Below are 115,343 nucleotides of genomic sequence, written 5' to 3' on the forward strand. Positions count from 1 at the left end.
ATGCTTTTGGTAGAGCGAACCAAGCCACTGGTGTATTTTCAAATGCCATGGGTTCAGGCGGTTACTTAGCGTCAGATACATTCCAACGTGACCCTGCTGATCCAAATAATCTACAACGTTTCTTATTAGGTGGGTCAGTCGTAACCACCTCAGCGAATGTGAACAGCTTTGCAGACTTGGCTGCCAATATGATTTTAACGGTAGATGGTAAAACCTTATCTCCAGAAGAACAGCAATATTTTTATGCTTTATTCGGTGCGATGAATCCTTCAAATATAGCATCAGGTATTGCAAGTAATGCATTTGGTTTATCAAACATAGCATCAGGGACACAAAGTACAGTCGTTGGTGTTCGCAATACAGCATCGGCGTTCGCAAGTACAGCCGTAGGTGTCAACAACCAAGCCACTGCAAAAAATAGTAGTGCTATTGGTAGTAATAGCATCGCAAGTCATGTCGGTGCAACAGCACTTGGGCACAACTCAGCAACCGATCGTGATAATAGTATTTCGGTTGGTAAAGTGGGTGCAGAAAAACAAATTACCAATGTCAAAGCAGGTACAGCAGATACCGATGCAGTAAATAAAAAACAAGTCATTGATTTAATTGCAGCGATTCCAACAGGAGCTGCAGTTGTGAATGATAACTATGCTTTGAATGGTAGTTCAGCTTTAGGTTCAGCCAGTGGTTCTGCACATCCAACAGAAAATGATGGAGTCAATTTGACTAAAGTTGCAGGGATAGAAGTTACTGCAACAGGTTTAAACATAGATGATATTACTTCATTTACAGTAAATGGTTCGCCTGTTACAGACCCTACGCAATTAGCAGCTTTTAAAAATGCGGCGAAGAAAGGCGGGAATATTGCGGTAGGAACGAACAGTTCTGCGGTGGGTGTAACGAATGTTGCACTAGGTAATAACAGTCATGCAGCAGGTTTTAGTAACAATGCCAAGGGTGATCAGAGTAATGCAGTCGGCATGCTAAATCAGGCAGTAGGTACCCAATCAAATGCAGTTGGTTTTAACAATACTGCTAATAAGCAAGCAAGTAATGCTATAGGGTCGAATAACCAAGCGACAGGCATTTTATCTAATGCGTTTGGTTCAGGTAGTCGATTAGATTCAACGAGTTTTAAAAGAGACCCAAGCGACCCAACAAACTTAAGAAAAATGTATCTTGGTGATTCTTTAATTACCACAAATGCAGATATTACTCAGTTCTCAGACTTAACTACAGGAAATATTTTAAGCATTGATGGAAAAACATTATCTTATGATGAACAAGTAGAGTTTTTAAAATTATTTAACCAAGTTCAAAATCAAAATACTGCTTCGGGTATAGCGAGTAATGCTTTTGGGATCAGTAATATTGCCTCAGGCACACTCAGCAGTGCGGTGGGTACACGTAATACTGCCTCAGGGTTCAATAGCAGTGCGGTGGGTACACGTAATACTGCCTCAGGGTTGAATAGCAGTGCATTGGGGAATAGCAATACTGTCTCAGGTGATGCTAGCAGTGCATTGGGAAATAGCAATACTGTCTCAGGTGATGCTAGCAGTGCATTGGGAAATAGCAATACTGCCTCAGGGTTCATTAGCAGTGCATTGGGAAATAGCAATACTGCCTCAGGGTTCATTAGCAGTGCATTGGGGGTTGGGAATCAGGCTAGATATTATGGTGATGTTGCAATAGGGCAAGCGAATAATGTCCGTTCAAATGGGGCTGCTGCATCTGCTACAGGGCTTGGTGTTCAAAATTATGCTTATGCACAAAACGCAAGTGCCATCGGTACCCATAATAGTAGTTTAGGAAATAATGCTGTTGCAATAGGAAGTGGAACATCATTTACTTCTTTTATAAGCGGTAATGACGGTTTGGGCATTGGTCAGCGTACGCCAGTTATTACTTCTAATGCAGGTAGTATTAGCACAATTGATGGTGTGGCAGTCACGACTACAGCAACTGATTGGACTGATTTAAAAAATAACCCATCTAAATTAACAGCAGTCAATGGGGTTAGTTTGGATCTAGAAAAAGCTAATGCTTTTATCCGTAGTGTTGCTTTTGGTGGTAACGTTGCTTTAGCGACAAACAGTAATGTGTTTGGTATCCAAAGTATGTCTGTTGCACCAAATGCAACAGCACTGGGTTATGACTCACTTGCCGATGAAGCCAATACAGTATCGGTTGGGCGTAGTGGTGCAGAAAAACGCATTACCAATGTCGCAAATGCCACTAAAGGCACGGATGCAGTCAATTTAAATACCCTTAACCAAGCACTGACTGGTGTAACAGGTGGGTCAGGCGTTACTAAAAACTATGCTCATGATGTCAGTGATAATGCTTTGGGTGGCTATAGTGGTACAGCACATCGTGTACAGAAAGACAATACAGGCAAAATTACTTCAGTAGATGGCATTACTGTCACCACAACAGGAACAGGTACATCTCTGGATGATATTACTGGTTTTACTGTTAATGGTACATCCGTTGTAGATGCAACCCGTGTTGCTAAGTTTAAAGATGCAGCTAAAAATGGCGGTAATATTGCAATTGGTTTATCGAGTACTGCAGTAGGTGTGCAAAACACGGCATCAGGTAAAACCAGTAGTGCAATGGGTTATGCCAATACAGCAAGTAAAACACAAAGTAGTGCAATGGGGGCGCTCAACTATGTCAGTGGAGACGGTTCATCTGCCATCGGGAGTGCATCTTCTGTAGATGTACTAGGTCGCCCCGTATCTAATAATGGTCCAATGTCATCTACATTGAGTGATATGAATGAAATTGTTTTAAAACCTTATGGTTTAGCAACAAATATCACTGAAATTGCAGGCATTACAGTTGTAACCACAGCAAATAATTGGGCTGCTTTAGAAAATGATCCAAGTAAAATAACATCGATTAATGGCAATACAAGCTTATCACTTGCTGAAAAAGAAGCCTTTATCAAAGGTTTAAAACAAGGTGCCAATGTTGTTATTGGTAATGCAAGCAGTGCAATCGGTAGTCAAAATACCATTCTTGGCAAGCAAAGCAGTGCAGTTGGTTTTGGTAATACTGTACTGGGTGAGAGTAACTCAGCATTAGGTTTAAGAAACTTTGCAGATGGTAAAAGTAGTAATGCGATTGGTTCAAATAACCTAACTTCTAATATAAGTTTGGATGCCAATGCAATTGGTGCAACTAATACAGCCAATGGTTCGTGGAGTAATGCCGTTGGTACAAAAAATACTGCATCAGCACAATCAAGCAGTGCAATTGGTGTACGCAACATTGCCAAAGCAGAATCAAGTGTCGCTTTTGGTTTTAAAAACCAAGCTTTAGGCATAGAAAGTACAGCACTTGGTACGAATAACACTGCCATTGGGCAGGGGGCATCAGCGATGGGTGCCAATACACATAAAATCAATGAATTATTTTTTGGTCAAGGTGCAAGAACCCCTGAAATTATTTTTAATGGTGGTGTAATTGCAAAAATTGATGGCATAGACGTTATTACTACAGCAACAAAATGGGATGACTTAGCCTCTGATCCATCTAGATTGACATCAATGAATGGTGTTGTATTAACCGCAGACAGCCAAAAAAGTATTATTAATAGCCTAAAAACAGGCGGTAATATTGCACTTGGAAAAGCAAGTAATGCGGTAGGTAGCCAAAATATTGCAGCAGCAGACAATAGCAGTGTGTTTGGTGTAGGCAGTATTGCAACAGCTAAAAACTCAACTGCAATAGGTTATAACGCCGTTGCAAATGAAGAAAATACAGTTTCTGTGGGTAAAGCAGGTGCTGAACAACGTATTACCAATGTGGCAGATGCAAAAAATGATACTGATGCTGCGAATAAAAAGTATGTTGATACTGCATTAAGTACATTTACAGGTAGTCCAGATACCGTTTTTTATGATGCTAGTTCTAACAAAGCGATAATTACACTTGCAGGTGGCACTACGGGTACCAAAATCACCAACTTACAAGATGCAGCGTTAAATTCAACATCAACTGATGCAGTGACAGGTAAGCAATTAAATAGCACCAATCAACTTGTTGCAACCAAAGCATCAACCACGGATTTAACAACTGGCTTGGCATTAAAAGCTGATAAAACTGTATTTGATACTTTAAACAATCAAGTTAATGATGTAACTACAGGTCTTGCAACTAAAGCATCAACCACGGATTTAAATACAGGTTTAACGACAAGCTTAACGACTGCGAAAGGCTATACTGATCAGGAGGTTACATCAAGCTTAACGACAGCGAAAGGTTATACCGATCAGGAAGTTACCTCGAGCTTAGCAACTGCGAAAGGTTATACTGATCAAAAGACTGCAGATGTAGTGTTATATGATGCAGCTTCAAGTAAAGCTCAAATCACCTTAGCAGGTACAACAGGCACTAAAATTACCAATTTACAAGATGCAACTTTAGACTCAACTTCAAAAGATGCAGTGACAGGTAAGCAATTACATGCAACTAATAGCAATCTAAGTACATTAGATAGTCGAGTGACTACAGAAGTTGGCAATTTAAATACAGCGATTACCAACAGTGCCAATACCATTAACAACCGTATTGATGGTGTGGATATAAAAGTTACAGGGATTGATGGACGAGTCACCACCAATACAAATGATATTGCAGCACTACAAAATGGTTTAGGTGGAATTTCAGCAAACGCAGTTGTTTATGATAATACAAGCAAAGATCTTATAACTTTAGCAGGTACAACAGGCACCAAAATTACTAATTTACAAGATGCAACTTTAGACTCAACTTCAAAAGATGCAGTGACAGGTAAGCAATTACATGCAACTAATAGCAATCTAAGTACATTAGATAGTCGAGTGACTACAGAAGTTGGCAATTTAAATACAGCGATTACCAACAGTGCCAATACCATTAACAACCGTATTGATGGTGTGGATATAAAAGTTACAGGGATTGATGGACGAGTCACCACCAATACAAATGATATTGCAGCACTACAAAATGGTTTAGGTGGAATTTCAGCAAACGCAGTTGTTTATGATAATACAAGCAAAGATCTTATAACTTTAGCAGGTACAACAGGCACCAAAATCACCAACTTACAAGATGCAGCGTTAAATTCAACATCAACTGATGCAGTGACAGGTAAGCAATTAAATAGCACCAATCAACTTGTTGCAACCAAGGCATCACAAACAGATTTAACAGCTGGCTTGGCATTAAAAACCGATAAAACTTTATTTGATACTTTAAACAATCAAGTTAATGATGTAACTACAGGTCTTGCAACTAAAGCATCAACCACGGATTTAAATACAGGTTTAACGACAACCTTAACGACAGCGAAAGGTTATACTGATCAGGAAGTTACCTCGAGCTTAACAACTGCGAAAGGTTATACTGATCAAAAAACTGCAGATGCCGTGAACTATGATACAGCTTCAAGTAAAGCTCAAATCACCTTAGCAGGTTCAACAGGCACTAAAATTACCAATTTACAAGATGCCGCTTTAAATGCAACCTCAAAAGATGCAGTGACAGGTAAGCAGTTACATGCAACCAATACAGCAGTGAGTACATTGGATAGTCGAGTGACAAATGAGGTAACACAGTTAGATGGTAAAATATCAACTAATAGCACCGCAATCTCAGGTCTAGATACGCGTGTGACACAATCCGAAACCGACATTGGGACATTACAAAATGACTTAGGCATAACCCAAGGGAATTTGAATACACTTGATAATCGTGTAGGTACTGCAGAAAGTAATATCACACAATCTCAAATGGATATTTTAAATCTAAGTAACAATACCTTAAGCACACAAAATCAAGTACAACGTAATGAAAATGCCTTACTTTCATCTTTGGGTGGTGGAGCATCTTTCAATAATGGAAATTTTGTAGCACCGACCTTTATGATTCAAAACAAAAGTTATCGAGATGTAGGAAGTGCTTTTAGTGCTGTAGATAGTAAATTAAGCAATTTAGATACACGTTTATCAAAAGTCGAAACAACAGGCGGTGCAGCAGGATTGAGTGCTTATGAAGTGGCTCAAAAGAATGGATTCAATGGAACAGAAAAAGATTGGTTGGCATCATTAAAAGGTGCCAAAGGCGATCAAGGTGTTACAGGCGCAGCAGGCAAAGATGGAAGTAACGGTTTAGATGGCTTAAATGGTAAAGATGGAGTGAAAGGCGACAAGGGCGATCAAGGTCTGACAGGCGCAGCAGGCAAAGACGGTCTAAATGGTAAAGATGGAAGTAATGGTTTAGATGGCTTAAATGGTAAAGATGGAGTAAAAGGCGACAAGGGAGATCAAGGTGTTACAGGTGCAGCAGGCAAAGACGGTCTAAATGGCAAAGATGGTGCAAAAGGTCTTGATGGCTTAAATGGTAAAGATGGAGTAAAAGGCGACAAGGGAGATCAAGGTGTTACAGGTGCAGCAGGCAAAGATGGTGCAAAAGGTCTTGATGGCTTAAATGGTAAAGATGGAGCGAAAGGCGACAAGGGCGATCAAGGTGTTACAGGCGCAGCAGGCAAAGATGGTCTAAATGGCAAAGATGGTGCAAAAGGCGACAAGGGAGATCAAGGTGTTACAGGTGCAGCAGGTAAAGACGGTCTAAATGGCAAAGATGGAAGTAATGGTTTAGACGGCTTAAATGGTAAAGATGGAGCGAAAGGCGACAAGGGAGATCAAGGTGTTACAGGCGCGGCAGGTAAAGATGGTCTAAATGGCAAAGATGGTGCAAAAGGTCTTGATGGTTTAAATGGTAAAGATGGAGCGAAAGGCGACAAGGGAGATCAAGGTGTTACAGGCGCAGCAGGCAAAGACGGTCTAAATGGTAAAGATGGAAGTAATGGTTTAGATGGCTTAAATGGCAAAGATGGTGCAAAAGGCGACAAGGGAGATCAAGGTCTAAGTACTTATGAAATTGCTGTAAAAAATGGTTATCAAGGTACAGAAAAAGATTGGCTTAACACTCAAAATAGTCCATTTATTGCAGTGAGTTCGGGACAAGGCACAGTCCAAACGCCAGCACAAGCAACGGGTGTTGGGTCGGTGGCAATTGGTGAAGGTGCAACAGCTTCCGGTACACAGTCCACTTCTATTGGGCAAGGCTCTAAAGTTACAGGTCATCAATCTACTGCTGTAGGTAAAGGCAATACCGTAGCGGGGAATCGTTCAGGCGCATTTGGTGATCCAAACAATGTTACTGGAAATAATAGTTATGTAGTGGGTAACGATAATACAGTAAAATCTGATAATACTTTTGTACTTGGAAATAATGTCAAAACTGAAGCTAAAAATGCTGTTGTTTTAGGTAATAACTCAGCTTCAGATCGTGATAATACTGTTTCAGTCGGGGCAAAAGATGCTGAGCGACAAATCATTCATGTTGCAAATGCAACAGAAGCAACAGATGCAGTGAATCTAAGACAAATGCAAGCAGCTGAGGCAGAAACTTTAAAATCTTCGAAAGAATATACGGATAACAAATTTAATAACTTAGAGAGTGCATTCTCAGACCATCGTTTAGAAACAGATCACCGTTTCCATGAAGTTGATAAACGCTTTGACCGTCAAGGTGCGATGACAGCAGCAATGATGAACATGGCAAATAGTACATCAGGTCTTAAAGGACGTAACCGTGTTGGTGTGGGTGCTGGATTCCAAGGAGATGAAAAAGCGGTTGCAGTGGGTTATCAACGTATGATTAATGAAAATACAAGCATTAGTTTGGGCGGGGCAATGACCGAAGAAGAAAAATCTGGGGGTGTAGGTGTAGGTTTTAGTTGGTAAATAGTTATTAATCTAAGCAAAAAAAGAGCATCATAAGATGCTCTTTTTATACCAATCAATAAAAGTTTTATAATATATTTTTGGAATGATTTTTTCCGCTTCCAATTATAAATTGAGACACGAAAACGTCATCCGCAATTGTCCGAGGCAGGACTACCGATGATTGGTCATGTTTTTGCAATACATCAATCAATTTGCGGTATTGGTCGAGTTTTGCGGATGACAATGGTTTTGCCTACTTTTGTCGAAACAAAAGTAGGTCGAGCCGAAGGCTAGTCTTTAAATACAAACTTTAGATGTAAGACTCCGTCAAAAACAAACCACTTATATTATGTTATTTTCTAAGAATGGTATTATTTTAAAATTAACCACTTAAAACAATAATTAAATAAAATAACTGGTTTTAGTCATTAACTTAGAAATCGCTGTCATGGTGATTTTGACTGGAAGTGGTAAATCGACCCCACCTGCTTTTAAGGCAGTATCACGATGATGTAACTCATCTTCATTCATTTGTACTAAAATTTTGCGTGAACGCTCATCTTGCGGTGGAAGTTGGCTAATATGATGTTGTAAATGCAAACTGACTTGGCGTTCAGTTTCTGCCACAAAGCCTAAACTATATTTATCACCTGCGATCCCCGCAATTGCACCTATACCAAAAGATAAACCATACCATACAGGGTTGAGTAAACTGGTATGACTGTCTAACTCTTTTAAACGATCTTCACACCAAGCCAAATGATCTTGTTCTTCAATGGCTGCAAACTCCATTTCACGGCGTACATTTGGTAGTTTCGCAGTCAAAGCTTGTCCATGATACAACGCTTGTGCACAGACTTCGCCACTATGATTGACACGCATCAAGCCAGCCACATGACGTGCTTCGCTGACTGCGAGTTTGGTTTCGGTATTTTCTGAAGGATTGCTACGTTGAGCAGAGGTTGTACCAGGGACTAAACTTCTTAAGGCTTGATCAAAAGAATGAATAAACTTATCGATGCCTGTATAATGACGCATATCAATCCTCCAATGTAATTTGAGTTGTTGCCATTAACGGTTTTAATCGTTTTAACAACCAAATACAAAATAAACCACTTAAAATCGCTGTAATGCTAAACAATATTTTAATATCGAGTTTTAGCACACTTAAAATGATTATAGAGAAGATTGCGGACGAAACCATAAAAATTGCATTAAAAATATTATTGGCAGCAACAACGCGTGCACGATGAGATTTTGGCGCATAGGCTTGCATCAATGCATAAAGGGGAACGATATAAAAACCACCACAAATCCCCAATAAAGTCACAGCGAACATGACATGATAATATGCCCAACCTGCTTGAAATACTGCAGCAATGCCCAGCAGTTCACCTGTATGTACTGGAATAAAGGCTAAACTAGCTGCAAAATAAAATGCAAATAGCGTCAAGCCAACTGCCCCAATCGGTACCATTTTAATATTGACTTCACTGCCACCAAACTTACGACACAGTAAAGAACCAATCCCAATCCCGACAGAGAAAAAAGTCAATAATAAACTAGAGACATTTTCATTGGCATGCAGGTTTTGCAAAGTGACTTGGGGAATTTGGGTGAGATAGGTTGCACCATAAAACCAATACCATGAATTTCCTAACAAAACGATAAAAATTAAAGGTAAGCTTTTGGCATATTGAATGGTTTGAAAACTGGTACGGAAAAAATTCCAATCTATTTTTAAGTCATTATTTAATGTCGGCTGTTTTAAAATAAAACGGCTGGCAATAAAACCAATCACAGCAATAGCAACGACGGTCAAGCTAATCCATAATAAATTACCCTTAGAAACTGAAATGACCGCGCCACCAATGATGGTACCGAGTAAAATCGCAATTGATGTTCCTGACTGAAACAAAGCATTACCCGACATCAGTTCATTGGGCTTTAATATTTCAGGTAAAATCGCATATTTAATAGGACCGAAAAAGGTACTGTGTGTTCCCATTAAAAATAAGGCAAATAATAAAATCCACAAATTCCCCATTAAGAAACCAGCAGTTGCCAATAACATAATAATAATTTCAAGAATTTTAATCATACGAACCAAAGAGGAACGTTCGTATTTGTCTGCAATTTGTCCTGCTGTTGCAGAGAAAATAAAATAGGGCAAAATAAATAATAATGCAGCAAGATTATTTAAAGTGCTGATTGCAATGCCATTTAAATGAATCCAACCGTAGGTAATTACGAGGAGTAAAGAGCCCTTAAAAACATTGTCATTTAATGCCCCGAAAAATTGGGTCAGGAACATGGGCAAAAAACGGCGAGTTCCTAAGATATGTTCATTTTTTTCCATCGAAAAACCATTCATTTAAGTTATATTAAGAAATGTGAGGATTTAGTAACTATATCGCAAAATCATGTATGATATTTTAACTTCCAAGATAATGTGAAAAGCCAAGTGATTTTAAGTTGAGTTGGGGACTTTTATCACTGTTTAATTTTCCAATCATATTTTATGGTGCTTAGAGCTTGCTATGCTAGCAAAAATCAAATTTAAAAAATCCGCACTTGCACATTGTATGCAAAATATTTTTAGCACAAATGATGTAAATAAACTGTTGTGTACAAGTATTTTTTTGAGTGTATTTGCTGCACCAATCACACATGCTGCTGACACATCTAAAACAAAAATAGCTGAACCGACAGTTGCAGGAAATACGCAAGAGCAACTAGAAAATGCAGCAGAACAACAAAGTTTAGGACAAGCCAAAATTGATAAAATAGACGATAAAATTGATGAATTAAATCAAAAAACTGTCGCTGTAGACAGCGTGGAAATGTTGCAACAACAAGAACAAACTGCGGCAACCTTAAATGAATTTAAACCGATTGAATTTGAGCAATTAGAAGAATTACCTGAAAATACCGTAGATGCCAACTTAGCCAATGAGATTTTTAAAGTTGCTGAAGAAGCCAAACTTGAGGCGCAAAACTTTCGTAATGGTGCAGCAAAAGCCCCTGAAATCGTAGTCAATGATGCAACTCAGCAAGAGATTACGGAAATTACCCAAGCCCCTGTGAATATTAACCAATTGATGCAATCCATTGAAGCTGATAATAAAATTGTGGTGCAAGAAAATGAGCTAGGGAAAACTTTAGCAGAACTGCCAACAGAACAACCAGCACCAGAAAAAGAAGCCAATATTTTTAAACGTGCTTTATATCGCATCCGCCCACCAAAATTTGATACTGCAACAGTTTCACGCATTAATGCAGAAGTTGAAGGTGCGCCTAAGGTATTGGCAGATAATATTAAGGCAAAACTTTCTAGTTTTACTACTGAGTCATTTGCCGATTTTAACTCTGCAGTTCCCCAGCTTCGGACTTTAGCAAAACAAGCTGCACAAGCTGTGGGTTATTATGATGCACAGTTTAAATTTCAAAAAGAAAATGGCAGTAAAGTCAAAGTTATCGTTACACCCAATGATCCTGTGATTATAGAAAAGCAGAATGTAGAGTTTTCTGGTGCGGGTGAAAACCTTGCCCAATTCCAAGTTATTCGTGTACTTCCTGATTTAGAGGAAGGTGATGTTTTGCATCATGGTCATTATGAAACCACCAAAACACGTATTGTCGATGCAGCCAACAATAATGGATTCTTTGATAGTTATTGGCGCTTACATGATGTCAAGGTATTACAGCCACAAAATAAAGCAGATATTAACCTTCGTTATGAAACAGGTGAGCGTTATAAACTCGGTCAAGTCGAATTCAGAATGAGTGATCCGAGCAAGCCATTGCCGATTGATTTAAAAGTTTTGCAATCTATGGCACCGTGGAAAGCAGGCGCTGATTATACGGCTTGGCGTGTAAACGCTTTGGCGAATAACCTCACGAACTCTCGTTATTTTAACTACACCTTGGTTGATGCGATTAAACCTGATCCGATTGAAAAGCCTTTAGAGCTACCACCAGATTTACAGGCTTTGGTTGATCAACAAAAACTGTCTGAAGCTGCATTTACAGATCAAACAGAAGCCAAGAAACAACAATTCTCATCCAAAGAAGTCACGCAAGATGTTGTGGATGAAAAACAATTTGCAGGAACCAATTCGGCTGAAATTGATCCAAGTGCTCGTGTGGCTCAAGTGCAACAGGAAGAAAAACAATCAGAAACTGAAAAATTACAAGCTTTTGCACGTGAAGACAAAATTATTCCTGTGATCGTAACCCTAAATGCAGACCGTTTAAATAGCTTGGAAGCGGGTATTGGTTATGGGACGGACACAGGTGTTCGCTTACGTGGGCAATACCGTCGAGCGATTGTGAACCACTATGGACATTCTTTTGATGCCAATATGGAATTGTCGCAAATTCGCCAGTCTTTTGATGGTCGTTATAACATTCCTTATAACCACCCGCTGAATGACTATATCAGTTTAGTGGGTGGATATGAGCGTGAAGAACGTGATGGTATCGGGAACGATATGAATCTGGTGATTGAGTCGGCGGTGGCAGGGGTAGACCGAATAATCAAAGGTTCACGCAAAGAGTGGCAACACGTATTTGGCTTACGTTATCGTTTAGATCGAGTTACGCAAACAGGAATTGTTGATGCTAATGATATTCCTGATGCTTTCTTAGTACCTGGTGCAAACCAACAGCAAGAATCTTTATTAGTCGGTTATGAAGCTTCAAAAACCAGCAGTGATAATCGTTTAAATCCAACACGAGGTTTTAAACAATCGTATAAAGTCCAACTAGGGAGTGAAAGCTTACTGTCTGATACGGATATGGCGATCGTCAATGCAACATGGAAAGGCTTGTATTCTCTGGGTGAAAATGATGACCATCAGTTTGTTGCTGGTTTAGAAACAGGCTATATTTTTGCCAAAGATTTTGACCAAGTTCCTTATAATTTACGTTTCTTTGCAGGTGGTGATCAGAGTCTACGTGGTTTTGACTATAAAAGTTTATCGCCAGAAGAATATGGCTATAAAATGGGTGGCCAAGCTTTGGCGGTGGGTTCTTTGGAATATAATTATCAGTTCAAAGACGGTTGGCGTGCAGCGATTTTTAGTGATTTTGGTAATGCCTTTGATGAAAAATTTTCCAATGATCCTGAATATAGCGTTGGTGTTGGAATTCGTTGGAAATCACCGATTGGCCCGATTCGTTTAGATGTTGCAACAGGAATTTCTAGCCCTGATCATCCAATACGTTTACATTTCTTTATTGGTTCACAACTTTAATTTTATAAAAAATTTGCATTTGGGATAATTATGGCTGACGAAAAACAGCAAGATCTTCAAAATAATGAGCAAGCACCTCAGCCAAACGCTGAGCAGACACCGAAAAAACGCAATATATTACGCAATATATTGCTTTCAATCGGCTTGGTGATTGTTTTATTGATTGCTGCGTTGGCTGTGATGTTTTCAACAGATCAAGGCAGTAAGTTTTTATTAGATCGGGTCGCTGCCAGTCAAAAGATTATTCATTATGAATATGAAGGCGGAAATTTACTGCAAGGGATTATTTTAAAAAATATTTTAGTTACATTGTCCGCAGTGGATGTAAAAATTGATCGTGCTGATGTGTCTTTGGGGTGGCGTGCGATTTTAGATAAAGAGATTCACTTAAGTCATGCTGATGTAAGAAATCTAAGAGTGATTAGCAAATCACCACCGAGTGATGAACCATTTAAGTTTAGTGAGATTAAACTCCCCTTTGTATTGCGTTTAGACCAAGCTGATGTTGACCACTTACAGATTCAAACTTCAAGCAGTAAGGTTGACTTTAATGATGTGCATTTAGAAGAAGCTTTATGGTCGGGCACTGAACTTAAATTTAAAAACTCCAGCATGGATATGGGCTATTTGGCGGTTAAAAATGCCGAAGGGATGATGGATTTTAAAGGTAAATATCCACTAAAAGCCAAAGCCATTTTAAATCTGCCTTCTTTAAATAGTTTAAATGTGAAAGACATTTATGTACATGCACGTGGGAGTTTAGACACCATTCAGGCAGGTGTAGCAACCCATACGCCTGATTTGCTCACAGGTTGGGCAGTGTTACACCCAATGCGTCCGCATGTTCCTATGAATGGTGCATTGATTTTAAAAAATTATCATCTACCCATTCTCCCTGAACAAAAACTGTTAGCCAAAGATGGAGTTGCCAAATTTAAAGGGGATATTAACGGTTTAGATCTCGACTTAAACACAGATTTAAGCGGAGCAAATATTCCACAAGGTCAATATACCGCTTTGGCACATACCGACTTGATGAATCAGTTAAATATCAATAATTTTAATGGTCAAGTCATGGGCGGTGCAGTCAACCTTGCAGGTTTGGTAAGCTGGAAAGATCATGTCGGTTGGGATGTAAAAGGGCGTTTAGACCACATTAATCCGAAAGACAAATTAATTCCTCAAGCGATTCAAGATTTTCTACCGCCAAGTTTGGATGCAAATATTGGCTCAAAAGGTGCATTACAACAAGGTATGCATTTAACTGCCAATGTGGATTTTGACAAATATGAAGCATGGAATGTCAAACTAGATCAGGCAGAGCAGAAAAAGAAAACTCCTGAGCCGATGTTGCTGGATGTACAATGGAAAAATATTGATCGAGCAGTACCGTACATTGGTTGGCTAAGCAGTGAAAATGGTCAAGTTAAACTGGCATTGGTGGAAGGCAAACAAAATATCCATGTGGCAACCGTAATACGTCCACATGAAAAAGGTACATTGCCTGCAGGACAATACAATGCCCAACTTGATCTCAAAGGCAATAATTTACATGTGCCTGCTTTTAGTTATCAGGCTGCTAAAGGCAGTTTAACAGGCAGTGCTGTAGTGGAACTGCCAAGTGAAAAGCGTCAGTTGAAGTGGAATGCTGTACTCAATGCAAAAGACTTTAATCCACAAACAGTGGCAGCCGCTGCCCCTGTAAATTTATTAAATGGTCGAATCAAAGCCAATGGTTATGCAAAACCGAATCAGCAAATTATTCATTTAACTGCGATTGATTTGACAGGACGGATGGCAGATCAAGCCAAAGCCGAAACCATTCAACTGAAAGGCTCAAGTACTGCTGCAGTGATTTTTAAAGATGAAAAAGCAGGCGGTGGTTTTAAAGGTTTTGCTGTGAATTATGATGGTAGTTTGAACGCATCACAATTAAAACAAGGCAGTGGCTTACTCAAAGTGCGTGTTTCTGGCACACCTGAGCTGATTAAAATCGCAGAATTGCGTCATGATGGTGTTGCAGGAAAAATCCTTGCCAGTGGTTTGGTTCATATCAGTCATGGTTTTGGTTGGGATGTAAATGCGTCATTGGTACGTTTTAAACCACAGTACTTTGTATCTTCTGTACGTGGTGAAGTGTCAGGACATGTTAAAACACAAGGCACTTGGTCTGATCGTTTAAAACGGATTAATATTCAAAATTTGAACTTGGCTGGGATAATTAATAATAAACCTTTACGTGGTAAAGGAAATCTCGCAATCGTGCTAAATTCAAACCAAAAAGGCTTTATGCCACAACAGTTTGAAGCCAATAACCTATTTTTGTCTTATGCACAAAACCAAGTGCAAGCCACAGGAAATGCGCAAAATTTACGTTTAAAAATCAATGCACCTGCTTTATATGAATTATATCCAGGTTTACGTGGTACGGCTTATGGTTATTTAAACCTGCAAGCACAACCACGCCTCAGTGCAACAGCCAATTTAAAAGTCGATAAATTTGGTTTTAACAATACGATAAGTATTGAAAAAATGAGTTTAATTGGTGAGTTGCCAACCTCAGATACGACACCTGCAAAAATGGTGGCGAGAATGGATAATTTACGCAGTGGCACACGTCAGATTCAATATGCAGGGATCACTTTAACAGGCACACGCAAAGCGCATTTGTTACAGCTACAGGGCTGGAACTATTATTCTAAATTCTATATGCAATTCGCTGGTGGTTTTAATGCGCAGAACGATTGGCTAGGACAAATTCAAAAAGGTGAGTTTGACTCGGTTCGTGCACATTTACTTCAAGATCAAGCTGCACCTGTGATCTTTACTTCAGCAAAATCTGAGCTGTATGTGGGACAACATTGTTGGTCAAGTAGGCAAAGCAAATTATGTTTTGATCAACCTGTACGGGTGAGTCCAGCCAAAGGAAATGTGTCATTTATTACCCAAAACTTAGATTTAAACGATTTTGCAGCCTTTATGCCAGAAGGTTTGGCACTCACAGGTCAACTTAATGGTTATGCCAAAGCAACTTGGGCGCAAAATAGCAAACCAAAAATTGATGCAAAATTGGTTACTCGTAAAGGGCAAATTGGTATTGCAGCAGAAAACCCTGATGATCCTGCAACCTCTATGAATTATGATGAAGCCAGCGTGATCATCAAAAGTGTTGCAGAAGGTTTATTGGCACGTGTTGACTTGAAAGCACCAAATGTCGGTACAGGTTATGCCAGTGTCGTGATTGATCCATATTCTGCTCAAAAGAACATGCGTGGTGAAGTTGCATTTAACGAAGTGCAATTAAAAATTCTTAAACCATTTATTGCAGATGTGCGTAAGTTGGAAGGAACGCTGTCACTTGCTGGAAAAATTAATGGGACATTGTCACAGCCATTATTTGATGGTGCGTTGCGCCTGAAAAATGGTGCAATCAGTATGATTTCATTACCCGTGAATTTGACCAATGTACAGTTGTATTCAAATATTCACCAAGATCAAGCAACTATCAATGGTGCATTTAACAGTGGGCGTGGTGTAGGAAAGTTAACAGGAAGCATTGACTGGAAAAATGATCCACGTATTCAGTTAGCATTAAAAGGCGAAAAACTTTTAGTACGCCAAGCACCATTGATTACGGCGATTGTTGACACCGATATGACGATGGATGCTTATCCACTGAGTAAACGCATTGCTGTAAAAGGTAAAGTGGATGTGCCGACTGCCTTGATTTCAATGCCTGAATCGAGCGCGACTGTTGTTAACGTTTCACCAGATGTACGGGTAGTGCATGAAGGTGATGATCAATTGGCAATTTTAAAATCAGCAAAACCTTGGGATATTCGTGCAGATATTGATGTCAGTCTAGGCAATAAAGTGATATTCCAAGGCTTTAATAGTCGTATTCCATTGATTGGACGAGTGTATTTATCACAACGTGGTTTAGAAACTGCAATGCGTGCGAATGGTGCAATTGGAGTAAGTGAGAAAGTTACCATCGAAGCGTATGGTCAAAAACTTGATTTAAATCGTGCTATTGCTCGTTTTAATGGTGCTTTAGCCAATCCAACTTTAGATGTAGATGCCAATAAAACCGTTTCAGGCAGTATCGTTGGTTTACGTGTTACAGGTACTGCAAGTAGTCCGAATATTCAAGTTTATAATGATGCAGGTTTGTCTGATCAAGAGGCGATGAATGCTTTAATCACAGGACGAATCAATGAAGGTTCAAGCGGTTTAAGCAATGAAGCGGGCTTTAAATCTGATGTGAATAATACCATTGCAGCAGCAGGAATCAGCTTAGGCTTGGGCGGTACACGTGCCTTTACTAACCAAATAGGACAAACTTTTGGTTTAAGTGGTTTAGCCTTTGATGCGCAAGGAACAGGGGATGATACTCAAGTCAGCTTAACAGGTTATATCACCCCTGATTTGTATATCCGTTATGGGGTTGGGGTATTTACACCAGTGAATAAGTTAACTTTACGTTATCAAATGAACAAACGATTGTATCTAGAAGCAAGTCAGTCTTTGGAAAAAGCTATTGACTTGTTCTATCACTGGCGTTTCTAAATTTGTTTCAACATGCGAGTTCATTTTAGGTAGATTTTAATAGTGATTGATGGAATCTATTTGAATTGAATTCGTATTAAATAATCCTGTTATTTCTAAGCTGCCTATATGGCAGTGAACGAACCATCGAATATATCTGTAGAGAATTGCCATTTCTAAGCTGCCTATATGGCAGTGAACGCACATGAGCCACTAGAACCGCAAGGTCAGATTTTCTAAGCTGCCTATATGGCAGTGAACCTAATAAAATGAATTCTACTATGTCTAACGGTTTTCTAAGCTGCCTATATGGCAGTGAACTGAGCTTCATCCCAAACCAATACTGACCCGTTTTTTCTAAGCTGCCTATATGGCAGTGAACTGAGTTCTTTTTCAAACTCATATTGATCACGGTTTCTAAGCTGCCTATATGGCAGTGAACTTAGTTGGTTCTTCTTTGAAATAATCACGAACTTTCTAAGCTGCCTATATGGCAGTGAACCATTGAAATGTCTTAAAACCCTTGTGCCATAATTTCTAAGCTGCCTATATGGCAGTGAACACGCACCAGTTGAGCTTTTGAGGAATTGATACTTTCTAAGCTGCCTATATGGCAGTGAACTTAACAACCAAGTACACGAAGATAATCATGTTTTTCTAAGCTGCCTATATGGCAGTGAACATCTAGCTGATGATAATAAATATGTATTCCCTTTTCTAAGCTGCCTATATGGCAGTGAACTTAATAAAGAAAATGTTGCTTTGATTTTAAGTTTTCTAAGCTGCCTATATGGCAGTGAACGTGAATGGTGCACCTGCAGGTTTGCGTTCTGTTTTCTAAGCTGCCTATATGGCAGTGAACCAATTTTACGTGAAACGCTTGTAGCTGATACATTTCTAAGCTGCCTATATGGCAGTGAACTTGAAAAACCTTTTTTAATCACGTAATACGCATTTCTAAGCTGCCTATATGGCAGTGAACCGGGAACAAAACTTCGGCGTGGCACACCTGCATTTCTAAGCTGCCTATATGGCAGTGAACCACAGTCAGACCACTGACCCATGTATTTTGTATTTCTAAGCTGCCTATATGGCAGTGAACAGTATTACTGGCGAATTGGTGCAGTACTCGATTTTCTAAGCTGCCTATATGGCAGTGAACGTGCTTCAAACGGTTCATGCCTGCTTTATGGTTTTCTAAGCTGCCTATATGGCAGTGAACATGGAGACTACTCCACTACCATTGTCCCATCTTTTCTAAGCTGCCTATATGGCAGTGAACATATCGAATTGCTCAAACTACAGCCTCATCATTTTCTAAGCTGCCTATATGGCAGTGAACAAAGTATTTGAGATTGATGCTTTGAATAATGATTTCTAAGCTGCCTATATGGCAGTGAACTGGGTGATGTTGCAGGCATATTAGGTCTTGCATTTCTAAGCTGCCTATATGGCAGTGAACATTCTTTCAAAAAGTTAAAGATTGGTTGGATTTTTCTAAGCTGCCTATATGGCAGTGAACAATATGTTTTTGCACATCCTAAAGAACTATATTTTCTAAGCTGCCTATATGGCAGTGAACGTGGAATATTACGATTAATCACTGGAAAAAAATTTCTAAGCTGCCTATATGGCAGTGAACTTAGATATTAATGCGTGGGCGGTAGAGGTAGATTTCTAAGCTGCCTATATGGCAGTGAACTTTTGAGATAAAAAAAATGCCCGACATCCGCGTTTCTAAGCTGCCTATATGGCAGTGAACATTCTAAGGAGTACTTAAGATGATGTATATGATTTCTAAGCTGCCTATATGGCAGTGAACACTGCTTCACAAGTTTCTAAAGTTCTTGCTAATTTCTAAGCTGCCTATATGGCAGTGAACTAATAACAACTTGTGCAGCTTCACATACGACTTTTCTAAGCTGCCTATATGGCAGTGAACCCCAGCTAAAGACGGTATTTCCCATGTGGATTTTTCTAAGCTGCCTATATGGCAGTGAACTACAACTGTTGAGGATGACAAACAGTATTACTTTTCTAAGCTGCCTATATGGCAGTGAACAATCAGACGGTTTAGCTTTTGATACACCGAATTTTCTAAGCTGCCTATATGGCAGTGAACTGAGTTTTAGCAAGGTCACTTTTAGTTTTATTTTTCTAAGCTGCCTATATGGCAGTGAACCAGTGAATCAAAATCAGTTTCAACAACAAGAATTTCTAAGCTGCCTATATGGCAGTGAACACATACAGGGATTCTACAAGCGCCTGACGATTTTTCTAAGCTGCCTATATGGCAGTGAACTTCCGCTTATCAACTCTCTGCATTTCGATAATTTTCTAAGCTGCCTATATGGCAGTGAACGGTGTCATTGATGCAGGTGCTTTAAATACAACATTTCTAAGCTGCCTATATGGCAGTGAACGGTGTCATTGATGCAGGTGCTTTAAATACAACATTTCTAAGCTGCCTATATGGCAGTGAACGGGTATAGTGAGTACTGCTTTGCGAATCATTGTTTCTAAGCTGCCTATATGGCAGTGAACGCTCAACGATTGCCATGCGCTCAAAAGTCTCATTTCTAAGCTGCCTATATGGCAGTGAACAGTATTTATTTGCAGCAGCAGCAAGAGCATCCTTTCTAAGCTGCCTATATGGCAGTGAACCACCTACTTTTGCAAATGCTCAAACACTTGCGTTTCTAAGCTGCCTATATGGCAGTGAACAGTAATTTTAAGCAATAAAACATCAAAATAACAGTGGGTTAGTATTAAAAATAACAAAACACCCAAAGTTTTTTGTAGTTTTATAACTTATTGATTTATTTAAAATGTTAAGGAGTAAGAAAATATTGGGGTAAAAACTTAGGTTTGTCAAAACACTTTTAAACTTATTTCAAAAAATTATCTTATGATCAGTGTATTCTTACATAAGTTGAGGATCACAAAGGATGATTTGAGTGCAAATTTAAAATGAAATGACCGCGGAAAAGTCTCTTGTCAGTGCTAATTTTGGGATGATAGCACTATTGATGTACAAATATTTATTTCCTGAATAATCTCTTATCTAGGATTCATATTAAAAAATCTAGAGCGTATTTATGTATCAAATATAGGTATAAAATTTATAAGTTTTTGTTTATTTTAATAAAATAAATAATTGAAAGAAGTTTTGTATTTTCATATTTTTGTCAGAATTTTAAAAATAAATGCATATTGTCCGACAAATACCGATATTTGTTGCACCATGAGTGTGCTTTATTATGCTTATAAATAAATCACATAATTTTTTTATGGTTTATATTGACAATATTCATTGTCAGATTTATTTTGATAGTGGCGCCACAATTTGTTCAGAAAATTGAAATTATGAGTTGAGTAAAAATAAATAAACTCAATGGAGTTGTCATATGAAAAAATATCAAACGATCATTATTGGAAGTGGTTTTGGTGGGCAGTGTGCTGCGATTAACTTATTGAAAAAGGGGATGTCCGACTTTGTTATCCTTGAGCGTCGAGATTTTGTAGGGGGAACATGGTGCCAAAACAGTTATCCGGGGGCAGCTGTTGATGTGCAATCACCTTTATATTCAATTTCACATGAACCTTATGCTTGGAGCCAAATGTTTGCCGATCAGAAAGAGTTGGAAGTGTATACGAACCATGTGATCGACAAATATAAATTACGTGAAAAAACCAAGACCAACTGTAATGTCACCAAAGTTGAATGGAACAATGAACAGCATCATTGGGCTGTTGATACTGAAAATGGTGAAACTTTCTATGGACAGTTTTTAATTAATGCATCTGGTCCATTAAGTACGCCAGTTATTCCGGATTTTAAAGGGAAAGATACATTTAAAGGCAGAAGCTTCCATACCAATGATTGGGATCATAGCTATGATTACAAAGGCAAAAAAGTTGCTGTAATTGGAAGTGGTGCAAGTGCTGCACAGGTGATTCCAGCCATTGCTGGGGATGTTGCTGAATTACATATTTTCCAGCGTACACCGCATTGGGTTCTACCTCGACCAGACTATAAATTTAGCCCAATTCAACAAAAAATGATCGGAAATAAATACATTCATAAAGCTGTACGAACAGCCGTCTATTGGCAACTTGAAACTCGCTTAATTGGCTTTAAATATTCAAAATTGGCATTAAATTTGATCGCACAACGAGAAGCGAAAAATTTCATTAAGAAGCAAATCAAAGATCCAAAATTACGTGCAGCAGTTACACCTGATTATACTATTGGTTGTAAACGTATTATTATTTCTAATACTTTATATCCTGCGATGTGCCAAGATAATGTGACTTTGCATACTAAAGATTCCAGCGTTGCTTCAATCGATAAAACAGGGATTAATACCAGTAAAGGCGAGCATATTGATCTAGATCTGATTATTTATTCAACAGGTTATGATGCAACAGATGGTCCAATTTCTTATCCAATTATTGGTAAAAAGAAACAAGCATTGGGCGATAAATGGAGTGATTTCCCACGCGCATATTTAGGTACCACGATTCCTGATTTTCCTAACTTCTTTATGGTGATTGGACCAAATACAGGGATTGGACATACTTCAGCGATTTTCATTATCGAATCACAAATGAACTATATTATGAAAGCTATTGAAGCTACGATTGATAAAGGTCGCAAAGCCATCGAAGTCACTGAAAAAGCAGAAGATAAATATACCACGATGATTCATAAAGAAATGGACAAAACGGTATGGAAAACAGGTGGTTGTAATAGTTGGTATAAAAACAAAAGTGGACACATTATTGCAATGTACCCAGGTTTTAGTTTTACCTACCATTTAAAAACCAATAACTTTAAAGCCAAAGATCATCATTTCTATTCTTAAAAAATAGAAATTTTAGATAAGAACGAAGAGCATCAATGCTCTTCGTTTTTTGTTGATGGGTTTTCTTGGGTGAACTAATTTGGTGAATTTGACAATAAAAACTCCCAATTTACACCAAATTCAGTATCATAAGCCTCGATAGGAGAGATTTATGAAAAAGTCAGTCATTTGCACTGTATTTGGTACAGTTTTGGTCTTATCGGGTTGTGCTGAAAAAAAAGCTGCAACTCCTGAAGAAATTTGGAAAGGCTATTGTACAAGTATTGGTAATGCAGCACGTTCAATTACTTTAGATCGTCAAAATGGCATTACTAAAAAAGAAGCTTTAGATTATGCAAATAAAGTCACCGATCCTACAACAAAGGGCTTTGTTTTAGACTATCTAGAAAGAATTTATGCAGTGTCTGATGCTGAACTAAAAGCAGACAAAGATGCTGTGCAAATCAAGTTTAAACAGCAAGCTTATGAGCAATGTTTAAATACACCACACGATCCTAAAAAAATGCCAGATTATAAGCCGTTCTAATCGAACGGTTTTTTTATGTATCTAAGGATTGAGTTTATACTCACTGTTTTAATATCATTCTAATTATATCTATGTAATTCATTGTATTTTTTAAAATCATTATAAGGTTATTATGAAATTGATTAAAACGAAACAATATTTTTATACACTCAGTTTTTCATTGTTGTTGGGGGTAAGTGGAGCGACTTATGCAGCGCCAAAAGTGAGTTCGGAAAATACGCAACAATTGATTAAAAAAGCTGATCAAGGCGATATTGAAGCGATTCAACAACTGACTACGATGTATGCCAAAGGTGAGAATGTTGTAAAAGACGATCAAAAAGCACTGCAATATTCAAGAAAAGGTGCTGCTTTAGGAGATACTCAGTCAAAATATATGGCAGGGATGATTTTATTGCATCGTGCGAATGCCTCGAAACAAGACCTTGCGGAAGCGACTAAATTTTTAACTGAAGTTGCTGAATCAGGGCATGCGCATACTCAAGTGACTTTGGGAAGTTATTATTTAACAGGTGAAATTTTACCGAAAAATATAGCGTTGGGAATCAAGTGGACAGAGGCCGCAGCTAAACAAAATCATGGCTTGGCACTGAATAATCTAGGTTGGATGTATTATAAAGGGACAGGGGTTCAACAAGATTATAAAAAAGCCGTTGAATATTTGGAAAAAGGCGTAAAGCAGAATAATGCTTTAGCCTATGCTAACTTAGCGACACTTTATAGTCGTGGTGATGGTGTAAAACAAAATGATAAAAAAGCAGTGCAACTTTTAGAAAAAGCGGTTGAACTCGGAGAGCCAAAAGCAAAAGTTAATCTTGCGCTTGCCTATTATCAAGGGGTAGGTGTGAAAAAGGATCAGGACAAAGCCTATCAATTGATACAAGAAGCGGCAGCAGCAGGTGTACCTGAAGCTATTGCAATGTTACAGAGTGCGCAAACCGATGCACGAGGTTGTCGTGAAGTGAAAAGTATGGTCGATGGAAAAGTCTATACAGCGATTGAATGTCCAATAAGTTAAGTTTGTGCAGATGTAAATGAAACAACTTAAGCCATGCTATAAAGCAGCATGGCTTTTTGCATTTAAGTATATTTTTGAACTATTTTGCAATAAAAAATGATTAGCATAAAAAGTGAAAAGCATATATAAAATATAGAAATAGAAAGCACAGTAAAGGAGCATTCCATGGAAGTTGTTGCGTATTTACACAATGCTGACTTGCTCGTTGAAGATGACCAAGGTGTCGCTGTGATTAGCGGAAGTCATTATGTGTTAAGTTTAGGTGATCAGGTGCATATTCGTCAGATCATTGATGAACGTGCTAAGATTTATCAAGTTCATATTTCATTTGCCAGTGCGGCACATGCTATGCTGCATGAAGATGAGATTTGCATCAAATTTGAAGGGTGTAAAGACGCGTTTCAAAACTATTTACGCAGTACCACAGTCCACTAAGGTGGTATTTTAAAATCCATTCAATCAAGGCAACATAAGTTGCCTTTTTTACGAATGACAATCTGTTAAACGTAATGTAAGTATTTTCATTTTATAAATGAGCAAGAAATCAGGCAAAGTGAGATGTATTGGATAAAATCTAGTGAAATACAGCCACTATTTATTTATAAAATAACGGTCATCACGAATTAACACGCTGCTTGCATTAACTTTTGACTTGATTTTTAGTAAAATTTGACAGTCCATATTACTTGTAAAGCTTTTACTAAGCTGGAATTTACAAGTAATTTTTTAAAAAAGAGGAATAACACCGTGCTAGAAGCTTACCGCCAACACGTTGAAGAACGTGCCGCACTCGGAGTCCCACCGAAGCCACTTGACGATGCTCAAACTGCTGCATTAGTTGAATTATTAAAAAATCCACCAGCAGGCGAAGAAGCATTCTTAGTTGATTTGCTTGAAAACCGTGTTCCTGCAGGTGTTGACCAAGCTGCTTATGTAAAAGCTGCTTTCTTAGCTGCTGTGGCAAAAGGCGAAGCAACTTCTCCACTAGTTTCTAAAGAACGTGCGGTTTACTTACTAGGTACTATGCTTGGTGGTTATAACGTTGCACCATTGGTTGCATTGCTGGATGATGCAGCGCTAGGTGAGTTAGCTGCTGAAGCATTGAAGAAAACACTTCTTGTATTTGATGCGTTCCATGATGTTGCTGACAAAGCAAAAGCAGGTAATGCAAATGCAAAAGCGGTTATGCAATCTTGGGCTGATGCTGAATGGTTCACAAGTCGTAAAGATGTTCCTGAAGAAATCAAACTTACAGTTTTCAAAGTCACTGGCGAAACCAACACTGATGACTTGTCACCAGCACAAGATGCTTGGAGCCGTCCAGACATTCCGTTACATGCTAACGCAATGCTTAAAAACGTGCGTGATGGTATCAACCCAGAAGTTCCTGGTGAAGTTGGTCCATTAAACCAAATCAAAGAATTGATCGCAAAAGGCAATCAAGTTGCTTATGTGGGTGACGTTGTTGGTACAGGTTCATCTCGTAAATCTGCAACGAACTCTGTGCTTTGGTTCTTTGGTGACGAAATCGCTCACATCCCGAACAAAAAAGACGGTGGTTACTGCTTAGGTTCTAAGATCGCTCCGATTTTCTTCAACACCATGGAAGATGCTGGTGCATTACCAGTAGAAATCGATGTTCAAAACATGAACATGGGCGATGAAATTACGTTAAAAATCGACCATGCTGCAGCGAAAGTAACAGCGTTCAAAGATGGCGCTCAAATCGCTGAAGCTGAACTTAAAACCCCTGTTCTTCTAGACGAAGTACGTGCTGGTGGTCGTATTAACTTGATCGTTGGTCGTGGTTTAACTGCAAAAGCACGTGAAGCTTTAGGTCTTCCTGCTTCTACTTTATTCCGTGCGCCAGTTCAACCTGAGAATACTGGTAAAGGCTTCACGCAAGCACAAAAAATGGTAGGTCGCGCTTGTGGTCTTCCTGAAGGTCAAGGTGTTCGTCCAGGTACTTACTGCGAACCTAAAATGACGACTGTTGGTTCGCAAGATACAACTGGTCCAATGACGCGTGATGAATTGAAAGACTTAGCATGCTTAGGTTTCTCTGCTGACCTCGTTATGCAATCTTTCTGTCACACTGCTGCATATCCAAAACCAGTTGACGTGCAAATGCAACACACGCTTCCTGATTTCATCATGAACCGTGGCGGTGTTTCACTTCGTCCAGGTGACGGTATTATCCACTCTTGGTTAAACCGTATGCTTCTTCCAGATACAGTCGGTACTGGTGGTGACTCACATACTCGTTTCCCAATCGGTATTTCATTCCCTGCAGGTTCTGGTCTTGTAGCGTTCGCTGCTGCAACTGGTGTTATGCCCCTAGACATGCCTGAGTCTGTTCTTGTTAAGTTCAAAGGTAAAATGCAACCTGGTATCACACTACGTGACCTCGTACATGCGATTCCTTACGTTGCGATCCAAGAAGGCGACTTAACTGTAGAGAAGAAAGGTAAGAAAAACATCTTCTCTGGTCGTATCTTAGAGATCGACTTAACAGAAATGGAAACTGACTTAACTGTTGAGCAAGCATTCGAACTTTCTGATGCTTCTGCTGAACGTTCTGCTGCGGGTTGTTCGATCACGCTTTCTGAAGAGAAAGTTGCTGAATACCTTCGTTCAAACATCACTATGCTTAAGTGGATGATTTCTGAAGGTTATGGCGATGCACGTACGATGGCTCGTCGTGTTGAGAACATGGAAAAATGGTTAGCGAATCCATCACTTCTTAAAGCTGATGCTGATGCAGAATATACGAAAGTATATGAAATTGACCTTGCGACCATCACTGAACCAGTTCTTTGCTGTCCAAACGATCCAGATGATGCGAAATTGTTATCTGACGTTCAAGGCGTGAAAATTGACGAAGTATTCGTTGGTTCATGTATGACGAACATCGGTCACTTCCGTGCAGCGGGTAAATTGTTAGAGAAAGTTCCTGGTGGTTCTTTATCTACGCGTTTATGGTTGGCTCCTCCAACGCGTATGGACGAGCGTCAATTGATGGAAGAAGGTTTCTATAATACTTATGGTAAAGCTGGCGCGCGTACTGAGATGCCAGGTTGTTCATTATGTATGGGTAACCAAGCACGTGTAGCACCGAACACAACTTGTGTATCGACTTCTACGCGTAACTTCCCGAACCGTTTAGGTCAAGGTGCTAACGTTTACTTAGCGTCTGCTGAACTTGCTTCTGTTGCTGCTGTACTTGGTAAATTACCAACTCCAGAAGAATACCAACAGTATGCGGCTCAAATTGACAGCATGTCTGCTGATATCTATCAATACTTAAGCTTTGACAAGATGGAGTCTTATACAGACGCATCTAAAGAAGTAGATACCAAGAAAATTGCTGCTGCTCAATTAAGCTAATATGTTGAAAAATAAATTAAATTAAGTTATAAAAGCTCCACTTGGGTGGGGCTTTTTTATATGAAATTAACTAAATTTACTATTAAAAATTTTAGAAGTATTACAGATGGGAGTGAGATTGACTTAACTGAGTATTCTGTACTAGTGGGGCGTAATAATGAGGGGAAAACAACTGTACTTCTTGCTCTTAAGATGGCTATGGATGCATTGATAAGTCACGGACGTAGCATAAGAAATCGTTCCAGCCGTAGTGTTAGGTATGAATGGGATAGAGATTTTCCAATTTCACTACAAAATAAATCAAGAATAAAAAAAGAAACAGTTTTCAGATTGTATTTTGAGCTGGATGAAATTGAACAACTAGAATTTAAAAAAGTAATTAAAAGTAATACTAATGGTGATCTATGTATTGAAATTACATTTGATGAGAAAAGTATTCCTGAATTTTTAGTACCAAAGAGGGGGAGCAGTTCTTTAACGAAAAAATCTGCAATTATTTCTAAATATATAGCCGAGCGAATTCAGTTTACATACATACCAGCTGTTCGTACAGAGCGTGAAGCCATTTCAGCAATTAATGAAATGATTGAAGAAGAGTTAGCGCGACTTGAAAACGAGTTACCTTATAAAGAGGCTTTAAATGTAATTGAAGGATTGCAGAAACCTGTGTTAGATAGGGTATCAAGAACTATTGAAACTTCTCTACAAAAATTCTTACCTAATATTAACAGTGTTAGTTTAGGTATATCCGACTATGAGCGTAAATATCGGCTTCGGAAAGATTACTTTATAGAAATTGATGATGGAAATAAAACAAATATCCAGTTTAAAGGAGATGGTGTTAAAAGTCTTGCTGCTGTTGGTTTATTAAAAGATAGGCAAAAAATACATAATGGGGCTTCAATTATAGCTATTGAAGAGCCAGAGTCTCATTTACACCCTTCGGCAATGCATAGTTTGAAATCTGCATTAGAGGAATTGTCGAGTGAAAATCAATTAATTATTTCCACTCATAATCCTGTATTCGTTCATAGAGATAAATTGTCTAATAATATTTTAGTTTCAAATAATAAAGTTAAAGCCGTAAAAAAAATTAAAGAAATACGTGAATGTTTAGGAGTTAGAACATCTGATAATTTGGTACACTCAAATAAAATTATTTTAGTCGAAGGTGAAAGTGATAAAATATTTCTCACAAAACTTATCCAAGAAAAAAGCTCAAAAATAACAAGACTAATTAAAGATGGAGATTTGGCGATAGTTTCAATTGATGGTGAAAGTAAATTGGTATACAACCTTAAGTGGTATATAGATCAACTATGTTCTTGTTTTGTGATAGTAGATAACGATTCAGCGGCAAAATCAACTATTGCTAAATTATTAGCAAGTAAAGAGTTAGATCAAAAATCTTATAGTCATGTTGTTTGTTTGGGAATGCTTGAATCTGAATTAGAAAACTTGCTAAAAACAGATTTTTATAAAGATTTAATTTTAGATAAATTTGGTATAGATATAATTAACACACAGTTTTCAAAAAAGAAAATCAAATGGAGTGATGCATTAACGGAAATATTACAGTCGATGGGTAAGACAGTTACTTTAAATGATCTGACAGATTTAAAGAAGCTAATTGCACAAAAATCAAAAACGTATAATCTTTATGAAAATATTTCTTCTCATAATTTACCATTTGTTGATAACTTGATAATTCAATTAGAAAATTATTTTATTAAATAAAATAATGTGGAAATTTATTAATGTCCAAACAATCCCGATTCCTCTGTATAGGTGGTTTCCTCAACGGAACACAAGTCAAAGATCAAGGTGACAGCTTTATTTGTATCGAAAATGGCAAACAAGTGACTTACTTTAAAAAGGAAATTTTCAACCAAGATGCTTGGGATCATGACTATTATGTTTGTGAAACGACCAGTGATGTAGATGCTAAAAAATGGGTCTTTGACATTCAATAATCGAAAAATTAAAATTCTAGACATTAAAAAGCCCCCTGATTCAGGGGGCTAGTCGTATCACTCGCATGATACTCATATAAGGCTCATCTCATACTGTTTCCATTAAAACATAAAACAAGAAATTTAGCCAAAACAAGATTCTAAAAATTGAGAAAAATAAATCAGAACATACCAGACGTGCTTACTTAATGGGTTTTTAGCCTGAGATATGTTATTTATAAAACAGGTAATGGCTTAAGGATGAAAAAGATGAGTTTTAACAATAAAGTAGTGATCGTAACAGGTGGTGCAAGTGGGATTGGCTTAGCAACGGTAAAGTCATTCTGCAAAAATGGCGCTAAAGTAGTTATTGCCGATTTAAGTCAGCATGGACAAACAGTGAGTGATGAACTTAATCAACAAGGTTTTACCACCAGTTATTTCCAAATAGATGTACGCAACGAACAAGAAAATAAAGCCTTAATCCAACACACAGTGGATACATTTTCTGGTCTCGATATTGTCTTTGCCAATGCTGGTGTGGCGATGGATGCGCCAATTGACCAGTTACCCGTAGATCGCTGGCAAAAAACCATAGATATTAACTTAACAGCAGTGTATTTACTGGATAAATATGCCATTGAATATTGGCTAGCAGAAAATAAACAAGGCGTGATTGTGAATTGTGGTTCAATCCATAGTTGGGTCGGCAAAAAGGGTGTAACAGCATATGCTGCAGCGAAAGCTGGTGTAAAACTACTCACCCAAACACTTGCTATCGATTATGCAGCCAAAGGAATACGTATTAATGCCGTATGTCCAGGGTATATTGATACGCCATTGTTGAGTGCGGCGGATGAACGCCAAAAAGAAACACTCGCTAAATTGCATCCAATTGGACGCTTAGGTCAGCCTGAAGAAGTTGCAAATGTTGTTCTATTTCTTGCAAGTGATGAGGCTTCTTTTGTAAATGGTACAGCGATCTTAGTAGATGGTGGTTATACTGCTCAATAAAGTAAACAAACCATAGTTGTAATTAGCACAGCTAGATATATGTATCTGTGCTAATGCTTCATTTATTTTAAAATCAGAAAAATTAAAAACTTATAACAGAACGATGATTATGAAAAATTGAAAGTTATTCAATCATCAACAAATCTGCGCTATTTGCTAACTTTAAAGGTCTTAACGCAAAAATAGAGCGTGTATGACGTATGCCTTTCATTGAGTATAAATTTTTCCGTAAAAAACGCTCATAATGCTCTGCATTTTTTACTGCAACTTTCACCAAATAATCATAATCACCTGTGACTAAATGCGCTTCAACAACTTCAGGCATATTGGCAAGGGCATGACTAAACTCATCTAAAATTTCATCATCATGTCGTTCAAGTGTAATTTCAATAAAAAATAACTCATTAATACCTAAGGCTTTCGGATTAATATTTGCGGTATAACCATCAATAATATGGGCATTTTCCAAACGCTTTAAACGAGTCCAACACGGGGAAGTCGACAGATTTACCTTTTCAGCCAGTTCGGTCACACTCAACCGACCATCTTTACGAAGCTCAGATAAAATTTTTCGATCAATACGATCAAGTTGGTAAAGAGAATCAGTCATGACAAATTAAATGATATTTCAATTAAAAAAAAGCTTATAACACTATGCTCAATGATGAAATGCAAAACAACAAATCTCTGTCAGTTTGCTGTAAAAAGCAGCATTAAACACGCGAAAGTTTGAAACCTGTCAAACAACTCTACTGAAAGTAACTATACAAAAAATAAAATTATTTTTAGAATAAAATTATCTCCAAATTCTACCTTTTAGAATATGCCGAAAACCAAACAGCCTACCCAAAAACAACTGATGGCAGTTATTCAAACTCAAACTGCGATTGCTAAACTTGGTTTAGATTTAAATGCCGTCATGACATTGGTGGCGGAACAAGCCCAACTGATCACAAAAGCAAAAGGGGCAGTGGTCGAGTTAGCCGAAGATGGGGAAATGGTTTATCGTGCTGTATCAGGCGGGGCAGCGCATTTGCTTGGCTTACGTTTAAATCAAGAAAACAGTTTGTCGGGATTATGTGTCGCAGAAAATAAAATTTTATATTGTGAAGACAGTGAACTTGATGAGCGTGTAGATAAAGTTGCTTGTCGAAAAGTTGGATTACGTTCGATGGCAGTGGTTCCACTGATTCATTGTGGTGATGCGATTGGTGTTCTCAAAATTTATGCAGAACAAGTCTCCGCATTTAAAGAAGGTGATCTACAACTTTTAACCTTAATGTCGGAGCTGATTGCGGCAGCGATGTATCATGCCACTCGATTTGGCGCACATGAGCTCTATAAGCTTGCTACAAAAGATCAGCTCACAGGATTGGCAAATCGAGCATTGTTTTTGGATTGTTTGCGTCAAGGATTACTTACAGCCAAACAAAATAATAAAAAATTAGGTGTTTTAATGATCGATATGGATGGTCTAAAACGGATCAATGATGAATATGGGCATCGCTTGGGGGATGCTGCACTCAAAGAAATTGCTGAGCGCATAAAAAAATCTACACGACACGATGACTTGGTCGCACGTTTAGGTGGTGATGAGTTTGCTGTGATTTTATCTTCAGTGGAAAATCAAGAGCTAGCAAAAACTGCTATGAATCGTATTTCTGAAGCCTGTGGCTTACCTTTTGTATTTGAAAATGTTGATTTAAAAATTGGTGCAAGTTTAGGCTTGGCAATTTTTCCGAAAGATGCAGAAGGTGTAGATCAGTTAATCGAGTGCGCAGATTTAAATATGTATGAAGATAAGCGTGAGAGAAAATCAGTTCAAATTGAAAAGCAAAACAATAATTAATTGTATATTTTCAATAGTGTAAGTAAAAATTTATTAGATTTTAATTAGGCATGCTTAAATTTTTCATTCTTTTACTGAAAAATAGAGGTTAACCAGTGTCTTAAAGCAGAGAGTTGATAAATATTTTCTTTAAGCTTTTATATAAAGAAAAATTTTTTCAAAAATAACTAAAATTAAGCTGAAATAAGAAAAACATTTTAAGCTGAATTTGCCTAAAATAAACCTATTCAATCAAAGACATTTGGGAGACTGGCTTTGATTCTGCGGACAGTATCTTTAGCGGAAGGGTGCCTTTAAAGATACTGTCCGCAACTTAGTTTAAATATGTATTCAATGCCAACTATTTACCTCACATTCGCTTTTTTCTGCTTTAACCAATAAGCAAAACTTAAACAAATAATCCAAACGGGAATCAATAAAACTGCAATACGCATATCAGGCGTCAGCCACATAATCGCTAAGATACCAAACATAAAAGCAATACAAATATAATTACTGAGTGGATAAGCAATCGCAGGGAAAAGTGTTGTTTTACTAAGACTCTGCATTTTTTGTTTAAATTTTAAATGCGTACATGCCAGCATCATCCAATTAATAACGATTGCTGATACCACCAAACTCATCAGTAATTTAAAAGCCTTTTCTGGGAAAATATAATTCAGCACAACGCAAATTAAAGTCACTAAGGCAGAACTTAAAATCGCAGCATAAGGAATCCCGCGTTGATTAATTTTACGTAAAAATTTGGGTGCATTACCTTGTTCTGCAAGTCCGAGCAACATGCGACTCGTGCCATAACTTGTGCCGTTATAAACCGAAATTGCAGCAGTTAAAACCACAAAATTTAAAATGGTCGCCACGCCCTGACTTCCCAATGAATCAAAAATTAGCACAAATGGACTACCACCTTCTGCAATTTGATTCCAAGGAAATAAAGACAACAAAACGACGATCGTCAACACATAAAACAATAGAACACGATAGACGATTTGATTCACCGCTTTAGGAATGGTCTTGCTTGGATTTTTGGTTTCTGCTGCAGCGATCCCGACCAATTCAATGCCACCAAATGAAAACATGATAATCGCCATAGCCATGACTAAACCAGTTAATCCATTGGGGAAAAAGCCACCTAATGCCCATAAGTTGGAGATGGAGGCAGTTTCACCTGCATGACCACTTGCTAAAAGCCACGCACCAAAGCCAATCATGCCAATAATTGCCACGATTTTAATGATGGAAAATAGAAACTCCATTTCCCCAAAGACTTTGACGTGCGTTAAATTAATCGCATTGATTAATAAAAAGAAAGCCAGTGCAGACACCCAAGTTGGGATGTCAGGCCACCAATATTGCACATATAAACCGATGGCGCTAAGTTCTGCCATACACACTAAAATGTTGAGTACCCAATAGTTCCAACCTGACATAAAGCCTGCAAATGGACTCCAAAACTTATAAGCAAAATAGCTAAACGAGCCACTTACAGGTTCTTCAACCACCATTTCACCGAGTTGGCGCATCATAAAAAAGGCGATTAAACCCGCAATGGCATAACCTAAAATGACTGAAGGGCCAGCAAGTTTAATGGTTTGTGAAATTCCAAGAAAAAGTCCAGTCCCGATTGATCCGCCCAAAGCGATTAGTTGAATGTGGCGGTTACTTAAGCCATGTTTAAGTTGGCTTTGCTTTTGCGATGACATAAATGATCCATTTATGTAAAAGGTGAGAAAGACAGCGAAGGCTGAAAAATAAGTGAGGGTTACTATAATAAAAATTTATGTATAAATGAAATTTAATTTATGAATATTCAGTATGGGGAATGATAAAAGTCTAAAAAGCAAAAGTTATGTATAACTTTTTTTAAAAAAATAACTAAAAAATTTAAAGATATATTCTAAGGTATTAACATTAACCCACCGAAAAAACACAGCATCAGACATGAGACTAAGCGCTTGGTACACACTACGTAAATTTGTTTATAACAATTTACATGACGATGAATATGAAACTAAGTTTAGTCGAGCGATTAACTTTTTACTGATTTTTTTAATTATTGGTAATGTTATTGCAGTGCTATTAGAGTCGATGAATGACATCTATAAACTGTATAAATTCTATTTTGATACCTTTGAAAATATTTCGATTGTGGTTTTTACCGTAGAATATATTTTAAGGTTTTGGAGTGTGGTTGAAAAAGAACCTTTTGTGCCTGAGTGGAAGCAGCGTTGGAACTATGTAACCAGTGGTGCTGCAATTATCGACTTATTGGCAATTTTACCTGCTTATCTCAACTTCTTTGTGCATATCGACCTACGTTTCTTACGTATTTTACGTCTGCTACGGCTGTTAAAACTAACACGTTATTTTGTCTCCTTACAGATTTTATTACGTGTGATTGAACGTGAAAAGGGTTCATTTCAAGCAGTTATTTTTATTTTATTGATTATGATTGTGATGGCAGCAGCAGGTATTTATGTGGTTGAAAGTCGCATACAACCCGACGTTTTTAGCTCTATTCCTGCGTCTATGTGGTGGGCGGTAGTAACTTTGACAACGGTAGGCTATGGGGATGTAACGCCAGTCACGCCTTTGGGACGTTTTCTCGGCGCATTAATTACCATACTTGGGGTGGGTTTGGCGGCTTTACCTGCAGGTATTTTGGCAAATGGTTTAGCCAATGAATTAGAGCAAAGAAAACAACAGCTTGAATTAAAATTTCGAGATTTATTAGCAAGTTGTGAAATCGACATTATTGACGATGAAGAGAAAATAGAAGATATCCGTAGGGAGGTCGGTTTATCTTCTGAACAAACCCGAGATATTATTTTGCAACTTATCCGTGAACGTAAAGAAGAAGCTTTACAGCGTGAAAAGAATAAATATTGTTTTTGCCCAAATTGTGGGCATAAACTGCCTGAATAAAATTGAATCAATCACAATACATATCGCACACGACTTGTTTGTATATTCTTCATGAGAAGACCAATGTATGAAAATGTAGTGTTGCGATATAGCAGAGCGTCATTAAGCTTGAAAATATTTAATAGATTTTTAGCAAAAATAATTTTCAGATTGCTTTAAATTTGAGTACTCCTTTTGCTTTCAGTAAGTAGAAGTTTAGGAAGAGTTTTTTATTTAAATTTTCCTGAAACGGATATATTTAAGAAAGTCCAATAATAATGGATAAAATCCCTGCTGCGATCAGCGGACCAACTGGGACACCACGTAAAATTGCCACACCTGCAACAGTTCCGATCAAGAGCCCTGCGACAATATTAGGCTGATTACTCATGAGTTTCACTCCGCGACCACCGAGCCAAGCGACCAATACGCCTACTGCAATTGCCAGTAGTGATTTCCAACTGAGAAAAGATTTTAAAATGGCATCACCGGGGATTTTACCGCTGGCTATCGGAGTGAGTACGCTAATGGTTAAAATGATAATACCAATATTTAAGCCATGATTTTGCAATAGATAAAAATATTCATTGAGGGGAGTAATACGAAATACGATCAGTACTGCAGCAGCAATCGTCACCGCACTATTATGACTAAAGATACCACATGCCAATAAAACCAAAAGTACGATTAAATTTAAGTCGAGATGTGATACAAAATTCATAGTTGAAATGCGGTAGCGTGATGAGAGAAGATGAATAGTATAACGATATTCGCTGCATAAGCCGAATCCTGAGCCAAGGGCACACAAAAGCAATAGATTCCGCTACAATGGCTGGCTTGATCAATATGTGGGTAGCGCATCATGCTATTGGAAAAAATTTTACAGTCTCAAGGTTTTGGAAGTCGTAAGCATTGCCAGCAATTGATCAAAAATGGTGCTGTAAGTATAGATGGGCAAGTTATCACAGATTTAAAATTTAAAATCTCTGAACAACAATTAAAATTTCAGGTGTTTTCAAAAGAATATCAATATCGAAAGCATGTCTATTTAGCACTGAATAAACCCCAAAATTATGAATGCTCACATCAAGCAACCCATCACTTTAGTGTTTTCGATTTACTTGATGAATGCTTGTTAAATCGAGGCGTACAGTGCATTGGACGCTTAGACCAAGATACGACAGGTATGTTATTACTAACCGATGATGGTCAGTTTTTACAGGCTTTAACCCATCCGAAAAAACATGTCCCCAAAGTATATCTGGTAGAAACCGCTGATCCGATTAGCCAAGTCCAAATAGAACAGCTTTTGCAAGGGGTGGAGTTACGCAACGAGAAAGGTATTTACGCTGCAAGTCAGGTTGAAAAATTAGCAGAGTATCAATTGTTTTTAACGATTCATCAAGGCATTTATCATCAAGTTAAACGGATGTTGGCTGCGGTTGGAAATAAAGTGCTGAAGTTACATCGCCAGCAAGTAGGGTTACTAGATTTAGGGCGGTTAGAACAAGGGCAATATCTATATTTGAATGAACAACAGATTCAAGCTGCAAAAAATCAGAGTGAATCGATTGAATCTTTAGAATAGCAAGGTAAATGTGCTGCTCGTTAAACAATGAAAGTCAGTTTTCTCTTACAAGAAATAATTTATTTTAAGAAACAATGGTAAGTGCAAAATTCTTCATCACGGACAAATCCCATTTTTTCATAGAGTTGGTGGGATTGATAATTTGATTTTTGCGTTTCTAAGCTGATACGCAAGGCATTTTCATGTCGTGCAAATAAAATTGCGGTATCAATCAACTGTTTTGCAGAACCTTGACGACGATAAACAGGCGTAACATACACATCATCTAAAATATAATAAGTAGAACATGCCAAAGATGAAAAACCTAGATATAACAAAACAAAACCTGTAATAGCATCATCTTTAATGTGAATAAAAATTACACTTTCTCTGTTTTCAAAGCGTTGTTTAAGGAAATGATAAGATTCTGAGATATTTGAAGAAGCACCATAAAATTGACGATATTCGTCAAACAGAATAGCAAGTTGCTTTAAATCGGTTTCTGTCGCACGTCTTACAATCATTTTGTTTCTCTTCTATTTTGTTATCATTCTAAAAGAGCATAACTAAAAAACTGATTATTCAACTAAAAAAATTGTTTAAAAATGCGACACTGTTAAGTTTTGTCACTTTGTTCGTTTAAAATTGCATTCAATTCTGCAAAAATATCTTCTTCATCCAAAACTGAAGCATCATTTTGTTCAGATGCGGGAAGCTGTTCTTGTTTGATTTTTTTTAATTTTAACAACTGTTCCATATTAATATTTTGATTTTCAATCGCAAAGGGAATAGATTTGGTTAAAACTACTTGTTTAAAGAATAAACGGACTGCTTGGGCGGGTGTAATTCCCAACTGCTTAAAGACAGCAAAAGCTTGTTTTTTTTCTTGTGAATCAAGGCGTACTTGATAAACTTCAGTTTTTCGCATGAATGAGCCAAATCATAGAGTCGGTTAGGGTTTTATTTTAATCAAACTAAATGTAATTTCAATGATTAGACATGAAAAAACAAAAAATGTCATTACAATGTCACACCAAAATCAGTTCAAAATTTGAGGTAAAATGCATTTGCTGCTGAGTGATGGGGTCTTTAAAGGAAAGTGCTTTAGCAAGGAGCTGCAAAGGTTCAGAAAAATCAGCTTCATTTTTATGAGTCACAACGGGGTAAAATGGGTCATTTTTTATAGGAATATTTAAGTAATTTAAATGTACTCTTAATTGATGTTGTTTGCCAGTTTCAGGTTTTAGTTGGTACTTTGCCCATGTAGAATTGTGAGCTAACATCTCAATTTCTGTATGAGAATTCACTTCACCTTCAGTAATTTTCATAGTGTAAAAAGGCTGCCCTTTTTCCATTCTTAAGTGGACACTTTGTGGAAAATTCAATTCTGGACGATAAGCAGCAATTGCATGATAAATTTTTTGCACTTGTCTTTGTGCAAATAATTGTTGGTATATTCCACGTGTTTCAGCTTGTTTTGAAAATAAAACAATCCCCGCAGTTTCACGATCTAGGCGATGAATCGGGCTTAGCTCAGGATTGTTTGTAGCTTTCTTTAAGCGTACCAGTAAAGTTTCTTGTAAATATTGTCCTGTCGGGCTAATGGTTAAAAAATGTGGTTTGTCTACAGCAATAAAATGCTCATTTTCAAATAAAATTTGTTCTTTAAATGGCACATGGGTTTCATTTTCTAAAAAACGATAATAAAAAATATGACTATTTTCTAAATAGATGCTGTCCACATGTAAAATTTGACCATTTTCATCGAAAATAAGTTGATCGTAGAAGCGTTGTTGCCATTCTTGTGATGAAATATGGGAAAATTTTTCAGATAAATAACTCAACAAAGTTTCAGGCTGAGTTTCAAGCTTGGGAAGATAAACTTGGCTTGGACTCACGCCATTGAGCATCGGTGGTTTGAATTTTAAAGCAGTCATTTTTCATGAAACATTCAACAAAATATTTTGACATTCTAATTAAAAAGATCTTTTTATGCATTGATTGAATATAGATAAGCATAAAACCTGATTTTTAAAATATTTAGTTACATTTATTGCGCTATGCTGGCTATTTAAAAGTTATTTTATAGCTTATATTTGACCTAGGTCAAAAATAAGGTGTGATTATGAACAAGCAAGAAATCAGTGGAAATTTACAACAATTGCAAAAGCGTATTGAAAATGCTTGTTTAAGAGTGAATCGAACATCGAAACAGATTCGGTTAATTCCTGTGACTAAAACCAAATCTGTTGGCATGATCAAAATGGCTATAGAGTTAGGGATAACTCATGTAGGAGAGAACAAAGTTCAGGAACTCATCAGTAAGGCTGAACAGTTGCCACATGAAAAGTTAGAATGGATTTTAATTGGACATTTGCAAACCAATAAAGCCAAAAAAATAATTCAATATATTAAAGAGTTTCACGCACTTGATAGCATCAAGTTAGCAGAAAAGTTAAATAAAGAATTACAGTATATTGATAAAAAAATTGATGTTTTTATACAGGTTAATACCTCAAATGAAGCCAGTAAATATGGCATTCAACCTGAACAACTTGCAGATTTTTTGAATGAAATGCAGCAATTTGATCAACTCAATGTCGTTGGTTTAATGACCTTAGCTTTACATACCAAGCAAGAGTCGCAGATTAGACAATGTTTTCAATTACTCAGAAAACTATTGGATGAATCACGTATTTATTATCCAGATATTTCCCGTCTATCTATGGGGATGTCAGGAGATTTCGAGATTGCGATTGAAGAAGGTGCCACTGATATTCGGGTAGGACAAGCAATTTTTGGTCAGCGAGTTTTACCCGATGAATATTATTGGCCAAAACAGGGGAAAAGTAATGGATAGTATTTATCAAGTTGAGCTTTTTCATCAACAGCGTTTGATTGGAAAATTTATTACTGGAAATAATTTCCCCAAAAAAGATTTATCAGCTTTTCTTCAGAGTGTTTCTCAGCAAGATTTAGAGATTAAAATTTATAAAGGTTGCAATGAAAAAAGAATATTAACCGTTGAAAATGGCGTGACCAAAGTCATTGCTACACATTTTGATTTTCAAAGATGCGATGATTGGGGGACTGAAGAATGAGCAGTTTAATTAATTTTTATCAAAAATTAGAGGTAGACTTTATTCGTGGAGAAGGGTGTTATCTATGGGATGAATCAAACACACGTTATTTAGATATGACCTCTGGGATTGGTGTGAATAATTTAGGTTTTTCGCATGTTGAACTGAATGGTGAAATTCATGCACAAATACAGAACTATATCCATCTTTCAAATTTATTTAAAAATAGTTGGTCAGAGAAGTTGAGTGATAAACTGGTTGAAATTACTCAGTTACATGCGAGTTTTTTCTGTAATTCTGGAACAGAGGCAAATGAAACTGCGATTAAGATTGCAAAATTATATGCATATGAAAAAAATATTGAAAATCCAAAAATTATTGTAATGAATCAAGGTTTTCATGGTCGTACTTTAGGAGCATTGTCGGCAACTTCAAATAAAAAATACAAGGAAAAATTTGGACAGTTACTTGATGGTTTTATTTTCGTTGATTTTAACTGTATTGATCAAATACTCGAAGTGATTCAACAGCATAATGTCTGTGCCATTCTGTTAGAGCCGATTCAAGGTGAAGGTGGTATTCATATTGCTTCGACCTTATACCTAAAACAACTTAGAAAAATATGTGACCAATATAAAGTTTTATTGATTTTAGATGAAATTCAATGTGGTTTAGCGCGGACAGGCTATTGGTTTTATCATCAAAAAGCGGGAATTATTCCAGATATTTTAACCCTTGCAAAAGGTTTGGCAAATGGAGTACCGATCGGTGCATGTCTAGTGAGTCAAAAATTAAATGATCTATTAATGCCAGGATTACATGGTTCGACTTTTGGTGGAAATCCTTTGGCTTGTCGTGTGGCTTTAAAGGTTTTGGAGATTATTGAAAGAGAGGAACTTATTTTAAAGAATAAACAAAAAGGAGAATATTTAATCAATCAATTACAGTCAAAATTTACCAGTGTAGAGGGAATAAAATCAATACGTGGTGTGGGTTTAATGGTTGCAATTGAACTGAATGAAAGTATAGAGGATATTTCACAACAGCTATTCTTACAGCATAAAATACTCATTAATATTACACAAAGTAAAATTATTAGATTATTACCATCTTTCTTAATTACAGAAGAGGATATTCAATATTTTTGCGATAGTTTATATCACTTTATAAAATCAAAATCTATTAAAAATAAGGAGCTTATCTAATGAAAAAAATTAATGTCATACAACATCTAAGTTTTGAAGATTTAGGGATTTTTACTGAAACTCTAGAAAATAATCATTATGAAATTCATTATTTTCAGGCAGGTGTAGATGATTTAACATCTGCATTTAAGTCTAAACAGCCTTTATTTATTTTAGGTGGTCCAATCGGTGTTTATGAGACCGAAGCTTATCCTTTCTTAATTGATGAAATAAAACTTTTAAAACAAAGATTAGCTGAAAATAATGCTACTTTTGGTATTTGTTTGGGGGCACAACTGATTGCCCAAGCGCTTGGTGGGAAGGTTTATGCAGGACATCATAAAGAAATTGGTTGGGGGAAATTACAACTGAGTGATCTTGGACTTGCCTCTTCATTACGCTTCTTAGATGGTAAAAATGTTTTGCATTGGCATGGAGATACCTTTGATTTACCCACCCAAGGTGCGCATTTAGCCAGTTCTGATTATTATAAAAATCAAGCATTTTGTATTGGTCGTCATATATTGGCGGTGCAGTTTCATCCTGAGGTGAATACACAAGAAATTGAAAAATGGTTGATAGGGCATACTTGTGAGTTAAATAAAGCTGAGATCAACCTACATAAATTGAGAGAAGAAAGTTCATTATACGGTGCTGAATTGAAGCAGGCAGGTCAATTGATGCTAAAAGATTGGTTAAATAATTTAACACCTCTATAATATTGTGAGATTGGTTTTGAATAAAATTGTATGAAAATTCAAGGAAAGAACGGCAAGGAAATACAAGAGAGCATTCGACTCTTAATTGCGCAAGGTGTTTATCAGGAAGGTGACACTTTGCCCAATATTCGTGATTTAGCACAACAGTTAAATGTGAATCGTAATACTATTTCTGCAGCCTATGCAGCCTTAGCGAAGTTAGGTGTGATTCAAACCAATAAGCGTTTAGGTACTCGGGTGAGTTATACAAAAGTACGCAGTGGTGAAGGTATTCAATCTGATGTACAAGCAGAAATTTGTGATTTAACGCATGGTAATCCAAATCGAGAACTGTTACCCAATTTACAGAATATTCATTTTCAGAATTTATCTGTAGGCCTATATGGTGAAAATATTTATCATAAAGCTTTAAAACAATATGCCATCAGTTATATATTTTCAGATATTTTAACTTATCATCCTGATGCCTGTTATACATTAGCTAATGGAGCAACGGATGGAATAGAAAAAATTCTTTCTGCTTATTTATTAGCACAAGATCCTGTCGCGATTGAAAGCCCTGGTTATATTAATAGTATTAAAATTTTAGAAAATCAAAATTTTCAGATTTATTCTATTCAAGTGAATCATCAAGGTCATAATTTAATAGATATTCAGCAAGCATTAAAAAATAATATTAAAGCACTGATTATTACACCACGTGCACATAATCCAACGGGTTATAGTTTGACTGCGGAAGAAGCATTAAATATAAAAAATATTCTAAGCAATTATCCAAATACTTTGATTTTAGTAGATGATCATTTTTCTTTAATTTCGAATGCAGATTATCAGCATGTTATTCCTGAAAATGCTGAAAATTGGGCGGTATTACGCTCTGTATCTAAATTCTTAGGTCCTGATTTGCGCTTTTGCTTTATTTGTTGTGATCAAAATACCGCTCATTTATTGGCAAAAAAAATGAATGCAGGTACGACTTGGGTCAGTCATTTATTACAAGAGATTGTTTATCAATTGCTTACTCACCATGATTTTGCGCAACAGATTGCAAAAGCACGACAACATTATGCACTGAATAACCAATATTTTGTACAATTGATGCAGCAAAAAAAAATCTCCTGTGCTGCAACATATGATGGGCTAAATGTGTGGTTGGCACTGGATCAACCACAATATTGTGTAGAAAAATTATTAGAAAAAGGATGGTCTGTACGCACAGGGAATGATTTTTTTGTTGAAAATACTCCGTTTGGGATACGTATGACTTTATCAGATTTAAACTATTCACAAATCGAAAGCTTAGTTGATGATTTACTATCTATCATGTGTTAAATAAAAATATGATGCATGTTGGTGCTTGGATTCAGTTAATAATTAACTTAAAAAGTTGTGTGAAAGATTATCTCCCACTTCAGTAGTTTTTACATTGAAAGCGATGTAATGTTATCATGAAGCACTGCTTTTACCGTGTTGTCTCAATCTATGCAATATTCATTTAAACTCAGCCTTAGCAATGAACAAGATACTCAAAAATTAGCCAGTATTTTGGCGCAAAATTTTGCTCAAGGTGTAATTTATTTGATTGGTGATTTGGGGGTAGGGAAAACCACATTAACGCGTTATTGGCTACAAAAACTCGGTCATCAAGGGGCTGTAAAAAGTCCCACATATACACTGGTTGAACCTTATAAAATTCAAGGAAAAGAAGTTTTTCATTTTGATTTATATCGTTTAAATGACCCTTATGAACTTGAATTAATGGGAATTCGAGACTATTTAGATATTGAAAATGCACTTTTTTTGTTTGAGTGGCCATCCAAAGGTGGTGATGAAATTCCTCAAGCTGATATTATTTTAAATATTTTAAAAACCGATGATGAAGAGATGCGAGAGGTCATCATTGAGTTAAATGATGCAGCATTTTATACACAATTACAGGAAAATTACGCATAGGTTTTGGCATGTCGACAGTAGAATTAAGCCAAAAAAGAATTCATACCTTACATCCTGCGCTTGCCAACCAGATTGCGGCAGGTGAGGTGATTGAACGCCCATCTTCTGTGGTCAAAGAATTATTAGAAAATTCAATTGATGCGGGTGCAACTGAGCTCATTGTTAGAATAGCCAATGGTGGCAGTACCTTAATAGAAATTATTGATAATGGACAAGGTATTCATCCTGAAGACTTAGCGCTGTCGGTGACAAGACATGCAACCAGTAAAATTCAAACCGCAGATGATTTACACGCCATTGTGAGTTTAGGTTTTCGTGGTGAAGCCTTGGCTTCCATCGCTGCTGTTTCACGTCTGACGCTAAGCAGTAGCCAAGATGAATCTGGTGTCGGTTATCAAGTTGAAGTCAATGGTACGGCATTTGATCACCAAGAGATTCAAGCTGTAGCTGCTCAAAAAGGAACACATATTCGGGTACAGGATTTATTTTTTAATGTACCTGCACGGCGTAAGTTTTTGAAGAAACCCAATACTGAGTTTGGGCATATTGAAGAAATCGTTAGACGTTTGGCTTTAACCCATTTTGATATTCGTTTTGTGTTAGAACATAACGAGAATATTCGCTTGAATCTTCCGATTGCAGACAGTGGGGAATTACGCTTTCAACGTGTACAACAACTTTTGGGTCGTCAATTTACTGAAAATGCGTATTGGATCGATGCCGATAGTATCAGTATGCGTTTAACAGGGTGGCTCGGTCATCCTTCTGATGCACGTGCGCAAGCAGATTTACAATATGTTTATGTGAATGGGCGTATTGTTAAAGATAAAACCATTTCCCATGCGCTGCGTATGGCGTATGATGGTATTTTGCATGGACATCAACACGCAGCATATTTGTTATTTTTAGAAGTTGATCCTGAAAATATTGATGTCAATGTACATCCGACCAAACATGAGATTCGCTTTTTAAATCAACGTGAAGTGCATGAGTTTGTTCGCCATTTTGCTAAAGATACTTTAGCGCAATTTCAAACAGCAACTGCTGATTTATCTAGTGCAATGAAAACAGAGCAAGCAGCAACTGATTTGCAAGTTGCTCAACCGCGTTATCAAGAACAATTTCAATTACATCGAGATACAACTACTTCACAAACACCACAGGGAAATAGCCTAAGTCAGCAAGGTGATCATTCTCCGCCTGAGCCTGAGGTATTGACTGATTTTAGTTCAAATCAACCGCAAAGCGTGCACTATCAAGCGCAACAGCAATATCGTAGTACCCCGCAGCTCAATAATGCTTTAAAAAGTTATCTTGCGCCTTTACGTGAAGTTTCTCATCAGAATGAAGCTCAGGAAGCTTTGTCTGATCAAGCTTCATATGACCAATCCGTTGCAGCGTTAAATGCAGTTAAAGCAGTACAGGTAGATGAATATCCTTTAGGTGTTGCCATTGCGCAGCTACACGGTATTTATATTTTGGCGCAAAATACTGAAGGTTTGATCATTGTCGATATGCATGCTGCACATGAACGTATTTTGTTACAGCAAATGAAAATGGCGTGGGATAAACCTGAGTTTTGGACATCACAACAATTGTTAATTCCCAAAGTGATTTCTATCACTCGCATGCAAGCCACACGGATTGAAGAATTAAAGCCACAATTGGAACGCTTAGGCTTAGACATTGACCAATATGGCGATGAACAAGTGATCGTTCGTGGTGTGCCTGCGATTTTGCATAAAGCTGATTTTGCGGCACTTGTACCAGAATTATTAAATGATTTAGATCCAAATGATGAAGCGCAAGCTCTGCAACAAAAGCGAGATCATATTTTGGCTGGTATGGCTTGTCATGGTGCGGTACGTGCGCATCGCATGCTAAGTTTGTCCGAAATGAATGCCTTGCTGCGTCAAATGGAACAAACTGAATTTGCCAGTCAGTGTAATCATGGTCGCCCGACTTGGCGAGCATTTCCATTGACACAATTAGATAAATTATTTGCTCGAGGAGAGTAGTTGTTCATGTCAAATCAATTGCCTGTTATCAATTTAATGGGACCTACTGCAAGCGGTAAAACTGCTTTGGCATGTGAACTCTATGAGCGTGGTGATGTAGAGCTGATTTCAGTTGATTCTGCATTGGTGTATCAAGATATGGATATTGGCACTGCCAAGCCCACCAAAGCTGAACAACAGCAATATCCTCACCATTTAATTGATATTATTACACCTTTACAGGTTTATTCTGCTGCAGAATTTGTTGAAGATGCATGTAATTTAATTGATCAAATACATGCGCGTGGCAAAATGCCCGTATTGGTGGGTGGAACTATGCTTTATTTCAAAGCATTGCTGGAAGGCTTATCTTCAAACCTACCTAGTGCCGATTATGCTGTGCGCGCAGAAATCGAGGCGAAAGGAGAGGCCAAAGGCTGGCAAGCCGTGTATGAGGAATTAAAAGCAGTTGATCCACTTGCAGGTGAAAAATTTAAAGTCAGTGATAAGCAGCGTATTATTCGTGCTTTAGAAGTTTACAAATTGACAGGGCAAGCAATTACAAAACTACAAGCAGAACAACCCAAAAATGTTGCATACCGTTACAGTTTTCATAATTATGCTTTATTGCCTGATCGGGTAGAATTACATCAAAGAATTGAGATTCGTTTGAAAAATATGTGGAAAATCGGTTTTTTAAATGAAGTTGAAAATTTGATTGAAAAATATGATCTAAACGATAATTTGCCTTCAGCTCGTTCTGTTGGCTATCGTCAAGCTTTGGATTATCTTAAAAATAGTGACAGAAGTCTTAAAAGTAAGCAAGAAATGGAGGATAAAGCGTTATACGCGACACGACAATTAGCAAAACGTCAATACACTTGGTTGAGATCTTTGCAAGAATCCCACCAATTTAAAACCTATTTGACTATAAAGCAAGCTCAAGAAGACTTGCGAAACTTATATGGATAAAGCAAAATTTACCTACTATCTTTTTTATAAATTTTAATTGAAAAATAAAGATAGTTTTTGCGCTGATTTTTAAAATTTTTTGGAGTATAAAATGTCTAAAGGTCAAACTTTACAAGATCCGTTCTTAAATTCTCTCCGTAAAGAACGCATTCCAGTTTCTATCTTTCTTGTAAACGGTATTAAGCTACAAGGTCATATTGAGTCATTTGACCAATATGTAGTGTTATTGAAAAACACTGTAAGCCAAATGGTTTATAAGCATGCGATTTCTACTGTTGTTCCTGCACGCAATCCACGTCCAGCAGGCGCTCCAGCAGGTGCGGCTGGTCAAACTGCTGGCGGCTTTGGTGGTCAAGGTGGCTTTGGTGGTAACCAAGGTGGCTTCGGTGGTCAAGGTGGCTTTGGTGGTCAAGGTGGCTTTGGTGGTCAAGGTGGCTTTGGTGGTCAAGGTGGCTTTGGTGGTAACCAAGGTGGCTTTGGTGGTCAAGGTGGCTTTGGTGGTCAAGGCGGCTTCGGCGGTCAAGGCGGCTTCGGTGGTCAATCAGGCGCTGGTTTCGAAGGTGAAACTAAGTTTGAAGATTCACAAGATGATGAAAATAATCGTTAATTCATGATTATTGTATGAATTAAGCTTTTTAATTCATGTGTTGAAAATGGGTACTTTTAGAGTACCCATTTTTTATGTATTGAAAATAGTCATAAAACTCATTATAGAAGAAGATATAACTAAAAGCACAGAGGGCTTGTTCGATCTCATTGCTTTCAACTTTGTTAGAGCTGAGAATATCCTCAAAAGATGAAAATGAGAATTTGATTCTACTTTGTCAAGAAAAACAGTTAGATGTGTGGTTAAAATCTTTTGAATAATCTACGAAAATGAACTATAAGTAATTGTTTAAAAATAAAAAGTTGGTCTTGTGCTTTTAAAAGTATGAGGTCTTAATCAAATGAATAAAACTATTTAATTAAAGGACAAAAAATGTCATTAGGTGCAATTTATTTGTGGGAACCTGAAATTTTTACAGGGCAAATTCCTTCATTGAATGAATCTGAGCGCGCAGCTTATGAGTTATACCAACAGCATCGAGATACAACTGCGGTGGGTAAAAAGTTGCAAGATTGGGCGGAATATATGGTTCAAAAAGTTACCCATTCTGACTACAGCGAATATTTTTCAAAGGAAGTTCAGCAGTGGTGTATTGATTTACAGCATGGCCTCACAGCTGAGCCATGTGCGATATTAGAATTAGAACATTTTGATATTGTTGCACAGGGCGATGCTTTATACAGGGTATTTTATGAGGCAGTTCAGTATTCAGGGGTTGGTTTTTATGAACCACGCTTTTCAGTGTGGGGAAATAGTGCTGTACAAGTCCCTGATCAAGCAGTCACAGCTGTTTTAACATCTTTTTTAAAACCACTGAGTACTGAGCAACAGTCTTTTGAGCTAGACAAAATTGAAGCACCTCGCAATATAAAGAAAGCGGAAGAATTGTTTAAGTTATGGTGTTTACATCATCCTATTTTAAAAAAATCTAGAGTTACATCGATTCTATAGCAAATATGATTTTATTGAACCGCGCTGGAATGAACCTGATGCCGAAACCTCTATAAATAGTGGGATGCGATATTTTATATTTATTAATAAAAAACAAAATATTTTTTACCAATTAAAATTTTCTCTCAAGAGTTTAAGTAAATTTCCAAACATTGATTTGACTTTGGATCTTACAAATCATTTCTTAACAGAGGAAATGAAACATAAATTTGCGAAGAAACTTAAAATTAGAATAGATATTGTAGATATTAGAGATACTACACAAAAGTTATCTGGCGCTGAAAAATTTTATCCATTAGAGTTTGATACAAATTATAAATGGGAAAGCAGCTATGGGGTCAAAAATTTCTTAGTAGAGTTTGACCGTTTTATCAAATTGTTACACCAGCATTTTGCAGATGGTAATTTAAACAGTCTACAAACTTGGGCTTATGGGGATAATATTGATAATATCCTAGTGCAAATGCATTGGTCACAGGAACTTATGATTATTGCACTTGGCTTAGATCAGGATTATCTAGAAAAACGTTATCAATATCATTGTGAAATTCTTGGTAATGAAAAAAGAGACTCAGAACTTCAATATTTAAAAGACAGTTATGCAGAGTATAAAATATTAATGAGTCTTGTTGAAGAGGCGGGTACTGCATTAGCTCCTTATCGGAAATGAGTGGGTTAAATTTTTGGTAATGTTCTAAGGTAGTGTTTTAAATTTTATGCCAGTTAAATCTATGAATAGAGAAACTAAAAATACATAAATTAAGTTCTCTATGTTTTCAAGGCTTCATGACATTTAAGTGGTGGGTGAAATATGGTCAGCATACTTTTTGAAATAGCATTACTCTTTTCAAGCTATTCTTTAAAAAGTATAGGATGATTAAGCAGTTTAATTATATGTGACTATTTTTATAAAAAAACCAGTCAATTAAGACTGGTTTTTTGTTGCTTGTCTTATAGATTTATTGAGGCTGATAACTTTTATCATCTAAACTTTTATCTTTGATTTCAACATAGGTATTGGCACGTAGTTCACGCAACCAACCATCGAGTTCAGAGTCGAATTGACGTTCACCTAAAATTTGACGTGCCATACGTTTTTGATATTCATTGGTCATGTCTTGTTTACGAATATCTTGGACTTTCAAGATGTGCCAACCAAACTGAGTTTCAAACGGTTGACTAATTTCGCCAGCAGGGGTGTTTTGCATTACTTTATCAAACTCAGGTACCATCATACCTGGACTCACCCAACCTAAACTTCCACCATCACGTGCCGAACCTGGGTCATTTGAATAAGTTGCAGCAAGAGTTGCAAAGTCATCGCCTGCTTTTAAGCGATTATAAATACTTTCAATACTTTGTTTGGCATTTTCAGGTGTTACGACTTCAGAAGGTTTAATCAGGATATGGCGTGTTTCGTATTGAGTCACCAGTGCTTTTTGCTCATTGCCTTTACGTTCAATTAGTTTGAGCACATGAATACCATCTTGTGCTTTGATTAAATCGGTGGTTTGTCCTGCACTGAGTGAACTGACTCGTGCCGCAAGATCTGCTGGGATGGCAGAAAGTGGGCGAAAGCCCATGTCAGCACCTTCAACCTTAACTTTATCTTGACTAAACTTTTGCTCTAATGCTTTCACATCATTGTTGCTATTTAGCTCAGTCTTAATTTGTTTTGCTGTATTTTCAAGTTCGCTGGCACTCGCATCACCTGAGATACGCACGTGAATAACATGCGCTTGGCTGCCAACAGCAGCTTGACCTTCAGGAGATTTAAGGAAGTTCTCTACATCTTGATCAGAGATCTTAATACGAGACATGACTTGTTGCTGACGTAAACGTTGAATCAGTAAATCATCTGAAATACGATTACGTAAGCCTTCGTAAGTTCCTGGTGCCATCGCATCCAGTTTCTGTTGGAAAGCTTCAAGCGTGGTTACACCTGATTGATTAGCAACTTTCAGTACTGCATCATTCAAAGTCTTTTCATCAATTTTTAAATTGTAACGTTTAACTTGGTCAAGCTGAGCATTTTGTATGATTAATTGGTTTAAAATCTGACGTTGTAAAACCTGAGCGGGTGGAACTTCTTTCTTTTGTGCTTGCAGTTGGTGCGCAGCTTCAGCCATTCCTTGCTGTAAATCGCTTTTTAAAATTGCACGATCACCAACGACTGCAATCACTTGGTCAGTAGGTGCAGCAAATGTCGGCATTGATGAAGAAATGAATAGTGCTAATGCGCTAGCCTTAAAAAGTAGTTTTAAATTTTGCGTCTTCATTAATGTGTCCAAGTTTGATTAACTTTATCGAAGCCTAAAATACGGTTTTCTAACAGCGAACTTAATTTATTGTTTAAGCCACCTAAGCCTTTTAATGTAAATTCAACCATCACAGCACGTTTAGGCTTGGCATCTGGTGCATTTACATCATCTAAATCATTAAAATACTCACGACCATACAGTGAAACACCCCAACAGCATGATTCGTAATTGATCCCTGCAAGATATTCACGTGCAACGTTATTGTCTATATCATATTGCACATGCCCCATGATACGCCAATTGTCTTTTACGGGTTGTATAAATGATGCAACTACTTGATCGTATTGTTCTTGTCGATCTGGTAAATAATCACGGTAGAAATAACCGATGTTATATAAATTGCCTTTATTCCCTGTGTAATACAGTTGGAAATCACGTTGAGCATTATCACCATTCGACATCCATGCTGAATTTGCGCTCACAGTAAAATTTTCTGTCAACTGACTAGATAAACTGACAACAGGCCCTGTTTTGCGTTCTGTGTCAAATTCATCACTGCGTTCATTCAGGGTTACACGACGATCTTGGAAATAATAACTTTGACCAATGCCTGCACGTAGACGCTCTAAGCCGACTGTATCAAATAGACTATAACTCACCCCAAGCGATAAGAAGTTATTGTCTTCTAAGCGGTCATGTCCATAGAAGCGACGTGGGTTAAAGAGTTGATCATAGCTGATGGATGCGGTGGTAGAGTCAAAGTTTGGATAACCATTTTGATTTTCATACGGTGCATAAGCATAAAATGCACGCGGTGAAATGGTTTGTAAGTATTTACCTTCACGTTCAAAGGTTAAACCTGCATCAAAAGTAAACTCAGGCACAACGACAGATTTATTTTTATTGTCACTGGTCTGGCTTGGATTCGCTGCATCAATACGATCAATGGTTTTTTGATCATAAAAAGTATTTAAAGTACGGACGCTGGCTTGTGGAATGGCAAAACCCCACGGATTTCTAAAGTTATAACGTGCAGAAAGTTCGTTATAAAGACGCGTACCACTTGGTTGATAAATAGATGAATCGGCGTTAGTAGCTCTATTAAAATCATTAATATCTTTTTGGAAATAAGCGGTATCGTTATTGAACTCAAACTCTAAACCTTGAGGATCACCTTTCACATAATTCACCAACAGTTGTGGTAAGCGCGCATAAGGCTTATCTACATCAGCTAAGGCTTTGTCGAGTGTTTGGAAGTCTTCAACACGTAATTTTGCATTTAAACCGGGAATGCCATTGGCATAGTTTAACTCCCAAGCACGTCGCTGATTGAGTTCTGTGCGTGAGTTCGGGTCGCTGTCTAAGTCTGAGAAAAAGTCTTTATCAGAAACGTAGTTATATTCTAAATTGGTTGACCATTGATCGTTAATTTGCCAAGCATGTAAGAAGTGTAAATCTTTACGATCTTTATCGTCATATTCTTTGTCTGAAGGTAAGTAACTTCCCCAAATACGACCTGCGCCAAAATCTTCTGTTAAATAACGAAATGAACCTGCAGCTTGTACACCACGATCACTAATGACACGAGGGGTAATGGTGGCATCATAATTGGGTGCTAAGTTTAAATAAACAGGGACTGCAACTTCAACACCACCATCGTTGGTAAAACCAAACGTTGGATTTAAAATCCCTGTGGTACGACGGTCATCAATCGGGAAGTTAAAATAAGGCACAGCGAGAACAGGGGTGTTTTTAAGGTAGAGTTTAGTGCCACGTGTCACACCACGGCCAGTTTCTTGATTTAGTTCAATTTTATTGGCTTTTAGTTGCCATGTTGGTGATTGTTCAGGTGGACAAGTCGTATAGCTTGCATCTTCAAGTACGACTTTTTCAGGCGAAGTTCTTTCGATTTTTTTAGCATGACCGTGTGCATGTGTTGCTTCAGCAATATAGAAACTATTGTTGAGTTCGCCTGTTTGGGTCTTTAAATTGTAATCAATTTGATCACTTTGTGCGATCAAGCCGCCTTGTGCCATTTGCACATTGCCTTTGGCTTTGGCAAAGGTTTGAGTTTTATCAATGACGACTTCATCGGCACGCACCATGCGACCATCTTGATCGATGACCACATCCCCTGAAAGGGTAGAGTCGCCATTTGGATTGTAATAGCCATGATCCGCAGTAATGACAGAAGTTGTTTCTTCAGGCGATGCTGCTTTTTGTTCGGTATTAAAAGGTGTGACCCAAACTCCATCGCAATAACGGTTGCTGATAGTATCAGGATCGCGTAGTTGGGCTTGTGCAGATTCTTTGTCTACATAATATTGACTAAAGAAATTTTGTCCCGGATAGCTTTCCTGAATGGCTGATTTTAATGTTTCATTATCCACAGCAGGCGCAGTGTCCGTAGATTCGGCATAGCTGGATACTGAACTTCCGCAAAGAAGTGTCAAAATAGCAGTCGCTAAAGGATTAAATTTAAACTGATGCTTCATTTGTCTCATTAACCAAGTATGCAGATCGCAATTAATTATTGTCGAATCATAGAGAAAAAGTTGATAAGTAGCTACACTTAGCACTTCAAAAAATCAGCCTGTAATAGATTTAATTGCAAATGAAAACACAACGTGAACAATTGATACAAACATGGATAACATCTGTACTCAATTCAGATCAATTTGAAATCAACTTTTTAGCAGGCGATGCTAGTTTCCGTCGTTATGCACGAATTAGCTTGAATAATAAAACATTTATGTTGATGGATGCACCACCTGAACAAGAAGATTGTGTACCTTTTGTGTCGATTGATGAATTCTTTGACCAACATGGCGTGCGTGTGCCGCATATTGTGGCAAAAGACTTGGAGCAAGGTTTTTTATTGCTTGAAGATTTTGGTGATGTTTTGTTATCAACTTTGCTGAATGATGAAACTGTAGATGCCTATTATGCACAAAGTTTTAAGCAGTTGGTGCAACTACAATCCATTGATGGCGAAGCACATTTTCCTGCCTATGCGTATGAGAAGCTCATTTCGGAAATGGAATTGCTCACCGATTGGTTATTACCCTCACTTAACATTCAACCGTCTACAGATGAAAGTGCTTTGATCAAACGTACTTTTGCGATTTTAGCCAATGCAGCGTTGGCGCAACCACAAGTAATCGTCCATCGTGATTTTCATAGCCGTAATTTGATGAAGTTGGATAATGAAACGAACTTAGGTGTGATTGATTTCCAAGATGCAGTGATTGGTGCAGATACTTATGATCTGATTTCGATCACTCGTGATGCGTATGTGCAATGGAATGCCGAGCGTGTTTATCAGTGGTTTAAAGTATTTTACGACTTATTACCACAAGCACAAAAACAAGATCGTGATTTTGAACAATTTAAAAAACAAGCTGACTTTATGGCGATTCAGCGTCATATCAAAATTTTGGGTATCTTTGTCCGTTTATTTGAGCGTGATGGAAAATCTGGTTACTTAAAAGATTTACCACGAGTGATGTGGTACTTGGTTGAAGAATCTAAACCGTATGCAGAACTACAACCTTTTATGCAGTTTATCCATGCTAAAGTTTTGCCCGCTTTTGAACAAAAATATGGCAAATACGAGGTTGTAGCATAATGAAAGCCATGATTTTAGCGGCAGGTTTAGGTAATCGTATGCGTCCTTTGACGCTGTATAAACCGAAGCCTTTGCTTGAAGTGGGTGGAAAAGCCCTAATTGTTTGGCACATCGAAAAATTACAAAAAATTGGTGTGACTGAGATTGTGATTAATTCAGCGTGGTTGGCTGATATCTTGATCGGCACATTGGGTGATGGTTCACAGTTTGGTGTGACGATTCGTTGGACACGTGAAGATGAAGGCTTGGAAACTGCAGGCGGTATTATTAATGCCTTGCCTTTGTTGGGGAGTGACCCATTTATCTTGGTAAATGGTGATGTATGGACGACTTTTGATTTTGCTAACTTGCTCAATATTCAGTTAGGTGAAGACTTGGCACATTTGGTCTTTGTTGAAAATCCAAGCCAGCATCCAAAGGGTGATTTTACCTTAGCCAATGGTCGTGCTTATACTTTTGATCAAGGTATGCAAGGTGAAAATCTAACTTTTAGTGGCATATCTGTCATTGATCCAAAAATGTTTAATGGTTTGGAACAGGGTAAACGTCCATTAGCACCCTTACTGAAACAAGGCATGTTGGATGCGAAGGTATCTGCGGAAAAAATGTCTGCTGCATGGGTCGATGTGGGAACACCTGAGCGTTTAAGCGCTTTAGATTTACAAATTCGACAAGGTAAATACGCTTAATTGCGTATTAACTCATCGTTCACTAGTGTTCCACGACCAAGAAATCGGTATACTTTCACTAATTTTTTAGAGATGTTGTGAGTTTATGCATCCATATTTTCAAGACTTAAAGCAAGGCAGTGAAAAGCTTGGGTTAAAACTCAGCGATGAGGCACTTGGACTTTTATTGAAGTATCAAGACGCACTGGTGCTGTGGAACAAAGCATATAATTTGACCGCCATTCGTGATCCCAAAGAAATGTTGGTGAAACATCTTTTAGATAGCCTAAGTATCTTAAATGATTTGCCTGAAGGGCGTTTGCTCGATATTGGTACAGGTGGCGGCATGCCTGGTATGATCATTGCTTTATGTCAGCCTGAGCGTCAATGTGTCTTGCTTGATTCAAATGGTAAAAAAATCCGATTTTTAAAACAGTTTATTGCTGATTTAAAATTGCAAAATGTTGTAGCCGTGCAAACGCGGGTGGAAAATGAAGACAGCATCCAAGAATTAGGTCAATTTGACGTGATTACCAGTCGTGCTTTTGCATCATTGACCGATTTTGTTGCAGCTTCAAAGCCATTTATGCATACTGAAAGTGTAATAGCATCAATGAAAGGTTTGATTCCTGAAGATGAAGTGACGCAGCTAAAAGATCAATTCAATTGTGAAATCATTGAGTTGCATGTACCTCGATTAGATGAGCAGCGTCATCTACTTCTATTAAAACAAATTTAAATCATCTTGGAAATTGGGGTTACCATGGCTCAAATTATAGCAATTGCGAACCAAAAGGGTGGCGTAGGTAAAACCACAACAGCAGTGAATTTGGCAGCCTCTTTGGCGGTGTTGAAGAAACGTGTGTTATTGGTCGATATGGACTCACAAGGCAATGCCACAATGGGTTCAGGTATCCAGAAAAATGACTTATTGTACTCTGTGACTGATGTTTTGCTTGGTGAAGTGCCGATAGAAACAGCCATTACCAAAGCCGAAGTCGGTTATAAAGTTCTAGGTTCAAATCGTGATTTGGCGGGCGTGGAGTTGGCGATTGCAGAACAAGAGGGACGTGAGTTTATTCTGCGTGAAGCACTCAAAGAAATTGAAAATCAGTTTGATTATATTATTGTTGATTGCGCACCAAGTTTAAGTCTGATTACTGTAAATGCGTTAGCTGCAGTACAAGGTGTTTTAATTCCAATGCAATGTGAATACTATGCTTTGGAAGGCTTGGCAGACTTAACCCAAACCATTGACAAAATCCAACAAGCATTGAACCCTGAACTAGAAATCATCGGGGTGCTGCGTACTATGTATGATGCACGAAATGCCTTAACCCGTGATGTGTCGGCAGAGCTTGAACAATATTTTGGGAAAAAATTATACGACACTGTTGTACCTCGTAATGTGCGCTTGGCTGAAGCGCCTGCGCATGGTTTACCGATTATTTATTTTGAGAAAAGCTCTAAGGGGGCGATTGCCTATCTCAACTTAGCAGCGGAAATGTTGAAAAAGAGTAAAGTGAAAAAAGGAAGCAAAGCATGACCATTAAAAAACGAGGATTGGCAAAAGGTCGTGGCTTAGATGCATTATTAGGTTCAATCCAAAAAGAAAAATTACAGCTTGAAGCGCAAGCCTTAGATCATGGGCAGCTTAAACAAATTGACGTTCATCAATTAAAGCGTGGTGAATATCAACCACGTCGTTTTATTGATGAGCAAGATTTACAAGAACTTGCAGCGTCTATCAAAAAGCATGGTGTGATGCAGCCGATTGTGATTCGTCCAGTGGAGGATAGCGATACACCATATGAAATTATTGCGGGTGAACGACGTTGGCGTGCAGCACAAATCGCAGGTCTGACTGAAATTCCTGCGATTGTGCGTGATTTGACAGATCAAGTTGCGATTGCTTTGGCTTTGATTGAAAATATTCAACGTCAGGATTTAAATCCAATTGATCAAGCTTTGGCGCTACAACGTTTCCATGAGGAATTTGGTTTAAGTCATCAAGAAATCGCAGAAACCGTAGGGAAAGCACGAACCACAGTCAGTAACTTGTTGCGCTTGTTAAGTCTTGCAGATGAAATTAAAGACCTGATGCAACAAGGTTTGTTGGATATGGGACATGCCCGTGCCATTTTAACTTTAAAAGCTAAAGATCAATTACAGATTGCAAACATCGTGATCGACAAGAGCTTGTCAGTACGTCAAACTGAGCAATTGGTACGTGATTGGAACACGCCAAAGCAAGAAAAAACCAAACAAGTTGCGCCAGATGTGGAGCAGTTAACACAAAAGCTTTCTGAGCGTTTTAGTGCCAATGTTAAGATTGACTATAATAAACAAGGCAAAGGTAAGCTGGTGATTAGTTATAATTCACTAGATGAGTTAGATGGAATTCTAAATATTTGTTTAGCTGAAGAATAAAATTTATAGCGCATGTTTTAAAAATTAAATTTGGGGAATAACTATGTGGGAACTCATTAAAGCGGGCGGTTGGCTGATGCTACCGCTCGTACTGTGTTCAATTTTTACCGTGGCAATTTCGATTGAGCGTTTCATTCGTTTACGACGTATATCGGTATTGCCAAAAAACTTATTGATTCAAAAAAATCAGCCGCTTGCCACAGTAGTCAATAATCTAAAAACAAACCCAACTGCAAGTCAAAGTTCTTTGGGATTTATTTTTAATGAAGGCTTAGAAGCATCTACAAAAGGTGAGCAATTTGCAAGGGCACAAATGGAAGCCACGGCTTCTCGTGAAATTTCATATTTGGAAAAAAACATTAACTTTTTGGGAACGCTGAGTGCTGCTGCACCCTTATTGGGGTTGTTAGGTACGGTTGTGGGGATTATTGAATCGTTTTTGGTGATAGATTTAGGTTCAAATGCGAACCCGACCATGATGATTCCAGGGATTTCTAAAGCATTAATTACCACAGCAGCAGGTATGCTGATCGCAATTCCAGCGTTGTTTGCATATCGTTATTTTCAACGTTTAGTACAAGAATACGTGGCAGAACTTGAACAACAAGCAACTTTATTTCATGCGGCTTTGTTTTATCAGGAAAATGATCAACAAGCTGAAAATGATTTAAAAATTGCAGGTTAGAGATAGGCGACTTCAATGAAATTTAAAAGAAGAACTGTTGAAGATCTACATATTAATCTGACCCCGATGATTGACTGTTTGCTGTTTATTTTGGTGTTTTTATTGTTGACCACGACATTTACACAGCAAAGCCGTATTAATTTATCCTTACCAGATGCGCAAGGTGTACCACCAAAAGACTATCAACACAAAATTGAAGTCGTGGTAGACTCAAGCGGACATTATGCGGTGAATGGTCAAGCCCTTTCATCCAAAGAAACTGCAGATTTGAGTACAGCTATTAAACAGTCTTCACAAGATCGTCGTGACCTGATGTTTGTAATTGCTGCTGATGCAAAAGCGACCCATCAAGATGTGATTCGTGTTATGGATGTCGCAGGTCAACTCGGTTTTGTGAATATTAACATCAGTACCAAAGTCCCTTCCCGAGGTTATTAATTAGTGAAACAGGATTTCAAAGTCTATTTACGACTATTAAGTTATTTAAAGCCGTTTTGGGGCATAGCGATTTTAGTCGTCATAGGTTTTGCATTGAATGCTGCTACAGAAGTATCTGTAGCGAAACTGCTTGAAAAGATCATCACCGCTATTCAAGAAAAAGATCGCAGTTTTACAGCATTGTTTCCTGCACTTGTTGTCTTACTGATGTTTTTTCGTGGCGTAGGCTTGTTCATGGGTGGTTATTTCACTGCGGTGATTTCACGAAATTTAATCTTTAATATTCGTCAGGAAGTCTTTGCCAAGTTACTAAGGCTACCTGCGCAATATTATCTGGACAATAGCAGTGGGCATATCACTGCTAAAATTATGTATAACGTTGAGCAGCTTACAGCAGCATCAACAGAGTCATTAAAAACTATTGTACAACAAGGCTTGATTACTATCGCTTTGTTGGGATATTTGCTTTATATCAATTGGAAGTTGACGTGTTGTATTTTAATTTTTGGTCCATTGATTGGTTTGATTATTCGTAAAGCTTCCAAACGCATGCGTAAGCTCTCCACACAAGTGCAAAATACCATGGGGGATGTCAACCATGTGGTACAAGAGTCAGTCAATGGTCATTTGGTCGTGAAAGGTTTTGGTGGGCAAGCCGCTGAACAAGCACGCTTCAAGGAACATTCATTAGAAAATCTCAAGCGTGGTTTAAAAATGGTCATCGTACAACAACTGAATAGTCCAGTTGTACAACTGATTATGTCAATTGCGCTGAGTATTATCATGTGGATTGCACTTAGACCTGAAATTATTGGTGATATTTCCGCAGGTGAGTTTGTATCTTATATTACTGCAGCAGGGATGCTGAGTAAGCCGATCAAAACTTTGACCGATGTGAATGAAAAGTTGCAGCGAGGTATGGCAGCTGCACATTCAGTATTTGAATTGCTTGATTTACCTGAGGAAAAAAATACAGGTACATTAACACCACAGTTGCAAGGTCGTGTTGAATTTAAACAGGTCAATATGACTTATCCTGATGGTTATCAAGCTATTTCAGATTTTAATCTTTCTATTCAAAAAGGTCAGACTGTTGCAATTGTGGGGCGTTCAGGCGCAGGTAAATCCTCTTTGGTGAATCTGCTTATGCGTTACAATGAAATTAGTTCAGGGCAAATTGAACTGGATGGATATCAAATTCAAGATATTGAAATCACATGCTTAAGAACACAGATTGCGATTGTGAATCAACAAGTGGTTTTATTTAACAGAACCATTCGTGAAAATATTGCCTATGGGCAGCTTGAAAATGCCACCGATGAACAAGTCATTGCTGCGGCAAAAGCAGCTTATGCACATGATTTTATTATGGCACTGCCACATGGTTATGATACTGAAATTGGTGCGCAAGGTTTAACGCTTTCAGGGGGGCAACGTCAACGAATTGCCATTGCTCGTGCGATTTTGAAAAATGCGCCAATTTTGATTTTAGATGAAGCCACTAGTGCTTTAGATAATGAATCTGAGCATTTTATTCAAAAAGCATTTGATCAAGCGATGCAGGATCGAACAACCATTGTGATTGCACATCGCCTTTCGACCATTGAAAATGCAGATTTGATTGTGGTTATGGATAAAGGGCGTATTATTGAAAAAGGTACGCATGCGGCATTATTGGCTAAGCATGGTGCGTATCATCAATTACATGAACGTAGCTTTGAGGAATAAATCTCTATGTCTATAGCGCAAATCATTCAAGATGCTTGGAATAGACAAGCAAAATGGTTGATTGTTTTGCGTCCATTGTCATGGCTATATCGTTTTGGTTTTGTGGTGAATCGTCAACTTTATCTTTCAGGGCTTAAACCACGTTATCATGCGCCCATACCAGTGATGATCATTGGAAATATTACAGTGGGCGGTAGTGGTAAAACACCGCTGTTGATTCATTTGGTGAAATATTTACAAGAAAATGGTGTGCGTGTTGGTGTGATCAGTCGAGGATATGGCGGTAACGGCCCGTTTCCTGCTCAGGTAACTTTAGATTCTGTGCCAGAAACGGTGGGGGATGAGCCATGTTTGATTGTGCAGTCTACAGATGTGCCGATGGTGGTGGGTTCAAATCGCAAAGCCAGTATTGAGTTGTTGCTCCAACAGTACGATTTAGATTTAATTATCAGTGATGATGGTTTACAGCATTGGGCACTAGATCGACAAATCGAATGGATTGTATTGGATAATAATCGAGGCTTGGGTAATCAAAAGCTTTTGCCAGAAGGTTATTTGCGAGAGCCTGTGTCAAGACTAGAGCAAAGTACGGTCATTGAACATGCTCATCAACCGAAATCTGCATTAAATATGCATTTGCAAGTAGCCGAACCATATTTGTTGAATCCTCACTATGACCAAGCCGAAATTTTTGATGCAAGTTTGGATTATTATGCAGTGGTTGGTATCGGTTTTCCGCAGCGCTTTTATAACACCTTAGAAAGTATGGGTGTGCATCAATTTCAATGTCATGAATTCCCTGATCATTATGATTATGAAATTAGCGATTTACAGTTTGAAGATGCCAATCCGATTATTACTACTGAAAAAGACGCAGTGAAATTATTACCCTTATTAAAACAACATCCAGATTTTCAACGTGAAATTTGGGTAATTCCAGTGGAAGCAGTGCTTTCATCTAAATGTTATCAAGTCTTAAATCAGCAATTGGCTGAGTTGGGTATTCCACTTTCACAAGGTTAATGTAATGAAACATATCGTTATTCCAGCACGTTATTCGAGCTCTCGATTACCGGCTAAACCCCTACTGCTGATTCATGATCGTCCCATGATTTTACGTGTTGTTGACCAAGCAAAAAAAGTTTTGGATTTTGATGACTTATGTGTTGCAACGGATGATCAGCGTATTGCAGAAGTTTGTCGTGCAGAAGGTGTGGATGTGGTGATGACCAATCCTGATCATCCTTCAGGAACAGATCGGCTCAGTGAAGTTGCTCAAATTAAGGGCTGGGCAGCAGATGATATTATTGTCAATGTGCAAGGTGATGAACCTTTATTGCCTGCAGCTTTAGTGCGACAAGTGGCTGATTTGTTGGTGGCAAAACCAGACTGTTCAATGTCGACCTTGTGTGAACCGATTCATCAACTTGAAGAGTTTGAACGTGACAGCATCGTCAAAGTGGTGATGAGTAAGTTTAACGAAGCTTTATATTTTAGTCGTGCCACTATTCCTTATGATCGAGATGGTGCAAAGCAAGCCTCTAAAGCTTTGCATTCTCAAGCTTATCGTCATTTAGGGTTGTATGCTTACCGTGTACGTTTATTACAAGACTATGTGACTTGGGAAATGGGTTCACTCGAACAACTGGAAAGTTTGGAGCAGTTGCGTGTTTTGGAAAATGGTCATCGTATTGCCATTGATATTGCACAAGTCAGCTTACCTCCAGGTGTGGATACGCAAGCAGATTTAGACCGTTTTAATGCGATGGATGTGTCAAATTTTGAATAATTGGATACAGCAATGAAAATGAGTTCATCCAATGATCAAGTCTATCCTTGGCAAGAACAAGTATGGGAAACGCTGACAGGGCGTTTTCCAAAAATTGGTCATGGATTATTACTTTATGGTAAAAAAGGTTGTGGTAAACATGCATTTGCCCAACATTTTTTGTCTTGGGTGTTGTGTTTAAATAAGCAAAGTCACGCTGCTTGTGGAGAGTGTAGTAGTTGTTTGTGGCTTAAATCAGACACCCATCCTAATTATGTTTACATCAGTACCGATGAAGACAATAAAAAGCAAAATGCCAAGATTAAAATCGAAAAAATTCGTGAAATTTTGCCTTTTGTGCAGCAAACGGTGGATGGTTGGCGTGTCATTGTTATTGAGCCTGCAGAAGCATTAAATATTGCCTCTGCCAATGCTTTGCTAAAAACCCTAGAAGAGCCGGGCGAAAAAGTGGTGATCATTTTGTTGGCGGAGCACTATTTAAAATTGCCTGCTACTATTCGCAGTCGCTTACAACATTTTGCCTTAGATCGTATTTCACTTGAGCAAGCGCAAGCTTATTTGCAAAATCATTTCACTACAGCATCTACGCAGCAAATTCAGTTGTTAATGAATTTATCCAATCAAATGCCTTTACAAGCCATGCAGTTGGCTGAAAAAGACTGGTTAAATCGTCGCGCTGAGTTTGTGCAAGACTGGCAAAAACTAGTGATGCAAAAAAGCATGCCGATGCAGTTTGCAACAAAGTGGAACAAAGAACTCAATTTTCAAGATTTTATGGAAATGTTTGAGTATTTATTGGGGGATGTGGTGGCAATAAAGTTACAGCAAACAATAAAAAATACAGATTTAGCTTTAAATATACTCGCGGAACAATATGCTTTAGAGGTATTATTTTCTATCTATGAAGGCTTGCAGCAATCTAAAAGAAATGCTGATCAAAATGTACAAACCAATCTAATGATTGACCAACTTTCAATACAATTAATGAATGTTTCATAATTTGGGGGAATAATTATGCAACCACGTATGGGCGGTTTAATACAAGTAGTCATTCCAGACCGAGACACCTTACAGGCAAGTTATATGCCTTTTGTGCAAGGTGGCGGTTTATTTGTTCCTTCTACACAGCATGTAAAAATGGGTGAAGAGATTTTTCTGTTAGCAACTTTACCTGAGCAGTCGCAAAAGATTCCATTAACAGGAAAAGTTATTTGGATTTCGCAAAAACAATCTGGCAAAAAGCCACAAGGTTTTGGAATCCAACTCAGTGGTGAAAAAGGCATGTATTACAAAAATGAAGCAGAAAGATTGCTGGCAGGGGTGAAAGCTTCTGAACGTAATAGTTTCACAATGTAAGCTGCCATAGATAGAAATGTAGGAAAAATAGTGTTTGTTGATACCCATTGTCATTTAACTTTATTAGATCTTAAACCTTATGGTGGAGATTTGGATGCAGCACTACAACAAGCACGTGAAGGTGGTGTGTCTAAATTTATGGGAATTTCTGTAGATTTAGATGATCATATTGCGCTATCGCAGATTGCAGCTCGACATGCTGATGTCGGTTATAGCGTGGGCGTGCATCCGTGTGAAGATGCCGTAACCATGCAAAGCGCAACAGTTGAGAAATTAGTTGAGTTGGCACAAGCTGAAAAAGCGTGGGCATTGGGTGAAACAGGCTTGGATTATTTTCATAGCACTGAATTTATTCCTGAACAAAAAGCGTGTTTTGCTCGACACATTCATGCGTCACAAATCATTAAAAAACCTGTGGTGGTACATACACGTTCTGCAAAACATGACACTGTAGATATTATTCGTGCTGAAAAATCGACTCACGGTATTTTGCATTGTTTTACTGAGGATTGGGAAACGGCTAAAGCTGTTTTAGATTGTGGTTATTACATTTCATTTTCGGGCATTGTGTCGTTTAAAAATGCACAAGATCTTAGAGATGTTGCCAAGCAAGTGCCATTAGACCGCGTGTTGATTGAAACTGACAGTCCGTATTTAGCACCGATGCCTTATCGGGGTAAAACCAATGAACCAAAATACGTTCCTTATGTAGCCAAAGCTTTAAGCGATGTATATGATAAAACCCTTGAGGAAATTGGATTCATTACATCGCAAAATTTTGAAAATTTGCTCAAGCAAAATTGAATTGAATGGCATAGATATAAGATTAAGAAGAGAGTTTATCGAGTGAAGATGGATCGTCAGGCTCAGTTTAGAGCAAGAGAAGCTTTAATTTTTCAGGTTGCTGAGCAGTTATTGCTAGAAAATGGTGAATCAGGCATGACGCTTGATGCTTTAGCTGCCGAATTAGATCTTGCAAAAGGGACGCTCTATAAACATTTTCAGAGTAAAGATGAATTATACATGTTGCTGATTATTCGTAATGAGCAGATGTTATTAGAAATGGTCAAGGATACAGAGAAAGAATTCCCTGAACATTTGGCATTTTTTATGCTACATCATTTGCATCATCCAGAGCGTACCGTGTTATTTCATCAAATTGAAGAGCGATTATCCACTACAGGACAAGGTATTCACCATTTATTCAATGAGCTTTATCAAGTTCGCAAGCAGCGTTTACGCATTATCATTCGGATGACAGACCATTATTTGGCAGAAATTGAAAGTCAAATGTCAGGGCGTGATTATCTGGCATCGATTTGGTCAATCACCCATGGAGGTGCAGCAATTCTTAACTCGAGCTTTTATCAGCGTTATTTGGGTTCGCGAGATACGCTGCGAGTTGCCTTAATTGATCAAGCTTTGTTAATGCCAAAACATGCACAATCCGTTGAATTAAGAGTCTAACTTCATCATGAATAAGCCATTATCAGTTGTGATTCAAAAAGGTTTTACCTTGATTGAATTGATGGTGGTGATTGTGATTATCAGTATCATGGCATCTTTGATCGTGCTAAATATCGATGGGGTCGATCATCGTAAGGCATTGCAAGCACGAGAGTTTTTATTGCTTGATTTAAAGAAAATTAATCGAGATGCCAAGGATCAAGCCCGTGTATATGCACTAGATATCCTACCAGCAACTGATGTCGCGCCATTTCGCTATAAACTTGTGCAATACCAACCTTATACAGAAAGCGCAGATAAAAGTTTAAGAGTAATTGAGGAAAAACCGTGGAAAGATGTGCAAGACTTTGATTTACGTAGCTTACCTGAGCGAGTTTCATTTGCGGTACAAAGTCAAGAGCATCGTTATCAAAATGCCAATAATGCAGACTTGCTGGGAAATAATGCCCCGAAAATGATTTGGTTTGGCAATGGCGAAGCCAAACCTGTCAAAATTCAAATGTATTATGATCAAAAACCGATTGGTGATTTGATTGATTTGGATTACTTAGGGAAAGTGACTGATGAAAAGTAAGTATTGGCTAAATATTTCTCCTGCAAGTAGTCAAGTAAAAACTGATACGGTTCATTCTCAATGCTTAAATACAGCTTTCGCACGAGTTGAATCTTCTGAAAACACATTTAAACATTCGAAACGTAGTTTCTCATTTTGCGCTCGGGCAAAGTGTTACTTTGCTATTCCTCGCTCCTCAAGCACAGCTTTCGGACTTGCGACACGATCGAGCAGTACTCGATTAAATCGTGTCTCAGGATTTACCTTAATCGAAGTGGTGGTGGCATTAGCAATTTTTGCCGTGGCTGCGATGGCTTTAACTAAAGTTGCAATGCAATATACGCAATCTACGGCAAATTCAATTTTACGAACCAAAGCGCAATTTGTTGCTCAAAACCAAGTGGCGTTGATGGAAATAAACAATGAACAGCTAACTGGTACGCAGTCTGAACAAATCACTTCACAAGGTGAAACATGGCAAGTTGATAAAAAAGCGGAAGCCACCATTAGTCCCGATATTAAAAAAATTGATATTCAGATCAGTTTATATAATCCTGAAACCAATAAAGTGGAAGCAGGTATTACAAATGCTGTATTTTTCAACTATCCACAAAAAAATGTACAGTCCTAGCTTGAGTTTAAGGTATGTCTAATAAAACTAAAATAAAAGGATTTACATTGATTGAACTCATGGTTGCTATTGCAATCTTTGCAGTTTTAGCAGCATTGGGCTGGAAGATTTTTGATTATTTGAGCAAAGTGAAAGACCGTAATGCGATGCATGAGCAAAATCTCGGTCAATTACAACAAGCGTATCAGCAAATACAGCGTGATACTTTACAGACTATTCCTGTGACTGCCAGTCTAGGACAACAGATTTTACCTGCTTTACAACTTGAAAATCAAAGGATCAGTTTTAGTAAAACAGGCATGACTGATCCTTTAAAACAAGGCATTGCCAGTTTTGAGCGGATTGAATATGTTTATAATGCACAGGATAAAAAGCTATATCGTTTGAAATATGCCAATCTAAACTTGTCAGAAGCAGCGCAGCCTTTATCCAGTGTGCTATTAAATGATGTGGATCAGTATCAAATCAGTGTGCTTAATCCCAATGAGGGCGATCGCTGGCCAGATGAAAATGCTTTTAATGAACGTCAGTTGCCACGTGGAATGAAGATCAAAGTTATGATCCGTGATGTTGAATATGAATGGGTATTTAGTTTGTTAAATACAGAGTTTTTGCGCGAACAACCAAGTGCGAGTGCTCCGAAAGAGCTATAGTAAAAAATAATTAGAGAAAATCATGAAGCAGCAAAAAGGGATCGCATTAATTATAATCTTAGTGATGGTGGCTTTGGCAACCATTCTTGCTGCAAGTATTGCCAAACGACAGTATGCCACCAATGAAGACACAGCAATATTGATGCGGCAGAATCAAGCTTTAAATTATGCAAAAAGTGCAGAAGCATTTTTCTCCGAACTTCTGATTCAAGATGCTCAAAATAGTGCAAATAGTGATCATTTTCAGGAAATGTGGGCAAAACCAATGCCTGCTTTTCCAGTTGAGGGTGGATTTATTTCTGGCAGATTAAAAGATGAGTCAGGAAAATTTAATCTCAATAGCTTGCTGACTGCTGAAGGTAAAGTAAATGAAGAGAATAAAGCCTATTTTGAACGAATTTTAATGCGTGTTGGTTTACCCGCAGAGCTGAGTCAGGCGGTGATTGATTGGCAAGATCAGGATGATATTCCGATGGGCGCAATGGGCGCTGAAAGTAATTATTATAATGGCTTGCAACCACCATACTCTGCGGCAAATCGTCCATTTTTTAGCGTAGAAGAGTTGAAGCTTGTTCGTGGTTTTGACGGTGAAAAGTACGACTTAATTCAACAATATGTGTCTGCATTACCCGATGTTGCGAGTAAAATTAATATAAATACAGCACCAGCATTGGTTTTGGCGGCAATTGATCCGAAACTCAATGCCGCAAGTGTGGCAACATTGCAGAAACAAAAACAAGAAAAGATGGAAAATTTTAGTAATGTGCAGGATTTATTAAGTACTGATGTTTTTAAAAGTATTGAAAGTGCAAATAAAACCCTTGCTGGTAAAGTATTCGACGTTAAAAGTAATTATTTTAAAGCTGAAATTGAGGTGGCATTAAATAACCGTAATCGTCAAATGAGTAGTTATTTGATGCGAACAAATAATCAGGTCACTGTGTATGCTCGAAGTTTAGCGCCATTTTAAATTGAATTGTTGGACAAAAACTACACATTGCACGTTTAAATAAAATATGCTGTAAGTCTGAGTTGATTTTATGCGCTAAATTTGATGAATTTTTGTTTATACCTTTTGCCTATTGCAACGAACGATAAAATTAATCCTCAGCACCTGTATTTTGCTTTATAATCAAATTTCTTCACTATTGTTTTTATATAATTTGACCCATGCTAATTCGTAAGTTATTTAAATTTGAAAATGCACACATTGTGCGTAACTGTACCTCGGATCGTTGTAAACGTTCGATTCATGGGCACAGTTATAAAGTAGAATTATTGCTTAAAGCTTCGAAGCTTGATCATGGTCAAATGGTCTATGACTTCGGTCTGCTCAAAGGCGTGATTAAAGATATTTTTGATAGTTTTGACCATGCGATTTGCTTCTGGCAAGAGGATAGTGCGGACTATATTCAAGCCTGTAAAACTTTTAGTGCGCGTTGGGTGGCTTTGCCTGTGTCACCATCAGCAGAACAATTTTCACGAATTTTCTTTTATTTGGCGCAACAAGTGTTGCAGTCAACTGTGACTCAAAATGGAGAAGGTGATGTGGAAGTTTATTCTGTAATTGTGCATGAAACAGATACGGGTTATGCGCAAAGTTTTCTTGAAGATATTGAAAATGAACAAATGGGTATTTTAAGTCTGGATCAAATTGTATTTTCAGAGCAAGTTCAAGCCGAATGGCATGATCCAGACATGTATGAAAAATTGAAAAAAGGGATAAAGTTTCAAAATCCTGAAGTAGATTTACAAGTGAAGCTGTAATTTTCCATAAAGTAGATATAATTTAAATTTAAGATGGATTGGCTTCAGCTAGGAGCAAAGGAAGGATGGGACACAGTGCAATTCACTGAACAAGAGCAAGCAAAATTAAATCAAGTTCGCTTGGATGAAAGTTGGAAAGCAGGATTAGCTGAGTTTTTGCTGAGTCCGAAGATGGATCAGCTCCGTGAATTCTTAAAGTCACAATTTGCTCAGAATAAACAAATTTATCCTGAAAATTCACTGATTTTTAATGCTTTGGATACCACACCTTTGCATCATGTGAAAGTTGTGATTTTGGGGCAAGATCCATATCATGGTCCGAAGCAAGCACATGGCTTAAGTTTTTCTGTGCAAAGAGGGGTTGCATTACCGCCATCTTTGCGTAATATCTTCCATGAATTAAATACTGACCTTGGCGTGAGTGTGTCTAAGCATGGTGACTTGACCAAATGGGCAGAGCAAGGTGTACTTTTACTCAATAGTGTTTTAACTGTTGAAGCAGGGCAGCCGACTTCGCATCAAAAACAAGGTTGGGAAGAGTTTACCGATACGGTCATTGATGTGATCAATGAACAATGTTCGCATGTGGTGTTCATTTTATGGGGCGCTTATGCACAACGTAAAGGGCAACGTATAGATCAAACAAAACATCTGGTGTTAAAAGCTGCGCATCCTTCTCCTTTGGCAGCGAATAGAGGTGGTTTTTTTGGTTGTAAAGTATTTTCAAAAACAAATAATTATCTGAAACAACATGGCATTGAGCCAATTGACTGGCAGCTGGACGCATGACAAATTCTCCTGAAATCAACACCTATCATCCTGATTTAATTATCGAAGAAGCAGCCAATGGTTGGCGAATTATTCGTTTAAATCGTCCAAAATCTTTGCATGCTTTGGATGAGTCCATCGTTGCAGCTTTATTGAAGTTATTTGAAGATTTTCATAAAGATGATCAAGTTAAAGCCATTTGGTTAGATTCAACTACACCGAAAGCATTTTGTGCAGGTGGCGATGTCAGAAAACTACGCCAATTGGTCATTAATAATGAAGCTGATTCAGCCAATCAGTTCTTTAAGACTGAATATGCATTAGATTTACTTCTACATGACTATGCAAAACCTGTCGTGGTATGGGGTGAAGGTTATGTGATGGGTGGTGGCTTAGGTTTATTTATGGCTGCACCATTTCGTTTAGTAACGCCATACTCACGTTTAGCGATGCCAGAGGTGAATATTGGCTTGTATCCAGATGTGGGTGCAACACGCTTTCTTGCCGATCGTGGGCCAGTAGGTTTATTTACAGGTTTAACAGGCTCTATCATGACTGCGGCAGGTGGCTATGGTATTGGTTGGGCGACACATATTTGTGATGCACAACGTGATGTGGTGTTGCAAAAGCTAATTGATATCGATTGGGATCATTATCCAGCGGGTGACTTCCGTGCATTAGATGACACTTTAAATAGTTTGCATCGTCCAGTTTCTCCAGGTCCATTACAAAATTCACTTGATGTGATCCATAGCGTTTGTCGTGGTGTAAATTTCCAACAAGACTATGAAGCGATTATTGGTCTTAGCGAAGCACGCAGTGATTGGTTACGCCAAGCCAGTGAAAACTTGCAAAAAGGCTCACCAAGTACAGCGGCAATCACATGGTTGTTGTGGCAATGGGGACGCCAAGTGCATCCTTGGAGTGAAGTGTTTGAATTAGAAGCACAAATTTCTGATTGGAAAATTCGTCATCCTGACTTTGTAGAAGGTGTACGTGCACGTTTGGTGGATAAAGATTTATCACCTGAATGGCAAGAAGTTGAGTCAATGACGCTAAAAGGTATTCTTGCAAGTAATCCACCAACCACCACTATTGAAAGTTGGAATGTATTGCTAAGACAATATGACGTGATTGTTTAATTTTGATCAATGACAGATACGCAAAAAATACAAGATGAATTTTGGATGCAGCAGGCTTTCGAGCAAGCAGCATCTGCCGCAATACAGGGAGAAATCCCTGTGGGTGCGGTGCTGGTAAGTCAAGGTAAAATCATTGGGCAGGGCTTCAATACGCCTATTTCTGCGCATGACCCTACCGCACATGCTGAAATTCAAGCCATTCGCCAAGCTTGTTTAAATATTCAAAACTATCGTTTACCCGAAGATACAACCCTATATGTCACTTTAGAACCTTGCACAATGTGTGTAGGGGCATTAATTCATGCACGAGTAAAACGTGTGGTTTTTGCTGCGCTTGAGCCAAAAGCAGGTTCTTTAGTCAGTAGTCGACAGTTATTAGAAAATGGTTATTACAACCATATTTTTGAATTTGAAGGCGGTTGTATGCAACAACAATGTTCACAACAGCTTTCTGATTTTTTTAAAATGCGCCGTGAACAAAAAAAGCAGCAACGTATACTCGAAAAGTCATTAAAAGATCAAATAAAATAAGTTAAACTCATAAAACTTTGACAATATTGATTGTCACTTCAAAGGAAATAAAAATGAATTCAATGCAAGTAAAACAAGAGTTTAATGCCCCAGTTGATCAGGTGTTTGAGTTGCTCTCAAAACATGCGACGTATAATCAAGCTTTTGCGCCAATACAAGTTGTGCGTGTCAAAGATGCTGCTGATCCAGAGCGTCCAGATGGCGTAGGTTCTGTACGCCGTATGGGTTTAGGGCCAATTAAACCGATCCAAGAACAAATTACCTTATTAGATGTGAATAAACGCATTGAATATAAGTTGATTAACAATCCTTTAATCAAACATCATCTGGGTATTATTGAGTTTACTGAGCTTGCGCCAAATAAAACCCGTGTTGATTATACGATTGAATTACAAGCACGTGCTCCTTTTGTGAGTAAATTAATACTTGCACAGCTCAAACTAGCGATTACACTTGGCTTTAAGAAATTAGCAAAGTCTATGGCGTAAACTGGAAGATCAATGACGATTCAAATTATTACGATTGATGGGCCAAGTGGTTCAGGTAAAGGTACACTTGCAGCAAAATTAGCTGCACATTATCAATTTCATTTATTAGACTCAGGTGCGATTTATCGTTTACTTGGATTGTCATTGCATAAACATAATTTGCTTGATTGTTTGGATGATGTAGAAGCCTTAAAACAATCTGAGAAAATTGCAACAAATTTAGACATTAAATTTGTCACAGAAGCAGCGTCAGCAACACAAGTTTTCTTAGATGACGAAAATGTCACCGAAACCATTCGAACCGAGCGAGTGGGTGAGTTTGCCTCAAAAGTTGCAGCAATTCCTGTACTTAGAGCTGCACTTTTTGAACGCCAACGTGCATTTGCACAAACTCCTGGTTTAGTTGCAGATGGTCGAGACATGGCGACTTCTATTTTCCCTGAAGCACAAGCCAAAATTTACTTGACTGCCTCAGCAGAGTCACGTGCAGAGCGCCGAGTAAAACAGTTGCAGGCGATGGGCTTGGATGTTAAAATAAGCGACATTTTAGCTAACATACAGGCACGTGATAAGCGTGATATGGAACGCACAGTCGCTCCATTAAAGCCAGCACAAGATGCATATATCATTGATAGTTCTACATTAAATATCGATGAAGTGTTCAAATTGATGACTGATTTTATCAATGCTCAATTAGCAAAATAACAAATTTAGTGGAAGCATAGCCTGATCAGTTTTATACGGACTATGTGGAGACTTAACTAAACCGGCCTTGTCTGATCCAAGACCGCTGACTTTTCTAGGTATATCATGACCGAATCTTTTGCAGCCCTCTTTGAAGAAAGCGAATTAAACCTCAACGTTGAAAAGGGTGCAGTCATCCAAGGTATCGTTGTTAGTATCGATTCTGACTGGGTAACTGTTGATACTGGCCTTAAATCTGAAGGCGTTGTATCACGTGCTGAATTCTTAAACGAACAACGTGAACTTGAAGTTCAAGTTGGCGATACAGTAGACGTAGTTGTTGAAGCGCTTGACAACGGTATGGGTCAAACTGTTTTATCACGTGAAAAAGCAAAACGTGCTGAAACTTGGACTAAACTTGAAAAAATCTTTGAAGATGGCGAAATCGTTACTGGTGTTATCTCTGGTAAAGTTAAAGGTGGTTTCACTGTTGACATCGGTCCAGTTCGTGCGTTCTTACCTGGTTCACTTGTAGACACTCGTCCTATCCGTGATACAACTCACCTTGAAGGTAAAGAGTTAGAATTCAAAGTTATCAAACTTGATGCTAAACGTAACAACGTTGTTGTATCTCGTCGTGCAGTTATGGAAGCTGAATCTTCAGCTGACCGCGAAGCGCTTCTTTCTCAATTGGAAGAAGGTCAAACAGTTACTGGTACAATCAAAAATCTTACTGACTACGGTGCATTCGTTGACCTTGGTGGTATTGACGGTCTTCTACATATCACAGATATGGCTTGGAAACGTATCAAACACCCTTCAGAAGTTGTTGAAGTGGGTCAAGAAGTTACTGTTAAAGTACTTAAATTTGACAAAGAGCGTAACCGTGTTTCTCTAGGTCTTAAACAACTTGGCGAAGATCCATGGTTAGCGATCATGAACCGTTATCCTAAAGGTTCTATCGTTAAAGCACGTGTAACAAACTTAACTGACTACGGTTGTTTCGCTGAAATCGCTGAAGGCGTTGAAGGTTTAGTACACGTTTCAGAAATGGACCACACTAACAAAAACATCCACCCATCTAAAGTTGTTCAGATCGGTGACGAAGTTGATGTTATGGTTCTTGAAGTTGATGAAGAACGTCGTCGTATTTCTCTTGGTATCAAACAAACTCGTGCTAACCCATGGGAAGAGTTTGCTAAAGCACATGAGAAAGGTGAAAAAGTTTCTGGTACGATCAAATCTATCACTGACTTTGGTATCTTCATTGGCTTAAACGGTGGTATCGACGGTCTAGTTCACTTGTCTGATATTTCTTGGAACGAACAAGGCGAAGAAGCAATTCGTCGTTACAAGAAAGGCGACACAGTTGAAGCAGTTATCTTGTCTGTAGATGCAGAAGGTAACCGTATCAGTCTTGGCGTTAAACAATTGAACAGCGATCCATTCAATGACTTCTTAGCTGCTAACGAACGCGGTGCGTTGGTTAAAGGTACAGTAACTGCAGTTGACGCTAAAGGCGCTACTGTTAAGTTAGCTGACGAAGTTGAAGCTTCTTTGAAAGCATCTGAAATCAACCGTGATCGCGTTGAAGATGCAACTAAATTCTTAGAAGTTGGTCAAGAAGTTGAAGCGAAAATCATCAATGTTGACCGTAAATCTCGTTCTATCAACTTGTCTATCAAAGCGAAAGATGAAGCTGAAGAGAAAGAAGCGGTTGCTAACTTGAAAACTGCAACAACTGCTCAAGACAACGGTCCAAAAACGATTGGTGACTTGATCAAAGCTCAAATGAATCACTAAGTTGCTGTAAAAAAGTATTATTTAATGTAATTAATTAATACTTTTTATACAAATACTGTAAAAGGTAGCGTAGTATACGATCACTGCGCTACCTTTTTGTATTTAAAAAGGATATTATTCAAAGTAAGCTAAATAGCATTAAAATGAAATTGAGGTCGTAGGATGACAACTGAAGCACTAAACAAATCTGACTTAATTGAAAGAATTGCGCTTAAAAATCCACACTTAGCTGAACCATTAGTGGAAGAAGCAGTGAAGATTATGATTGATCAAATGATCGCATCATTATCTGCTGATGATCGTATTGAAATCCGTGGTTTTGGTAGTTTTGCATTGCATCATCGTGAACCACGTGTAGGGCGTAACCCTAAAACAGGTAAGTCAGTAGAAGTCGCTGCAAAAGCTGTACCGCATTTCAAGCCAGGTAAAGCTTTACGTGATGCAGTAAACGAGTCTGCGAATAAATAAAATTCGAATGGGGTGTTTATGCGCTTTATTTTAGGTCTACTTTTGGTTGCAGTGTTTGTTTACTCTTTAGCACTGGTTTTAATCAATGGGACAGAATTACCAGTAGACCTTTGGTTTACTCAAGTTCCAGCAATGCGCTTAGGTTTATTACTTTTATTAACCTTAGCAATCGGGATTGTTCTGGGATTGTTGTTAGGCGTACAGGTTTTCCGAGTATTTCAAAATAATTGGGAAATTCGCCGTTTGCGTAAAGACATTGATCATTTACGCAAAGAGCAGATTCAAAGTGCTCAATTGGCAGCAGCCGAAGCAGCTGCAAGTGTACGTCATGAAAAAACCGTGATGGATGTATATCCTGAAGATAAAAATTCTAAGCCATTATAATTTTTATAAACCCTCAATCATTGAAAATAATGAAAGATTGAGGGTTTTTTGCTTTTATCATAAATATTTTTAATCTCTTTTACATTTCACATTAATTCTTGGTACTCCTGAGGAATATCCCTATAATAAGGCACCTTATTGTGATGGAAATGAATCTCTTGAGTATTATTGTTGCCTTAGATGCCAAAAGCCAATATGACGCATTAAAAATTGCTGATCAATTAGATCCATCACTTTGCCGTTTAAAAGTAGGTAAAGAGCTTTTTACACATGAAGGTTCTTCTATTGTAAAAGCATTGCATAGTCGAAATTTTGAAGTTTTCCTTGATTTAAAATTCCATGATATTCCAAATACCACAGCACAAGCAGTATGTGCAGCAGGCGATATGGGAGTATGGATGGTGAATGTCCATGCCTCTGGTGGTCGTAAAATGATGGAAACTTGTGTTGAGCGTTTAAAAGCAGGGAATTATGCAACGCAACTAATCGCAGTCACTGTACTGACCTCAATGGAACGTGAAGATTTACGTGATATTGGTTTGGATATTGAACCTTTTGAGCAAGTGAAGCGTTTAGCGAAATTGACAAAGGATAGTGGTTTAGATGGTGTGGTGTGTTCTGCACAAGAAGCGAAAATGCTACGTGAAGATTTAGGTCAAGATTTTTCTTTGGTTACACCAGGTATTCGTCCAGTAGGTTCAAATGCGGATGATCAAAAGCGTATTGTAACGCCTAAACAAGCGATGTTAGATGGTTCTACACACTTGGTGATTGGTCGTCCAATTACCCAATCTGAGAACCCAAGTCAGACATTGAAAGATATTTTAGCGACGTTGTAAGACTTTATATTGTGAATAAAATTTTATAGAAAACCTTTTTAAAAAGGTTTTCTTTTTATTGAAATATATTTTAGAATTTTAATTTAAGATAAATCAGAATAAGAAAAAGTAGATGTTGAATGTCCAAAATTAAACGACTTGTTATTATTTTACTGTTGCTTTTATTGATTGCACCTTTATGTTTAGAACTGTATAAACAGAGAGTTTATAATTAGGCGATAAAGAGTTTTTGTGTGCAATCGCACTTAGGGCAAACAGTCAATGAGATTTCAGCGATGATTGCCAAGAGTGATAAACTTACAATACATAAAAATTCTGCAAGTAAAATTATAATATTTCCACAAAAACCAAGCTTAGATACTTGACTTTGTCTGTTAGAAATGAAAGAAAATAAAGTGATCAATATTCATTATGCTCCAGCTGATCATGAGAATTAAGATTTATAAAGCAGCCAAAATACTTACTGCAATTGGTGCAAGCACAGACAGTACAAATCCACTGACCATCGCATGTGGAATAAATTCATTCCCACACGCTTGTTTTACCATGGGTAAAGTCACATCCATGGCTGTTGCACCTGCGGAAGAAATCGCAGAACGTGGATAGCGCCAGCCGACCATATACATCAATAAAATCGCAAAAACTTCTCTAAATAAGTCATTGATTAATGCAATACTTCCCAAGTGAGCATTTCGGAGTTCAGTGACTACAATTCCTGTCATAGAATAAAAACCATAACCTTGAGAAAGCATGATGAGGTCTTTTAGACTGATATTATTTAGCATCAATGAACATACGATAGCCCCTAAAATAGAACCAATAATACAACCAATGGGCACAAGAAGGATTTTCCAATTTAGCCAAGAACGATCTAGTGGAGAATAGGCGAGATCTAAACCAATCAGTACCATAAAAACTAAAAGTAAATACCATGTACTCACATGAAGCTGATAATCAAAATGATTAAATAATACCGACAAGCCATATCCCAAAGCCAATGCAATAAAGGCATAGCTGATATTGAGTAACGAACCTATTAACAAGTCTGCTGAAACTTTGCCTTGTGTAGGTTGCAAACCGATACTTTTAAATAAAATATAGCAGCATAAAAAAGCACCTACAGAGGTTGCTAACGCAATGGAAATAGCATCACTCAAAATTTGAGCAGGATGAGCAATACGATCTAAGGTTTGTGCAAATTCAATTGCAATCGCAACCAATAAAATATAAGTAAAATAAGGCAGGACCTTAAAAGCAATTTTTTCTAGCCATTGAGGCAGTCTACGCGCCAGAATAAAACCTAAAAATAGACAAAATAAAAGTTGAAAGATAAGCCAGAGAGATTGCATAAAAAAAGGGCAGATAATCAATATCTGCCCATTATAGCGAAAGTTTTAAGCAGCACGTGTGCTTTTATTTGTATTTTGCTTTTGACCTAGCAGTACATAATCGGCTGGATTAGCCTTACGGGTTTGTAACCAAAATTTCCATGTATAGGTTGGCCATAAGGCAAAGTTTTTACCGCCATCTTGTTGATACCAACTGACACAGCCAGACTGCCACACTGTACCTTTCAGTTTTTCTTGTACATCTTCATTAAATTGATCTTGAACTTCAGGTTTTACCATCACAGATTGGGTTTTGGTTTTATCGACCAATTGGATCAGTTGTAAAATATAGTTAACTTGAGATTCGATCATGAAAATAACTGAGTTATGTCCAAGTACTGTATTTGGTCCTAATAATTGGAACAGATTTGGGAAATTTTTTGTGGTAATACCATAGTAACTTTCAGCGCCATCTTTCCAAGCATCTTTGAGTTCAATCCCATTTAAACCATAGCATTCAAATGATTTTAAATAAATGCGAGGGTCAGTGATAAAACCCGTACCATAAATTAAACAATCGATAGCACGTTCTTTACCATCTTTGGTGATGATACTATTTTCAGTAAGTTCCTGAATCGCATCCGTAATCAGTTCCACATTTTCACGGTTAAATGTTGGGAAATATTTATTGGAAATTAAAATACGTTTACAACCCATCACATAATCAGGTGTCAATTTTTTTGCAATCGCTTTATCTTTGACTTGAAACTTAATGAATGCTTCAGCCAGTTTTTGTCCATATTTCATGACTTGTGGTTGCACAATCGGGACAACACGGGATTCATTTGACCAATATAAACGTGCGCGATGCAGTTTTCTAAACCATTCAAAGCGACTAAATAATTTTTTATCTAGATCGTTGTATTTGCGTTCATCACGTGGAATAACCCAAGCTGCTGTACGTTGGAAAACGTATAAATTTTTAACTTTAGGGGAAATTTCAGGAATATATTGAATAGCACTTCCGCCTGTCCCAATCGAAGCGACATTTTTTTCATTCAAATTATATTGATGATTCCACTGAGAAGAATGGAAAACTTCACCTTTGAATTTTTCAATGCCTTTAATTTTGGGAATTTGTGGCACATGTAAAGGACCAGATGCAAAAATTACAAATTGTGCATCAATTTTTTGCCCATTTTTTAAGACTAAATGCCAATGACATTGCTCTTCATTGTATGTAGTAGAAACAACCTCTTGGTTGAATTGAATATATTTCTTAAGATTGTATTCTTTAATAAGGTCTTGGATATAGTCAAAAATTTCAGGTGCTTCGGCGTAACGTTTTGACCAATCTTTCTTCGGGGCAAAAGACAATGAATACATGTGGGACTGTACATCACAAGCAGCACCTGGATATTGGTTTTCACGCCATGTTCCCCCGACATCATCCGCTTTTTCTAGGATAATAAAATCATGAATATTGGCTTGTAATAAACGAATTGTCATCGCTAATCCGCCAAAACCTGCACCAATAATGGCAATCTGCGTGGTTTGCGTATTTTGCTGATTATTGTTAGTCATTGAGCTTGCTGCACACATTTTTAAAACCCAGTTTTTTTGATTTTGCCAAGATTAAAGGAATTTGGGCAGCAGTAACATGATTCTATTAACAGAAAAATTGATCAAATCGGCAATGTTCAAAGTGACTAGAGTATAGTAAAAAACAGGCAGTAAAAAATATTGTAATGATGATGAAAAGATCGATACTTGGTTTGATGTACTTGATTCAGGGCATGCGTAATGCAGGAATTGATGTGGATGAACGCCTAGCCAGCATCGGAATTCAGTCAGATGCACTCGATCCAAGTTCAATTATTCACCCAAGTTTAGAATGGGATATTCAAAAAATTATTGGGCAAGGTGTCAAGCCTGAAACAGGATTATTTATTGGTCAACATTATGCTTTGGCTGGTTATGGTCCTTTGTTGATGCTATTGGTGACTTGTAATACGGTGGGTGATGCCATTGAAAATGGTATACGTTTTCAGGGTTTAACTCATCTATATGGCGAATTAAGCACGATTGAGAATCAAAGGCAAATCGCTTTGAGTTATCAGCCTGTTGATTTAACTACAGAAATGGGTTTGTTACGTGCGCAGTGTGAGATTTCAGGAACTTATAAATTTCTTCAAGATATTTATAAAATGATGGGATTATTTGTGCCTGATATGCGGATCGAACTGCCATTTCAGCAGCCTGAAGATGCAGAAACATTGCAACAGTTTTATGATTATTATGGTGCTAATTTGCATTTTGGGTGTAAAACAGCAGCGTTTTGGTTAGATAAATATGTGGTCGATGTTAAAATTCCATCTGCAGATCCGATTACCAATCGAGTTTATGAAGCAAAGTGTATTGAGGAAATTCAACGACTCAGTATGGTTGAAAATGAAATTCCTGTTTTGATTCAGCGAGTCAATGATTATTTGGAATTACAACAAGGCGTAATTCCAACAATGGCAGAAACTGCACAAGCTTTGAATCTGCCTGAACGTACGTTGCGTCATCAATTGCAGCAACTGAATACCAGTTATAAAGCAATTCGAGAGCAATTAATCAAATATAAGGCATTGCGTTTGATTGAATATAAAGAATATTCAATTGAAATGATTGCTGAGTTATTGGGATATTCTGAACCTGCGGCATTTAATCATGCATTTAAACGTTGGTTTGGGCAAAGCCCGCGCCAGTACGGCAAATAAACAATTTTTCTGTATAGCAAGGATGAATTAATGACAAAGTCTTATTTATCACATTGTAATTTTCGCTATACTTCCATCAGCCCTTAAAAGTATTCGTAATATGTTAGACAAGAAATCAGCACATAGCACCGCATTTACACCCGTATCTCCTGCTGAGCGTTATGCTCAAGCTTTGTCATCTGGGCAGTTTTTGCCCGATGAAGCACAGGCGCAAGCAGTGCATGAGTTAGATCGTGTTTGGCAAGAACTCATTCACCGTTATAAGGCATCTAAAAAAGCTTTCCGTCGTTTCCGCCGTCAGACTTCGCCAACAGGTGTCTATATGTGGGGTGGTGTAGGGCGTGGTAAGACATGGTTAATGGATCAATTTTATGATTCGATTCCATTTCGTCGTAAAACCCGTATGCATTTCCATCACTTTATGCAATTTGTGCATAAAGAGTTAAATAAACTTTCAGGACAACGTAATCCATTAGATTTGGTTGCGGATCAAATTTATAAAGATGCTGTGGTGATTTGTTTTGATGAGTTTTTTGTATCAAATGTCACCGATGCAATGATTCTCAGTGATTTATTCCAGAAATTATTTACGCGTGGTATTACCTTAATCGCAACATCCAATATTGCACCAGATGGTTTATATAAAAATGGTATCCATCGCGACCGTTTTTTACCAACCATTGAAATGGTCAAGAAAAACTGTGTTGTGCTCAATGTCGATGCAGGGGTGGACTACCGTTTACGTGTGTTAAAACAAGCACAATTGTTTAAATCGCCTCTCAATGAAGCAAATACAGCATGGATGGCAGAGCGTTTTAATGCATTGGTGTCATCACAAGCAGTGTCTAAAGATCCGATTATGATCAATAATCGTGTGGTACAAACTTTGGGACATACTGAGGATGTGTTGTGGTGTGATTTTTCTGAACTATGTATGAAACCACGTAGTCCGTCTGATTTTATTGAAATAGCGAATATTTATAATACTGTTTTAGTCAGTAATGTACCGCATTTAAATGACTTTTTGTCAGAAGGTACACGCCGTTTTATTTATTTGGTCGATGAGTTTTATGATCGTGGAGTAAAGTTGTTACTGACTTCGGCAGACACGATTATTGAGATTTATGAAGGTGAAAAATTAGCATTTGAAATTGAGCGTACACGCTCACGTTTACTTGAAATGCAATCAGACGATTATTTGCAATCTGAGCATCGTCAAATTCAAGGCAAAGATTTACAAGTTGAATAATCTCAAATCAGCACTCGAAAGAGTGCTTTTTTATGAAAAAATGAAACACATTGTTCACAAGCTTTTATCGACATTCGATATTTTTCATGGCTTAATCGGGGATGATAAAAAGTATATCGGCATTAAAATGATGAAATAATCGGCGTTCTTGGCACTTAAGTCTAATGTCGACATTTTAAAAACTTTATACACTGTGGGAAGAGTATTCAAATTGTTGATGTTGTTCGCTTCTTGAACAGTATTTAATTGAATGATGTAACCATGTATTCAATTTAAAATGCTTACTATTTAGGAATGTGATATTACTATTCAGCAAGGTATAAATCGGTATACTAAGAATCTCTTGTTATAAAAAGTAGCAATATCAGGAAAGACAATGACTGCACGTATTCAAAAAGGCAAGTTAGCGATTGCTAAAGAACTCTACGATTTCATCGAAAATGAAGCTTTACCAGGCTCAGGTCTAGACAGCGAAAAATACTGGAAAGATTTCGAGCAAGTTGTTGTCGATCTTAGTCCAAAAAATAAGGCATTATTGGCTAAGCGTGACGATCTTCAAGCAAAAATTGATGAATGGCACCGCAACAATAAATTTGAACTCGAAGCTTATAAAGCTTTCCTTACAGAAATTGGCTACTTATTACCAGAAGTAGAAGATTTCCAAATCACTACTGAAAATGTCGATGAAGAAATCGCATTATTGGCTGGTGCGCAACTGGTTGTACCTGTACGTAATGCACGTTATTGCTTAAACGCTGCCAATGCACGTTGGGGCTCTTTATATGATGCACTTTACGGTTTTGACGTGATCTCTGAAGAAGGTGGCGCGGAAAAAGGTAAAGGTTATAACCCTGTTCGTGGTGACAAAGTTATTGCATTTGCAAAGAATTTCTTAAATGAAACATTCCCATTGGCAAATGGTTCACATGCTGATGCAACTAAATATGCAGTTGAAGCTAAAAAACTTGTTGTTACCTTAAAAGACGGTTCAACAACGACTTTGGCACATGAAGCACAATTTGTTGGCTTTAATGGTGAAGAAGCTGCACCAACTGAAATCGTATTATTAAATAATGGTTTACATGTTATTATTGAAATTGATGCGAATAGCCCAATCGGTAAAACTGATGCTGCTGGCGTAAAAGATTTAGTACTAGAAGCTGCTGTAACCACCATTCAAGACTTAGAAGACTCAATTGCTGCAGTGGATGCTGAAGAGAAAGTTGAAGGCTATCGTAACTGGTTAGGCTTAATGAAAGGTGATCTTTCAGAGTCTATCGAGAAAAATGGTAAAACCGTTACACGTACATTAAATAAAGACCGTACACATAAGAATCTAATTGGTGGTGAAACGACGCTTCATGGTCGTTCATTGATGTTGCTTCGTAACGTAGGTCACTTGATGACAAACCCTGCGATCCTTGTAGATGGTGCTGAAATCTACGAAGGTATTATGGATGCATTGATCACACCATTGTTGACTTTTGCAGACATCAAAGGTGAAAACGAGAACAAGAACTCACGTAAAGGTTCGATGTACATCGTTAAACCAAAAATGCATGGTCCTGAAGAAGTTGCATTCGCAGTTGAATTGTTTGAACGTGCTGAGCAAGTTCTAGGTTTACCAGCGAAAACGTTGAAAATCGGGATCATGGACGAAGAGCGTCGTACTTCTGTCAACTTGAAAAACTGTATCGCGCAAGCGAAAGATCGTACGATCTTTATTAACACAGGTTTCATGGATCGTACAGGTGATGAGATTCATACCTTCATGGAAGCTGGTCCATTCGTTCGTAAAGGTGAAGTGAAAGCACAAATTTGGTTCCCTGCGTATGAAAACCGTAACGTGATGATTGGTTTACAATCAGGTTTACGTGGTAAAGCACAGATTGGTAAAGGAATGTGGCCTAAACCAGATATGCTTTTAGATATGTATAAAACCAAGATTGAGCATCCTGAAGCGGGCGCAAGCTGTGCATGGGTTCCATCTCCATCAGGTGCGGTGATTCACGCAATCCATTACCATCAATGTAATGTTTCAACTCGTCAACAAGAGTTGTTAAAAACTGATGCATTACCACTAGATGACTTGTTAACACCACCTTTAGCGACAGATACAAACTGGACTGAAGAAGAAAAAACCAAAGAGCTTGAAAATAACTTACAAGGTATTTTAGGTTATGTGGTTCGTTGGGTTGACTTGGGTGTAGGTTGTTCGAAAGTTCCAGATATCAATAACGTTGGTTTGATGGAAGACCGTGCAACATTACGTATTTCTTCTCAACACGTTGCAAACTGGTTGCGTCACGGTATCGTAACCAAAGAACAAGTTGAAGAAGTAATGCAACGTATGGCAAAAATCGTAGATGAGCAAAATGCTAATGATCCACTTTACACGCCAATGGCACCAAGTTTTGATGGTTTTGCTTATAAAGCTGCCTATGATTTAGTATTTAAAGGTGCTGAGCAACCATCAGGTTATACAGAGCCATTACTTCATGCATATCGTTTAAAATTAAAAGGTTATACAGGTGACTAATCTGTAATTAAAAACTTTTAAATTGTAAAAAACCTCTGATTATTCAGGGGTTTTTTAATTTTCACTGCTCAATAAAATAACAAGATATTTTTCAGATTTTTAAAGTAGAATAGTGGATGAAAATAGCATTTTTTGACGAATCAATTAGATAGATTGGTTTTCAAATATGGATAGATAAAAGGATTTGTTGCACTTTATTTTTAAATGTCATGTGATTGACCTAAATAAATGCAATATTAAAACTAAATAAAATAGGATAAGGATTGAAATTATGAGCTTAAGTTTAGACTTTGTTGAAAAAATTAACCATTTATATCAGTCTTTTATCAAATATGATGCAACACAGTGTGATCGGCTTAAGCGTTATCGCAACATAGAGCCTGATTCTGCTCAATTTTTAGCGATGCAAATTCGTATTCAAAACTCCAAAAAAATCTTAGAAATTGGAACTTCTACAGGGTATTCAACTTTATGGTTGGCAGATGCTGCGCAGGTGACTCAAGGGCAGATTACAACTTTAGAAATAGAAGAACAACGGACACTTCAAGCTAAAAATTATGCCAAAGAGTTTGCAGTAGATGATGTTATTAAGTTTTGGGTAGGGGATGCTTACGATTTTTTATTACAATCTCATGAAAAATATGATTTTATTTTACTGGATGCAGAGCGTGATCAATATGTTAAATACTGGCCGCATTTAAGTAAAATGATCAATGAAAATGGTGGAGTGCTTTTTGTGGATAACGTGATTTCACATGCCAGTGAGGTAAAAAACTTTATCCAAGAAGTTAAAAAAGATCAGCGCTTTTTAAGTACCACGTTATCTTTGGGGGCGGGACTGTTTATGGTGACGCATAAGGATTATCTACGATAAAAAAATCAGGACAAGCCTGATTCTATAAAATGCTAATCCGAGTAAAGTGCAGATCATACTCTAAATACTTTTGCACAAATACCGTTTTGTCTTGACAGCGTAATAGATTGTTGTAGATGAATTCTGGCACAGGATGATAGAGTTCACCAGAACCATTGTTATAAAAAATTTTTAAATACCGTGAAGATGCATTGTACTTCCAAGAAGTCACGGTCACCATTGATCCCATAAGCAACCCCTTATAATTTTTGATTATTTTGCAGAAAGTTGTTTTCTGCATATTTTGAAATTAGTCTATTTATATTGGGGAATATATGACAGATTTGTAATTTAATTCTTCATTTTTCTGCTATTTATATGTTATTAACCGCTAAATTAAAAAGTTATAGCTTGGGTATTTTATGATTATTGCTTTCGATGTTGCTTATACTGAAAGTTTTGCACATGTTGTAGCTTTAGTTTTTGAGGATTGGACAAGTCAGCATTGTACGCAAAGCTACACTTTAAATGTACAAGAAATTGCGGAATATGAATCTGGACAATTTTATAAACGTGAATTGCCATGTATTTTGGCATTATTTAAACAAGTAAAAGAGCCAATCACAATGATTGTGGTTGATGGTTATGTCACTTTAGGAGAGGGTCAACACAAGGGCTTAGGTCAATATTTGTATGAGGCTTTAGACAGTAAGATTCCTGTGATTGGTGTTGCAAAGAATGGCTTTAAAGGCACACCTTCGTACTGTGAAATTTTAAGAGGTCAAAGTACAAAACCTTTATATATTACGGCCAAAGGCATAGAACTTGAGCAAGCAAAAAATAATGTGCAGAAAATGTATGGAAAATATCGGATACCAGAGTTGTTAAAGTAAGTTGATCGTTTAAGTAAGCAAATACAATAACTTAGTATCTCTTCAAATTATTAAAACTAATATATAGCTTAATAACATCAAAATCTATTTATATTTATGAAATAGAGGAAAAATAAAATGATTCATAGTACAAGTAATGAAAAAATATCAATTAATTATATTGAGTTTAATGTTAGAGACATTCACCAGTCTAAAGAATTTTATCAAAATTTAGGCTGGACTTTTACTGACTTCGGACCATCTTATTGTGAGTTTGATACTGGTGTGATTAAAGGTGGTTTTGCTCAATCTAATCATGTGCAAAGCGCAGGCGGTGCATTAATTATTTTATATAGTGATCACCTTGAGCAAAGTTTACAATGTGTCAAAGAAGCAGGTGGAACGATTGTACGAGAAATTTTTAGTTTTCCTGGCGGTCGTCGTTTTCACTTTAAAGACTTAGATGATTATGAACTTGCGATTTGGTCACATTGACATATTCATCGGAAAATAAAAACCACGCTAAAAAGCGTGGTTTTTCAATCAGTTCAATCTAATAAATATTAGATTTTACCTACTAAGTCGATTGAAGGCGCTAAAGTAGCATCGCCTTCTTTCCATTTAGCTGGGCAAACTTCACCTGGATGACCGTGAACATATTGAGCTGCTTTAACTTTACGAAGAAGTTCAGAAGCATCACGACCAATACCACCCGCATTAATTTCGATGATTTGGATTTTACCTTCTGGATCGATAACGAAAGTACCACGATCAGCAAGACCGTCAGCTTCGATTAAAACTTCAAAGTTTTTAGCAAGTGTCCAAGTAGGATCGCCAACCATTACGTATTGGATTTTTTTGATTTCTTCAGAAGAATCGTGCCAAGCTTTGTGAGTGAAGTGTGTGTCAGTAGAAACTGAGTAGATTTCAACGCCTAATTTTTGGAATTCAGCATAGTTGTCTGCAAGGTCACCAAGTTCAGTTGGGCAAACAAAAGTAAAATCAGCAGGATAGAAGAAAACTACAGACCATTTTCCTTTAAGATCAGCTTCTGTAACTTCAATAAATTGACCGTTTTGGAATGCTTGTGCTTTAAATGGTTTAACTTCAGTATTAATTAAGCTCATCATTATCTCCATGATTGAGGTTAGTCTTTAATTTAAAAATAGAATAATGCAATTTTACTTATTGGGGAAATAGTATTTTTTTATGGTTAATATCGGAAAATCCGAATTAGCCAAACTCCAGAACTATTCCTACAAATTGATCATTTTGTTCATACAACATAATTTCTAAACTATTAAAGCATTAAAAATATGATGGTTGAATGACAAAGTAATCTTTTTACTCTTTAAACAACATGCAGTCAGGGAGTGCTATTTTCAAGGGTGATTCTCAAAAAAATGATAAAAAATGTTTCATTGTCTAAAATATATTCAGATAAGATGACTTTTTTAGATAAAAATGTATTTATGATCATCAGTCAGGTTTTGAGAGTTTTGGCAGTCATTTTTCTGTGTATTGCTTCACTTTGTTTGGTGGGCAGTCGTGGTGAATTTTGTTTGTATGAATATATCGGCCAAAATACAGTTTGGTCACTTAATGAATTGAATGGGGGTATTAGCAAAGATCCAAGTATATTTAATATGAGTGCCATGACGGCTTTGATTTTGTTTATACCATTACTGTTGTCTTATCATCGAGGTTGGTATTTATTGTTTTTTGTCGTGCTGATTCTTCTGCAAACAATTTTTTTAAGTAACATGATTGATTCGCCTTCGGTATTTGGTTTATGACAGTATTGTCTACTGTCAAAATTATTGGTTGTTGGCTTGGGCGATAGGAGAATTACTATTTATTGTGTTGAGTTTGGTATTTGTTTTTTATGAATTTGAATATTAAAAAATATTTGGAAGCAATTACTCTAAAATTATTATGCTCATTTTTTTTGCTTGCAAGTTTTTGCGCGTTGAATGTTGATGATGCGGGCTTGTGTGTCATGAGCTACTATGAAAAGGGTGTTGTGACATATATTCATAAAATTAGGTTCTCAAGCTGACGATAGTATAGTATTTGGTGTTGCAGGAATGTTGGGTTTTTTTCACCGATGTCTTTTTTGAAACTTTCCCGTCCGTGGTGGATTGGGTTGTTTACAAGTTTGTGTGTTTTACAGTTTTTAAGTTTGTGTCTAGTGACGATACCACTCAACCAAATCATCCATGACAGTGTGAAATTTTGTGACAATTTTTGGTTGCTTGGATTTTTAATTTTTCACTTAGTTTTTATCATTTTAAATTTGATTTATATAAATTTATCTTCAGATTGGAAATGAAATAATGAGCACTAGGCATTACAAATTCCTTGCTATTTTTATTTTATTGATTGCTTCGTTGAGTGCTTGTGTTGCATTTGCTTATGATGATGCTTTTTGTGTGACGGGTTATACACAGGAAGGTATTATTCGTTTTAATGAGTTTAGTACATATACTTCTGATGAGCCGTTATTATTTATTTAAGCAGGGATTATTGGGCTATTTTTTGCCATTCTTTTGAGTTTCACCAAAATGAAACTATGGTTTTTTGCTTTGAATATACTCATGTTAATGTTTATGGCGATTCCGATGAATATGTTTTCAGTTGCACCTTTTTATCAGGTGATATATGACAGTATTTTTCTTTGTGGTCATTTTATCTTAGGTATCACAGCTGTGCTTTTTTATCTGTATTGGCTTTTTGTGGCGATTTACCTCTTAAAATCGGAACGCTAAAAATAGATTGATCTTTAATTCTGAAAGCGTACAGCGTAAAATGCTGCGTTCAAATTTTTATTTTTAGGAAAGTGTATCTGTGCCAAATCAGCTCAATGTCGATCAATTGGTCATGGTTCGGGATCGTCATCGTTTAAGTCGGCTGAAAAAAGGCAAAGAGGCGAATCCTGAAAAATTTCAACAATTATTCGAAAAATCAAATCATCAGGTCAAAAAAAGACTTGCAAGTCTACCGACGATTAAGCTCAATCAAGATTTGCCTGTCACCCAGTATGCAGACAAATTAATTGAAGCGATTCAAAAGCATCAAATTATCATTGTGGCAGGGGAAACAGGTTCGGGGAAAACGACACAGCTTCCCCAAATTGCCATGCTTGCAGGGCGTGGCTTAACAGGCATGATTGGACATACTCAGCCTAGACGTTTGGCTGCTCGCAGTGTGTCGCAGCGGATCGCTGAAGAAGTGGGCGAAAAACTTGGACAGTCGATTTCTTTTAAAGTTCGTTTTAATGAACAAGGTTCAAATGATTCTATTGTACGTTTGATGACGGACGGTATCTTGCTTGCTGAACTGTCTAATGATCGTTATTTAAATAAATATGACACGATTATTATTGATGAAGCGCATGAACGTTCGTTGAATATCGACTTTATCATGGGCTATTTAAAACAAATTGTAAAAAAGCGCCCAGATTTAAAAATTATCATTACCTCTGCCACCTTAGATATCAATCGTTTCAGTCAGTATTTTAATAACGCACCAATTTTTGAAGTAGAAGGGCGCAGTTATCCTGTCGAAGTCCGTTATCGTCCTATTTCAGAAATGTCGATTGGTGGTAGTGATGATGACGATTTTGATGATTTTGAGGAAAATCTACCGCGTGCGGTGGTCAGTGCTGTAGAAGAATGTTTTCATGATGCTGAAACTAAAGGGCATCCTGAACATGCAGATATTTTGATTTTTGCCAGTACTGAGCAAGAAATTCGAGAATTACAAGAAACTTTGCATAAGTTCGGTCCGAAACATACCCAAGTTTTACCTTTATATGCACGTTTAGCGCTGGCTGAACAGCAGAAAATCTTTAATCCATCGGGTGGTGGACGACGTATTATTATTGCCACCAACGTTGCTGAAACGGCTTTAACTGTACCGAATATTCGTTATGTGATTGATAGCGGTTTTGCACGTATTTCACGTTATAACTATCGTTCTCGTGTGCAACGTTTACCGATTGAGGCAGTATCTCAAGCAGCAGCCAATCAACGTAAAGGACGTTGTGGTCGTATTGCACCGGGTGTGTGTATCCGTTTGTATTCTGAAGAGGATTTTCAAAGCCGTCCTGAATTTACCGAACCTGAAATTAAACGCACCAACTTGGCTTCTGTCATTTTACAAATGCAAAGTTTAGGTTTAGGTTCTGTTGAATCGTTTGATTTTATTGAGCCACCTGATCATCGTTTAGTGAATGATGGTCGAAAGTTGTTGATTGAGTTGGGGGCTTATAATGAACAAAAAGATGATTTAACTAAAATCGGTCTACAAATGGCGAAAATGCCAATCGACCCACGTCTTGCTCGAATGATTTTAGGTGGGGCGCATTTTGGTGTGTTAAATGAAGTCCTGATTATTGTTGCAGCACTTGCTGTACAAGACCCTCGTGAACGTCCAGCGGATAAGCAAATGCAAGCTGATCAAAAGCATGCCTTGTTCCGTGAAGCAGATTCGGACTTTTTATTTTATTTAAAATTATGGAATACCTTGGCTGAAAATCGTGAAAATATGAGCGAAAATAAACGCCGTACTTTTGCGAAACAGCATTTTTTAAGTTGGTTGCGTTTACGTGAGTGGAAGAAAACCCATGAACAATTGCTTGATTTAGCACAAGGTTTAAAACTGTCTTTTAATGAAAAGAAAGCCAGCTATGAAAATTTACATCGTGCTTTACTGACTGGTTTATTGTCTTTTATTGCCAATAAAACCGATGAGCGTAATGTGTTTATGGCGGTGCGTCAGCAAAAAGCTCGAATTTTCCCTGCTTCAACGTTGCATAAAACCAATACACCTTGGGTAATGGCATTTGAAATGGTGGAAACATCACAGGTTTATTTGCGTACTTTGGCGAAGATTGAACCTGAATGGATTTTATTGGCTGCACCGAATTTGTTGAAACATCATTATTTCGAACCCCATTGGGCGAAAAAACCGGGTGTGGTCAATGCTTATGATCAGATTTCATTGTTCGGACTGATCATTGAACCGAAACGTGCAACGAACTATGAAAAGGTTGATCAGCCTGCGGCACATGAGATTTTTCTACGTGATGCTTTGACCACAGGAAATTTGGGAATCACCCCTCCATTTTTAAAGCATAATTTACTGAAACTTGAAGAAGTTGAGCGTGTAGAAGACAAATTACGTCGTCGTGATTTGGTGGTCGATGAAGAAACTATTTTTCAGTTTTATGCGTCTAAAGTGCCAGCAGAAATTGCCAGTCGTCGTAGTTTTGAGGATTGGCGCGCAACGATAGAGCCGAAGAATCCACGTTATCTGTTTGTCGATGATGATGATTTGTGGATGAATGATCGTCCAACCACGCAACAATTCCCAGATTATTTACATAATGGGCAATTGCGTTTGGCGGCGAGCTATCGTTTTGATCCGAGTCATGATGAAGATGGGGCAACGGTAAAAATTCCTGTGCAAGCTTTGCCACAAGTTGATGAGAATATTTGGTCATGGGGCATTCCGGGATGGCGTTTGGATTTAATTGAAGCATTACTCAAAGCTTTGCCAAAAGATAAGCGCCGTAACTTGGTGCCGATTCCTGATACTGCCAAAAAACTTATGAACATCGTGGATGCACAGCATTTACGTGAACATATTTTTGAGTTTTTGGCTTTCCAGTTACGTGGCGAACAAATTACTGCTAAAGATTTTTCTTTTGAACGGGTAGAGCAATATCTATTGCCTTTGATCAAAGTGATTGATGAAAAAGGGCGTGTGATTGAGAAAGGGCGTGATTTAAATGAGTTGAAAGCGCGCTGTCGTACTGAAACACATAGTCCTGTCAAACAGTTGAAAGGAGAGTTTAAAGTATTTCCTGAACAGTTTGTTTTTGAAGCTTCGCAAAAAGTTACAGGTGTAGTCGTCAAACAATATCAAGCACTCGTTGCGACTAAAGCATTTGCAGTGCTCGATGTTAAAGATGAATCAGGGATTGTCATCCAAACTTTTAATGATCAAAACGAAGCCATCAAACAACATCGTGAAGGGGTAATTCGCCTGATTCACATGCAACTTGGTGATTTGATTCGACAGTTGAAAAAGCAAATTTCTAAGCCATTGGCATTGGCATATTCACCTTTGGGCGATAAAGCACAGCTTGAGCAAATGTTGGTCTATGCAACTTTACAAATGGCAATTAAAGATTTACCGATTAATGCCACAGAATTTGCGACATTAATAGATGAAGTGAAAAAGTCATTTTTAAGTCATGGGCAAGAAGCGTTAAAGCTGATTAGTGATATTTATATTCAATGGCAAGAAATCCGTCAGCATTTGCTTATGCTAGATCAATCTGTATTTGCTAAAAATATGGATGATATTGAAGATCAATTGGATTTAATGAATTTGGCGAATTTTGTTTACTCAAAACCTTCCGATGTATGGCAAGAATATCCACGTTATTTAAAAGCTTTGTTATTGCGTTTAGAGCGTTTGCCGAATAATCTAAATCGAGATGACGCTGCAATTCAAGAGATTGACCCTTGGATGGATAAATTATTTAAGTTTAAAAATGATGCACGTTTGAAAGAACTTTACTTTATGGTTGAAGAGTTACGTATCTCATTATTTTCTCAACCTATGAAAACTAAGATGCCGATTTCACCAACTCGCTTACAAAAGGTATGGGAAAAGCTCGGAATCGGGTAGAATAGACATAATTTGAAATATTTGTGAATTTTGAAAAAGGAGTTTTACATGGGCATCCGTATTACTGGTACTGGTCTGTATCATCCTGAAGAAGTGATTACCAATGAAGAATTGGTGGAAAGTTTAAATGCTTATGTGGAACAGTTTAACAGCGATAATGCTGAAAAAATTGCATCAGGTGAAATCACTGCACGTCGTGGTTCAAGTGCGGAGTTTATTGAGAAAGCTTCTGGTGTTAAAAGTCGTTATGTAATTGAAAAATCAGGTGTATTGGATATTAACCGTCTGCGTCCACGCTTAGAAGAACGTTCTGAAGATGAGCTTTCTATTCAGGCAGAATGGGGTGTAATTGCAGCAAAACAAGCGATGGAAAATGCAGGCGTAACTGCTGAAGACATCGATGTGGTTATTTTGGCATGTTCAAATATGCAACGAGCTTATCCAGCAGTTGCGATTGAAATTCAAACAGCACTTGGCATTCAAGGCTATGCTTATGATATGAATGTTGCATGTTCAGCGGCAACTTTCGGTTTGAAACAAGCCTATGATGCAGTGAAAACTGGTGCTCGTCGTGTGTTATTGGTCAATGTTGAAATTACGTCAGGACATACAGACTACCGTTCACGTGATTGTCATTTTATTTTTGGTGATGTTGCAACAGCTTCAATCATTGAAGAAACGACCACTAAAACTGGTTTTGAAATTGTAGATACACATTTATTCACACAATTTTCAAACAATATCCGTAATAACTTTGGCTTCTTAAATAGTTCTGAACTGACCTCACGTGATGATAAGCAATTTCGTCAAGATGGACGTAAAGTATTTAAAGAAGTCTGTCCTCTGGTTGCAAAAATCATTACCAAGCAGTTAGAAAAAAATCAAATCCAAGCTGAAAATGTAAAACGCTTTTGGTTACACCAAGCTAATGCCAATATGAATGAGTTAATTCTAAAATTGGTTGTAGGGCGAGAAGTTGCCGAAGCAGACCCAGCTTTAGTGCCAATTATTTTGGATGAGTTTGCTAATACTTCATCTGCAGGTGTGATCATTGCTTTGCATCGTACTGCTGATCAAGTCAATGATGGTGAATATGGTGTGTTATGTTCATTTGGTGCAGGCTATTCTGTCGGTTCGATTCTTGTGCAAAAGCATGTGGTTTGATTTTTTGATTCTCACCCTGACTCTCTCCTTTAAAAAAGGAGAGGGAACTCGCTTTGTGAAAACTCAGTATACGTCATTGTTATAAAATATAGATTGAAAGTCCCTTCTCTTGTGTCATATATGGTTCAGGGAGAAGCTTAGGATGAGGGAGATTTACTAAATTAAAACCTCTCCCTCTTACGCAGCAGTGCTGCTCATCTCCTGAAAGTAGAGGGGATTTTTATTATAAAATGGTTTAGATCAATGTTTTGTAAGGATACAACATGACATCAAAGCATTTAGAAATTAAACATAACTCAAAATTATTACGTGCAATTAGCGCCTTGCAGCGCTATTACTTTCGTCCTACTTTCTTAGGTGCAGAGAATTTAAATTCTGAAAAACCTGCGATGTATGTGGGAAATCATACCATTTATGGAATTTTGGATTCGCCGATTCTAATTGATTATTTATTTAACGAACATAAAATTGCGGTGGTAAGCATGGCTGACCATATGCATTTTTATATTCCAGTATGGAAAGAAGTCGTAAAACGTGTAGGTGGTGTGGATGGGGTTCAAGCGTATGCACGTGAGGCGATGCAGCAAGGTTATTCAATTCTCGTTTTCCCGGGCGGTGGGCGAGAAGTTATTAAGCGTAAAGGTGAGGCTTATCAACTGATTTGGAAGCAGCGTTTTGGCTTTCTAAAACTTGCCAAAGAGTTTAATTATGACATTGCACCTTTTGTGGCTTTAGGTGGTGATGAGGTTTTTGATTTAGCTTTAGATGTGAATATCTTACTGAAACAGAAATGGTTTCAAAAAATATTAAGTCAACCTACAATCGGCAAATTTCTAAGACAAGGTGAAGTGATTCCTTCTATTCCAAAGAATATGATTCCTAAAAGAATTCCGTTTTATTTTAAATTTATGCCACGTTTATGTGTAGATCAGATTGAAACAATGCAGGATATGATTGATTTTCGAGATGCATTACAACAACAAATTTATAAAGAAATTGAGGACTTAAAAGCATATCGAGAATTGGATTTGGCCTATAAAGTTAAGACTTAACATATCAGTAAGGAAGATCTGATTAAGTTTAAGTGAGAATAATTAAAATAAAAGTCAAACAACACATCTATAGTCGTTAACGAAATCAGCTAAGTCCACTTTAAGATAAGACAAAAGTTTGAGAAATTGGATGTTTTATCAACATAAAATGTAATTTAAAAAGATTTTTCTTTTAAAATGCATATTTATGCAGCAAACAATTCATTTCTTTATATTATTTGGTTGACGAGTTGCGATTTCCTCCCTAAAATGCGCATCAGATTCTCCAATAGCTCAGTCGGTAGAGCGACGGACTGTTAATCCGCAGGTCCCTGGTTCGAGCCCAGGTTGGAGAGCCATCTACTTTTCTCCCATAGCTCAGTCGGTAGAGCGACGGACTGTTAATCCGCAGGTCCCTGGTTCGAGCCCAGGTGGGAGAGCCAAGATTCTAAAAATCCCATGCATAACGACATGGGATTTTTTTTGTAGAAAAATAGTTTGCAGTTTCAATACTGCAACTTAAAAAATGAAATTTTTAAAATAAGAACAATCTTAATTTATTTATGAGCTTCATATAAATAAACAACTTACTTGTTTTTCTCATTATCATGCATCTAATCAAAGTTATTGGCTTAGTCATTATTTTCAATACAGAATACAAAATGTTAAAAAGCCGATACTTTTAATATCGGCTTTTTATAAGAATGAAAGAAAATAAATTATTCCACTTTGATTGGTTGACTGCGCTTTTTACGTTTAAAGAAAAAATTCTCAATATCATCAATAAACGTATATACCACAGGAATCACCAAAAGTGACAAGAAGGTACTGGTAATTAAACCACCAATAACAGAGATTGCCATTGGCGCGCGGAAACTTGGATCTGTGCCGATTCCTAGCGCAATTGGTAACATACCTGCACCCATTGCCAAGGTCGTCATAATGATCGGACGTGCTCGTTTATGACAAGCATCTAAGAGTGCATTAAAACGTGAGTAATTTTTTTCATGTCTGGCGATGAGGGCATAATCCACCAATAAAATCGAGTTTTTACTGGCAATACCCATCAGCATAATCAGACCAATCAAACTCGGCATAGAGAAGCTACTTTTTGCTAAAAGTAACAATACAAATGCGCCACCTAATGACAAAGGTAAGGCTACCAAAATGGTGATAGGCTGTAAAAAGTCTTTAAATAACAAGACTAAAACAACATAAATACACAGTACACCAGTTAACATGGCTAAGCCAAAGCTTGAAAAAAGCTCCTGCATAACTTCAGCATCACCAATATCTGTACGTTTTACTGTAGGCGGTAGGTTTTGCATGGTGGGAAGTTGATCCACTTGTGTTGCGATATCACCTAAAGGTTGATTATTTAACTCAATATTAAAGTTGATATTGCGCATACGGTTAAAACGATCAATTTGTGAAGGACCGCTTTCGACGCTTACATCAGCAATCGTACCAAGCATAACAGGACCTTGACTGCCTTTAACCATTAAGCGTTTAATCAAATCTTGGTCTTGACGTGCTTCAAGGCTCAGCTTAATTACCACTGGAATTTGACGTTGTGATACATTCATCTTGGCAAGATTTTGATCAAAATCGCCTGCGGTTGCGATACGCAAAGTTTCTGCGATATCTTGCGTGGTGACACCCAAATCAGCCGCTTTGGCAAAATCAGGACGAATGACCAGTTCAGGGCGAATTAAGGCAGAACTTGATGTTACGCTTCCGATATTGGGAATGGTGCGTAACTCACGTTCTAACTTTAATGCAGTTGCCATGAGACTTTCAGAGTCATCGCCTGAAAGTGCCAATTGGTATTGGCTATTATTTCCTGCAATACCGACTTGAACACGTGCGCCTGGTAGGGGAGCTAAACGCTGTCGAATATCGTTTTCAATCTCTTGTAAGCTTACTGAGCGATTGCTGCGTTCAGTGGTTTGAATGGTTAAAGTTGCTTTACGGGGTTCAGATGATGCACCACCAGAAAAAGGATCTGTACCCGCGGCACCACCACCAATAGTGGTATAAATGCTTTTAATTTCAGGATGATCTTTGATCAACTGTCGTGCATATTCTGCAGTTTTTAAAGTTTCATTAAATTGTGAGCCTGGAGTGAGTTCAAGACGAACTTGCGTTTGTCCAGTATCTGGCGGGGGAACAAAACCTGTTGGTAATAGCGGAATTAAGAAAATTGAAGCAATAAAAAATAAAATCGCACCAGTCAAAGTTAACCAACGATGATTTAAACACCACGTCACCATACGCATATAGCTTTGCATCATTCGACCATCTTGACTGCGGTCTTTGGCAAGTGCGGACTGTCCTTGATCATTTAGAGTGGGTTCGGCTGATATTTCCTGCTGTTCAACTTTGCCTACCCATGGTTTTAAAATATAAGCTGACATCATCGGGGTAAGTAGACGTGCTACTAAGAGAGAGGCAAAAATAGCCAGTGCGGCACTCCATCCAAATTGAACGAAGAAACGTCCTGCAATACCACTCATAAAAGCAGTAGGTAAAAATACTGCAATGAGGGTAAATGTGGTTGCAATGACCGCTAAACCGATCTCATCAGCGGCTTCCATCGCAGCTTCATAGGGTGTTTTGCCCATCCTCAGATGTCGTATGATATTTTCAATTTCAACGATTGCATCATCGACTAAAATCCCAACCACAAGAGACATGGCTAATAACGTCACCATGTTGAGAGTAAAGCCTAAATAATACATGCCGATTAAAGCAGGCAAGATCGACAAGGGAAGTGCGGTCGCTGCAATAATCGTTGCTCGCCAATCTCTTAAAAATAACCACACCACCAAAACAGCTAAAATGGCACCTTCATAAAGCAGTGACATTGAACCTTTGTAGTTATCAACGACAGGTGTAACAAAGTTAAATGCTGGCGTGATCTTGAGGTCGGGATGTGCTGCTTTAAGTTTATCCAAGGCTTCGATCACACCTTTTTCGACATCAACTTCGCTGGCACCTTTACTTCGAGTAATTTCAAAGCCGATCACGGGTTGACCATTTAACAACGCAGCAGAACGACGTTCAGCAAAACTGTCTTTGACTGTGGCAACTTGATCTAAACGGATATGCCGCCCATCACTTAAGGCAATGTCCATTGCTGCGATTTCATCGGCTGTTTTGACTGTGGCAATGGTGCGAATGGATTGTTCACTGCCGCCAATTTTAGTTTGACCACCTGAGGCATCTTGTTGGGTTAAACGCAGTTGGCGAGTAATATCAGTTGCTGTGGCATTCAATGCCAATAATTTTTCAGGTTGAATTTCAACTTCAACTTGGCGTGTTACACCGCCAACACGAGAGACTGCACCGACTCCTTTGACTTGCAGCATGGCACGTGTAATGTCGTAGTCTACAAACCAAGATAAGGCTTCTTCGTCCATGCTCGGAGATTGGATTGCATAAGTTAAAATCGGTGAACCTGATAGATTGATTTTACTAACAATTGGATCACGCACATCCGTAGGTAAGTCGGAACGTACTTGTGATACCGAATTTCGAACATCATCAACTGCTTCTTGTAACGGTTTTTCCAGTTGAAATTCTGCGGTAATGGTAACAACGCCATCTTGAATATTGGCATATTGGTTTTTTAAACCCTGAATGGTGGCAATCGAGTTTTCGATTTTGCGTGCCACTTCAGTTTCAAGTTGTGGCGGGGCTGCACCCGGTAAAGTCGCAGTTACAGTCACCATCGGTAGTTCAATATCAGGAAATTGTTGAACTTTCATCCAATGAAAACACATCAATCCTGCCAAGCCCATCATAATAAATAACAAGATCGCAGGAATGGGATTACGGATCGACCATGCAGAAAAATTCATATTTAATTCTCCTGATGGGATGCAAGTTGCTTGCTCAGTGGTGTTTCAGGAATATTAGCAGCCACTTTGACTAAATCACCATCAGCTAAGAATCCTGTCCCTGAAGCCACAAGTTTGACATTTTCAGGTAAATCTAAAATTTCGACCAAATTATTTTGACGACGTCCAACACTGACTTTCTGCTGCTTCACACGGTTATTCTGCTGCACGATAAACACATAAGAAAAACCATCACGCAGTAATAGCGCAGACTGTGGAATGGTGAGTGCAGATTGTTCACCAAGCTCAAATTCACCTTTGACAAACATACCCATACGCACTGCTTGCGTAAGCGGTAAATCGACATAGACCAAACCATAGCGCGTTTGTGGGTCGATCACAGGGGCAATCATGCGGACTGTACCTGTAACCGCATCTTGATCTGGATCTGGAGAAATAATTTTGGCAGTCATGCCTTGCTTAAGTTTGTATAGATCCGTGGTTGTAATTTCAGCACGCCATTCCAGACGATAATCACGGATGAGACGGAAAAGCTCTTGTCCTGTTTGCGCCAGTGAACCCACGGTGGCTGAACGTGCAGAAATGACACCATTGTCAGGGGCAACCACACGTGTTTGTGCTAAGCGTAACTCATTACTTTTGATTTGTGCATCCGAGGCTTCTAAACGCGCTTGGGCAGTTGATTGTGAGGTTTGATATTGAGTGGCTTCTTGTGCGGAAATCGCACCCGTATTTCGCAGTTGTTGAATACGTTGATTATTAATAACTGCATCGTTGAGTACCGCTTGTGCTTCTTTATAATTGGCTTTAGCAGTGGCTAATTCTGCACGAATACTGTCACTGTTAATTTCAGCCAGCACTTGCCCACGTTTTACTTGATCGCCGACATTCACATAAACTTTGGTGATGCGTTGTCCAGACAGCTCACTGCCGATGACCACTTCTTGCCAAGCGGCAATATTGCCATTTGCAGTCAGTTTTTGCTGCCAGTTTTGTCGTTCAGGTTGAATGACCGTAACAGTGAGTGCTGCCTTGGGGTGTGTGTTTTCAGATTTTTGCTGAGAAACCGTTTTTTCAGTTTTTTTATCTTTAGATTGCCAAAACCAAATAACCGCTAAAATAACAAGAATGAGTGTTGCTAAAATGAGCCAGTGTTTTCGGCTAAAACGCTGATGAACAGGTGGTTCTGAGTGATTCATTGTGTTTCTTATCAGAGTTATTTACATTTTAGCAGTATAGACATATTTTTTAAAAATGTTTATGTGTTGTGTAATCCTTTTGGAAATAAAAATCCTCAACAGGTCGAGGATTTTTTAGTGCGGATAATTTTAGCGAGAAATATTGAATATATTGCTAAATTCGCAAAATTATAAAATGGCTTTTAAGCGTTGAATGACTTGTTCACATTGTTGAATGTCCGCCACCAATGCCATGCGCACATGCTTTTCACCCGGATTACCTTGTTCAGTATCACGGGACAGATAACGTCCCGGAAGTACCTTAATATGGGCTTTTTCCATGAGCATTTTGGCAAATTCTTCGTCATTGTCGACTTTTAACCAATAATAAAAACCTGCGTCAGGCTTTTCTAATGCTAATAAATGACCCAATTCATTTTGGAATAATTCAAATTTAGCACGGTATAATTTACGATTTTCTTCCACATGTGCTTCATCGTCCCAAGCAGCAATTGAAGCCAATTGATGTTGTACAGGCAACGCAGCACCATGATAAGTACGGAATTTTAAATAGGGATGTAACAGATTTGCATCACCTGCCACAAAGCCTGAACGCATTCCCGGTAAGTTTGAGCGTTTAGACAAGGAATGGAACACGATGCAATTTTTATAGTCGTCACGCCCGATTTCTGCACACACTTCAAGCAAACCGGTAGGTGCTTCATCAAACCATAGTTCTGAATAACATTCATCTGAGGCAATTACAAAATCATATTGATCAGATAGAGCAATTAATTTTTTAAACTGTTCTTTGGAGAGTACAGCGCCTGTTGGATTGCCCGGCGTACAGACAAATAGTAGTGCTGTTTTTTCCCATACTTCAGCAGGCACAGCATCAAAATCACCTAAATAGCCATTTTCCTCAGTACAGTTGATAAAATAAGGTTTTGCACCAGCAAGCAGCGTTGCACCTTCATAAATTTGATAAAAAGGGTTTGGCATTACCACATACGGTGTATCTTCACGATTGATCAAGGCTTGAACAAAAGAAAAAATTCCTTCACGTGTGCCCGAAACTGGCAAGATATGCGATTCTGCATCGATGGTGTTAAGTTTGAAGCGACGTGTTAACCAATTGGCAATACTTTGGCGTAATTCAGGCAAACCTTTGCTATTTGGATAAGTAGAAAGATGTTGAAAATTATCAATAATGGCTTGTTTCACAAACTCAGGTGCAGGATGCTTGGGTTCACCAATTGACAAGGGAATCAAAGGCATCGCTGCGGGTTGCACATCTTTAAATAATTGATTAAGTTTTTCAAATGGATAAGGATGTAATAAAGACAAACTTGAGTTCATGAAATAATTACCATGATATGAAAATAAAAATAAGTGAGAACACTAAAAACTAGTGTGGATGGGAAACCTGATGCGACGCTTCATCCAAAGCGGCTTTTAACTGCGAAGCAAACAACTCTGATTCTTCCGTATTTAAAGGCGTACCATCATTTTTGGTGACGAAGAAAATATCCTCTGCACGTTCACCTAAGGTGGCGATTCTAGCAGAATGAATATCTAAGCCTTGCATCATAAATAAGCCACCGATTTTGGCAAGTAAGCCCGGTTGATCTAGGGTCGCAATTTCCACCATGTTTTGCTGTAAGGCTTCATTCAAACTGACATCGACTGTATTTTCAATATCAAAATGGCGCAGTTGACGGGGAATACGACGTTGCATTACTCCTGGATATTTATCCGACTGATTTAAAGCTTTTACCAAAGCTTCTTTGACGGTTTCTTCACGATCTGGATCAGTCAATAAAGTTCCAAAACGATCTAAAACTACATAAGTATCTAGGCTAAAGGCTTTGGTTGCAGTGATAATACGTGCATCTTGTACATCCAAATTCATACGATCCAACACAGCAACTGTGGTTGCAAATAAGTTGGGTTGATCACGAGTATAAATAAACAGTTGTACCGCATCTTGTGCTGCTTTTCGGTGCGCACGTAAGAGTACTAATGGTGCAGGATTGTCACCATGCTGCAAAATGGCGCGAGTATGCCATGCGATTTCATCAGCAGATTCTTTAAGGAAATATTCATCACCGAGTTCTTGCCAGACTTTTTCGACATCATCGAGGGCAAACTCATCAACTAAAACTTCACTGGCTGCAAACTTGGTATCTTCGATCAGCATTTGATAATCGACGGGACGACCTAAACCAGAACGAATCACATCACGTGCGTGGGTATATAATTGACGCATCAAAGATGAACGCCACGTATTCCAAAGCTTCGGATTGGTGGCATTAATATCCGCAACAGTTAAGGTATATAAATAATCTAAATGTTCCATATCGCCAATTTTTTCAGCGAATTCTTTGACCACATCGGGATCGGAAATATCTTTTTTCTGTGCCGTAATCGACATGAGTAAGTGATTTTGAATCAGGTAGGCAACAAGATTACATTCACGTTCAGTAAAACCATGTGCACGACAGAATTCAATCGCATCAACTGCGCCAAGTTCACTATGGTCACCACCACGACCTTTGGCAATGTCATGGAACAGTGCTGCGAGGAAAACAATATCTCTACGATTTAAACGTTGGAAGACGGAACTGACTACAGGATAGTCCTTGGCAAATTCAGGCTCTTTAAAGCGATTTAAGTTACGAATCAATAATAATGTATGCGCATCAACGGTATAAATATGAAATAAATCGTACTGCATCAATCCCATAATTTGCCCAAAAGCAGGGATGTAATTTCCCAAAACGCCATAGCGTTTCATCGCTACCATCGTGTCATATAAACGATAAGGTGAACGAATAATTGCCATAAATAAGGCTTGATGGGTTGGATTGTTGCGATAATTTTGGTTAATGCGTTTAGCAGCTAAAGTCAGTAAGCGTAAAGTTCTAGCACGTATGCCTTGAATCTCAGGACGATTTGCCAAGAGATAAAAAATTTCTAAAATAGCGCTTGGATTTTCAGAAAATATCTTGTGATGTTGGACTGCAAGTTTGCCATCGACCAATTTGAAATGTTCATTGATCATTTCAATATTACGCTCATAATTCGGTAAACGCGGGGTGATGACCGACTCGTTAAAATAGGCAAGCAGCATTTCATTGAGTGTCGACACTTGTTGTGCAGTTCGATAATAACGCTTCATGAACTGTTCAATGGGGTAATTGATGTGTTTACCTTCTTCTTTTTGATAGCCGAAAATACCTGCTATTTCACGTTGATAATCAAACAATAAACGGTTTTCATCTCGCTTGGTTAAACGATGTAAATGATGACGGATTTCCCAAAGAAAGTTTTCAGCTTCTTCGAGTACACCAAGTTCAAACTCAGAAATAAAGCCTAAATGCACAAGATCATAAATACGATTGACACGGAAATGACGTTTTGCAATCCAGCCGATTTGGTTGATATCACGAATACCGCCAGGGGCATTTTTAATATCGGGTTCTAAATTACTTTCAGTATTATTATGTTGTGCATAACGACGAGCTTGCTCATCCATTTTTGCATCAAAGAAAGTTTTATCTGTCCATGTTTGTGACACGATACGGCGTGGCCATTTGATTAAATGAGAATTACCTGTAATTAAGCGTGCTTCAATCAAGGCAGTCGCAACAGTTAGATCGCTCGTCGCTTGTTCAAAACAAGTTTGAATGGTGCGAACACTCACTCCTGGTTTAAAGTTGCCGACATCCCATAAGGAAGAAATGAAGTTAGAAACGATTTGTTCTTGTTCGGTATTTAAATCATTTTCTGACAAGATCATGATGTCTACATCAGAATAGGGCAGCATTTCACGGCGGCCGTAACCACCTACCGCAAAAAGACTAAGCTCAGTTTGATCAAGTCCTGCATGTTGCCATAAAAAAATAAGCGCTTCATCAATAAAATTAGAGCGGGCATGGATGACCTCACGAATGGGCTGTCCTTGTTCAAACGCCTCCTGCAATTGTTGTTCTACATCGGTACGCCATTGGTTAATGGCTTGAATATCATGATTACTACTGACGTAATTCAACAAAGGAGACGTGTTGATCATAAAATTATTGTCCGTAAATTTTTAAAAACATGGGTTCAATCATTGAGTTGAACTGTGACTTTGGACGCTGTATCAAAAGCCAATTGACGTGCTTGCTCAGTGCTTTCAGCACGTGCAGTTGCCACACCCATACGACGACGTTCAAAACCTTCTGGCTTACCAAATAATCGTAAATCTGTATTTGGATTTTCTAAAGCAAGATTCAAGCCAGAAAATCTAAGATTTTGCGCATCTACACCTGCATAGATCACGGCACTCGCTGCAATGCTATGGCGTGCGGTATTTACAGGTAACCCTAAGATTGCACGTGCATGTAATTCAAACTCACTTTGGTACTGCGAAGCCAGTGTCACTAAACCTGTATCGTGTGGGCGAGGTGAAACTTCACTAAACCATACTTTATCGCCTTTGACAAATAGTTCTACCCCAAAAATACCACAACCACCTAGTGCTACAGTGACTTTATTGGCAATACGTTTTGCTTCGATCAGGGCTGCTTCGGTCATTGGTTGCGGTTGCCAGCTTTCCACATAGTCACCTGCATCTTGACGATGACCAATCGCATCACAGAAATGGGTTTCAACTTCACCAGTTCGTGGGTTTTTAGCACGCACAGTGAGTAAGGTAATCTCAAAGTCAAAATCAATTTGTGATTCTACAATCACTTTACCTTGATTAACGCGTCCACCTGTTTGTGCGTATTCCCAAGCTGCATCGACTTCAGCAAATTCTTTCACGCGAGATTGACCTTTACCTGATGAAGACATGACAGGTTTAACAAAGTTTGGATAACCAATGTCATCACATGCTGCACGGAAACTTTCTAGCGAATCTGCAAAACGATACGCAGAGGTAGGTAAACCTAACTCTTCGGCAGCCAAACGACGAATGCCTTCACGGTTCATGGTTAGATTCACCGCTTTTGCCGATGGAATGACGGTTGCAATATTTTGTTCTTCGACTTCAACCAATACTTGTGTTGCAATGGCTTCGATTTCAGGAACGATTAAATTCGGTTTTACTTTTTCGATCAGTTGTTTGAGTTGTTCTGGGTCGGCCATATTTAAGGCATAAGCAAAATGTGCAACTTGCATGGCAGGCGCATTTTCATAACGATCTGCTGCGTGTACTTCGACACCTAAGCGTTGTAATGAAATAACGACTTCTTTGCCCAATTCTCCAGAACCTAAAAGGAGTACTTTAAAAGCAGAAGATTGGAGTGGGGTGCCAATTGTTACGCTCATGCGATTCATCCATGCTTAAGAATAAGTAGCCTTAAGCATAGCAGAACTGAGCGAGGTGTTAAGTCTTGATGCTAAAAAACTAGCAGATTGTTGGACAATACATTTTTATTTCAGCATGAAAATAGGTTCTATGAAAATGGCAATGAGTTAAAATTGATCAATAAAGATAAGCTACTTAAGCTATTATTTTCTAAAAATGAAGACATGATTAAAAATGACAATGCCAAACTTAGTTTTAAATTATCGTTTAGCTTTAATCAACGACATTCCGCAATTGATAGCGTTAATCAATTCTGCTTATCGTCAGAAAAATGAAAATACATGGACAACGGAAGCCGACCTTGTTGCAGGCGATAGGATTTCGCAAAATCAGCTAGAGCAACTATGTGAAAATAATAATTTTTATTTGCTTGTTGCTGAGCATGAACATCAGATCGTGGCATGTATTGGTTTAACTTTTGATGATTTCGCCGTAGAAATCGGGACTTTTGCCATTGCACCTGATTGGCAAAATCAGGGTTTGGGAAAATTGGTTTTAGATTATGCTGAAAAATATGCTGCATCTGTTCAATCTGATTTAAAAATATATGTGATGTGGGTACTGAATGTTCGTACAGAATTAATTGCATTTTATGAAAGACGAGGGTATGTGCAAACAGGTGTAGTGGAAGATTATCCCATAGATGCCAATGTAGGAATTCCACAAGTTGATTTGCATTTAATTGAAATGCGAAAAAGTGTTTAACAAGGTTTGCAAATGTATGCAATTTATAGTGGTACAAAACCTTTTGAGAAGTGTGATTGAGCCTTGAAGTTTGAAATAGAATAAGAATTTTTTATTTAATTATTTAACTTGGACTTAAGTAATTATATTTAACATCAATAAAAAAAACCCTGAATAAATCAGGGTTTTCTTTTAAATCATTAGGTTAAGAACCAAGTGTAATAACCCCAAAGCATGAGTGGCCATGCAATATAAGGGCTAAACAACCATTTCCATAACCAAAAACGTGGCAGAAATCCTACGCCATAAATAAAGCCACCAGAGATACCAATCATCACCATCATCAAAGCTGTATGATTGTAGTGACCATTGGCATCCAGCATCATTGCAGGGTGAACCAATAAAACCGTAGCTAAAGGCAATGCCAATAAAAATGAAACAACCATTGCAAATTTGTTAGGCTTTCTTTCTTCAGTAGTCATTGCGATTTCTGTCATGTTGTTATTCCTCATCTAAATCTTGATGATGCTCGATATACAGGGCACTGAGTACACCTGCAAAACATGCCATCAAAACCCCAAGAATCCAAGCGAAATACCACATATTTGTTTCTCCTTAGACTTTAACTTAATAAAGACTGTGTGAATTTTCTTGTACATGTTTGTTGGTAATAACGCCCCACATTTTGTAGTAACACCAAGTGGTATAACACAAAATGATCGGTACAAATATACAAGCTGCAACAGTCATTACAGTTAAAGTATTTTTACTTGAAACTGCATCCCACATCGTCAAGCTAGAAACAGGGCTAATGCTTGAAGGCATAAGGAATGGGAACAATGCAAAACCAGCAGTTAAGATTGCACCCACAATCATGAGTGAAGTTCCAGTAAAACTCAAGCCTGCTTTTGCTTTACCAGCAGCAGCGATCACGATCAAACTACCTAAAATTGCTAGGATAGGTGCAAGCATGGTAATCGGATAAGTTGAGTAGTTGTTCATCCAACCATGGTTATTGTTTGTGATCACTTCTTTTGCTAATGGGTTAGCAACAGCGTTGGTGTCAAATGGTTGCGCTAATGTATAACCTTCGATATTTCCGAAGTATAACCAAGCACCAGCACCTAAGAAACAAACAAGGAACACGATACCCATAAGCTGTGTTGCTTTTGCAGAACGCTGACGTAAAGCACCATCAGTACGAAGCATAAGCCATGCACCACCATGCGCATTCAACATCGCAAGGCTGACTAAACCGCAGATCAACGCAAATGGGTTGAGTAGGGCAAAGAAACTACCTGTATAAGTTGAACGTACAGTTTCGTCTAAAGTAAATGGTACGCCTAAGAACATATTACCAAAAGCAACACCAAATACTAACGCAGGTACAGCACCACCAATGCATAGCCCCCAGTCCCAAGACTTACGCCATTTGGTATTTTCAAGTTTGGAGCGATAGTCAAAGCCTACTGGTCGTAAGAACAGGGCAAATAACACCAAGAGTAGCGCCCAATACATTCCTGAGAAGGCGGTTGCATACACCATAGGCCATGCTGCAAATAATGCACCACCTGCTGTAATAAACCAAACTTGGTTACCGTCCCAGTGTGGGGCAATCGTATTGATTGCCGCACGACGTTCATCGTCAGTTTTACCTACGAATGGCATGATCGCCATAGAACCCATATCGAAGCCATCGGTGAGGGCGAAACCAATCAGCAACACCCCAACGAGAACCCACCAAATAATTTTCAGTAATTCATATTCGATCATGATTGAGCCTCCCCAACAGCTTGGTTTTTAGCTTCTAATTTTTCAAAATGATATTTACCTGTATGCAAAGAACTTGGTCCTAAGCGAGCAAATTTAATCATTAAGTACATTTCAATGATGAGAAGTACCGTATAGAACGCTGCAAGGGCAATGATTGAACCCCAAACATCACCAGTACTTAAGCTAGATGTAGATAAATGAGTAGGAAGTACTTCACCAATTGTCCATGGTTGACGACCAACCTCTGCTACATACCAACCTGTTTGTGCTGCAATCCAAGGTAAAGGAAGTGAGAACAACGCAAATTTCAATAACCAAGGTTTGCTTTCAGCATTACGTTTTAGAACAGCTAAAGTAGCAAGTGCAAATAACAACAACATCAAGAAGCCAGCAGCAACCATTGCACGGAATGACCAGAATAAACTTGGTACATGTGGAATAGTGTCTTTTGCAGCAGCTTTGATTTGATCATCTGTCGCATCTACAACATTTGTAGTGTATTTCTTAAGAAGTAAGCCATAGCCTAAGTCTTTTTGAGTTTGTTCAAATGCTGCTTTTAGTTCAGCAGAAGTATCACCTGCACGTAATTTTTCTAGTTGATCATAAGCGACCATACCATTACGGATACGTGCTTCATGTTGAACCATTAAGTCCTTGATACCAGTTACTTCTTTATCAATAGAACGTGTTGCAATGATTCCCATAACATAAGGAATTTTAATTGCATAATCGGTACGTTGTTCTTCTTGATTTGGAATACCAAACAGCGTGAATGATGCAGGTGCTGGATGAGTATCCCATTCTGCTTCAATTGCAGCGAGTTTAGTTTTTTGTACGTCACCGATCTCATAACCAGATTCATCACCGAGTACGATCACAGAAAGCGTAGACGCTAAACCGAAGATCGCTGCAATCGCAAATGAGCGACGCGCAAAAGGTAAGTCTTGTTTTTTCAAAAGGTAATAACTTGAAATCGCAATAACGAAAATAGCGCCTGTAACATAACCTGCAGAAACAGTATGAACAAATTTTACTTGCGCTACAGGGTTGAAAATCAACGCACCGAAATCAACAAGTTCCATACGCATTGTTTCGTAGTTAAATGCCGAACCTACAGGGTTTTGCATCCAACCATTCGCAACAAGAATCCAAAGTGCTGACATGTTTGAGCCAATAGCTACAAGCCATGTAACCACCAAGTGTTGCACTTTAGATAAACGATCCCAGCCGAAAAAGAATAAACCAATAAAAGTCGACTCAAGGAAGAAAGCCATTAATCCTTCAATAGCAAGTGGAGCACCGAAAATATCACCCACGTAATGTGAGTAATACGCCCAGTTTGTACCAAACTGGAATTCCATGGTTAAACCAGTAGTAACCCCTAAAGCGAAGTTAATACCAAAGAGTTTTCCCCAGAACTTAGTCATATCTTTATAAATTTCTTTACCAGAAATCACATACGTGGTTTCCATAATGGCAAGAATAAAAGCCAAGCCCAGAGTTAAAGGTACAAAAATAAAGTGATACATTGCGGTCATTGCAAATTGGAACCGCGAAAGATCGACCACGCTTTCAGCAATCATCAACGTGTCTCCTTGGTTTGGGAAGGATTGCCAGCAATACGCTCAGCAACTTGATTGTCAAAATTTTTAGGTATTGTCGGTGCGTCAAACCAGATATGTTTGATCACAAGTAAGAGCGCGATCTTAATTATTAAAATGATCGTAATTTCTCTTACCAGACGACGATTTATATCAGTACGTTTAAAGCTCATAACAAAGCCTATATTTAAACTCTATTTATATTATTAAACAAAATACAACATAAAATAAATAGATAAAACAATTAAAATATAAATATATTATTAAATTTTTATTAAACAATGACTTAGTGTTGGTGTAATTAAAAAATAAACTAAAAAATAAAGTTGATTAAAATACTTATGATTATGCTTTTTAAATCAGACTAAAATGGTATAAATTATTGCTTTTAATCCGACAAAAATAGTATGAATTAAAATAAACTAACGATTTATTATGGAATTATAGGAAAATAAATGCAACAAATTTGATTTAAAATTGATCAAATTGACTCAACTAAAGTGATGGAAATGTACAAGTTGATTGAAATTATATGTATCTTTGATGTGATCAATATTGTTATCTTACTCTAAGCTAAATAAGTCATTGGGTTTTGAAATTTTTTTAGCAATGTAATGTGATTTACGAAAGCGAATTAGAATAATTTGGGATTGAAATTCTAACTCACCAAATTCAGGTTCAACTTGAACATAATGTAACTGACCAAATTCATCTCGTACACGTGCTTGAGCAGAAAATCCAGGTCGAGCATTGCCACTAGACACTGTTGCTAAACGACCTAATAAGTTTACTGTAGTGGGCGTGAATTTAGGTTTAATCACTTGGTCTAAGCAGTGAATCATAAATACTGTAAAGAAAATCGCAATCACAGAAGCAGGTAGGATCACGTAATACCAAGGAAAAAATTGTTCTTGGCTTGCAAAAATACACAGTTGTAGAAAATACCCTGCGAAACTAAAATTAATTAATAAAAAAACAAAAATTAGTACACGCGCAAATTTCACTTGCAAGAGAGGTGCGTGTGAGAGCCAGTCGGGAGAGATGCGTTTCAGAAAGGTACTCGGTCTTAGACCGATATAGTAACCTACTGTTTCAGCCATGCTTAATAAAATTAATGCTAAGACACTTAAATGAAAGGGCATTAGATCGTATTCTAAAAAAAATTCAAGCATGGCTGTTCCTGAGAGGAAATCATTCTTCTATGATGTAAATACCACCATCAGAATGTACTTTGATATTTACTTTTTCAAGTGTATCACCCAAACATGGTCCAGAAATACATTCACCTGTTTCAACATCAAACAAAGCGCCATGTGTTGAACATTGAATATACTCACCATCTTGGTCTAAAAACTGATTTTCTAGAAATTCGAGTTCAGTTTGTAAGTGTGGACAAACGTTTTGGTACGCATAAAAAACACCATCTCGTTGGGTGATAAAAATTGTATCACCTGTCATGGTATCAAAAGCGCGCGCTTCACGTTCTGGAATTTCTTCCATCATGGCAATTTTTTCAGACATTTTAGGCACATTCCTTTTTAAAGCTTTCTAACAAATTTGCGTAATCTGCAATAGCTAAACGAGGGCCAAACTGAGCAACCACTTCGCTAGAAATGAGGATCGCCAGTTGAGCAGCAGTTTGTAATGATTCACCTGCATTTAAAGCATATAAGAATGCACCTGCAAAAGCATCGCCAGCACCATTAGCATCTACAGCAATAACTTTACGACCTTGTACATGGAATTGTTGCGCTTGATTGGAAACTACAGCACCATTCGCACTCATTGTAATGACAACTTCATTACTTAGTAATTTTAATTTTGCCAATGCTGCATCTACTGAGTCAGTTTCAGTATACATCATGGCTTCTTGTTGGTTACAGAAAATGAGATCGACACCATCATCAATCAGTTCATCTAAACCTGTACGTGCATATTGCACCATTGCTGGATCAGATAAAGTCAGTGCGATTTTTACACCATTTTCTTTGGCGATTTGGCGTGCAATTTTTACGGCTGCACGTGCTGAATCGCTGGTGGATAAATAACCTTCGATATACAACCATTTCGCTGTTTTTAGCGGTTCAAAATTCATTTGCACATCTGATAGTTCAGCCGTGATACCTAAGTAGGTGTGCATAGTACGTTCTGAGTCTTCACTGACCAACACCATACATGTCCCTGTCACACCTTCACTGATTGATTTTTTAGAGGTTTGAATACCTGCTTCATTTAAACCGTCAAGGTAAATTGCACCGAGTTCATCATTTCCAACGCGGCAAGCATAGAACGCTGAAGCACCCAAAGCACTAAATGCGACTGTGGTATTGGCAGCAGAGCCACCAGACGCCTGACCTTTATAATGTTGAGTTTGTTTTAAATGTGCATAAAGTTGGGCTTGCGTTTCACCATCAGTGAGTTGCATTGTGCCTTTTTGCAAATTTTCTTGCGTCAAAAATTCATCAGATACTTTAAATTCTTGGTCAATAAGCGCATTGCCAATTGCAAAAAGATCAACAGTTGCCATGTTATTCATCACATTATGCTTAAAAAACCCAAAGTTTACACCAATGCTCAGTTTTACAATAGTTTGTTGAAGAAAATTCAGCTCAAACGCTAGATTTTATCCAGTGGGCTACATTTTATGATAAAACCAACATAACTTTTAAAAATAGGTAGCTGAATATGCCCAAAATGCAGCAAGCTTTGATCGGGGTTGGCGTGATGTTGATTGATGACGCTCAACAGGTTTTATTGGGGAAAAGAATTAAACAAGATGAATCGGTGACATGGTGTTTTCCTGGTGGAAAAGTAGATGAACATGAAAGTTTTGAAGTTGCTGCTGTCAGAGAGTTATTCGAAGAAACACAATTACAGCTTGCACCTGAGCAGGTACAGGTTTTTATGCTTATGAATGATCTACAACGAGATTATTTGAACCTGACTGTAGGTGCAGTATGTCAGCTTGATCGTTCACAAAATATTTTAAAACAATCTATTCAGGTCACTGAGCCTGAAATATTTGAAGCTTGGCAATGGTTTGCTTTGGATCAATTGCCTGAAAATTTATTTCCTGAAACGCAAATGATGTTGGATTATTGGTTAAAAAGACCAATTCAGACCAAGTTTAAAATTTATCCAATTTCAAGCCTTTGATTTTTTAAATTGAATTTTAAAAAATAACATTGCAATCTTGAGTGCTGATTTTAATGTGATACTGTGAGAAAAACGGTTGAATCATTACAGTATTGACTCACAAAATTTTGATACTCAATTTTTGCAGGATATTGTGTTTATAAATGATGCCGATAAATAGATAAATAAATGATCTAAAATGTTTAAGCTTTGAAAAGTTTAAGCCCCAATTAAGCTATTCAGCGAATGATAATACTTTCTTCAAGATTCAGAATATTGTCATGGAAAATTTCAAATCTGAGCTCATTTCTAAAGTTCCTCAAGTCACTTTGCTGTTTTGGATCACTAAAATATTTGCCACAACATTTGGTGAAACAGCAGGTGATGCAGTTTCTATGTCTATGAATTTAGGTTACTTAGTCAGTACCTTTATTTTTGCATTTATTTTCATTGCTTTCGTATTCTTTCAAGTCAAAGCTAAAACTTATCAGCCATATTTATATTGGTTCACCATTATTGCCAGTACCACAGTAGGAACAACTTTAGCTGATTTTGTAGATCGCTCATTAGGGATTGGTTATCTTGGTGGAAGTGCCTTATTACTCAGCCTCGTACTCATTTCTTTGTATAGTTGGTATAAAATTGAAGGAACAATTTCTCCACATTCAATTAATCACCCTCGTACAGAATTGTTTTATTGGTTGACTATTACTTTTTCACAAACTTTAGGAACAGCATTAGGCGATTGGTCGTCCGATAGTGCAGGACTAGGCTATACAGGGGGGATCTTCCTGTATGTGGGGTTATTGGTGATTATTGTTGCATTGTATTTTTGGACAAAATTATCACGGACTTTGTTGTTTTGGGCAGCTTTTGTTTTGACACGTCCTTTAGGTGCAGTAGTGGGGGATTTTCTAGATAAACCGATTGATCATGGAGGTTTGGATTTGAGTCGTTTTGCTGCATCGGCTGTATTGTTGGCTGCAATTTTAGTGTGTATTTATTTTTCGAAAAACCTCAATAAACCCCAAGCGCTACATTCTTAATTATGGATTTTACTTATTATAATTGAGCCTTCTTTCTAAGTTGGCTCAATATGCTTAAAATCATTCCAATTACAACGTTATCCATACAATTAGAACAATCCATTTTTCATTCGCAACAAGAAAAATTTCGTTTTTTAACACGGTTAAAATCAGAGTTTGAATCAGGCGTAAATCGGTTTGATCAGCAGGGCGAAGCTTTGTTTGCTGTGTATAAAAATAAGCAACTGATTGGGATTGCAGGGCTTAACCAGCAACCATATGATGTTAAAAATAGCCTAAGCATCAATGGATTTAACTTTTATCCTGCTGAAATTGGGCGAATCAGACGTTTTTATATCCACCCTAATTTTAGACAATGTGGTATTGCCCGAAAATTACTCACTGAAATTAAAGATTTTGCCCAACATTATTTTAAAATTTTAACCTTATTTACAGATACAACAGATGCAGCCGCATTTTATCAAGCATGTGCTTATCATGCCTGTCAGCATCCTAAAATCAGTCATTTTAAAATTTTATCAACAGCCTGAAAAATAATTAAATTTATAATTCCAACTAAATAACTAGGGAATTTTGTAATGCTGTTAAGTTTAATAGATGAATTAGATTGAATTCTGAATGTATAATGCCATATTAGATGTAATATTTTTTAATTTTAGGAGATCACATGACTGTAGATGTCACTGAAACCTTAGCCCAAACTGTTCATCCTGCGTTTCAGTTGGTACGTCAACACCATGTTGAAGCTTTAGATATTTTAGTTTCAGAATATAAGCACAAAGTGACAGGTGCGGTACATTTCCATTTAGCGACAGAACATGATGAAAATGTTTTTTTAGTTGCCTTTCGTACCCAGCCGATGGACTCCAAAGGTGAAGCACATATTTTAGAACATACTGCATTATGTGGTTCTGAGAAATTTCCAGTACGTGATCCATTTTTCCTGATGATTCGCCGTTCAATGAATACATTTATGAATGCATTCACCGCAGCGGATTGGACAGCTTATCCATTTGCGACCCAAAATAAAAAAGACTTTCAAAATTTACTCGAAGTGTATATGGATGCAGCTTTTGCAGCTAACTTGAATCCATTGGATTTCGCGCAAGAAGGTATTCGCATTGAACTTGAAAATGGCGAACCTGTGTATAAAGGCGTGGTCTTTAATGAGATGAAAGGAGCAATGAGTTCTCCTTCAGACCAGCTTTATCACCAATTGGCACATCATTTATTTCCAAAAACGACCTATCACTACAACTCAGGTGGTGATCCAAAAGATATTCCTGATTTGACTTACGATGAGTTGGTTGCTTTCTATAAGTCGCATTACCATCCAAGTAATGCAATCTTTATGACTTTTGGTAATCAAACTGCTTTTGATTTACAAGAACAGTTTGAAAAACTGGCATTATCAAAATTTGAAAAAGGCGAAACTTTATATTCAAAACCTGAACAGCGTTTGTCTGCACCGATTACGGTACAAGAAAGCTATGCATTAGATGGAGATGATCTTAAAGATAAAACTTATCATGTGTTGTCATGGTTATTGCCTGAAGCAAGTCATATCAAAATACGTTTAGGGATGCGTTTAGTTGAAGGGATTTTATTAGAAAATTCAGCTTCGCCACTGCGTCATTATTTAGAAACCTGTGGCTATGCACAGTCGACAGGTCCATTTATGGGCTTAGATGATTCTAATTTTGAAATGACATTTTACTGTGCGATACAAGGTTCAAATCCTGAATATGCAGAACAATTTAAAAATGGCGTGTTAAATATTTTACAACAAGCGGCAGCTAAACCTGCTGATCCTGAGATTGTGGAAGCAATTTTGCATCAAATCGAATTGCATCAACGTGAAATCAATGGTGACGGTACACCATATGGTTTGTCTTTGATTTTAAATGGATTGGGAAGTGCGATTCATCACAATGATCCTGTGCATGTATGGGATGTGGATACAGCCATTGCTGAAGTAAAAGAAGAACTGAAAGACCCAATGTGGTTGTCAAATTTGATTCAAACTTATCTTTTAGACAATCCGCATCGTGTGCAACTAACTTTAGTGCCAGATGCTCATAAATCAGCTCAAGAAGCAGAAGATGAAAAAGCACGTTTGGCGGAAATTGGGGCGGCATTAACCGATGAGCAAAAAGCCGAAATTATTGCACAAACGGAAGCGTTAAAAATTCGTCAAGAAACTGAAGATGATTTAAATCTATTGCCAAAAGTGGGCTTGGAAGATATCCCAGCGGATTTACACATTGTACAAGGTCAACTTCGTGAAATTATTTCCAATCAAGTTGATACACCGTTAAATCTGTATCATGCAGGAACCAATGGGATTTATTATCAACAAGTATTGATTCAAATTCCTGATCAAATCGTAAAATCACCATATTTCAACTTATTGTCGATTTTGATGGGTGAAGTTGGTGCAGGACAATACGGTTATCTTGAGTTGCAACAACTACAAACTGCGGTGAGTGGTGGTTTAGGGATGGGCGCTTCTTTGCGTTCAAAAACCGATGATAAAGGTAAAATTACTGCTTGGTTGACATTAACCACCAAGTCTTTATCAGATAAACTTGACGCAATTGGCTTATTAAAGTTGGCATTTGAGCAATTACGCTTCGATGAAAAAGACCGTATTTTAGAGCTATTACAGCAACGCAAAACCCGTTGGGCATCTCGTTTGTCTGGTTCAGGACATAGTTATGCGATGCAGATTGCATCTCGTAACAGCAGTGCCTTGGCGCAGCGTGATTATCAAAATACAGGCTTAGGGGCATTAAACTGGTTGGCTGAATTAGTCACGAAGATTGAAAAAGATCCTGTTGAATTTGATACGCTGATTGAAGAATTAAAATCGATTCATCGTGGCTTAATGCTTGCACCTAAA

General features: G+C 37.8%; 96 protein-coding genes, 2 tRNA genes and 1 CRISPR repeat array (2 of these 99 running past the window's edge). Of the genes, 71 read left to right on the forward strand and 27 right to left on the reverse strand.

What is annotated here, in order from left to right:
• Positions 1-7,802: the 3' portion of an ESPR-type extended signal peptide-containing protein gene (locus HUS24_RS02115; RefSeq protein WP_173910400.1), read on the forward strand. The gene continues 3,274 nt to the left of window position 1, outside the view; 7,802 of the gene's 11,076 nt are visible here — the last part of the coding sequence; the start codon falls outside the window, past its left edge; its stop codon occupies positions 7,800-7,802.
• A 384-nt stretch (positions 7,803-8,186) separates the two neighbouring features.
• Here the strand turns inward: HUS24_RS02115 and coq7 are convergent, their stop codons facing one another.
• Positions 8,187-8,822 carry a 2-polyprenyl-3-methyl-6-methoxy-1,4-benzoquinone monooxygenase gene (coq7, locus tag HUS24_RS02120; RefSeq protein WP_173910401.1) on the reverse strand — a complete coding sequence of 212 codons (636 nt, stop codon included), beginning with the start codon at positions 8,820-8,822 and terminating at the stop codon, positions 8,187-8,189.
• Position 8,823: 1 nt separating this feature from the next.
• Complete coding sequence (locus HUS24_RS02125) at positions 8,824-10,143, reverse strand: MFS transporter (RefSeq protein WP_173910402.1); 1,320 nt, start codon at positions 10,141-10,143, stop codon at positions 8,824-8,826.
• Between the two features lie 181 nt (positions 10,144-10,324).
• Between HUS24_RS02125 and HUS24_RS02130 the strand changes: the two genes are divergently transcribed.
• From HUS24_RS02130 to HUS24_RS02175, 10 genes are all read left to right on the forward strand, one after another.
• Positions 10,325-13,042, forward strand: a complete 2,718-nt coding sequence (locus HUS24_RS02130; RefSeq protein ID WP_173910403.1) for an autotransporter assembly complex family protein — start codon at positions 10,325-10,327, stop codon at positions 13,040-13,042.
• A 30-nt stretch (positions 13,043-13,072) separates the two neighbouring features.
• On the forward strand, positions 13,073-17,611 hold the full coding sequence (locus HUS24_RS02135) for a translocation/assembly module TamB domain-containing protein (protein WP_173910404.1): 4,539 nt from the start codon (positions 13,073-13,075) through the stop codon (positions 17,609-17,611).
• Between the two features lie 92 nt (positions 17,612-17,703).
• Positions 17,704-20,314: direct repeats of the CRISPR family, unit length 28 nt; unit sequence TTTCTAAGCTGCCTATATGGCAGTGAAC.
• Positions 20,315-20,997: 683 nt separating this feature from the next.
• Complete coding sequence (locus tag HUS24_RS02140) at positions 20,998-22,458, forward strand: NAD(P)/FAD-dependent oxidoreductase (protein ID WP_173910405.1); 1,461 nt, start codon at positions 20,998-21,000, stop codon at positions 22,456-22,458.
• A 151-nt stretch (positions 22,459-22,609) separates the two neighbouring features.
• Positions 22,610-22,984 carry a hypothetical protein gene (locus tag HUS24_RS02145; protein WP_173910406.1) on the forward strand — a complete coding sequence of 125 codons (375 nt, stop codon included), beginning with the start codon at positions 22,610-22,612 and terminating at the stop codon, positions 22,982-22,984.
• Positions 22,985-23,096: 112 nt separating this feature from the next.
• Positions 23,097-24,002: a tetratricopeptide repeat protein gene (locus HUS24_RS02150; protein ID WP_173910407.1), complete on the forward strand. Its 906-nt coding sequence runs from the start codon at positions 23,097-23,099 to the stop codon at positions 24,000-24,002.
• 165 nt (positions 24,003-24,167) lie between these two features.
• A complete protein-coding gene (locus HUS24_RS02155; protein ID WP_173910408.1) occupies positions 24,168-24,437 on the forward strand; it encodes a hypothetical protein in 270 nt (89 codons plus the stop codon).
• Between the two features lie 312 nt (positions 24,438-24,749).
• Positions 24,750-27,389, forward strand: a complete 2,640-nt coding sequence (locus tag HUS24_RS02160) for a bifunctional aconitate hydratase 2/2-methylisocitrate dehydratase (protein WP_173910409.1) — start codon at positions 24,750-24,752, stop codon at positions 27,387-27,389.
• A gap of 60 nt (positions 27,390-27,449) precedes the next feature.
• Positions 27,450-29,126 (forward strand): ATP-dependent endonuclease, encoded by a 1,677-nt coding sequence (locus tag HUS24_RS02165; protein WP_173910410.1) that lies wholly within the window; start codon positions 27,450-27,452, stop codon positions 29,124-29,126.
• 20 nt (positions 29,127-29,146) lie between these two features.
• Entirely contained in the window at positions 29,147-29,362 is a 216-nt protein-coding gene (locus tag HUS24_RS02170) for a hypothetical protein (RefSeq protein WP_173910411.1), read from the forward strand.
• A gap of 249 nt (positions 29,363-29,611) precedes the next feature.
• Complete coding sequence (locus HUS24_RS02175) at positions 29,612-30,355, forward strand: SDR family NAD(P)-dependent oxidoreductase (RefSeq protein WP_173910412.1); 744 nt, start codon at positions 29,612-29,614, stop codon at positions 30,353-30,355.
• 124 nt (positions 30,356-30,479) lie between these two features.
• On the opposite strand, the gene HUS24_RS02180 is transcribed toward HUS24_RS02175, so the two are convergent.
• Positions 30,480-30,965 (reverse strand): Lrp/AsnC family transcriptional regulator, encoded by a 486-nt coding sequence (locus tag HUS24_RS02180; protein ID WP_173910413.1) that lies wholly within the window; start codon positions 30,963-30,965, stop codon positions 30,480-30,482.
• A 213-nt stretch (positions 30,966-31,178) separates the two neighbouring features.
• On the opposite strand from HUS24_RS02180, the gene HUS24_RS02185 reads away from it, so the two are divergent.
• Entirely contained in the window at positions 31,179-32,204 is a 1,026-nt protein-coding gene (locus HUS24_RS02185) for a sensor domain-containing diguanylate cyclase (protein ID WP_173910414.1), read from the forward strand.
• A gap of 344 nt (positions 32,205-32,548) precedes the next feature.
• Here HUS24_RS02185 and HUS24_RS02190 read toward each other — a convergent pair whose 3' ends face one another.
• Entirely contained in the window at positions 32,549-33,907 is a 1,359-nt protein-coding gene (locus HUS24_RS02190; protein ID WP_173910415.1) for an amino acid permease, read from the reverse strand.
• 238 nt (positions 33,908-34,145) lie between these two features.
• Between HUS24_RS02190 and HUS24_RS02195 the strand changes: the two genes are divergently transcribed.
• On the forward strand, positions 34,146-35,129 hold the full coding sequence (locus tag HUS24_RS02195; RefSeq protein ID WP_173910416.1) for an ion transporter: 984 nt from the start codon (positions 34,146-34,148) through the stop codon (positions 35,127-35,129).
• A 238-nt stretch (positions 35,130-35,367) separates the two neighbouring features.
• On the opposite strand, the gene HUS24_RS02200 is transcribed toward HUS24_RS02195, so the two are convergent.
• Entirely contained in the window at positions 35,368-35,829 is a 462-nt protein-coding gene (locus HUS24_RS02200) for a DUF441 domain-containing protein (protein ID WP_173910417.1), read from the reverse strand.
• Between the two features lie 141 nt (positions 35,830-35,970).
• Here HUS24_RS02200 and HUS24_RS02205 point away from each other — a divergent pair, with 141 nt between their 5' ends.
• Positions 35,971-36,696, forward strand: coding sequence for a pseudouridine synthase (locus HUS24_RS02205; protein ID WP_173910418.1), 726 nt, complete (start codon positions 35,971-35,973; stop codon positions 36,694-36,696).
• Positions 36,697-36,755: 59 nt separating this feature from the next.
• Here HUS24_RS02205 and HUS24_RS02210 read toward each other — a convergent pair whose 3' ends face one another.
• From HUS24_RS02210 to HUS24_RS02220, 3 genes are all read right to left on the reverse strand, one after another.
• A complete protein-coding gene (locus tag HUS24_RS02210) occupies positions 36,756-37,199 on the reverse strand; it encodes a GNAT family N-acetyltransferase (protein ID WP_173910419.1) in 444 nt (147 codons plus the stop codon).
• 92 nt (positions 37,200-37,291) lie between these two features.
• On the reverse strand, positions 37,292-37,603 hold the full coding sequence (locus tag HUS24_RS02215) for a type II toxin-antitoxin system RelB/DinJ family antitoxin (protein ID WP_173910420.1): 312 nt from the start codon (positions 37,601-37,603) through the stop codon (positions 37,292-37,294).
• A gap of 100 nt (positions 37,604-37,703) precedes the next feature.
• Complete coding sequence (locus HUS24_RS02220) at positions 37,704-38,612, reverse strand: pseudouridine synthase (protein ID WP_173910421.1); 909 nt, start codon at positions 38,610-38,612, stop codon at positions 37,704-37,706.
• Between the two features lie 188 nt (positions 38,613-38,800).
• Here HUS24_RS02220 and HUS24_RS02225 point away from each other — a divergent pair, with 188 nt between their 5' ends.
• The 11 genes from HUS24_RS02225 to HUS24_RS16990 all read left to right on the forward strand — a co-directional run bounded on the left by HUS24_RS02225 (position 38,801) and on the right by HUS24_RS16990 (position 48,808).
• Positions 38,801-39,535, forward strand: a complete 735-nt coding sequence (locus HUS24_RS02225) for a YggS family pyridoxal phosphate-dependent enzyme (protein WP_173910422.1) — start codon at positions 38,801-38,803, stop codon at positions 39,533-39,535.
• The gene (locus tag HUS24_RS02230; protein WP_173910423.1) at positions 39,528-39,776 is read left to right on the forward strand and encodes a hypothetical protein; all 249 of its coding nucleotides are present in this window, start codon (positions 39,528-39,530) and stop codon (positions 39,774-39,776) included. Before HUS24_RS02225 ends, HUS24_RS02230 begins: the two co-directional genes overlap by 8 nt.
• Positions 39,773-40,960 (forward strand): aspartate aminotransferase family protein, encoded by a 1,188-nt coding sequence (locus HUS24_RS02235; RefSeq protein WP_173910424.1) that lies wholly within the window; start codon positions 39,773-39,775, stop codon positions 40,958-40,960. Before HUS24_RS02230 ends, HUS24_RS02235 begins: the two co-directional genes overlap by 4 nt.
• A complete protein-coding gene (locus tag HUS24_RS02240) occupies positions 40,960-41,658 on the forward strand; it encodes a glutamine amidotransferase (protein ID WP_173910425.1) in 699 nt (232 codons plus the stop codon). Before HUS24_RS02235 ends, HUS24_RS02240 begins: the two co-directional genes overlap by 1 nt.
• A gap of 30 nt (positions 41,659-41,688) precedes the next feature.
• Positions 41,689-42,990, forward strand: coding sequence for an aminotransferase class I/II-fold pyridoxal phosphate-dependent enzyme (locus tag HUS24_RS02245; protein ID WP_173910426.1), 1,302 nt, complete (start codon positions 41,689-41,691; stop codon positions 42,988-42,990).
• Between the two features lie 150 nt (positions 42,991-43,140).
• Positions 43,141-43,611, forward strand: a complete 471-nt coding sequence (gene tsaE / locus HUS24_RS02250; RefSeq protein WP_173910427.1) for a tRNA (adenosine(37)-N6)-threonylcarbamoyltransferase complex ATPase subunit type 1 TsaE — start codon at positions 43,141-43,143, stop codon at positions 43,609-43,611.
• 8 nt (positions 43,612-43,619) lie between these two features.
• Positions 43,620-45,629, forward strand: a complete 2,010-nt coding sequence (gene mutL, locus HUS24_RS02255) for a DNA mismatch repair endonuclease MutL (protein WP_173910428.1) — start codon at positions 43,620-43,622, stop codon at positions 45,627-45,629.
• A gap of 6 nt (positions 45,630-45,635) precedes the next feature.
• On the forward strand, positions 45,636-46,580 hold the full coding sequence (miaA, locus tag HUS24_RS02260; protein ID WP_173910429.1) for a tRNA (adenosine(37)-N6)-dimethylallyltransferase MiaA: 945 nt from the start codon (positions 45,636-45,638) through the stop codon (positions 46,578-46,580).
• A gap of 91 nt (positions 46,581-46,671) precedes the next feature.
• Entirely contained in the window at positions 46,672-47,187 is a 516-nt protein-coding gene (gene hfq / locus HUS24_RS02265) for an RNA chaperone Hfq (protein WP_173910430.1), read from the forward strand.
• Between the two features lie 372 nt (positions 47,188-47,559).
• Positions 47,560-48,138, forward strand: coding sequence for a hypothetical protein (locus tag HUS24_RS16985; RefSeq protein ID WP_254433791.1), 579 nt, complete (start codon positions 47,560-47,562; stop codon positions 48,136-48,138).
• Positions 48,139-48,202: 64 nt separating this feature from the next.
• Complete coding sequence (locus tag HUS24_RS16990) at positions 48,203-48,808, forward strand: hypothetical protein (RefSeq protein ID WP_254433792.1); 606 nt, start codon at positions 48,203-48,205, stop codon at positions 48,806-48,808.
• Between the two features lie 289 nt (positions 48,809-49,097).
• On the opposite strand, the gene HUS24_RS02275 is transcribed toward HUS24_RS16990, so the two are convergent.
• Both HUS24_RS02275 and HUS24_RS02280 read right to left on the reverse strand, forming a co-directional pair.
• The gene (locus HUS24_RS02275; RefSeq protein ID WP_173910431.1) at positions 49,098-50,417 is read right to left on the reverse strand and encodes a peptidylprolyl isomerase; all 1,320 of its coding nucleotides are present in this window, start codon (positions 50,415-50,417) and stop codon (positions 49,098-49,100) included.
• Positions 50,417-52,894: an LPS-assembly protein LptD gene (locus tag HUS24_RS02280; protein WP_173910432.1), complete on the reverse strand. Its 2,478-nt coding sequence runs from the start codon at positions 52,892-52,894 to the stop codon at positions 50,417-50,419. Before HUS24_RS02280 ends, HUS24_RS02275 begins: the two co-directional genes overlap by 1 nt.
• 119 nt (positions 52,895-53,013) lie before the next feature.
• On the opposite strand from HUS24_RS02280, the gene HUS24_RS02285 reads away from it, so the two are divergent.
• The 28 genes from HUS24_RS02285 (at position 53,014) to pyrF (ending at position 75,299) form a co-directional block, all read left to right on the forward strand.
• A complete protein-coding gene (locus HUS24_RS02285) occupies positions 53,014-54,027 on the forward strand; it encodes an aminoglycoside phosphotransferase family protein (RefSeq protein WP_173910433.1) in 1,014 nt (337 codons plus the stop codon).
• A complete protein-coding gene (gene murU / locus HUS24_RS02290) occupies positions 54,027-54,716 on the forward strand; it encodes an N-acetylmuramate alpha-1-phosphate uridylyltransferase MurU (RefSeq protein ID WP_173910434.1) in 690 nt (229 codons plus the stop codon). The genes HUS24_RS02285 and murU overlap by 1 nt, the downstream gene beginning before the upstream one ends.
• A gap of 85 nt (positions 54,717-54,801) precedes the next feature.
• Complete coding sequence (rsmG, locus tag HUS24_RS02295; protein ID WP_173910435.1) at positions 54,802-55,434, forward strand: 16S rRNA (guanine(527)-N(7))-methyltransferase RsmG; 633 nt, start codon at positions 54,802-54,804, stop codon at positions 55,432-55,434.
• 24 nt (positions 55,435-55,458) lie between these two features.
• Complete coding sequence (locus tag HUS24_RS02300) at positions 55,459-56,241, forward strand: ParA family protein (protein ID WP_171531762.1); 783 nt, start codon at positions 55,459-55,461, stop codon at positions 56,239-56,241.
• Positions 56,238-57,125 carry a ParB/RepB/Spo0J family partition protein gene (locus HUS24_RS02305; RefSeq protein WP_173910436.1) on the forward strand — a complete coding sequence of 296 codons (888 nt, stop codon included), beginning with the start codon at positions 56,238-56,240 and terminating at the stop codon, positions 57,123-57,125. Before HUS24_RS02300 ends, HUS24_RS02305 begins: the two co-directional genes overlap by 4 nt.
• Before the next feature lie 43 nt (positions 57,126-57,168).
• Entirely contained in the window at positions 57,169-57,810 is a 642-nt protein-coding gene (locus tag HUS24_RS02310; protein WP_173910437.1) for a MotA/TolQ/ExbB proton channel family protein, read from the forward strand.
• A 15-nt stretch (positions 57,811-57,825) separates the two neighbouring features.
• On the forward strand, positions 57,826-58,248 hold the full coding sequence (locus HUS24_RS02315) for a biopolymer transporter ExbD (RefSeq protein WP_173910438.1): 423 nt from the start codon (positions 57,826-57,828) through the stop codon (positions 58,246-58,248).
• 3 nt (positions 58,249-58,251) lie between these two features.
• Complete coding sequence (gene msbA, locus HUS24_RS02320) at positions 58,252-59,976, forward strand: lipid A export permease/ATP-binding protein MsbA (protein WP_173910439.1); 1,725 nt, start codon at positions 58,252-58,254, stop codon at positions 59,974-59,976.
• Between the two features lie 6 nt (positions 59,977-59,982).
• A complete protein-coding gene (gene lpxK / locus HUS24_RS02325; RefSeq protein WP_173910440.1) occupies positions 59,983-60,999 on the forward strand; it encodes a tetraacyldisaccharide 4'-kinase in 1,017 nt (338 codons plus the stop codon).
• A 4-nt stretch (positions 61,000-61,003) separates the two neighbouring features.
• Positions 61,004-61,765 carry a 3-deoxy-manno-octulosonate cytidylyltransferase gene (gene kdsB / locus HUS24_RS02330; RefSeq protein ID WP_173910441.1) on the forward strand — a complete coding sequence of 254 codons (762 nt, stop codon included), beginning with the start codon at positions 61,004-61,006 and terminating at the stop codon, positions 61,763-61,765.
• A gap of 18 nt (positions 61,766-61,783) precedes the next feature.
• Positions 61,784-62,764, forward strand: a complete 981-nt coding sequence (locus HUS24_RS02335; RefSeq protein WP_173911377.1) for a DNA polymerase III subunit delta' — start codon at positions 61,784-61,786, stop codon at positions 62,762-62,764.
• Positions 62,765-62,779: 15 nt separating this feature from the next.
• Positions 62,780-63,121 carry a PilZ domain-containing protein gene (locus HUS24_RS02340; RefSeq protein ID WP_173910442.1) on the forward strand — a complete coding sequence of 114 codons (342 nt, stop codon included), beginning with the start codon at positions 62,780-62,782 and terminating at the stop codon, positions 63,119-63,121.
• A gap of 30 nt (positions 63,122-63,151) precedes the next feature.
• Complete coding sequence (locus HUS24_RS02345) at positions 63,152-63,925, forward strand: TatD family hydrolase (protein WP_173910443.1); 774 nt, start codon at positions 63,152-63,154, stop codon at positions 63,923-63,925.
• A gap of 48 nt (positions 63,926-63,973) precedes the next feature.
• Positions 63,974-64,588 carry a TetR/AcrR family transcriptional regulator gene (locus tag HUS24_RS02350; RefSeq protein ID WP_173910444.1) on the forward strand — a complete coding sequence of 205 codons (615 nt, stop codon included), beginning with the start codon at positions 63,974-63,976 and terminating at the stop codon, positions 64,586-64,588.
• A 7-nt stretch (positions 64,589-64,595) separates the two neighbouring features.
• On the forward strand, positions 64,596-65,162 hold the full coding sequence (locus HUS24_RS02355) for a type II secretion system protein (protein WP_173910445.1): 567 nt from the start codon (positions 64,596-64,598) through the stop codon (positions 65,160-65,162).
• On the forward strand, positions 65,152-65,772 hold the full coding sequence (gene gspI / locus HUS24_RS02360; RefSeq protein WP_173910446.1) for a type II secretion system minor pseudopilin GspI: 621 nt from the start codon (positions 65,152-65,154) through the stop codon (positions 65,770-65,772). The genes HUS24_RS02355 and gspI overlap by 11 nt, the downstream gene beginning before the upstream one ends.
• A gap of 14 nt (positions 65,773-65,786) precedes the next feature.
• Positions 65,787-66,425, forward strand: a complete 639-nt coding sequence (gene gspJ, locus HUS24_RS02365) for a type II secretion system minor pseudopilin GspJ (protein ID WP_173910447.1) — start codon at positions 65,787-65,789, stop codon at positions 66,423-66,425.
• A gap of 22 nt (positions 66,426-66,447) precedes the next feature.
• Positions 66,448-67,395 (forward strand): type II secretion system minor pseudopilin GspK, encoded by a 948-nt coding sequence (gene gspK, locus HUS24_RS02370; protein WP_173910448.1) that lies wholly within the window; start codon positions 66,448-66,450, stop codon positions 67,393-67,395.
• 200 nt (positions 67,396-67,595) lie between these two features.
• Positions 67,596-68,192: a 6-carboxytetrahydropterin synthase gene (locus tag HUS24_RS02375; RefSeq protein ID WP_173910449.1), complete on the forward strand. Its 597-nt coding sequence runs from the start codon at positions 67,596-67,598 to the stop codon at positions 68,190-68,192.
• 75 nt (positions 68,193-68,267) lie between these two features.
• Complete coding sequence (gene ung / locus HUS24_RS02380; RefSeq protein WP_173910450.1) at positions 68,268-68,981, forward strand: uracil-DNA glycosylase; 714 nt, start codon at positions 68,268-68,270, stop codon at positions 68,979-68,981.
• Entirely contained in the window at positions 68,978-70,102 is a 1,125-nt protein-coding gene (locus HUS24_RS02385; RefSeq protein ID WP_173910451.1) for an enoyl-CoA hydratase/isomerase family protein, read from the forward strand. Before ung ends, HUS24_RS02385 begins: the two co-directional genes overlap by 4 nt.
• Positions 70,103-70,111: 9 nt before the next feature.
• Positions 70,112-70,633, forward strand: a complete 522-nt coding sequence (gene tadA / locus HUS24_RS02390; protein ID WP_173910452.1) for a tRNA adenosine(34) deaminase TadA — start codon at positions 70,112-70,114, stop codon at positions 70,631-70,633.
• Between the two features lie 53 nt (positions 70,634-70,686).
• Entirely contained in the window at positions 70,687-71,121 is a 435-nt protein-coding gene (locus tag HUS24_RS02395) for an SRPBCC family protein (protein ID WP_173910453.1), read from the forward strand.
• Between the two features lie 12 nt (positions 71,122-71,133).
• Complete coding sequence (gene cmk / locus HUS24_RS02400) at positions 71,134-71,826, forward strand: (d)CMP kinase (protein WP_173910454.1); 693 nt, start codon at positions 71,134-71,136, stop codon at positions 71,824-71,826.
• A 105-nt stretch (positions 71,827-71,931) separates the two neighbouring features.
• Positions 71,932-73,608 carry a 30S ribosomal protein S1 gene (rpsA, locus tag HUS24_RS02405; protein ID WP_065992959.1) on the forward strand — a complete coding sequence of 559 codons (1,677 nt, stop codon included), beginning with the start codon at positions 71,932-71,934 and terminating at the stop codon, positions 73,606-73,608.
• 162 nt (positions 73,609-73,770) lie between these two features.
• Positions 73,771-74,076 carry an integration host factor subunit beta gene (locus tag HUS24_RS02410; protein WP_173910455.1) on the forward strand — a complete coding sequence of 102 codons (306 nt, stop codon included), beginning with the start codon at positions 73,771-73,773 and terminating at the stop codon, positions 74,074-74,076.
• Between the two features lie 18 nt (positions 74,077-74,094).
• Complete coding sequence (locus tag HUS24_RS02415; RefSeq protein WP_173910456.1) at positions 74,095-74,460, forward strand: lipopolysaccharide assembly protein LapA domain-containing protein; 366 nt, start codon at positions 74,095-74,097, stop codon at positions 74,458-74,460.
• Between the two features lie 143 nt (positions 74,461-74,603).
• Positions 74,604-75,299 carry an orotidine-5'-phosphate decarboxylase gene (gene pyrF, locus HUS24_RS02420; RefSeq protein ID WP_173910457.1) on the forward strand — a complete coding sequence of 232 codons (696 nt, stop codon included), beginning with the start codon at positions 74,604-74,606 and terminating at the stop codon, positions 75,297-75,299.
• Positions 75,300-75,739: 440 nt separating this feature from the next.
• On the opposite strand, the gene HUS24_RS02425 is transcribed toward pyrF, so the two are convergent.
• Together HUS24_RS02425 and HUS24_RS02430 are read right to left on the reverse strand one after the other, a co-directional pair.
• Complete coding sequence (locus HUS24_RS02425; protein WP_173910458.1) at positions 75,740-76,648, reverse strand: lysine exporter LysO family protein; 909 nt, start codon at positions 76,646-76,648, stop codon at positions 75,740-75,742.
• Positions 76,649-76,693: 45 nt separating this feature from the next.
• Complete coding sequence (locus tag HUS24_RS02430) at positions 76,694-78,211, reverse strand: NAD(P)/FAD-dependent oxidoreductase (RefSeq protein WP_173910459.1); 1,518 nt, start codon at positions 78,209-78,211, stop codon at positions 76,694-76,696.
• Positions 78,212-78,381: 170 nt separating this feature from the next.
• Between HUS24_RS02430 and HUS24_RS02435 the strand changes: the two genes are divergently transcribed.
• From HUS24_RS02435 to HUS24_RS02450, 4 genes are all read left to right on the forward strand, one after another.
• The gene (locus HUS24_RS02435; RefSeq protein WP_173911378.1) at positions 78,382-79,392 is read left to right on the forward strand and encodes an AraC family transcriptional regulator; all 1,011 of its coding nucleotides are present in this window, start codon (positions 78,382-78,384) and stop codon (positions 79,390-79,392) included.
• A 100-nt stretch (positions 79,393-79,492) separates the two neighbouring features.
• On the forward strand, positions 79,493-80,641 hold the full coding sequence (gene zapE, locus HUS24_RS02440; RefSeq protein ID WP_173910460.1) for a cell division protein ZapE: 1,149 nt from the start codon (positions 79,493-79,495) through the stop codon (positions 80,639-80,641).
• A 376-nt stretch (positions 80,642-81,017) separates the two neighbouring features.
• A complete protein-coding gene (locus HUS24_RS02445; protein ID WP_173910461.1) occupies positions 81,018-83,180 on the forward strand; it encodes a malate synthase G in 2,163 nt (720 codons plus the stop codon).
• A gap of 271 nt (positions 83,181-83,451) precedes the next feature.
• Positions 83,452-84,054, forward strand: a complete 603-nt coding sequence (locus HUS24_RS02450) for an O-methyltransferase (RefSeq protein ID WP_173910462.1) — start codon at positions 83,452-83,454, stop codon at positions 84,052-84,054.
• Positions 84,055-84,076: 22 nt separating this feature from the next.
• Here the strand turns inward: HUS24_RS02450 and HUS24_RS02455 are convergent, their stop codons facing one another.
• Positions 84,077-84,283: a KTSC domain-containing protein gene (locus HUS24_RS02455; RefSeq protein ID WP_171531783.1), complete on the reverse strand. Its 207-nt coding sequence runs from the start codon at positions 84,281-84,283 to the stop codon at positions 84,077-84,079.
• Positions 84,284-84,455: 172 nt separating this feature from the next.
• On the opposite strand from HUS24_RS02455, the gene HUS24_RS02460 reads away from it, so the two are divergent.
• Both HUS24_RS02460 and HUS24_RS02465 read left to right on the forward strand, forming a co-directional pair.
• The gene (locus HUS24_RS02460) at positions 84,456-84,926 is read left to right on the forward strand and encodes an endonuclease V (RefSeq protein ID WP_173910463.1); all 471 of its coding nucleotides are present in this window, start codon (positions 84,456-84,458) and stop codon (positions 84,924-84,926) included.
• A gap of 117 nt (positions 84,927-85,043) precedes the next feature.
• Positions 85,044-85,400, forward strand: a complete 357-nt coding sequence (locus HUS24_RS02465) for a VOC family protein (RefSeq protein ID WP_173910464.1) — start codon at positions 85,044-85,046, stop codon at positions 85,398-85,400.
• Between the two features lie 68 nt (positions 85,401-85,468).
• Here HUS24_RS02465 and ahpC read toward each other — a convergent pair whose 3' ends face one another.
• The gene (gene ahpC, locus HUS24_RS02470; RefSeq protein ID WP_065992982.1) at positions 85,469-86,032 is read right to left on the reverse strand and encodes an alkyl hydroperoxide reductase subunit C; all 564 of its coding nucleotides are present in this window, start codon (positions 86,030-86,032) and stop codon (positions 85,469-85,471) included.
• Positions 86,033-86,308: 276 nt separating this feature from the next.
• On the opposite strand from ahpC, the gene HUS24_RS02475 reads away from it, so the two are divergent.
• The 7 genes from HUS24_RS02475 to HUS24_RS02505 all read left to right on the forward strand — a co-directional run bounded on the left by HUS24_RS02475 (position 86,309) and on the right by HUS24_RS02505 (position 94,245).
• Positions 86,309-86,701: a hypothetical protein gene (locus HUS24_RS02475; protein ID WP_173910465.1), complete on the forward strand. Its 393-nt coding sequence runs from the start codon at positions 86,309-86,311 to the stop codon at positions 86,699-86,701.
• Between the two features lie 540 nt (positions 86,702-87,241).
• Entirely contained in the window at positions 87,242-87,421 is a 180-nt protein-coding gene (locus tag HUS24_RS02480) for a hypothetical protein (protein WP_173910466.1), read from the forward strand.
• A gap of 331 nt (positions 87,422-87,752) precedes the next feature.
• On the forward strand, positions 87,753-91,607 hold the full coding sequence (gene hrpA / locus HUS24_RS02485; RefSeq protein WP_173910467.1) for an ATP-dependent RNA helicase HrpA: 3,855 nt from the start codon (positions 87,753-87,755) through the stop codon (positions 91,605-91,607).
• 48 nt (positions 91,608-91,655) lie between these two features.
• Positions 91,656-92,771, forward strand: coding sequence for a beta-ketoacyl-ACP synthase III (locus tag HUS24_RS02490; RefSeq protein ID WP_173910468.1), 1,116 nt, complete (start codon positions 91,656-91,658; stop codon positions 92,769-92,771).
• A 263-nt stretch (positions 92,772-93,034) separates the two neighbouring features.
• Positions 93,035-93,823 carry a lysophospholipid acyltransferase family protein gene (locus tag HUS24_RS02495; RefSeq protein ID WP_173910469.1) on the forward strand — a complete coding sequence of 263 codons (789 nt, stop codon included), beginning with the start codon at positions 93,035-93,037 and terminating at the stop codon, positions 93,821-93,823.
• 262 nt (positions 93,824-94,085) lie between these two features.
• A tRNA-Asn gene (locus HUS24_RS02500) sits at positions 94,086-94,161 on the forward strand.
• An 8-nt stretch (positions 94,162-94,169) separates the two neighbouring features.
• Positions 94,170-94,245: transfer RNA gene (locus tag HUS24_RS02505), tRNA-Asn, on the forward strand.
• Positions 94,246-94,521: 276 nt separating this feature from the next.
• Here HUS24_RS02505 and HUS24_RS02510 read toward each other — a convergent pair.
• The 5 genes from HUS24_RS02510 to purT form a co-directional block, all read right to left on the reverse strand.
• On the reverse strand, positions 94,522-97,665 hold the full coding sequence (locus HUS24_RS02510; protein WP_173910470.1) for an efflux RND transporter permease subunit: 3,144 nt from the start codon (positions 97,663-97,665) through the stop codon (positions 94,522-94,524).
• Positions 97,666-97,667: 2 nt separating this feature from the next.
• Entirely contained in the window at positions 97,668-98,864 is a 1,197-nt protein-coding gene (locus HUS24_RS02515) for an efflux RND transporter periplasmic adaptor subunit (RefSeq protein ID WP_173910471.1), read from the reverse strand.
• 168 nt (positions 98,865-99,032) lie between these two features.
• Entirely contained in the window at positions 99,033-100,202 is a 1,170-nt protein-coding gene (dapC, locus tag HUS24_RS02520; protein WP_173910472.1) for a succinyldiaminopimelate transaminase, read from the reverse strand.
• 49 nt (positions 100,203-100,251) lie between these two features.
• The gene (gene glnD / locus HUS24_RS02525) at positions 100,252-102,918 is read right to left on the reverse strand and encodes a [protein-PII] uridylyltransferase (protein ID WP_173910473.1); all 2,667 of its coding nucleotides are present in this window, start codon (positions 102,916-102,918) and stop codon (positions 100,252-100,254) included.
• Between the two features lie 35 nt (positions 102,919-102,953).
• Positions 102,954-104,171, reverse strand: coding sequence for a formate-dependent phosphoribosylglycinamide formyltransferase (purT, locus tag HUS24_RS02530; protein WP_173910474.1), 1,218 nt, complete (start codon positions 104,169-104,171; stop codon positions 102,954-102,956).
• A 211-nt stretch (positions 104,172-104,382) separates the two neighbouring features.
• Here purT and HUS24_RS02535 point away from each other — a divergent pair, with 211 nt between their 5' ends.
• Complete coding sequence (locus tag HUS24_RS02535) at positions 104,383-104,907, forward strand: GNAT family N-acetyltransferase (RefSeq protein WP_173911379.1); 525 nt, start codon at positions 104,383-104,385, stop codon at positions 104,905-104,907.
• A gap of 179 nt (positions 104,908-105,086) precedes the next feature.
• Here the strand turns inward: HUS24_RS02535 and HUS24_RS02540 are convergent, their stop codons facing one another.
• From HUS24_RS02540 to HUS24_RS02575, 8 genes are all read right to left on the reverse strand, one after another.
• Positions 105,087-105,383 (reverse strand): cyd operon YbgE family protein, encoded by a 297-nt coding sequence (locus HUS24_RS02540; RefSeq protein WP_173910475.1) that lies wholly within the window; start codon positions 105,381-105,383, stop codon positions 105,087-105,089.
• A 4-nt stretch (positions 105,384-105,387) separates the two neighbouring features.
• Positions 105,388-105,489, reverse strand: a complete 102-nt coding sequence (cydX, locus tag HUS24_RS02545; RefSeq protein WP_004653762.1) for a cytochrome bd-I oxidase subunit CydX — start codon at positions 105,487-105,489, stop codon at positions 105,388-105,390.
• 24 nt (positions 105,490-105,513) lie between these two features.
• A complete protein-coding gene (gene cydB / locus HUS24_RS02550; RefSeq protein ID WP_173910476.1) occupies positions 105,514-106,659 on the reverse strand; it encodes a cytochrome d ubiquinol oxidase subunit II in 1,146 nt (381 codons plus the stop codon).
• Positions 106,656-108,242, reverse strand: coding sequence for a cytochrome ubiquinol oxidase subunit I (locus tag HUS24_RS02555; RefSeq protein ID WP_173910477.1), 1,587 nt, complete (start codon positions 108,240-108,242; stop codon positions 106,656-106,658). Before HUS24_RS02555 ends, cydB begins: the two co-directional genes overlap by 4 nt.
• On the reverse strand, positions 108,242-108,433 hold the full coding sequence (gene cydP / locus HUS24_RS02560) for a cytochrome oxidase putative small subunit CydP (RefSeq protein WP_173910478.1): 192 nt from the start codon (positions 108,431-108,433) through the stop codon (positions 108,242-108,244). The genes HUS24_RS02555 and cydP overlap by 1 nt, the downstream gene beginning before the upstream one ends.
• 390 nt (positions 108,434-108,823) lie before the next feature.
• The gene (locus tag HUS24_RS02565) at positions 108,824-109,432 is read right to left on the reverse strand and encodes an OB-fold-containig protein (protein WP_173910479.1); all 609 of its coding nucleotides are present in this window, start codon (positions 109,430-109,432) and stop codon (positions 108,824-108,826) included.
• A 19-nt stretch (positions 109,433-109,451) separates the two neighbouring features.
• Positions 109,452-109,763, reverse strand: a complete 312-nt coding sequence (locus HUS24_RS02570; RefSeq protein ID WP_065993079.1) for a Rieske (2Fe-2S) protein — start codon at positions 109,761-109,763, stop codon at positions 109,452-109,454.
• 19 nt (positions 109,764-109,782) lie between these two features.
• A complete protein-coding gene (locus HUS24_RS02575; RefSeq protein WP_173911380.1) occupies positions 109,783-110,787 on the reverse strand; it encodes an adenosine kinase in 1,005 nt (334 codons plus the stop codon).
• Positions 110,788-110,945: 158 nt separating this feature from the next.
• Here HUS24_RS02575 and HUS24_RS02580 point away from each other — a divergent pair, with 158 nt between their 5' ends.
• The 4 genes from HUS24_RS02580 to HUS24_RS02595 all read left to right on the forward strand — a co-directional run.
• Positions 110,946-111,416, forward strand: coding sequence for an NUDIX hydrolase (locus tag HUS24_RS02580; RefSeq protein ID WP_173910480.1), 471 nt, complete (start codon positions 110,946-110,948; stop codon positions 111,414-111,416).
• A gap of 260 nt (positions 111,417-111,676) precedes the next feature.
• Entirely contained in the window at positions 111,677-112,441 is a 765-nt protein-coding gene (locus HUS24_RS02585; RefSeq protein WP_173910481.1) for a hypothetical protein, read from the forward strand.
• A 50-nt stretch (positions 112,442-112,491) separates the two neighbouring features.
• Positions 112,492-112,971 carry a GNAT family N-acetyltransferase gene (locus HUS24_RS02590; RefSeq protein WP_173910482.1) on the forward strand — a complete coding sequence of 160 codons (480 nt, stop codon included), beginning with the start codon at positions 112,492-112,494 and terminating at the stop codon, positions 112,969-112,971.
• A gap of 137 nt (positions 112,972-113,108) precedes the next feature.
• Positions 113,109-115,343: the 5' portion of an insulinase family protein gene (locus HUS24_RS02595; RefSeq protein WP_173910483.1), read on the forward strand. Its footprint extends 705 nt past the window's final position; the window shows 2,235 of its 2,940 coding nt (coding positions 1-2,235); the start codon lies at positions 113,109-113,111; the stop codon falls past the right edge of the window.

It is taken from the genome of Acinetobacter sp. Marseille-Q1618 (assembly GCF_902809855.1).
Taxonomy (GTDB): domain Bacteria; phylum Pseudomonadota; class Gammaproteobacteria; order Pseudomonadales; family Moraxellaceae; genus Acinetobacter.

Coding starts and splice junctions, on each gene's coding strand:
- kdsB (WP_173910441.1), top strand. CDS start 61,004: ATGAAACATATCGTTATTCCAGCACGTTATTCGAGCTCTCGATTACCG.
- gspJ (WP_173910447.1), top strand. CDS start 65,787: ATGTCTAATAAAACTAAAATAAAAGGATTTACATTGATTGAACTCATG.
- HUS24_RS02140 (WP_173910405.1), top strand. CDS start 20,998: ATGAAAAAATATCAAACGATCATTATTGGAAGTGGTTTTGGTGGGCAG.
- cmk (WP_173910454.1), top strand. CDS start 71,134: ATGACGATTCAAATTATTACGATTGATGGGCCAAGTGGTTCAGGTAAA.
- HUS24_RS02220 (WP_173910421.1), bottom strand. CDS start 38,612: ATGACTGCTTTAAAATTCAAACCACCGATGCTCAATGGCGTGAGTCCA.
- HUS24_RS02340 (WP_173910442.1), top strand. CDS start 62,780: ATGCAACCACGTATGGGCGGTTTAATACAAGTAGTCATTCCAGACCGA.
- HUS24_RS02185 (WP_173910414.1), top strand. CDS start 31,179: ATGCCGAAAACCAAACAGCCTACCCAAAAACAACTGATGGCAGTTATT.
- HUS24_RS02225 (WP_173910422.1), top strand. CDS start 38,801: ATGAACAAGCAAGAAATCAGTGGAAATTTACAACAATTGCAAAAGCGT.
- HUS24_RS02465 (WP_173910464.1), top strand. CDS start 85,044: ATGATTCATAGTACAAGTAATGAAAAAATATCAATTAATTATATTGAG.
- murU (WP_173910434.1), top strand. CDS start 54,027: ATGAAAGCCATGATTTTAGCGGCAGGTTTAGGTAATCGTATGCGTCCT.
- HUS24_RS02425 (WP_173910458.1), bottom strand. CDS start 76,648: ATGCAATCTCTCTGGCTTATCTTTCAACTTTTATTTTGTCTATTTTTA.
- HUS24_RS02315 (WP_173910438.1), top strand. CDS start 57,826: ATGAAATTTAAAAGAAGAACTGTTGAAGATCTACATATTAATCTGACC.
- HUS24_RS02585 (WP_173910481.1), top strand. CDS start 111,677: ATGGAAAATTTCAAATCTGAGCTCATTTCTAAAGTTCCTCAAGTCACT.
- HUS24_RS02275 (WP_173910431.1), bottom strand. CDS start 50,417: ATGAAGACGCAAAATTTAAAACTACTTTTTAAGGCTAGCGCATTAGCA.
- HUS24_RS02385 (WP_173910451.1), top strand. CDS start 68,978: ATGACAAATTCTCCTGAAATCAACACCTATCATCCTGATTTAATTATC.
- HUS24_RS02195 (WP_173910416.1), top strand. CDS start 34,146: ATGAGACTAAGCGCTTGGTACACACTACGTAAATTTGTTTATAACAAT.
- HUS24_RS02130 (WP_173910403.1), top strand. CDS start 10,325: ATGCTAGCAAAAATCAAATTTAAAAAATCCGCACTTGCACATTGTATG.
- HUS24_RS02515 (WP_173910471.1), bottom strand. CDS start 98,864: ATGAATCACTCAGAACCACCTGTTCATCAGCGTTTTAGCCGAAAACAC.
- ahpC (WP_065992982.1), bottom strand. CDS start 86,032: ATGAGCTTAATTAATACTGAAGTTAAACCATTTAAAGCACAAGCATTC.
- tsaE (WP_173910427.1), top strand. CDS start 43,141: ATGCAATATTCATTTAAACTCAGCCTTAGCAATGAACAAGATACTCAA.
- HUS24_RS02170 (WP_173910411.1), top strand. CDS start 29,147: ATGTCCAAACAATCCCGATTCCTCTGTATAGGTGGTTTCCTCAACGGA.
- gspI (WP_173910446.1), top strand. CDS start 65,152: ATGAAAAGTAAGTATTGGCTAAATATTTCTCCTGCAAGTAGTCAAGTA.
- HUS24_RS02480 (WP_173910466.1), top strand. CDS start 87,242: ATGAGCACTAGGCATTACAAATTCCTTGCTATTTTTATTTTATTGATT.
- tadA (WP_173910452.1), top strand. CDS start 70,112: ATGACAGATACGCAAAAAATACAAGATGAATTTTGGATGCAGCAGGCT.
- HUS24_RS02165 (WP_173910410.1), top strand. CDS start 27,450: ATGAAATTAACTAAATTTACTATTAAAAATTTTAGAAGTATTACAGAT.
- HUS24_RS02335 (WP_173911377.1), top strand. CDS start 61,784: ATGAGTTCATCCAATGATCAAGTCTATCCTTGGCAAGAACAAGTATGG.
- HUS24_RS02155 (WP_173910408.1), top strand. CDS start 24,168: ATGGAAGTTGTTGCGTATTTACACAATGCTGACTTGCTCGTTGAAGAT.
- HUS24_RS02240 (WP_173910425.1), top strand. CDS start 40,960: ATGAAAAAAATTAATGTCATACAACATCTAAGTTTTGAAGATTTAGGG.
- HUS24_RS02575 (WP_173911380.1), bottom strand. CDS start 110,787: ATGGCAACTGTTGATCTTTTTGCAATTGGCAATGCGCTTATTGACCAA.
- HUS24_RS02410 (WP_173910455.1), top strand. CDS start 73,771: ATGACAACTGAAGCACTAAACAAATCTGACTTAATTGAAAGAATTGCG.
- dapC (WP_173910472.1), bottom strand. CDS start 100,202: ATGAACTCAAGTTTGTCTTTATTACATCCTTATCCATTTGAAAAACTT.
- HUS24_RS02455 (WP_171531783.1), bottom strand. CDS start 84,283: ATGGGATCAATGGTGACCGTGACTTCTTGGAAGTACAATGCATCTTCA.
- hfq (WP_173910430.1), top strand. CDS start 46,672: ATGTCTAAAGGTCAAACTTTACAAGATCCGTTCTTAAATTCTCTCCGT.
- HUS24_RS02230 (WP_173910423.1), top strand. CDS start 39,528: ATGGATAGTATTTATCAAGTTGAGCTTTTTCATCAACAGCGTTTGATT.
- HUS24_RS02280 (WP_173910432.1), bottom strand. CDS start 52,894: ATGAAGCATCAGTTTAAATTTAATCCTTTAGCGACTGCTATTTTGACA.
- HUS24_RS02395 (WP_173910453.1), top strand. CDS start 70,687: ATGAATTCAATGCAAGTAAAACAAGAGTTTAATGCCCCAGTTGATCAG.
- HUS24_RS02145 (WP_173910406.1), top strand. CDS start 22,610: ATGAAAAAGTCAGTCATTTGCACTGTATTTGGTACAGTTTTGGTCTTA.
- HUS24_RS02450 (WP_173910462.1), top strand. CDS start 83,452: ATGAGCTTAAGTTTAGACTTTGTTGAAAAAATTAACCATTTATATCAG.
- HUS24_RS02570 (WP_065993079.1), bottom strand. CDS start 109,763: ATGATGGAAGAAATTCCAGAACGTGAAGCGCGCGCTTTTGATACCATG.
- HUS24_RS02125 (WP_173910402.1), bottom strand. CDS start 10,143: ATGGAAAAAAATGAACATATCTTAGGAACTCGCCGTTTTTTGCCCATG.
- HUS24_RS02305 (WP_173910436.1), top strand. CDS start 56,238: ATGACCATTAAAAAACGAGGATTGGCAAAAGGTCGTGGCTTAGATGCA.
- HUS24_RS02435 (WP_173911378.1), top strand. CDS start 78,382: ATGAAAAGATCGATACTTGGTTTGATGTACTTGATTCAGGGCATGCGT.
- HUS24_RS02555 (WP_173910477.1), bottom strand. CDS start 108,242: ATGATTGCTGAAAGCGTGGTCGATCTTTCGCGGTTCCAATTTGCAATG.
- HUS24_RS02475 (WP_173910465.1), top strand. CDS start 86,309: ATGATAAAAAATGTTTCATTGTCTAAAATATATTCAGATAAGATGACT.
- HUS24_RS02180 (WP_173910413.1), bottom strand. CDS start 30,965: ATGACTGATTCTCTTTACCAACTTGATCGTATTGATCGAAAAATTTTA.
- HUS24_RS02245 (WP_173910426.1), top strand. CDS start 41,689: ATGAAAATTCAAGGAAAGAACGGCAAGGAAATACAAGAGAGCATTCGA.
- HUS24_RS02135 (WP_173910404.1), top strand. CDS start 13,073: ATGGCTGACGAAAAACAGCAAGATCTTCAAAATAATGAGCAAGCACCT.
- HUS24_RS02460 (WP_173910463.1), top strand. CDS start 84,456: ATGATTATTGCTTTCGATGTTGCTTATACTGAAAGTTTTGCACATGTT.
- HUS24_RS02490 (WP_173910468.1), top strand. CDS start 91,656: ATGGGCATCCGTATTACTGGTACTGGTCTGTATCATCCTGAAGAAGTG.
- cydP (WP_173910478.1), bottom strand. CDS start 108,433: ATGAGCTTTAAACGTACTGATATAAATCGTCGTCTGGTAAGAGAAATT.
- HUS24_RS02580 (WP_173910480.1), top strand. CDS start 110,946: ATGCCCAAAATGCAGCAAGCTTTGATCGGGGTTGGCGTGATGTTGATT.
- purT (WP_173910474.1), bottom strand. CDS start 104,171: ATGAATCGCATGAGCGTAACAATTGGCACCCCACTCCAATCTTCTGCT.
- HUS24_RS02350 (WP_173910444.1), top strand. CDS start 63,974: ATGGATCGTCAGGCTCAGTTTAGAGCAAGAGAAGCTTTAATTTTTCAG.
- HUS24_RS02175 (WP_173910412.1), top strand. CDS start 29,612: ATGAGTTTTAACAATAAAGTAGTGATCGTAACAGGTGGTGCAAGTGGG.
- HUS24_RS02495 (WP_173910469.1), top strand. CDS start 93,035: ATGACATCAAAGCATTTAGAAATTAAACATAACTCAAAATTATTACGT.
- rsmG (WP_173910435.1), top strand. CDS start 54,802: ATGCATCCATATTTTCAAGACTTAAAGCAAGGCAGTGAAAAGCTTGGG.
- lpxK (WP_173910440.1), top strand. CDS start 59,983: ATGTCTATAGCGCAAATCATTCAAGATGCTTGGAATAGACAAGCAAAA.
- zapE (WP_173910460.1), top strand. CDS start 79,493: ATGTTAGACAAGAAATCAGCACATAGCACCGCATTTACACCCGTATCT.
- HUS24_RS02540 (WP_173910475.1), bottom strand. CDS start 105,383: ATGACAGAAATCGCAATGACTACTGAAGAAAGAAAGCCTAACAAATTT.
- HUS24_RS02310 (WP_173910437.1), top strand. CDS start 57,169: ATGTGGGAACTCATTAAAGCGGGCGGTTGGCTGATGCTACCGCTCGTA.
- HUS24_RS02235 (WP_173910424.1), top strand. CDS start 39,773: ATGAGCAGTTTAATTAATTTTTATCAAAAATTAGAGGTAGACTTTATT.
- mutL (WP_173910428.1), top strand. CDS start 43,620: ATGTCGACAGTAGAATTAAGCCAAAAAAGAATTCATACCTTACATCCT.
- HUS24_RS02190 (WP_173910415.1), bottom strand. CDS start 33,907: ATGTCATCGCAAAAGCAAAGCCAACTTAAACATGGCTTAAGTAACCGC.
- HUS24_RS02215 (WP_173910420.1), bottom strand. CDS start 37,603: ATGCGAAAAACTGAAGTTTATCAAGTACGCCTTGATTCACAAGAAAAA.
- HUS24_RS02510 (WP_173910470.1), bottom strand. CDS start 97,665: ATGAATTTTTCTGCATGGTCGATCCGTAATCCCATTCCTGCGATCTTG.
- HUS24_RS02210 (WP_173910419.1), bottom strand. CDS start 37,199: ATGATTGTAAGACGTGCGACAGAAACCGATTTAAAGCAACTTGCTATT.
- gspK (WP_173910448.1), top strand. CDS start 66,448: ATGAAGCAGCAAAAAGGGATCGCATTAATTATAATCTTAGTGATGGTG.
- HUS24_RS02535 (WP_173911379.1), top strand. CDS start 104,383: ATGCCAAACTTAGTTTTAAATTATCGTTTAGCTTTAATCAACGACATT.
- HUS24_RS02300 (WP_171531762.1), top strand. CDS start 55,459: ATGGCTCAAATTATAGCAATTGCGAACCAAAAGGGTGGCGTAGGTAAA.
- HUS24_RS02200 (WP_173910417.1), bottom strand. CDS start 35,829: ATGAATTTTGTATCACATCTCGACTTAAATTTAATCGTACTTTTGGTT.
- HUS24_RS02445 (WP_173910461.1), top strand. CDS start 81,018: ATGACTGCACGTATTCAAAAAGGCAAGTTAGCGATTGCTAAAGAACTC.
- pyrF (WP_173910457.1), top strand. CDS start 74,604: ATGGAAATGAATCTCTTGAGTATTATTGTTGCCTTAGATGCCAAAAGC.
- HUS24_RS02590 (WP_173910482.1), top strand. CDS start 112,492: ATGCTTAAAATCATTCCAATTACAACGTTATCCATACAATTAGAACAA.
- HUS24_RS02355 (WP_173910445.1), top strand. CDS start 64,596: ATGAATAAGCCATTATCAGTTGTGATTCAAAAAGGTTTTACCTTGATT.
- HUS24_RS16985 (WP_254433791.1), top strand. CDS start 47,560: ATGTCATTAGGTGCAATTTATTTGTGGGAACCTGAAATTTTTACAGGG.
- HUS24_RS16990 (WP_254433792.1), top strand. CDS start 48,203: ATGCGATATTTTATATTTATTAATAAAAAACAAAATATTTTTTACCAA.
- HUS24_RS02205 (WP_173910418.1), top strand. CDS start 35,971: ATGCTATTGGAAAAAATTTTACAGTCTCAAGGTTTTGGAAGTCGTAAG.
- cydX (WP_004653762.1), bottom strand. CDS start 105,489: ATGTGGTATTTCGCTTGGATTCTTGGGGTTTTGATGGCATGTTTTGCA.
- coq7 (WP_173910401.1), bottom strand. CDS start 8,822: ATGCGTCATTATACAGGCATCGATAAGTTTATTCATTCTTTTGATCAA.
- HUS24_RS02565 (WP_173910479.1), bottom strand. CDS start 109,432: ATGCTTGAATTTTTTTTAGAATACGATCTAATGCCCTTTCATTTAAGT.
- rpsA (WP_065992959.1), top strand. CDS start 71,932: ATGACCGAATCTTTTGCAGCCCTCTTTGAAGAAAGCGAATTAAACCTC.
- cydB (WP_173910476.1), bottom strand. CDS start 106,659: ATGATCGAATATGAATTACTGAAAATTATTTGGTGGGTTCTCGTTGGG.
- miaA (WP_173910429.1), top strand. CDS start 45,636: ATGTCAAATCAATTGCCTGTTATCAATTTAATGGGACCTACTGCAAGC.
- HUS24_RS02415 (WP_173910456.1), top strand. CDS start 74,095: ATGCGCTTTATTTTAGGTCTACTTTTGGTTGCAGTGTTTGTTTACTCT.
- HUS24_RS02375 (WP_173910449.1), top strand. CDS start 67,596: ATGCTAATTCGTAAGTTATTTAAATTTGAAAATGCACACATTGTGCGT.
- HUS24_RS02150 (WP_173910407.1), top strand. CDS start 23,097: ATGAAATTGATTAAAACGAAACAATATTTTTATACACTCAGTTTTTCA.
- HUS24_RS02430 (WP_173910459.1), bottom strand. CDS start 78,211: ATGACTAACAATAATCAGCAAAATACGCAAACCACGCAGATTGCCATT.
- HUS24_RS02285 (WP_173910433.1), top strand. CDS start 53,014: ATGAAAACACAACGTGAACAATTGATACAAACATGGATAACATCTGTA.
- glnD (WP_173910473.1), bottom strand. CDS start 102,918: ATGATCAACACGTCTCCTTTGTTGAATTACGTCAGTAGTAATCATGAT.